Here is a 115,343-nt window from a genome sequence, read left to right as displayed (position 1 = left end):
GCAGCGTGTGCCATATCCCACATACCGCCATAACTGATGGCAATGGTAAGTGTCATACTGTTGAAATTAGCAGTCCTTTGTTCAGCATGCAACATTAGTGATTGCAGTTCAGGAGATAAACGCGAGCGATCTCCTATAAAACGCAGTGCAATATTGAACTTTTCCATGCGAGGCAATTGCTCATGAATCGTATCTAGCAGCAGATTCATCAGCAATTCAACTTCATATTGAGGACGATTCCAGTTTTCGCTGGAAAATGCAAAGACAGTCAGCGCCTGAATATTTCTTTTTTTACAATGTTCTACAATCGGATCCAGAACCGTTTTTCCTTCACGGTGTCCATCACCTTTCTGCATCTGATTTTTTTTGGCAAAACGATTGTTGCCATCCATAATGATGGCAACATGTTTTGGAAGATGGGGGTTTTCTTCAGCAGTGGTCATTGATGAATTAAACCTTCATCAATTCAGCTTCTTTCGCAGCCAAGCGTTTATCTACTTCAGCAACAAATTTATCTGTAATTTTCTGGATGTCGTCAGATGCACGGCGCTCATCATCTTCAGAAATCTCTTTCTCTTTTAATAAGGCTTTAATATCACCCAATACATCACGGCGGATGTTGCGGATTGCAACTTTGGCATTTTCAGCTTCGTTACGTGCCACTTTTTGCATGTCGCGACGTGTTTCTTCGGTTAAAGCGGCCATAGGTACACGGATTGCATCTGCCGTAATCGGGTTCAGACCCAGGTCTGATTCACGAATCGCTTTATCAATTGCAGATACCATTGAACGCTCAAATGGCTGAACCAGTAAAGTACGCGAGTCTTCAACACCTACGTTAGCAACCTGATTTAATGGCACATCAGAGCCATAGTAAGGAACCATAACACCGTTTAAAATAGATGGATGTGCACGACCTGTACGAACTTTTGCAAAACCATTTTCCAATGAGTCAAGTGACTTGTTCATACGCTCTTCTGCGTCTTTTTTAAGATCGTTAATCATATGATCTTCCTTACTTAATTCTAAAGAGATAAATGCTAAATTAGCGGCTAGTATAAATGGCTTCAGGACTCACGTCATTAATTCGTGACGTGAGTGCCCTCATTTTCACCCATCACAACGGACAATAAAGCACCAGACTTGTTCATATCGAAGACTTGTAGCGGCACATTGTGATCACGGCATAGACAAATGGCGGTCAAATCCATCACACCCAGCTTTTCATCCAGTACCTGATCGAAGGTCAATGTATTGTATTTTACTGCATCTTCATACTTGCTTGGATCTTTATTATAAACACCATCAACTTTAGTGGCTTTAAGAATCAGATTCGCTTCAATTTCAATACCGCGTAAGCAAGCTGCTGTATCCGTAGTAAAGAATGGGTTTCCTGTACCGGCAACAAATACACACACTTCACCGCGTGTCAGGTGACGGATAGCATCACGGCTAGAATAAGATTCTACCACTGTCCCAATTGGTAAAGCTGACAGTAAGCGTGTTTTGATATTACGGCGCACCAAGGCATCACGCAGGGCCAGACCGTTCATTACAGTTGCCAGCATTCCCATTTGATCGCCTGTTACCCGACCGACTAGACCGTCTTTTTGTAGCTGGCTACCACGATACAGGTTACCACCACCGACCACGATACCGACTTGAACACCCAAACCAACCAAATGGGCAATCGATAAAGACATCTGATCCAGGATCTGGGCATCAATCCCCATGTCTTTATTCCCTGCCAGTGCTTCACCAGAAAGCTTTAACAGGATACGACCAAATCGAGGTTTTTTAGAATCCAACATCTTCCAACTCCAAAGTATTCAATTCAAAATATTTTTAATTCAAAATCTTAAGCAGACTTGATCGAAATCAGCTTGGCAAACAGGTCATATTCGTCTGCATCAGTAATTTCAACCTCGAGCACATCACCCGCCTTAATCCTGTTTTTATCAATATCTTCTACAAAGACATTGCCATCAATTTCAGGGGCGTCGGCATAAGAGCGTGCAACGGCAACCGGGAATTCATCTTCCAGGTCATCAACCAGCACAGTCATGGTCTGACCAATACGCTTTTGTAGTTTTGCCGCGGAAATTTCCTGCTGTACCTGCATGAAACGTTCATAACGCTCCTGCTTGATTTCTTCCGGCACATGATCCGGCAAATCATTGGCCGTTGCACCTTCAACCGGTGAATAGGTAAAGCAGCCTACACGGTCCAGCTGCGCTTCCTTGAGCCATTCCAGTAATATCTGGAAGTCTTCTTCAGTTTCACCCGGGAAACCGACCACAAAGGTAGAACGAATCACCAGCTCCGGACATTTTTCACGCCAGAGTTTTAAGCGCTCCAGTGTGTTTTCACTGTGCGCCGGACGTTTCATCAGCTTTAAGATACGCGGGCTGGCATGCTGGAATGGAATATCCAGATAAGGCAGAATTTTACCTTGAGCCATCAGATCAATGACTGCATCGACGTGCGGATAAGGATAGACATAGTGCAGACGCACCCAGATGCCAAGCTGACCTAAAGCTTCGCACATGTCATAGAATTTGGTTTTAACCGGCTGACCGTTCCAGAAATCCAGCTTATATTTGGTATCGACGCCATAAGCCGAAGTATCTTGAGAAATCACGAGTACTTCTTTAACACCGGCACGTTTGAGTGCTGCTGCTTCTTCAAGTACGGAACCGACAGGACGGGAGACCAGATCACCACGCATGCTCGGAATAATACAGAAGGTACAACGATGGTTACACCCTTCCGATATTTTTAAATATGCATAATGTTTAGGAGTTAAGCGGATACCCTGCTCAGGCACCAGATCAATAAATGGATTGTGTTTTGGTGGTTCAGGCACATATTGATGAACCGCATCCATTACTTCTTCATAGGCTGCTGCACCTGTCACTTTCAGGACATTCGGATGCATTTGACGAATTTTGTCTTCGTCTTTACCCAGACAACCTGTTACGATGACACGACCATTCGCGTTCATCGCCTCACCGATTGCATCTAAAGACTCTTGTACTGCAGATTCAATAAAACCACAAGTATTTACAACAACTAAATCAGCACCGTCATAATCCGATGCGACATCATAACCTTCAGTCTTTAACTGAGTTAAAATTCGTTCGGAATCTACCAATGCCTTAGGACAACCTAAAGAAACAAAACCGACTTTGGGGGATTTCATGAATCTGCGCTCCACTAGAATGCGCGTATTGTATGACTTTTCTAATCATAAAAATAGTTGAAAAGCTGACTCTTTGCATCACGCACCAAAATAACGCTATAAAATAACCAACACAAATAACAATGCACCAAAATGAATCATTTTTAGTTTACAGGCTGAATTTAATCCGTTATACCTGGATTTATTGATGTGCTTATCGCGTATTTCGTGCATTTTCAGCCGGATTTTATAGAGTTGTAAAGTTGGCGTACATCTTGCTTAATCCGCCTAACTCTTGAACTTTTAAATTTTTTATTGGGCTTTATGAAGATGCCATTGCGCCATTTTAAAACAGGGAAACGACTGCTAATGGATCAGCCTAATTCGATTGACTATCGTGTTTTGGTGGACAATATGACCACCGCTATTTTGCTGGTAGACCGTGATCTAAATATCTTTTATCTCAACTCGGCCTGCGAAGCCTTATTTGATATCAGTTTATTACGCGCATACGGCACACCAGTCATGAATATCCTGCATGTACCCACCGATGAGTTTAATACTGAAGAAGCACTGCTCAATACCTTGAGAACAGCTCAACCTTATACACGCCGTGAAGCCACGCTAAATGTCAACTTTAAAGACATTCATGTGGACTATATGGTGTCACTCTTAAATGCTGGCAAGGACTATCACCCACTTCTGCTGATTGAGCTAAATCAGCGTGACCGTATGCTGAAAATCTCCCGTGAAGAAAACTTTAGTCAGCAGCATCAGGTTGCCCGCCTGCTCATTCGTGGAGTCGCCCATGAAATCAAAAATCCGCTGGGAGGGATTCGTGGTGCGACCCAGCTCTTGGCACGCAGCCTGAATGATCCGCAATATAAAGAATTTACTGACATTATTATCAGTGAGGTGGATCGGCTTAGAAATCTGGCCGATACCATGCTCGGTTCACGCCAGTTGCCGAGTTATCAAATGGTGAATGTACATGAACCACTTGAACGCGTCCGCGCGCTGATCGTAAACCAGACCAAGAAAAAAATTAAGATCATTCGTGATTATGACCTTTCTTTGCCTGAAGTTCTGGCAGACCGTGATCAATTGATTCAGGTCATGCTGAATATCTGTGCCAACGCCATTCAAGCCATAACGGAAAATAAAGATTTTTTTATCGAGCATCAGCCTGAGCTGATTTTAAGAACCCGGATTCAGCGCCTGATCACGATTAACGGTACGCTACACCGTTCGGTGATCCGTATTGATATTGAAGATAATGGCCCTGGTGTTCCAGAAGATATTCTGGAATCGATCTTTTATCCGCTCGTTACCAGCCGTGCCAAAGGCACCGGACTTGGCCTCAGTATTGCTCAAAATATTATCCATCAGCACAACGGCATCATTGCCTGTCATTCCACACCCGGAAAAACCATATTTAGCTTATATTTACCTTGGGAGTCAGACCATGCCACACAATAAAATATGGATCATTGATGATGATCGGACCATTCGCTGGGTGCTGGAAAAAACCTTCAAGGAAGAAGGTTTTGATGTCACCAGCTTTGAAGAGGCACAATCGGCTCTCGACCAGTTAAATAGTAATGCGCCCGACGTAATTTTAACCGATATCCGCATGCCCGGTATTGATGGCCTGACTTTTTTAAGCAAAGTCAAACATAAGTATCCTGACCTGCCTGTCATTATTATGACGGCGCACTCGGATCTGGAATCGGCAGTATCCAGTTATCAGACTGGCGCTTTTGAATATCTGCCAAAACCGTTTGATATTGATGAAGCACTAGCTTTGGTCAATCGTGCAATTTTACATCTAAGTAAATTACAGCAGCAGGAATCTGCCAGAACAGCACCAGCTATTCAATCTACAGAAATTATTGGCGAATCACCGGCGATGCAGGAGGTCTTCCGTGCCATTGGCCGTTTATCCCAGTCGCATATTACGGTATTAATTAATGGTGAATCCGGTACCGGTAAAGAACTGGTCGCTCATGCCCTGCATCGTCATTCGCCGCGCAGTAACAAACCCTTCATTGCCCTGAATATGGCCGCGATTCCCAAAGACTTGATTGAAACCGAATTGTTTGGTCACGAAAAGGGAGCTTTTACCGGGGCAAATACACAACGTCAAGGCCGTTTTGAACAGGCCAATGGGGGTACCTTATTTTTAGATGAAATTGGCGATATGCCTTTTGAGACTCAGACCCGTCTACTGCGTGTTCTGGCCGATGGCGAGTTTTACCGTGTCGGTGGTCATATTCCGGTTAAAGTCGATGTGCGTATTGTCGCAGCCACCCATCAGGATCTGGAAAAACTGGTACAGGATGGACGTTTCCGCGAAGACTTATATCATCGCCTGAATGTCATTCGAATTCATATTCCGAAACTGGCTCATCGCAGTGAAGATATTCCAATGCTGGCACAGCACTTTTTGGCACTTGCCGGCAAAGAGTTAGGCGTTAACCCTAAAATCTTGCGCCCAGAGACTCAGGAATATATGCAAAAGCTACCCTGGCAAGGGAACGTGCGTCAACTGGAAAACACCTGTCGCTGGCTCACCGTCATGATTACCGGTCGTGAGATCTATCCTCAAGACCTGCCACCAGAGTTAAAACAGATTCCCATCCAGCAGCAGGATGCAAGCGCTCTAATTCCGAATCCAAGTCAGATTGCAGCTCCTCAATGGGATGAATTACTCGGTCAGTGGGCTATTCAAAAACTCAAAAATGGCGAAATGAAATTACTCGATGTTGCCACCCCGATGTTTGAACGCACTCTGATTAATGCAGCCCTGCAACAAACCCGTGGCCGTAAACGTCATGCCGCAGAACTGCTAGGCTGGGGACGCAACACTCTCACCCGCAAACTTAAAGAACTTGGAATGGACAGTGCCGATGACGATGTTGAAGAAGAAGCTGAAACCTAGTTATTCAGGTGTGTATTTCATCAATGGATTGCGCTGCAAGTTAAAACTGGGCAGATGAGGCATAAAAGAAAGGAAATAGCGAGATTCTTGTCAAGTTTTATAACGAAATCCAAGAGAATGTTAGCTCTATAAGCAAGAACAAAGCATCGCTGTGTTCACTGTGCAAGAAGACGAATATGTTTTTTGTTATCTCGTTATGAGTCATTCATTTAGAATGACTAAACTTCTTGTCTCCTGCGTTATATGAACTAAAAAAATCTTGCGAGATAGATCTCTAGTGTCGCAAGCATAGACGAAATATCAATAGACCCTAGACTCAGTCCTAAAAAAGCGCCAACTAATTGGGCGCTTTTTTATTAATCTGATTTTTAAAGGATCAGGGAGCAATACCGATATAGCGGGAATATCCCTGTATCCCCAAATCTGATTTTAAAATCAGATAGTCTGGATAACGACTTACACTAATCTCGGCAAACATATTGACCAGATCATCATTGGCGTGCAGATCATCCACCGAACGCAGCATGGTCTGTTCAAATTCATCGGTAATATATTCAAAACCAATATCCATGGCGATAAATAAGGTATGTTCGCAAGGCTGGATATACTGCTCTTCTTGCCAGTTAATAATTTTTTGCTGACAATGTGGACAGGCAATATTATCAGTCGCTGCAATATCCAGCTGAATTAATTGATAGCTCATCTTTCATATTCAAATCTTATCTGAGCCTATCTTAGCAAAAAATAGTAGCCGAATAACAACCCGATACTATTTCCATCAAAGCAGTCCTAGTCTAATGGCGATCAGTAAATGGCACTCAAACTCCAAACATAAAAAATGCCAGTCAGTGCTTCAATGACTGGCATGAGATGATTAGCCTTCTTTTTTCAGAAAAAACCGTCTTAAATCAGGATTTATCTTGTATCTTATAGCGAGACAGCGCGGTTACAGCCACAGCAGAAATCACGACTGCTGGCAAACTTGCCCACAAAATACCGGTTGCCCCTAAACCTAAAGCCAAGATCTTGCCGGACAGCAATGGCCCAGTCATCGCACCCAAACGTCCAAGCGAGATTGCAGTACCCACCCCTGTGACCTTACCTGAACCGGTATAAAATATCGGGGAAATACCATACAGAATTGATTGTCCACCGGTTGAGAAAATCCCACCCATCAGTCCTGCCAAGATCAGCAATGGAATCACCTGACTGCTAAAGAGCAGGACCAATGCAATCGCCAGACCAACATAAATGATCATCGCGACTTGCCACAGCTTTAAGCGATCTAGCAAATAACCCAGACCCAAGGTACCAATCACCGCTCCCACCTGAAAGATCAGCATGATACTAAAAGCTTCCTGCTTGGATAAACCTTGTTCCATCAACAAGTTCGGTAACCAGCTAATCAGAATATAGTTAATCATCAAGGTAAAGAAAAAGCCAAACCATAGCGGTACGGTACGTTTATAGCGCTGCTCTTTAAAAAGTACATCTGTCATAGCCGGTACAGCAACATCCTGCGGCCTGGCTTGCTCGAACTGAACCGTACGTGGTTTATCCTTCAGAATAAAAGCCATAAATGGAAGCAGGAGCAAAGGTGTCAAGCCGCCAATCAGAAACAGGGTTTGCCAGCTGATGTCCTGAAAGCAGATAGCCAGACCCGCTACAAAAATCGCTCCTACAGGCAAACCGCAGTACATTAGACTATTTAACTTGCCACGGTTGGCTTCTGTCGCTTCATCTCCCACTACCGAAATCATGGTGGGCATCGCCGCACCTAAACCCAGTCCGGTTAGGAACCGTGCTACATATAAAATCTCAACACTCGGCGCAATCGCGGTAAGTGCAAAGAATATTCCAAAAATTGCCACAGATAACATCAAGACACGTTTTTGTCCCAGATAGTCGGCAATACGGCCACCAAAAAAAGCCCCGAAGAGCATGCCGAAAACACCCAGACTGAACACATAGCCCATTTGCACCTGACCCAATACAAATGTTTCTGCAATTCCTTTTGCAGCAATTCCAGGTGCCTGCAAGTCAAAGCCTTCAAAAAATGCGACCCAAAAACACAAAAAAATCACCAGGAGTTTTTGTGTTTTCTCCTTTGGCGCCAACATCATGATTGATCTCCTTCAATAAAAGGCTCTGTCTATATTTAGCCTACTATTGAATTGTTCAGCGAATCGAGCTAAATAAACACCACTACAATAGTAGGATTTATGCTCGAGTCCTGAGCTTATTTAAGAAGAATAAGATCTAAAATCAATAACAACAGGAGAAACACCAAATAAGCAAAAATATTAAATTTATACTTATCAATAATTTATAAAATTAGTAACTTATAACTATAGAATCATCATTTTAAATGATCATCTTCCCGATTCAATAAAAAAGCCCGCATTTAGCGGGCCTTTTTAATTCAAACGATTAAGCAGACTTCTTGGTTTGGGCATTCTTACGAATCGTAATCATCACCAACTGCACTGCTGCAGGTGTCACTCCCGGAATACGGCTCGCCTGACCCAACGTTTCAGGACCCACATCCTTCAGTTTCAGAGTAATTTCATGGGAAAGGCCCGAGACGGCATCATAATCAAAGTCTGCAGGAATTCTGGTTTCCTCAAGACGCTTCATTTGTGCCACATCTTGATGCTGACGGTTGATATAACCTGCGTATTTCACCGCAATCTCGATCTGATCACCAACCTGCTGTGATACTTCAGAGCCAGTAAGTTCTGCGATTTGTGCAAAAGTAATATTCGGACGTTTCAGCAGATCAATCGCAGAACATTCTTTGGAAAGATCTGCACCTGTCATCTCTACGAATTTTTTACCCATCGGGTTATTTGGGGCTGCCCATAGATCTTGCAAACGCCCTGTTTCACTCTCGACAGCTTCCATTTTTTCACAATACGCTGCCCAGCGCTCATCATCTACCAGACCAAGTTCACGGCCAATTGGCGTTAAGCGCTGATCCGCATTGTCTTCGCGCAGCATCAAACGGTACTCTGCACGTGAAGTGAACATACGATACGGTTCTTTGGTTCCCAAAGTAATCAGATCATCCACCAGGACTCCCATATACGCTTCATCACGTTTCGGGGTCCACTGCTCCTGGTCCCAGGCACGACGTGCAGCGTTCAAGCCTGCAAGCAGACCTTGGGCCCCCGCTTCTTCATAACCGGTAGTACCGTTAATTTGACCAGCAAAATACAGGTTATTGATCGCTTTGGTTTCAAGCGTAAACTTCAAGGCTTGCGGATTAAAATAATCATATTCAATTGCATAACCTGGACGAAGAATATGCGCATTCTCCATACCACGGATTGAACGCACCAACTCAAACTGAACATCAAATGGCAATGACGTTGAAATACCGTTTGGATAAAGCTCGTGTGTATCTAGTCCTTCTGGTTCCAGAAACACCTGATGCGAATCTTTGTCCGCAAAGCGGTGAATCTTATCTTCAATAGAAGGACAGTAACGTGGACCAACTCCCTCGATCACACCGGTATACATCGGAGAGCGGTCTAAACCACCACGGATAATCTCATGGGTTCTTTCATTTGTATGCGTAATCCAGCAATTTACCTGTTCAGGATGCATTGAAGCATCTCCCATGAACGACATGGTCGGTGACGGGAAATCGCCCGGCTGTGCTGTCATGACTGAGAAGTCAACTGAGCGCGCATCAATACGTGGTGGGGTTCCGGTCTTTAAGCGCCCTACAGGAAGTTGCAGCTCACGTAAACGATGTGCAAGAGAAATAGAAGGCGGATCACCCGCACGGCCACCACTCGACTTTTCCAGACCGACATGGATGATGCCACCCAGGAATGTACCCGCAGTCAGCACCACAGTTTTGGCATCAAAGCGAATGCCCATTTGAGTCACGACGCCTTTGACAGTATCGCCTTCAACAATCAGGTCATCTGCAGCTTGCTGGAAAATATCCAAATTCGCCTGGTTTTCCAAAGTCTCACGAATTGCAGCCTTGTAGCGTACACGATCCGCTTGCGCACGTGTGGCACGTACTGCTGCACCTTTACGTGAGTTTAAAATACGAAATTGAATACCACCCTTATCAGCAGCCAGCGCCATTGCTCCGCCCAAGGCATCAACTTCACGCACCAGATGCGACTTACCAATACCACCGATTGCCGGATTACAGCTCATCTGCCCTAAAGTCTCAATATTATGAGTCAAGAGTAAAGTCTGTCGCCCCATACGCGCCGCAGCCAGGGCCGCTTCCGTACCTGCGTGACCGCCACCGATAACAATGACATCGTAAACTTTAGGATAATGCATAGTGGTATATTGAGAGATAAAAAAGGATAGCTGAGTATTATAGCAAAATTCAGCCTAAATTTGACAGAACCCCTGTAATTTATCTCCACACCATACTTTTTCAGTCCTGCTGAGTATTGCAATGTAATCTTAACTTGCAGACTTTATATATAAATTAAACATTTAAGCTTAAAAAATTACTTGATTAACATTGCTTAATTTTGAGTATTTTTTAATCTATTTATGTTGACATTACAACCAAAGGTATAAAAGATGAATAAGAATTTGTTTCTATCCGCTGCCCTCTGTAGTCTATGTCTCACCCCGTTTGTGACTTCAGCAAATGATAAGGTCGAGAAAGTTTATAATGCACAAAAATACCAACAGGTTTGTAAAGGCAAATCACAAGGTGCACCAGTCAGCTTTGCTTACCGCGGTATTATCTGGAATGGTACCTGTGAGCCACAATTTTTCCCATCTTCAGGCACCAGTTCTTTAAGAGGCGATGAACCGGAACTATATAATGCTTGTAGTACAGGCAATGTAACCTCAGTCACCATTAACGGTACTGAAATGCGTGGCAAATGTGCCTTAGGTTTTACCGTTCCTCATCCTCAGAACAATATGATGCAACAAAATCAAACGATGCCTGCAACCACTCAGAGAGGGATGTAAGCTGCCCGAGTAACAGCTTAATTTAAATTCAACTCAAACGGGCAAACTGACTAGGTTTTGTCCGTTTTTTATTTTTTTGTTGCTTATTTGTATAGCTAAGATAAACTTCAAAACACTTAAAAAATGAATAATAAGAAGGAAACTTCATGGACTCGGGGTTTTTTAGTTTATTTTTGCCAATCACTCTGGCAATTATGATGATGGGGCTGGGACTGGAACTGACCTTCAAAGACTTTCTCAAGGTACTTCGCTATCCAAAAGTAATTTTTATTGCCTTGTTTTCTCAACTGGTGATTTTGACCAGCCTGGCATTTCTGATTTGTCTGGTTTTAAACTTGCCTCCTCTGCTGGCAGTCGGGTTGATGCTCCTGTCAGCGTCCCCTGGCGGCCCTACAGCGAATTTGTTCAGTTATTTATATAAGGGGGATGTTGCACTTAATATCACTTTAACTGCTTTCAATACTGTTATTTCCCTCTTTACCTTACCCTTTATTATTAATCTGTCATTGCATTATTTTCTTGCTGATCAAAGCAGCGTCAACTTACCGCCTGAAAAAATTATGCAGGTTTTTCTGATTACAATTATTCCGGTCATGATCGGCATGCTGGTACGGGCCAAGCTCCCTCAACTGTCGATCAGTGCGCACCACACGATGCGCCTGCTCTCTGTGAGTTTTTTATGCATTTTATTTACCTTTGCCATTTTTAGGGAACGTTTCAATCTGGTTGAATATTTTGCCAGCGTCGGTACCGCGACAGTATTACTCTGTTTTTCCAGCCTGTTTATCGGTTATTGCCTTCCCTTAATGATGAAGATTCCGGAAAGAATGGTGCGGGCCTGCACTTTTGAAATCGGCATTCATAACACGGCCATTGCCATGACCATTGCTATTTCGGTTTTAGACAATGTCACGATTGCTATCCCGGCTGGAATTTACAGTATTGTAATGTATGTTTTTGCCACGTTTTTTGGCTGGATGATCAGCCGTCAAAAAGTAAATTATAGACCTAACCGTCACTTACCCAATTTGTAATTTTCTTGGCATGACCAGATTTAAGCTGTATGCTTTTTCCAAAGTAAATCAAAACGATTAGAATAATTTTACCAAGGAGTATGCAGATGGATTCTGGCATTATTACTATATTTTTACCCCTCGCTCTGGCGATTATTATGGTGGGTTTGGGGCTGGAGCTGACGCTCAAAGATTTTGCACGCGTGACCCAGCACCCCAAAGCCGTGCTGGTCGCCCTGTTCTGTCAGCTCGTACTGCTGGTTGGTATTGCCTTTGTACTGTGTAAGGTACTGGCGCTTCCACCTCTACTTGCTGTTGGCCTAATGCTCCTGGCTGCTTCTCCCGGTGGGAGTACCGCCAACCTGTTTAGCTATCTGTTTAAGGGAGACCTGGCCCTAAATATTACTTTGACCGCCATTAACTCAGTGATTGCGGCGCTGACCTTACCATTGATTGTTAACTTTTCAATTATGCACTTCATGCAGGACAGCCAGCAAATCAGCTTACAGTTTGCAAAAATCCTGCAGGTCTTTGGCATTATTCTGCTTCCCGTGGGAATTGGCATGCTGATTCGCCGCTACTCTCCAAAACTGACCGAGAAACTGAATAAACCCCTGCGTATTTTTGCAGTCATTTTCCTGATCCTGATTATCGCAGGTGCCATTTATAGTGAACGTAGCAATATTGCTGAATACTTGGCTCAAGTAGGTCTTGCCGCCGTACTGTTCTGCATTTTCAGCCTGAGCATTGGCTATTTTGTTCCGCGTCTGATGAATATCAATACAGCTCAGGCTCGGGCCAGTGCATTTGAGATTGGCATTCATAATAGTACTTTAGCCATGACCATTGCGTTGACAGTCATGTCCAGTACGGCAGTCGCCATGCCAGCTGCCGTGTACTCGATCTTTATGTATATTTTTGCTGCCATCTTTGGTTTCTTGCTTAATCGCTTTGCACCGATTAGCCCTCGACCGGCCTTGTCTAGCGCACAATAGCACTCCACGTTTTAAAAATGCATCCTTTAAACCCGGCTTAAGCTGTCAAGTTTTTGGGATGCAGTCCTAGCTATGGCGCTCTTTTATTTTAGTGATAGCCTCACAAGATAGCAGCGCTCATTCCCAAGTTCCGTTACAATAGCTTTTTAAAACATGTAGAAAAGGTTAATTTCTGTGAAGTGGTTACAAATTCATATTACGGTTGATCAGGCTCAAGTTGATTTTACTGAAACCTTACTCAGCTCTTTGGGTGCAGTCAGTGTGACACTGGATGATGCCGAAAACCAAGATTTACTGGAACCACTTCCAGGTGAAACCCCACTTTGGAATAAAGTCATTGTAACTGGCATCTATGCACAGGAAGATGATGAAGAAATTGATGTCAGCGCTCTTGAAACATTTATTCGCCTGCAAATCCCAGATGTTCCAATGCGGCATGAGTTCTTAGAAGACCAAGCCTGGGAAAGAACCTGGATGGATGCCTATGCACCGATTCAGATTGCAGAAAAATTCTGGATTGTACCGGAATGGATGCAAGCCCCCGAAGCTGATGCTGTCAATATCAAACTTGACCCAGGTCTGGCCTTTGGTACCGGAAACCATGCCTCGACTTTCCTTTGCTTGCAATGGCTCGGAAAAACTGATGTTAAAGACAAGATCGTCATTGACTATGGTTGCGGTTCAGGAATTTTAGCAGTCGCCGCCCTATTACTAGGTGCGAAAAAAGCATATGCCACTGATATCGATCCACAAGCTGTTCTGGCAACCCAACAAAATGCAGAACTGAATGGCGTACTCGATAAACTCTATGTAGGCCTGCCGGAAGAGTTCAATACAGAGCTGGGCGAGCAGAAAGCAGATGTGTTTGTAGCCAACATTCTGGCGGGGCCACTAATGATGCTTGAGCCTGAGTTTGCAAATTTAGTCAAACCTGAGGCAGAGTTCGCACTTGCAGGTGTAATTGAAGAGCAAGTGACTGAAGTTACTAGCATTTACTCAAAACATTTTGATATATTAGAAGTCGAAAAACGTGATGAAAACTGGTGCCGAATTTCGGGGAAACGCCATAAAAATTAAAGAGTATATAAAGTCTATATGAGTGACAAGCAAACCCATTGCCCTACATGTTCTACAACTTATAAGGTTAGCGTTGCACAATTAACCATAGCGCAAGGTATGGTTTGCTGTCCCAAATGCACCACGACTTTTAATGCTTTATCACATCTGGTGACTGAGAACCAGAACTCGGTCACTGCTTCTGACTCTGCTTTTGATACTATCAATCATAACAGTCGTTATCCTACTCAGACCGACACATCTGGGCAGCATAACAACCAAGTTCAGCGGCCTCGGCACAGTTTTCTGAATATTTTTGATGAGAAAGTCGAAAACTCGAACATCGACTTGCATACTTACCTAAACAACCTGAACTATTTTAGCACCACCCCGATCAGTGTCTTACCCAGCATGAACTGGGATGAGTCGGACAAGGAACAGGAAAAAAGCTTACTTTATTATGCCGGCTGGAGTCTGTTAAACCTGTCCCTACTTGGACTGCTGTTATTCCAGTTTTTCTGGTTTAATCCGAAATATCTGCAAAATAGCCATGTCATGAGTATGGCATTCACCCAGATCTGCGAAATGTTTAACTGTTCGCATATTAATGAGCATTACAACCTAATTCATATTAATAAAGTCAAGATCAGATCTGTAGCTAAAAACGAGACACAATTTAGTGGTGAACTGGTCAATCTCCATGACCGCAGTCTCAGCCTGCCTATTTTAAGAATAAACCTGAAAAAACATGGCAAGCAGACCGTGACCTACAACCTGACTTCACAGGAGTATCTGATTGAAAGTCTGGTAAAGGTAGAGCGAATTCCTCAGAACAGTCCCTTCAAGTTTAAATTTAGCCTTCCGGTAGACCGCAAAGACTTCGATAATTATAGTTTAGAAATAATTCGGCCTTAATATGGGTAAAAACTATTAAAAAATCGAAAAAAGTTTAAAAAAATGCAGTTTTCTTGCTCACTTTTTCCTAGAAAATGGTATTATACGCGCCACAAAAGCTATGTGCTGCAAACTCCTCGCTACTTTTCCACAACAAATACAGTCTTAACTAATGCGCTATAAAATTTATTGCGTATTGAGCAGATTTTTTGTTTGGATTTTGGTCAGTAACAAAACTTTAATTATTGTTACGCTTATTTTTCGACCAAATCGCAGAGATATGTCAAGCTACAAGCTCAATGTAATGACCAAGTTTTAGAACTCTAGTTTTAGGATCTAAAATTGGAGTTCATTTAAATTTCTAGACCACTTTTATATATCACTTTACCCAAGTGATATTTATTTTTCGGATTAATTCGCATGAATAGCAAGTCTCCTATTTTTACTGCACAATCTGATGTCGCTCTACGTATTCATGTAGATCGCGCAGTTCGCCACTACTTTGCACAACTGCAGGGCGAGCAACCTTCTCAGGTGTATGACATGGTGCTAGCAGAAATGGAGAAGCCTCTTTTATCTGTAGTTCTAGAGTACACACGTGGCAACCAGACACGTGCTGCTGAGATTCTCGGACTTAACCGCGGTACTTTACGTAAAAAGTTAAAAGCTCACGGTTTAATGAGTGAATAAATGATAAAATGCTTGCGGCTTCCGCAGGCATTTTTTTCGACCTGTATTTAGCTAATTTGTTTTAATTCTTGAAAACTGTGACGAAGATCATGACTATTAAACGCGCTTTAATCTCTGTTTCCGACAAGACTGGTATTGTTGAGTTTGCCCAAAACCTTGCTGCTCTTGGGGTAGAAATTTTATCTACTGGTGGTACATACAAATTATTGAAAGACAATAATATTGCCGTAGTTGAAGTTTCAGAGCACACTGGTTTCCCAGAGATGATGGACGGCCGTGTAAAAACTTTGCATCCAAAAATTCATGGCGGTATCTTGGCACGTCGCGGACTGGATGAAGCTGTAATGGCAGAACACAGCATCGATGCCATCGACCTTGTTGTTGTGAACTTATATCCATTTGCAGCCACTGTAGCAAAACCAAACTGTTCACTTGCAGATGCGATTGAAAACATCGACATCGGTGGCCCAACTATGGTTCGTGCTGCTGCAAAAAACCATGCTTCTGTCGGTATTGTAGTAAACGCTTCTGACTACTCAACCGTTATTGCTGAGTTAAAAGCAGAAGGTGCTTTGTCTTATGCTACTCGTTTTGACCTAGCGGTTAAAGCGTTTGAACATACAGCGCAATACGATGGCATGATCGCTTCTTATCTGGGTGCTCGCGTAGGTAAAGAAGAAGGTCAGGCAGACAAATTTGCACGTACTTTCAATACGCAATTAAATAAAGTTCAAGACCTTCGTTATGGTGAAAACCCGCATCAATCTGCTGCCTTCTATGTAGAAGACACAGCGACTGAAGCGTCTGTTTCAACAGCTAAACAGTTACAAGGTAAAGAGCTCTCTTATAACAATATCGCAGATACAGATGCAGCACTTGAATGTGTGAAATCATTCGCTAAACCTGCGTGTGTGATTGTAAAACATGCCAATCCATGTGGCGTTGCGGTGTCTTTAGATGGCATCCAGGCGGCTTATGACCTGGCATATGCAACTGACCCTGAATCTGCATTCGGTGGCATCATTGCATTCAACCGTGAACTAGATGTCGCAACTGCACAAGCAATTGTGGATCGTCAATTCGTTGAAGTGATCATTGCACCTAGCGTTGCTGAAGGCGTTCTTGAAGTAACAGGCGCGAAGAAAAACGTACGCGTTCTGGTATGTGGCGAACTTCCAGCAATCGATGCGCGTCAATCTCAACTCGACTACAAGCGTGTCAACGGTGGTTTACTGGTTCAAGACCAGGACTTGGGCATGATCACTAAAGATGACCTTAAAGTTGTGACTAAACGTGCGCCAACTGAACAGGAAATTGATGACATGATCTTCGCCTGGAAAGTTGCGAAATATGTAAAATCAAATGCGATTGTGTATGCGAAAAATCGTCAAACGATTGGTGTAGGTGCAGGTCAAATGAGCCGTGTCAACTCTGCGCGTATTGCTGCAATTAAAGCTGAACATGCAGGTCTCGTAGTTGAAGGTGCAGTAATGGCATCTGACGCATTCTTCCCATTCCGTGATGGTATTGATAACGCTGCAAAAGCTGGCATCAAATGCATTATCCAACCGGGTGGTTCTATGCGTGATGAAGAAACCATTGCAGCAGCTGACGAAGCTGGTATTGCCATGGTCTTCACTGGCATGCGTCACTTCCGCCACTAATTATGTAGTGCCAATGTAATGACAATGTCTTACATGCTGAACAATCTAGATTTTTAATCTTGCATAAAGTCCTCTCCTTTTTAAGTTGAGGGCTTTATGTCATTTTCGATTCATGGAGTATGAACCGATGAATATTTTAGTTTTGGGTAACGGCGGTCGTGAACATGCTTTAGCATGGAAAATCGCACAAGATAAAAAAGTTGCTAAAGTTTTTGTTGCGCCAGGTAATGCCGGGACTGCAACCGAATCAAAATGCGAAAATGTTGTGTTAAACATTTTAGACAATGCTGCAATTATCGACTTTGCTAAAAATAATGCGGTTGATCTGATTATCGTGGGTCCAGAAGCACCACTTGTGAATGGTGTCGTAGATGCGTGCCGCGCTGCTGATCTTAAAATTTGGGGTCCAACGCAATTTGCAGCACAGCTGGAAGGCTCTAAAGCATTTGCGAAGCACTTCTTAAAACGCCACAACATTCCAACTGCTTTCTATGACGTATTTACAGAAGTCGATGCTGCCAAAGCCTTTGTTGAAAAAAATGGTGCGCCAATTGTGATCAAGGCAGATGGCTTGGCAGCCGGTAAAGGCGTAATCGTGGCGATGACCAATCAAGAAGCATATGCTGCAATTGATGACATGCTGTCGGGCAACAAGTTTGGCGATGCCGGTTCACGTGTAGTTATTGAAGAATTCCTTGCGGGTGAAGAAGCCTCTTTCATTTGTATGATTGATGGTGACAACATCCTGCCAATGGCAACCTCACAAGATCACAAACGCATTTTTGAAGGTGACCAGGGTCCCAACACGGGCGGTATGGGCGCTTACTCTCCTGCGCCAGTGGTGACAGCTGACGTTTTCGAAAAAACCATGAAAGAAGTCATGCGCCCAACCGTTGATGGTATGAAAGCGGATGGACATGCGTACACAGGCTTCCTGTATGCGGGTCTGATGATTGACGAGCAAGGCCAACCTAAAGTGATTGAATTCAACTGCCGTTTTGGTGACCCTGAAACCCAGCCAATCATGATGCGCTTAAAATCTTCTTTGGTGGAACTGGTGGAAGCAGGTCTTGCAGGCAAGCTGCCAGCAGAAGCTGACTGGGATGAGCGTAAAACTGTCGGTATCGTACTTGCGTCACGTGGCTACCCGGAAACTTCAAGCAATGGTGATGTGATTTCAGGCCTAGACACTGAAATGGCCGATGCCAAAGTCTTCCATGCAGGTACTAAAGCCAATGAGAAAGGTGAAATTGTGACAGCTGGTGGCCGTGTACTTTGTGTAACTGCACTGGGCAATACCATCGGTGAAGCACAAGCCAAAGCTTTGGAACTGTGTGAAAAAGTCACTTTTGACGGTGTTCAATACCGTAAGGATATTGGCTACCGTGCGATTGCGCGTGAAAATACTTAATATTTTCCAGAATCGTTAATTGTAAAAGCCCTATTTTATATAGGGCTTTTTATCGTTCCAGATTTGGATTTTGTGCATTATTTTTTATATTTTTATCACTATAAATTTTATCAGTCCTCCCTCTTCCACCTTTGATCCAAAGCGTTGATGACAAAAACTGGCGTCTAGTCTATACAGTTAAAAAATTTGATCACTGTCGACGTTTACGCCTCCAGCATTTCTTAAATATATTTTCACACCACCTATAGAATTGCTTTATTAGCAGCATGCTTCCTACAGCGTCATAAACATAAAATATATTTTGCAGATAAAAACAATAAAAACAGGTGGTTCCAAGCCTCTTATATCCGTTTTTATGATTTAGATTGGATAAAATCTTATAAAGATCATAAATTAAACCATCACTTCGCCTGCCGATTTTTGATAAAAATAATACTTTGTATTTATTGATTTTTTAGTTGAAACCTCTAATCCTTATTCTACTAAATAGATAAGATCGCATTTTCACTTCACTATTCTGAATATAGCTTTATTGTTATGATGGCGACCATTGAAAGGCGGCTCTCTCCAGTTTTAATACAAAAGAAGGTACACGATTGCTTGATGCTCATCGGGTAGATACTGGAAACTTTAGATGTATGCTTTAGGCAAATACCGTGCGTATTCTGATTTACTTTCAAGCAGGATCGCGATAAAACGCTGCTTTAATACGACTTAAAAGTGCTTATACTTTAGGCAACAAAAAATTAGGATATTTTTTATGAAAAAGTTACTGGGTGTCTTATTGAGTGCATCTGTATTCACTTTAACTGCGTGTAGCAAACAGCAAGCTCCTGACAGTGATGCTGCTCAAGCTAAAAACTCCGGTGAACTGCAAACAGTAACGCTGGCATCTACCGGTTCAGATGCCGACATCTGGCGCTACATTGCAACATTGCCGGAAACCAAGCAAGCAGGTCTCAAGCTGGATGTAAAAAATTTTACCGACTATGTTGCCATGAATACTGCGGTCGCCAATAAAGAAATTGACCTAAACGCATTCCAGTCCTATGCCTATATGGTGGCGTATAATGATGCCAATACACAAAAAATCGCCCCGCTCGCGACCACTTATTTAGAGCCTATGGGGATTTACTCCAGCAAGGTAAAATCCTTGGATGAGTTTAAAACCGGTGCCACCATTGCCATTCCAAATGATGGTGCAAATGAGTCACGCGCCCTCTTGCTATTACAGTCTGCCGGTCTGGTGAAACTTAAACCTGAATTTGACTATGTCAAAGGCACCACGGCCGATGTGACTGAAAATGCCAAACAAATTATCATCAAGCCGATTCAAATGGCGACTGCAGTTCGCGTAAAAGACGAAGTAGATGCGATTGTTTTAGGTAATACTCTGGCGATGGAAGGCGGTTTAAACGTCTTAAAAGATGCGATTTACTATGAGCCAATTGACCAAAGCACTAAAATGAATGTGAATGTTTTAGCGGTGGCAGCAGACCGTCAGAACGACCCGGCACTTCAAAAAGTGGGCGCACTGTATCATACTCCTGCTGTGAAAGCCTATGTTGATGAACACTTTGGTGGCACAAAAGTCGCGGTCAACAAACCCGTTACTTATTTGACCGAAGCTCAGTAATATTTTACCCAATATAAAAACAGGCAAGCTTTTCTTGCCTGTTTTTTGCTGGTAATGCAGTTTTTGACACTATGATTGAATTTAAAAATATTTCCAAACAGTATGAGCTGAAAGGTCAAACCTTGCATGCCCTGAATCAGATCAATCTGCAGATCCCGACAGGCAGTATTTTTGGCATTATTGGATATAGTGGCGCAGGCAAGAGTACATTAATTCGCCTGATTAACCTGCTAGAACGTCCAAGCTCGGGACAAGTTATTATCAATGGTACAGATTTTACGGCCTTGGATGCGAAAGCATTGCGTCAAGAACGTGCAGGTATCGGGATGATTTTCCAGCATTTTAATTTACTGCAAACCCAAACCGTGGCGGCCAATATTGAAATGCCGATGAAACTTCTGGGCTGGAACAAGGCTGAGCGTGAAAAACGTCTGGAAGAATTACTGGATTTTATTGATCTAAAACATAAGCGTAATACCTATCCTGATGAGCTTTCCGGGGGTCAAAAACAGCGTGTCGGTATTGCACGCGCCCTTGCCAATCATCCTAAAATTTTACTCTGTGATGAAGCGACTTCCGCACTTGATCCACAAACCACCAAATCCGTATTACAACTCCTGAAAAAAATCAATGAAGAGCAAGGCATCACGATTGTGATGGTAACGCATGAAATGGATGTGATTGAATCAATCTGTGATTATGTGGCCGTAATGGAAAAAGGTGATGTGATTGAAACCGGCTCTACCTTGCAGATCTTCAGTCAACCGCAGCATCCAACCACCCGAAGTTTTATCCAGACCGTTTTACAGCAGCATTTGCCTGTGAATATTTTAAACAATCTGGAAAATCAGAATCAGCAGAGTATTTATTGTTTAAAATTTCTCGGCAGTTCAGCGCAGGAAACCGTGATTCAAGCGGTGATCAGACAGTTCAATATTAACCTGAATATTCTGTTTGCCAACATGACCGAAATTAATGGCTCCGTGATTGGACAGATGTTTATTCAACTCTCCGGCGATGGCACTGAAATTAACGCTGCCCTGCAATATCTGGAAGATCAAGGTGTGCAGGTATCACAAGCAGGAATACAAGCATGAGAGATTTCATTGTACAGTGGTTGACGACGCTGACTGCACCTTTCTGGAAAAGCTCCCTGTCCATGGACCAGTTCGTCACAGCCTTGCAGGAAACCTTTCACATGGTATTTTTCGCCATGCTGTTTGGCTGTATCTGGGGCTTTGTTCAAGCCATTATTTTACTGCTAACCCGTCCGGACGGCATTCTGCCAAATCGCGTGATTTATCACGGTTTAAATCCAATTGTGAATGCGCTTCGCTCCTTGCCGTTTATTATTCTGCTGATTGCAGTCATCCCGCTGACCAAGTGGATTGTAGGAACATCTATTGGTACTTGGGCGGCGATTGTACCGCTAACCATTTATGTCGGGCCTTATATTGGCCGCCTGATTGAAACCTCGTTGCTGGAAGTAAATGCAGGCATTATTGAGTCTGCACAGGCGATGGGTGCAACTCCAATGCAGATTATTTTCAAATTTGTCCTGCCCGAAGCCCGTAGCTCCCTGATTCTCAATCTGACCACTGCAACCATTAGCCTGATTGGTGCGACAGCGATGGCCGGGGCCGTTGGTGCTGGTGGTATTGGTGATTTAGCTATTTCTTATGGTTATCAGCGTTTTGACACGTCTGTGGTGATCATGACAGTGATTGTCTTATTGATTCTGGTCCAGATTGTTCAAAGTATCGGTGACTGGCTGTCGCGGTTAAGATAAAAATTATAGTTCAGCCCTCTTCGGAGGGTTTTATTTTTCCTCTATAACGATGCAGGACATATTCAGCTCGGTTAACAGTTCATATATGGATCATGGCTCGTTGGCGGGTAATCTAACAATATTTCAGCAAACTAAGAAAAGTTTTTTATGAGTGCACCCAGCAGTGCTGCTCGTTTTTCAAGACTAAAGAAAAATAAGCCGCTCAATTAAATTAAAAGTTCAGCATTTCCCATCAATTTCAAACTGCAACAATAAATCCCATGTTAAACTATCGAGCGGTTTTTGCAGGGACTCATTTATGCACTTTGTTCATCTTGGTATTCATACAGAATTTTCGATTACTGAATCCATCGTACGTATACCTGATTTAGTCAAAGCTGCTGAGAAAGAGCAAATGCCTGCCCTTGCTCTCACCGACTTGTCCAACCTGCATGCCGCAGTAAAATTTTATGGAAAATGCCTAGGCAAAGGCATTAAACCGATTTTAGGTTCAGAAATTCGCCTGAATGATGCCGAACATCGTATGACCTTACTGGCCATGACCAATAAAGGTTGGCGTAACCTGACTGAGCTGGTCTCCGAAGGCTTTATTCGCGGACAGCAACTGGACGTTCCTTGCATACAAAAAGAATGGATTCTGGAGCAGTCCGACGACATGATTGCCCTGCTTGGCATACAGTCCGATGTTGGAAAAATGCTTATTACTTCCAATCCACAAAAAGCTGAACCACTATTAGAAGAATGGATTGAAAAATTTGGGAATCGTGTCTATTTAGCACTTAGCCGTACCAATCGTCCAGATGAAGATAACTTCATTCTTGAGGCGGTTAAGCTGGCCAAAAAGTACAATATTGGGGTCGTGGCACATAATGATGTGCATTTTATGACCCGCAATGACTTTGAAGCACATGAAGCGCGTGTATGTATTGCAGATGGCTATGTTCTGGGCGATAACCGCCGTCCCAAAACTTATTCACCTGAACAGTACTTTAAATCTGCCGAGGAAATGACCGAGCTTTTCTCGGATATTCCTGCAGCAATTGAAAACACCTACCATATTGCCAAGCGCTGTAATGTAACCTTGCAACTGGGTAAATACTTTCTGCCGGATTATCCGATCCCTGAAGGTCATACCATTGATACTTACTTTGCGCATTTATCTAAAGAAGGTCTCGAAGAGCGTCTGGACTTCCTTTATCCGCCTGCAGAGCGTGACGAGCACTGGGCAGAAATCCGTAAGCCTTATGATGAGCGGATTGAATATGAAATCAACATCATTAACTCGATGGGTTTCCCTGGCTACTTCCTGATCGTCATGGACTTTATTCAATGGTCCAAGAGCAACGGCGTACCGGTAGGCCCGGGTCGTGGTTCAGGTGCGGGTTCACTGGTGGCCTATAGTTTAAAAATTACCGACCTGGATCCGTTACGCTATGAACTGCTGTTTGAACGCTTCCTGAATCCGGAACGTGTGTCAATGCCCGATTTTGACGTAGACTTCTGTATTACTGGTCGTGACCGGGTGATTGACTATGTTGCACGCACTTATGGCCGTGACGCGGTGTCCCAGATTGCAACCTTCGGTACCATGGCTGCCAAAGGGGCAATTCGTGACGTCGCACGGGTACTAGGCAAATCTTATGGTCTGGCAGATCGGATCTCTAAACTGATTCCAACCAAACCGTTGGGTCTAACATTGGAAGAGTCGCTGGAAGCCGAACCGCAACTCAAGGATGTGGTGACCAATCCCTCGAATCCCGACTATGATGATGCTTCTGAGATCTGGGAAATGGCTCTCAAACTTGAAGGCATTACCCGAAATACCGGTAAACACGCTGGTGGTGTGGTCATTTCACCGACCAAGATTACCGATTTCTCTGCGGTCATGTGTGATGCTGATGGTACCGGACGCGTGGCACAGTTCGATAAGGACGATGTTGAGTCTGCCGGTCTGGTGAAGTTTGACTTCTTAGGCTTGCGTAACCTGACCGTGATTGAAGATGCGGTCAAGAACATCAATAAACGCATTCAGAGTGAAAAACCGCTGGATATTGCCTATATCCCGCTAGATGACAAAGACGCCTACCTCGTATTTGCTAATGCCAACACCACCGCCGTCTTCCAGTTTGAATCTGTGGGCATGAAAAAGATGCTGAAAGAGGCGCGTCCTAGTAAGTTCGAAGAAATTATTGCCTTTGTATCTTTATACCGTCCCGGTCCGATGGACCTGATTCCTGACTTTATTCACCGGATGCATGGTGGCGATTTTGAATATCTGCATCCCCTGTTGGAAGGTGTCTTGGAACCGACCTACGGAATTATGGTGTATCAGGAACAGGTGATGCAGGCTGCGCAGTACTGTGCCGGTTATACCTTGGGCGGTGCGGACTTGCTGCGCCGGGCCATGGGTAAGAAAAAGCCTGAAGAAATGGTCAAACAGCGTAAAATCTTCATTGAAGGCGCTGCAAAAAAAGATATTGATGAAGCCACCGCCAACCATATCTTTGACTATATGGAAAAGTTTGCCGGCTATGGTTTTAACAAATCACATGCGGCTGCCTATGCTTTGGTGGCCTATCAGACTGCCTGGTTAAAAGCCCATTATCCGGCTGAGTTTCTGGCAGCAGTCATGTCCTCGGAAATGCAGAACACCGATAACGTGGTCTTCCTGATTGACGACTGCCGTAAAAACAATCTGGAAGTGTTACCACCTTCAGTCAATATGTCGATTTACCAGTTCCACGCCATTGATGAAAAAACTATTGTGTATGGTCTAGGTGCGATTAAAGGCGTGGGCGAAGCGGCAATGCAATCGGTGATCAACTCACGTAACGAGCAAGGCCCTTATAAAGACCTGTTTGATTTCTGTCACCGGATCGACTTGAAGAAAATCAATAAGCGTACTCTGGAAGCCTTGATCCGTGCGGGCGCACTGGACTGTCTGGGAATTGAACGTGCAGATTTGATGGTCCAACTGCCTCAGGCCGTTCAGGCGGCAGAACAGGCACGTTCAAACCGTGAAACCGGCATTATGGACCTGTTTGGTGAAGTTGAAGAAGTTCAGCGCAAGCCATCTAAACCGGTCAGACCCTGGTCAGATGAAGTCCGTCTTAAAGGTGAAAAAGACACGCTCGGCCTGTATCTGACCGGTCATCCGATTGATGTCTACCGCAATGAACTGAAAGCCTTTGTGCCTGCACAAATTAATGAATTAACCCCCACACGCCGTGGCGTAACCACGGTGTTTGCCGGGCTGGTGGTAGATGTGGCGAACTTCCCGAACCGGATGATGGTTACGCTGGATGATGGTACGTCACGTATTGAAATTTCTACCAACCATGAACGTTTCCAGCGCTTTAAAGAGATTGTCCAGGTCGACAAAGTGGTAGTCATTGAAGGTGAAATTTATGAGCGTGAAGGTTTTGACCGCCCACTGGGCCGCTTGACCAAGGCTTTTAGCTTAAATGAAATCCGTCAAAAACGTGCTAACAGTATTAAAATCACCCTGACTGCCGAGCACCAGAGCAAAACACTGGCACGTGACTTACAGCAGATCTTACAGCTTTATACGGATGTAGATATGAGCACGCATATTCCGGTGATTTTATATCTGGATTATGACTATGCCAGTACTGAACTGCATTTGGGCCTCAACTGGAAAGTTGCGCCGCTGGATGAACTGCTCATAAAGCTGCGTGATTACTTTGGTAAATCGGCCATTCATATTGAATATCAAGTTAAGTCCAAAGCGGCCAGAGCCGTCTCTTATGAAGAAGCCAAGCCTGTCGAAGTGCCGCCACCACCTGCCGATATGAGCATCGAGGATGCTATGGACCTGTATCAGGCGGAAAATCAGGCCCAATATTCGTAATTTCATTTAAAAACATTCACAATTGGAAAGTTCATGAGTCAAATTGACAATGCTACCGTTTCAGCACATCTCTCCCATGTGCGTATTGTCATGGTCAATACCACCTTACCTGCCAACATTGGCAGTGCCTTACGCGCCATGAAAACCATGGGCCTGTCCAAGCTGGTTCTGGTGGCACCGAAAACCTATCCGCATCCGGATATTGCCGCGCTGGCTGCGGGTGCAACTGACCTGATCGAGCAGATCGAGATTGTAGAAACCCTTGAAGATGCCATTAAAGACTGCCAGATTGTATTCGGTACCAGCGCACGCAGCCGCACCATTCCCTGGCCCTTACTGGATGTCCGGCCCGCTGCAAGCAAAGCCCTCACTGCGGTTACACAAGAGCAGAATGAGGTTGCGATTATCTTCGGTCGTGAAGATCGGGGGCTGACCAATGAAGAATTGGCGATGGCCAATTATCACTTAACCATTCCTGTGAATAAGGATTATGGTGTTTTGAACGTCGCTCAGGCGATTCAAATTATTTGCTATGAACTTCGTATGGCAGCCATGGAACAGGTTGAACATCCACAAGATCCTAAAGCCACCATGCAAGTGATTGATGGTATTGAAATGCAATGGGACGAGCCGCTGGTGACACATCAGCACATGGAGCAGTTCTATCCGCATTTGGAAAAAATGTTGGCAGAAATTGAATTTATGGATCCAAAAAATCCGAGATTATTGCCTTTACGCTTGCGTCGCCTTTTTGGACGTATACAATTAGATCGTATGGAATATCATTTACTTCGTGGTATTTTTAGTCGTGTTCAGGCTCTAAATAACGGGACTTGGAAAAAATCTTCAAAGACATTACAACAGAATGAGGATCAAAACTAATGCTAAAACAGCTCAAAGAAGATATAAAAGCTGTCTTTGCGCGCGATCCTGCAGCACGCAATACACTCGAAGTCTTAACCACCTACCCTGGTATTCATGCCCTGATCATGCATCGCATGGCACATGAACTGTGGAACAAAGACTGTAAAGGAACGGCGCGTGCCCTGTCTTCATTTAGCCGCTTTGTCACCGGAATTGAAATTCATCCGGGGGCAAAAATTGGCCGCCGCTTTTTTATTGATCATGGCATGGGCGTGGTCATTGGGGAAACTGCAGAAATTGGTGATGATGTCACGCTTTATCATGGGGTAACACTGGGGGGTACGACCTGGAATAAAGGAAAACGTCACCCTACCCTGGAAGATGGTGTGGTGGTGGGGGCCGGAGCAAAAATTCTGGGCCCTTTCACTGTCGGTAAAAATGCCAAGGTCGGTTCTAATGCCGTAGTGACCAAGCCGGTACCAGCCAATACCACGGCAGTCGGTAACCCGGCACGTTTCATTACCAAAGACAAACCAAAAAATGATAGCGAAAGTCGCCGACGTGACTATGCAGAGAGTATTGGCTTTCTGCCTTATGCAGCCACTGAAGAGCAGTCTGATCCGATTCTGGAAGGAATGCGTGTACTGCTGGATCGAATTCAGCAAAATGAAAAACGCATGAATAACTTATGCAACCGCCTGTCTCTGCTTGATCCATCATTTAAAAAGCCACTTGATGAATCACCTTTGAGCAAGGAAGAGCTTGCAATTCTGGAAGAAGCACGACGGGAATGTGAAGCACAAAGCAGTCAGTCCAAAGCCTGACCATACGCTTAACTTTGTAACATGCAATGACTTGCATGATTCTAACAGTTTTCATAGACTGGCGATCATGTGATTTTTAAACCAGCTATTTTAAAAAATAACACAAATGGACGGATATTATGACTCTTAAGCCCTTGGCGCTTGCTTGCTTAACCCTGACTTTAACTGCATGTTCAACCATGTCACAGAAACCAGCACAGAAAGCGACAGATGCAATTGTATTTGTAGAACCAGCACTTACACCACCATTTTATGCTTTAAATCCTTTCAACTATAACGAGCCACCTCCATTTGAAGTCCATCTGCAAAAAGCTGCAGCCCAACCTGTGACCAAAATGGTTGTGAGCGACCCGAATGATCCCTCTAAAAAGATCACGTTAGATGTCAATAAGCTGATCATTCCATTAGTCGACAGCAAGGCCTCTTCCCTGCATTATGCCACTCTTGCACAAGACAATGAGATCGACATTACAGAGGTGGATGATTTTCTGCAAATGGTCGAAGGCAAGGCTCGCCATTATCCGCCTCGCTTTACGGACCGTCAGGAACGTCGTGGTTTTGAAGCAAAATTACGCGAAGTTTCCCAACACCTGGATACGCTCGCCGCACGTGAAAATGCCTCTTTCGATGTATTGATGCGTGCCTTTAAAGCCAGTGTGATGGCGCGTAACCTGGATCTGGGTTCTGTCTATACCACGAAATCGCTGACCTATGCACAGCGTATTCTTCGCCTCAATCAGGATGATCCTGAAGTGAATTTCTGGTTTGGCTTTGGCTTGTCTGAAGGGGGTGGTCACCGTGAAGCAATTCCATATCTGGACAAGGCCATGAAGGCTGGTGTGCAGGAAGCCTATCTGTCGGCAGCAAATAATTATATTGCTCTGGAGCAGAAGAAAAACGCGATCCAAACGTTGAAAAATTACAAAATCAAATATCCGCAAGAAGCTGAAGTTGCAGACCGCCTGATCATGGAGGTGGAGAAAAACGGCCGCTGGAACGTTTGGCAAGTGATGCAAACTGCAACGCCTGCACCAGCTGCCAAGACGCAATGATTGGCTTGTTCTTTTAAACCTCTCATAAAAATAGACTGCTACGGCAGTCTATTTTTATGGAAAAATCAGTAGAATACAGAATATTATGGTTTCAAGAATTTGAATGAGTCTGCAAACGGTATGCATAAAAAAATAACTAAAAAGCTTCTGCTGTGCACCCTGGTCATGAGTAGCCTACTCAGTGGCTGTCAGGTCGTCAGTGTTAAGGAGCAGGCAATTAATGTCTCGATTAGCAATGAGCGTGACAGCATTCTGACCCGAGATAAACTCAGTGAAGCCAGTCTGAATGTTTTGTCCATGACCGGACGAGAGGCACAAGTCTGTATGGATCAACCTGATGAATGTGTGGCAGAGCTGAAAAAAATCCCGCAGATTCTGGATGAGCAATTACTTTCTACTTCGAGTGAATTGTATCTGGCTAAATCTTTGCAACTTGGCAAATCGGCAGAATGTACCACCAGCGCCCTGGCGAAAACCCGTTCTGAAGAAAAACAGCAACTCCATAAGCAGAACCAGCAACAATGTCAGGAACAGCAATTGTTGATGCTGGATAAAAGCATTCGCTACAGCTATGCCTACCTATTTCAGACCGAGCGTGCACCACAGGAACGGATTTTTGATAACCGGCAGGTCCAGATCCGGGATTTTTATAACCTCGCAATCGCACATCTGATTCATATTTATGCCGAGCGGCATGAAAGTAAAGAAGCCGGCCAGCGCCTGCAAGTGGGCAAGAGTATCTATACCCTTAATCTGGACAATTTCCCACAGCTGAAAAATCAGTCGATTGAAAAGTTGATGTCCACCTATAACATGAACTTTTCCGGCTTACGTTCGATTACCCGCCGTGATGGTTTTGGTTCCGAATTTCTCGCAGTCTTGCCGGAAGAAAAAACCTCGCAAGAAGACAAAAAGTATCTGGCTGATCCGCTAAAACATCAATACCGCAATGGTTTTAACCCGAACATTCATTCGGCACGCTATCTGGCGACAACCATTACTGCTATTCCGCAATTCGCCCACTCTGTTGAGCAGATTTTAAATAGCTCTCATTTTAACTTGAATCTTTATGATCCTTATAAATATGAAAAAATTAAGGTCGCAAACAAAGAATATGCCTTAGCTGCAAATTTTTCTGCTCCTTATGGTCTCTGGCTGGCGGAAAACAATCTCGGGCGTATGGCCTATCTGACGCTGATTGATCGTGATGACAATCTGATGATGCCGCATCTGTATATGCTGGAGCCTTATAATCCCAACAAGAAAGTCCTGGTCTTAATTCATGGCTTGGCCAGCAGTCCGGAAGCCTGGATTCGTCTGACTAACGACATTATGGGTGATCCGGTTTTAAGAGAAAATTTTCAGGTCTGGCAGGTGTTTTACTCCACAAATATGCCAATTCTGGAAAGCCGTTATCAGATTTATGCCCTGCTCCAGCAAAGTTTTTCCCGTCTCAACAATCATGCACCCGCCAAGAAGGAAGCGGTGCTGGTCGGACATAGTATGGGCGGTGTTATTTCCCGCTTATTGGTCAGCCAGGCAGATATCAGTCAGTCTACATTTAACACTGTGAAAAACACTCAGCTGATCAAGTTCCGCAATAATCCTCTATTTAAAGCACGTTTAGAAATGCGGCCTATTCCAAATTTCAGTCGTGCCATTTTCTTGGCGACCCCGCATGAAGGAACCGAATATGCAGACCGTTGGCATACCAAGCTGGCCCGTAAGATTATCCGGATTCCAAGTGCTTTTCTAGGGGCTTTTGCTGATACAGTCCAAGGTGAAGTTGGTTTAAGTGATTTTGTCCATGAAATGGGCCATGAGCTGATTCAGAATGGGCCTAGCGATTTGAGTGAAAATTCAAGATTTATGACTCTGACCAAAGGCATTCAACCTCCTCCGGGTTTTAAATTTCACTCCATCATCGGTAATACAACGGACAGTGAGGATGTGAATCACATGTCTGATGGTATTGTGTCTTATCAAAGTGCCTATCTTGAAGGGGCGGCTTCCAGTAAAACGATCAAGGGCGGCCATTCGATTCAGGAGACTCCGGAAGCAGTGCTTGAGCTACGCCGACTGCTCAGATTACATCTGGTCGATTTAGGTCTGTACCATCCTGATCAATGATCGGTTGAATTAAAAGAGCTGCCTATAGGCGGCTCTTTTTTGGGTTAATATTCACCTAATAGAATGATAAATCTGGTTTGAGCTTCAACCAAACTATAAAGTTGATCATGTGAACTTGGGCAAAACGATGTATGAAAGAGAGGGAGTATAGGGGGATAGCTGATTCCCCTATACTTTTGGCTTTTTAATGGACCACCAGGACTAAATCCATATTTCTCACCTGTTTACCAGGGTTCATTAAAACTTGCTCAATCTGACAATCTTGTTCAGCCTTAATCGCAAGCTCCATTTTCATAGCTTCAATGGTAAATAATGTATCGCCTTTTTTCACAGACTGACCGGACTTTACAGGAACCGTACTGATCATCCCCGACATCGAAGCACCGATATGTTTCGGGTTCAACTGGTCTGCTTGTGGATGAGCGCTGGTTTCTTTCTGATTCGCCTGTCTCACCTGAATCAGACGCAATTGTCCGTTCAGCTCCACAAACAGATCAATGATTCCCTCTTTCGCTTCCGACCGTCCCAACAGTTTAATTTCAAGTGTTTTACCATGTTCAATTTCTATTTCAACCGGAGTCTGCTCTTTCAAGCCATAAAAGAAGGCTGAAGAGGGAATGCTTGAAGTCGTCCCATATTTCTGTTTGTGCTGCATAAAGTCGCTAAAGACTTTCGGATACATGAGATAGGATGCCAGTTCCTGTTCGGTGATCACCTGACCAAAGAGATTTTCAAGCCTGACTTTTTCACTCTCCAGCTGAACAGAGGGCATAACAGCACCCGGACGATCACTTAAAGGCGCTGTACCTTTTAAGACCTTATGCTGTAATGCTTGCGGAAAACCGGATGCCGGTGTCCCTAGTTCCCCTTTAAACAGTGAAACTACGGATTCAGGGAAATTAATCTCAAGCTCCGGATTATGAATGTCTTCAGGCTTGAGATTGTTGGACACCATATACAAAGCCATATCCCCGACCACTTTAGAAGTTGGGGTAACTTTAATAATGTCACCAAACAGCAAGTTAACTTGTGCATAGGCATCCGAGACTTCCGACCAGCGTTCTTCAATGCCCAGCGAACGCGCCTGTTCACGCAGATTGGTATACTGACCACCCGGCATTTCATGATGATAGACATCGGCTGTACCGGCTCGCATATCTGCTTCAAAGGGTGGGCTTTGTTGCACAAACCTAGCATCAAAAGCTTATTCAGCAATATAATTTCAAAATGAATAAGCCTGCCTCTAAAATCTACCGTACAACCAATTGGTCATCCTATAACCGAGCCTTAATTAACCGAGGTAATATTTCCATTTGGTTTGATCCAAAGACTCAGTGGTATGCACAATCACAAGGCAAGCAAGGTCGAAATCAAACCTACTCCGATACAGCGATTCAATGCTGCTTAATGATCAAATTACTATTCCGACTCTCTTTACGTATGGTCACAGGTTTTGTTCAAAGTCTGATTAAACTCTCTGGATTAGATTGGACAGCTCCGGATTATTCCACCCTTTGTCGTAGACAAAAGCATATTGATATTGCGATTAGCTATCAAAAAAGTAGTGATGGACTGCATCTACTCGTAGACTCTACTGGTTTGAAGTTTCTTGGTGAAGGTGAATGGAAACGCAAGAAACATGGGGCTGAATATCGTCGCCAATGGCGTAAGCTTCACATTGCTATAGATGCTAAAACCCTGCAAATACGTGCAGTACAACTCACCACAAATAATGTCAGTGATTCTCGAGGGCTCGAAGATTTACTTGCTCAAATTCCCTTGGATGAACCAATTGATTCTGTTTATACAGATGGTGCTTATGACACAAAGCACTGCCGACAAGTCATTTTAGATCGAGATGCACATGCGATCATTCCACCTAGAAAGAATGCAAAGCCTTGGAAGGATCAGCAAGCGAGGTCTATAGAGCGGAACGAATTATTAAAGACAGTCAAACGGCTAGGCAGATCGCTTTGGAAAAAGTGGTCTGGTTATCACCGTCGAAGTTTGGTTGAAACCAAGATGCATTGCATCAAATTATTAGGCGATAAATTAACAGCGCGGAGTTTTCCAAGTCAGGTGAATGAGATCCATGCACGCATAGCAGTCTTGAATAAATTCACAGAATTAGGTCGCCCTCATACCCAAGTTGTCTCTTAAATTTGAGTAGCTTAAGGGAACTCAGCCTTTCAAACCTTTATGCAACAAAGCCTATGAAAATTACTTAAATGTGTCGTGAATGCATTTACATATAAAATTTTTTCACTGGTTTCCGGATGGGTGCGTACTACAGGATGCTCTGCATCTGGATACTGGGCTTTTAATGCCAGCCGCTTTTCGATCGGCATAGCAGCACCGAAACTCGCCTCAATACTATGATAAGCCCGTAAATCGGCTATTTTTTCTTTAATATTTTCTGGCAGATTTTCATAAGCCAGCACCATGTTGGTCCACATAGTGTCACCACCGACCGGTGGGCATTCAATACAGCGCAGCACACAGCCCATCGGCGGAATTTTTCGCCAGCTGGCATCGCTATGCCAGGAATTTTCATAACGGTCGATTGGACTGTCCGGGTTTTTATAAATTTGCACCAGACCCGGATGTTCAGGGTGACTCCCCAAAGCCGGGTGATCTTCCAGTTGACCAAAACGCTCAGCAAAGGCCACATGCTCTGCACGTGTAATATCTTGATCTCTTAAAAATAAAACACGGTGCTGCAATAAATTACTGCGAATCTCTGAAAACAAGTCATCATCATGAATCGCATCGGCCACATTGATGCCGCTGATTTCTGCCCCGATATGGCAGCTTAATTTTTCAATTTGCATAAGAAATCCTTTCCAGCAAAATTCTTAAATTACGAAAATAGATGAACCTGTGGTTTTACGTGCTTCAAGATCACGGTGTGCCTGAACAGCATCCTTGAGTTCATAACGCTGATTGATTTCAATTTTGATACGGCCACTGGCCACATGATCGAATAACTCATCTGCCAGTTCCTGTTTTTCAACCGGATCGGCAATGTAATCTGCCAATGCCGGACGAGTAATAAACAATGAACCTTTCATTGCCAGTAAAACCGGATTGAAGTCTGGAATTGGGCCAGATGCAGTACCTACGCAAACCAACAGACCACGGCGTTTCAGTGAGTCAAGGGAAGCCATAAACGTATCCTTGCCTACACTGTCAAATACAACGTTTACACCGACCCCATCAGTCAGTTCATGTACACGTTCAGCAACATTTTCATGACTATAGTTAATGACATGATCACAGCCGTGTGCGCGAGCAATTGCTGCTTTTTCTTCTGAAGATGTGGTACCGATCACAGTCAAGCCCAGCAGTTTTGCCCATTGCGCAACAATCAGACCCACACCGCCCGCTGCAGCATGCAGTAAAATGGTATCGCCTTTTTTAAAGTCATAAATACGGCGCATCAAATAGGCAGAAGTCAGTCCACGCATGGTCATTGCCGCTGCGGTTTCGCAAGAAATGCCTTCAGGTAGCTTGATTAATACATTCGCATCGACCAGTCTTGCAGTACTGTATGCGCCCAGTGTATTAATAAAACCGGTATAAGTAACTTTATCGCCTACCTGAACATTGCTAACGCCTTCACCAACAGCCTCTACTACACCAGCTGCTTCAACTCCCATCCCGTTTGGTAGCGGAATCTTATAGGTGCCATCGCGAAAGTAGGTATCGGCATAATTTAGACCAACAGCAACGTGTCGAACACGAACTTGACCTGCTTCAGGTTCTCCTACATGAATATCTTCCAGATACATGACATCTGGAGCACCTGTTTCATCGAACTTGACTGCTTGATTTAAACTCATTTCCTTTCCCTGCTGATAATTATTCAGTGTCAACAATTCCTTTAGCAAAGCTACAACACTCGCGCAAATGAGCACTTTACATATCACGACACAGAGTTGTCATTTTGCGACAGCAGGCTTTTAAAGTTGAGTTGGTCCGTTGAAATGCAATAAATACCCAGAATTTCCTTATTAAAATTAAATGCTTTATCAGTATAATCATTTTGTTAAAAACACCTTTTAATGGCGCTCTCTCCACTTTTTCATTTCAATTTTTTTGTGTAATCGCACAATAAAAGATGATGAGGCTACGCAATGACCTTAAAACAATTAAAAGCATTTTTAGTCTTGGCGCGGACACTAAACTATGCCAGCGCAGCCGATGAACTTTGCCTGAGTCAATCCGCGCTCAGTATCAGCATCAAAACCCTGGAAGAGGAGTTAGGCGGCAAGCTGTTCAGACGTAATACCCGCCGTGTTAATATCACCCCCGAAGGTCAATCCCTAATTCCTTATGCCAAAAAGCTGTTAGCCAACTGGGAAGATATGGAAAAAGACCTAAAACAGCGCTTTCAATTAAAGCGCGGCACATTAAATATCGCTTCCATGCCCTATGCAACGCATGCAGTTTTACCGGAACTCCTGCATCATTTTTCCAAACTTCATCCCAATATCAACTTTTCGATTCATGATGTTCCGAATGAAAAAATTATTGAAAAAATTCAAGACGGTATATTTGAAATTGGGATTTGCTTCAAACCTGAAACATGCGGACAGATGAGCTTTCATCCCCTCTCTCATGAGGACTTTTTAGCCGTCTTGCCCAAAGACCACGCTTTAGCACATCAGTCCCGTGTCAGCTGGAAAGAGCTGCTGTCTTTTCCATTTATTGGCTTACAAAACCCCTCAATCGTGCGGCATATTATAGAAAAAAAGTGTATCGAAAATAATCTGCAGCTGAATTTAAAACTCGAATGCCATCAGGTAAGTTCCTTGGCTCATTTTGTTGCTTATGGTTTAGGGGTGAGCGCCATTCCACGCCAATTTGGCAAGTTTATTGATACAGAGCACAGCACTTTAGTTGAAATTTCTGATGTCAATATTCAATTGGAATTGGGTATTTTGTATAAAAAAGATCTCGAACTTTCAAATATTTCTGCCCAATTTATCGAAATCGTCATGGCACATCAATTTTAGATTTTTATTTACAAATAACTTAATTCCTAAACATCATCTTTTAAAATTATAAATTTTTTTGACATCCGTCGCCTCGTCTAAACCCACTTTTTGATTTTTGGGCAGTTCATTTTGACTGCTCGCCATTATTTAATTTTTTTCATTACACATTCAAAATAATCAATTTCTCAAACGGGCAGCCAAATGCTAGTAATACATCTATCTAGGAAAAAAGGATTCATCGGATGAATAAAGTTTTTGCCAATGCACAGCATGCATTAGCGGATATTATTAAAAACAATCAGAGCATCGCTGTAGGCGGTTTTGGTGTATGCGGTATTCCTGAAATGCTGATTGATGCCTTAAAAGATACAGGCGCCACAGGACTCACCTGTATTTCAAATAATGCAGGTACAGATGGCATTGGTTTAGGCAAGCTGTTGCTCAGCAAGCAGATTAAAAAAATGATTTCATCCTATGTCGGTGAAAACAAAGAGTTTGAACGTCAATTTCTCAATGGTGAGCTTGAGGTTGAACTGACACCACAAGGCACTTTAGCCGAAAAGCTACGTTCTGGCGGAGCCGGCATTCCCGCTTTTTATACTCAAACCGGGGTCGGAACCCTGATTGCTGAAGGCAAAGAAGTCCGTAACTTTAATGGCAAGGATTATATTTTAGAGCCAACCATCACCACAGATATTGCCCTCGTCAAAGCCTATAAGGCAGATAAAGCAGGAAATTTAGTTTTCCGTAAAACAGCCAGAAATTTTAATCCTGAATGCGCGATGGCAGGCAAAATCACCATTGCAGAAGTGGAACAGCTTATCGAAATTGGTGAACTTGATCCTGACGAGATTCATCTGCCGGGGATTTATGTCAATCGAATTGTCTTAAATCCGGCCCCGGAAAAGCACATAGAACAAATGACCCTGAAAGCAGCGGAGGCTTAAACCATGGCTTGGACACGCAATGAAATGGCGCAGCGCGCTGCACTGGAACTTGAAGATGGTTTTTATGTCAATTTAGGGATTGGCCTGCCAACCCTTGTAGCCAACTACATCCCTCAAAATATGAATGTATGGCTACAATCGGAAAATGGCCTGTTGGGTATTGGCGAGTTTCCGACTGAAGAAACGCTAGATGCCGATTTAATTAATGCCGGAAAACAGACAGTCACAGCACGCTCTGGTGCTTCTTTCTTTTCCAGCTCAGAATCTTTTGCAATGATTCGTGGCGGTCATGTTAATATTGCAATTTTAGGGGCAATGGAAGTTTCTGAAAGCGGTGATTTAGCTAACTGGATGATTCCCGGCAAGAAAGTTAAGGGCATGGGCGGCGCAATGGATCTGGTTGCCGGCGTGCAAAAAATTGTTGTCTTGATGGAACATACCGCAAAAGATGGCAGCCCTAAAATTTTAAAACACTGCTCTCTTCCGCTAACAGGCAAAGCGGTAGTCAACCGAATTATTTCAGATTTAGGGGTGCTGGATATTACAGCAGATGGAATTAAATTAATTGAGCTGGCAAAAGATGTTTCCCTGGAACAGATAAAGGCTGCGACCGGAGTAACCCTCATTACAAATCACCTGAATGTGTCTGGATAGCACGCTAATTTTTCTCATCAAGCAGCTGCGGTCGACTTATTGTTTTCTGTTCACACAGGAGTTCATGAGCAATTTGAAGCTCTGCCTTTTGCACATAAAGATAATAAAAAGTTGATCATGGCTGCCAGTATTGAAATAGCACCGTTCTGAATCTGCAGGCAAAGAATGGCAACTTTCTTACTTTTTTCCATTTGTATTGATCATTCGATTAATGCTCAGGTTTGAATGCTTTAACCACCTTGCCCTTTTTAAAAGTTACAGCCGATCAGACACTATGTAAGCTTCTTGTTCTAAAATAAATGCCTAGCCGAATAAAAACCGTTATTAAAGACAGTTTCTCAATAATCGAGGATGTATCTTTCAATGAAATTCTATAGTTCAAACTAATGTATCTCATAACCAGGTTTTTTGTTTCTTTTGACGACTTTTAATAAAAACCCCTGTCTCATCCAAAAAACCTGCTTATAAACAATTCATTTTTAATAGATTAAAATAAACAAAGAGACTGTTTTTCCAAGATATGTCAATAAAAATAAGTGGCTGATTGGCTTTCATATTTCTGCAATATTTCCTTAATCATACTGACTTATTTGTAATGAATACTTAGCACCAATACAGGACGGTAGCAAAAATTAACAAAGCTACTACAACCACCTTGTTAAGACACCAAAAAGTCTTATTGGAGCTATATATGAAAAAAACACTTTGCGCATTAGCAATTGGGGCAACTATTTTTACTCCTATCATGGCAGCCGCTGCTGATGTTAAGGTGTATGGCCGTGCACATGTTTCTTTAGACTATCTAGATGACGGCAAAGATTATAATGAAGTGGGGCTCTCTTCTAACTCTTCTCGCTTAGGCTTTAAAGCTGAACAAAAACTAGAAAATGGCATGACTGTTTTCGGTCAAATTGAACAGGAAATCAACTTCGCAAGCGGTGCAGCTAACGACGATGTTGAGTTTGCTACACGTGATACTTTTGTCGGTTTAAAAGGTGATTTTGGTCAGGTACGTGCAGGTCGTTTTGACAGTCCATTTAAAGTCGCTCGTGGTCCAGTTAACTTCTTTGGTGACATGGTTGGTGACATCCGTAACTTAACACGCGCTGGTGAACTTCGTTTCGATGAGCGTAATGCCAATACCATTGAATATAAATCCCCAAAACTTGGTGGTGGTTTCAATGTACTGGGCGCACTTTCCCTGCATGAAGCGAACAGCCCAGATACCGAAAAAGATGGCAAGAATAAAGACAAAGCTTATGATCTGGCTTTGACTTATAAAGAAGGTCCGGTAGATTTCGCTGCTGCTTATGAGCATTATGAAGAAGATGCTAGCAAAGGCGAACGTGATGGCTTCCGTGTAGCTGCTGCTTATAAAATTACACCTGAATTTAACTTGGGCGCACTTTATCAATACCTCACCCATGATCTAGAAGGTACCGCGGATAAATATGCAGATGCACAAGTACTGGGTGTAGCAGCAGACTATAAAATTGCGCCAAAAACTTCTGTACGCGGTCAAGTGTTCCACCGTGATGTAGATGCTGATGATGCAAATGCCACTTTATTAGCATTGGGTGTTGAACACCGCCTGGACAAAACGGTACGTGTTTATGCCAACCTGGCAACAGTACTAAATGATGATAACTCAAGTCTGACGCCTTGGTCTCAAGCTCGCACCAATAACATTGGCGGTGTAAAAGGTAAAGATGCAACTGGCTTATCTTTGGGCTTCCGTTACGACTTCTAAGTCCTTCTATAAAGTTATTCAAAAAAACACGCTTAGGCGTGTTTTTTTTATTTGTGGAAATGCGCTTTAAAGCTCTCATCACTCAAGACTGCACCCGACTGATGCCAATAGCGCAATAAAAGGTTTTTTATCAGCTAAACCAATGAATATACTGAAAATTCATAAAATTCTGCAAAAGTGCGTATTATTTTATAAATACAAAACCGAGCATTTTAATCTGCTTTAACTCATTATTTAAGAAACTCTAAACCAAGCAAAATAATATACTTTAAAAAAATAAATATAAGCATTTTAGTCGGGTTTAAAAAATAGCTTAAATTACACAAAATAATCAAAAAAAATTTAGAATAACATGCAATCTACTATTTTTATATTACATTAAAAAACAGTAGCTTGTAAAATATATATTTATTAAAACTGTTTAGACTATTTATTTTTCACTTACAATGTATTAATAATATACCTTAAGTTTTATAACGGGCTTGTGCGCATGAGCTTAGTTCCTAAAAATCTCAACCAGAAAACAGTAAGAGAGCTTTCTTTTATTTTAATTATCAAAATTATTTTATTAATGATAATTAAAAACATCTGGTTTGATGCACCTACTATTCCCAAAGATTTTGACAATCAAGTCGCCGAGCGTATTGCCGGCAATCCTTCCCAAATCAAGGAGACACGTTGATGATATCTGAAAGCGTGGTCGATCTTTCGCGGTTCCAGTTCGCTATGACCGCGATGTATCACTTTATTTTTGTTCCACTTACCTTAGGCTTGGCTTTTCTTCTTGCCATCATGGAAACCACATATGTGATTTCTGGCAAAGAAATCTATAAGGACATGACTAAATTTTGGGGAAAACTGTTTGGTATTAACTTTGCCCTAGGGGTAACCACCGGTCTGACAATGGAGTTCCAGTTCGGGACCAACTGGGCTTACTATTCGCACTATGTAGGTGATATTTTTGGTGCTCCACTGGCCATTGAAGGACTAATGGCATTCTTCCTCGAATCAACCTTTATCGGTTTATTCTTCTTTGGCTGGGATCGACTTTCCAAAATCCAGCACTTATGCGTTACCTGGCTGGTTGCCCTCGGCTCGAATATGTCAGCCTTGTGGATTCTGGTGGCCAATGGATGGATGCAAAACCCGGTCGGTTCTACATTCAATTACGAAACCATGCGTATGGAGCTGATTGATTTTAGCGCACTGATTTTTAACCCGGTAGCTCAGGTTAAATTTGTCCATACTGTTTCCGCAGGTTATGTAACCGGTGCAATCTTTGTCCTCGCGATTTCAAGTTATTACATGCTGAAAAAACGCGACCTGCCATTTGCACGCCGTTCTTTTGCCATTGCAGCCATTTTCGGCCTGGCCTCTACGCTTTCAGTAATCTTACTGGGGGATGAATCGGGTTATGAACTGGGTGATGTGCAAAAAACCAAACTTGCAGCGATTGAAGCAGAATGGGATACCCACCCTGCGCCTGCCGCATTTACTCTGTTTGGTATTCCAAACAAAGAAACCATGACTACCGATTATGCGGTAAAAATCCCGTATGTCATGGGCCTGATTGCGACACGCTCAACCACTGAACAGGTGACCGGTATTAAAGACCTGCTGGTACAGCATGAAGAGCGTATCCGTAATGGTATGGTAGCTTATTCACAGCTTGAAAAATTACGTGCGGGTGACCAGTCTCCAGAATTAAAAGCTGCATTTGCCGAGTCTCAAAAAGACTTGGGTTATGGTCTGCTTCTGAAGAAATATACCCCGAATGTCGTAGATGCTTCTGATGAGCAAATCAAGGCTGCTGCCAAAGATACGATTCCACATGTACCAAGCCTGTTCTGGGCATTCCGTGCCATGGTCGGTTCTGGCTTCCTCATGCTGATTCTGTTTGCACTGGCCACTTTTGCTGTAGCAAAACGTAATGCTGAAAATAAACCTTGGTTATTAAAGTTCGCTTTATTTGCGCTACCACTCCCATGGATTGCCGCCCAAACTGGCTGGTACGTGGCAGAAGTTGGTCGTCAGCCTTGGACGATTGGTGAAGTTCTCCCTACCCACCTGTCAACCTCCAGCTTAAGCACAGGCGATGTATGGGGTTCTATCCTAGCTCTGGCTGCGTTCTACACTGTACTGCTGATTATTGAAATGTACCTGATGATCAAATTCTCCCGTCTTGGTCCAAGTTCTTTACATACAGGTAAATATCATTTCGAGAAACTTGAAGCAGCAAAAAAGTCAAATGAGGAGACTCAAGCATGATCGAATATGAATTACTGAAAATTATCTGGTGGGTTCTAGTCGGTGTGTTATTGATCGGCTTCGCCCTGACGGATGGTTTCGATATGGGTTCGATGGCGATCATGCCATTCGTGGGTAAAAACGATGATGAACGCCGTGCGGCCATTAATACGATTGCTCCGCACTGGGACGGTAACCAGGTCTGGTTCATCACCGCAGGTGGTGCACTATTTGCAGCTTGGCCAATGGTCTATGCCACTGCCTTCTCAGGCATGTACTGGGCGCTCCTTCTGGTGCTGTTTGCCCTGTTCCTGCGTCCTGTCGGTTTTGACTATCGTTCCAAACTAGAGAATACCAAATGGCGTACTTCTTGGGACTGGGGTCTGGCCATCGGCGGCGCAGTACCAGCATTGGTATTTGGTGTGGCTTTCGGCAACATGTTCCTAGGTGTACCATTCACCTTGGATGAAACTGTACGTTCAACCTACACTGGCAGTTTCTTTGCCCTGTTGAACCCATTTGCGCTGGTGTGTGGTCTGGTCAGCTTATCCATGTTATGTGCGCATGGGGGTGCCTGGTTAATGCTACGTACCGATGGCGATTTGCGTACTCGCTCTGCCAAAGCCACTCAAATTATGGGGGTCGTATTCTTAATATGCTTCCTGGGTGCAGGTGCGTGGTTATACTTCGGCGACATTCAGGGCTATACACTGGTTGAACCATTTGATACCAACGGTGTTGCTAACCCACTTGCCAAAGAAGTTCTTACCAATGCCAACCCTGGCTGGATGAACAACTACTCAACCTATCCAATCACCATGGCTGCTCCAATTGCCGGCATTCTGGGTGGTCTGATCATCGTGCTTGCAGCAGGTAAAAATAAAGCAGGTTTAAGCTTCCTCGGCTCAAGTCTGGCCGTAATAGGTGCGATCTTGACTGCCGGTTTTGCCTTATTCCCATTCCTGATGCCTTCAAGCATTAATCCGATGGTCAGCCTGACCATGTGGGATGCTGTTTCCAGTCAAAATACCTTAACTGTCATGACTGTGGCAGCCTGTATCTTCGTTCCATTGATCCTGCTTTACACCACCTGGTGTTATTACAAGATGTGGGGCGTGGTAACCAGCAAACATATTCAAGAGAATTCACACAGCCTGTACTAAGGCTGTGTCTTAAGGAGACGAAATTATGTGGTACTTTGCATGGATTCTCGGTATTTTGATGGCATGTTTCGCTGGTGTACTCAGTGCACTTTATATCGAACATCATCAAGATCTGGATGAGGAATAAAACATGACTCAAACTGCGATAGAAAATCAGGCAGACAAGAAACCGAACAAGTTTGCGATGATGATTTCCTGCCTATTGGCCTTTCCTCTCGCAGCGGTCCTACTGGTGCATCCTGCAGCAATGCTGGATGCCAATGGTGAATATAGCCACAGTGCCATGATGTACATCATGATTGGCATTTCAGGCGGCTTTGTTCATGGTGTGGGTTTTATGCCCCGCCACTGGTTCTGGAAATGGCTATTTAGCCCGTTTCTGGCCTGGCCTTTAATGATCTGGGGTTATTACACCTGGTTCCTGAGTTAAATGTTTAACTGCAAAAACAAAGCCCTCAATTGAGGGCTTTTCTATTTTTAGAGTTCTATATCCTATGCGCTTAAAGCTGCTTGCTGTCTAATTTTAACAGTTAACGATGCGTATGAATTGACATGACAATACCCATCCCGGCCAGCAAAGAAATTACAGCGGTTCCGCCATAACTCATGAGCGGTAGAGGGTCACCCGTTACAGGTAAAATTCCGCTGACCATGCCCGAGTTTAAAAATACAAAAAAGAAAAAAGTCAGCCCTGTTGCACCCGCATAAAGTCGGCCAAAATTATGAAAACTTTGCAGACCGATCATCAAACAGCGAATAATAATAGCGCTAAAGAGACTAAATAATAAAAATACCCCAATAAAACCAAATTCCTCGGCATAAGTCGACATGATGAAATCGGTGTGATGTTCCGGCAGATACCCTAAGTGCGACTGTGTGCCTTCAGAATAACCCTTGCCGGTCATCCCTCCAGACCCGATGGCAATTTTGGACTGGATAATATTCCAGCCTGCGCCCAGTGCATCAGATTCTGGATCAAATAAAGTCAGCACACGTTTCTTTTGATATTCCTGTAAAAAGAACATCCACAGTAATGGCGCTACGACCGCTAATGCAGCGAATGCCGCAAAAATCAAGCGCCAGGATATCCCACTTAAAAACAGCACAAAAATGCCCGGAATAATCAGCCCGATGTTTAAATCTGGCTGCAATGCAACCAGCACAAACGGAATCATCAGCAAAATCAAGGCACCGATGATATGTACCAGTTTCGGTGGGAACGGCCGCAAAGAGAAGTACCAGGCCATCATCAAAGGCATGGCAAATTTCATCAGCTCACTGGGCTGCATACTGCCAACACCAGGTAAGCTAATCCAACGTGTTGCCCCTAAACGTTTTTCACCAATCACCAAAACCAGCAATAGCATAAAAATCCCAAAGACATAAAAATAGGGACTGGCCGCCTGATAGACTTTTGGAGGAATCTGCGCACAAATAAAGAGCAGCACAAAACCAATCCCGAAACTGATCGCCTGACGTACCACCATTCCTGAATCTTGGGCGGTCGCGCTATACACCACCATCAAACCCAAAATGGCATTTAAGACTAGGAAGCTCAGCAACCAGGGATCAAGATGCAATTTTGCCCATCGAGAGGAATTATGCTTATTTATGCTGCGTCCATCGCGTAAAGCATGACGCAAAAACCGATACTGCTGGGAAGGTATCATTGGCCTAAAAACAGAAAATAAAGGATGGCAAAATTATAAGTTAAAGCAGCCCAGAATAAAGCCTCATAACCGGAATTATTCAGCTTTTCTGAGAATATATTTTAATGACAGAGTATTTTAGCTTTGTGCCGCCAAAATCAGTTTAGCCAGCTCCAGATCATCCGGATAGGTAATTTTGAGATTATCTGAGCGCCCTTGCACCACACATACTGGCTCACCTACATGCTCCAGCGCACTGGCTTCATCTGTAATAGCAGCACCATCTTTCAAAGTCTGCTGAATGGCTCGCTTTAAGCTGCCCAGTCTGGCCATTTGCGGGGTCTGTGCCTGCCACAGCATCAAACGGTCAACGGTATGTTCAATCGCCTGATCTTTGGCCACACGTTTTAGAGTATCTCTTACTGGAATGGCCAAAATGGCCGCCTGATCTTTTTCTATAGCGGTATGAACCAGCATTTCCAAAGACCCCAGGCTGACACATGGACGTGCTGCATCATGCACCAAGACCCAATCATGCTCAGAGGCAATAGCAGATAAATAATCCAGTGCATTAAGCACCGAATGCACCCGCTCGGCACCCCCCAGACAAAAGTGGGCTCTGTCCCGATGGGCCAGTGGTAACGTTTTGGCCACATGATCATTGGCGCCAATCGCCAGTACATAGCCAGCCAATGGTAAATGGTTCAGACGCGCGACCGTATGCTCAAGCACCGTCTGCCCGTGAATCATTTGATATTGTTTCAGTTCTGTTTTGGAAAAACGGCTACCTGAACCTGCAGCTGGAAGAATAACCCACAATTTATGGTGTGACTGTATCAGCTGACTCATTGGTTTTCAGGTCTACCTTAGTATTTGGATGTAAATAAATCGGTTGATATTGAGTACTGATCGTACTCATTTGTATAAATGTTTCATGCGGCTTGATCAAGCCCAAATCTAGTCGTGCATGTTCCTCGATGGCTTCAATACCATTCTTCAAATCATACACTTCTGCTGCAAGAACACGATTACGTTCTTTCAGGTCTTCATTCAATTCCATTTGTTGCTGGATTTTTTGAGTAAGCTGCTGGTGATCTTTATAACCACCCTCACCAAACCAGTATAAATACTGAAACCCTGCGATCAAAATGATCGCAAGGCCCAATAATATTTTACTCATCGTAGAGTCGAATACATTTAACATAAATAGCATTCAATCGCTTAGTTCAAACCTTTGAACTCAGCTTTACCGCGGTACGCAGCATTTGTCAATTCTTCAATACGAAGCAATTGGTTATACTTCGCTACACGGTCAGAGCGGCAAAGTGAACCGGTCTTGATTTGACCTGCTGCTGTACCCACCGCAAGATCCGCAATGGTTGAGTCTTCAGTTTCACCTGAACGGTGTGAAATTACCGTTGTGTAACCATTTTCTTTTGCAAGATAGATCGCATCTAGAGTTTCAGTCAAGGTGCCAATCTGGTTATATTTAATCAGAATTGAGTTACCCACTTTTTCATTGATACCACGTTGCAAGATTTTAGGGTTGGTCACAAACAAGTCATCACCGACCAATTGAATTTTGTCACCCAGAATAGAAGTCAGGTAAGACCAGCCTTCCCAGTCCGATTCATCCAGACCATCTTCAATTGAGATGATTGGGTATTGGTTGACAAGACCTGCCAAATAGTCAGAGAATTGATTGCTGGTAAATGCCTTATTGCCTTCACCTGCAAGAATGTACTGACCATTTTTGTAGAATTCTGAAGATGCACAGTCTAGCGCAAGCATAATGTCAGAACCTGCTTTATAGCCAGTTTGACCAATTGCTTCAAGAATCACAGTGATTGCTTCTTCGTTAGAACGTAAGTTCGGCGCAAAACCACCCTCATCACCTACAGCAGTGTTTAAACCTTTTTTGTTTAATACTGATTTGAGGGAATGGAAGATTTCAGCACCTGCACGTAATGCTTCAGAGAATGAAGTGAAGCCTACAGGCTCAATCATAAATTCCTGAATATCAACGTTATTATCCGCATGAGAACCACCATTGATGATGTTCATCATTGGTACAGGCATAGTTAAAGTGGTTTGACCACGTAAATCCGCGATATATTGGAAAAGAGGAATTTTCTTTTCATCGGCAGCAGCACGCGCAGCAGCAAGAGAAACGGCAAGTGTCGCGTTAGCACCTAATTTTTCTTTGTTTTCAGTACCATCAAGCGCAATCATCGTGTTATCGATATCTTTTTGCTCGAATACTGATTTACCAACCAAAGCATCACGGATTACGGTGTTGACATTATTAACCGCAGTTTTAACACCTTTGCCCAAATAACGTGCTTTGTCGCCATCACGAAGTTCTAAAGCTTCACGAGAACCAGTTGAAGCACCAGAAGGTGCACATGCACGGCCAACTACGCCAGATGCTAAGATTACGTCTGCTTCGATGGTTGGATTACCACGAGAGTCCAAAATTTCACGTGCACGGATGTCAACGATTTGACTCATGAACAATTCCTCAGTTGATTAATAACGAGATGCTTTAGATGGCATCAATAAGTCTATAATTTAATGTGTATCTAGTTTTTGGAAGCCTTTGACCAAGGTATCCAGTTCTTTCAGCTGCGCCAGGAACGGCTCAAGTTGAGACATACGCAATGCGCACGGACCATCACACTTGGCTTTTTCCGGATCTGGATGTGCTTCCAGAAATAAGCCCGCCAAGCCAGTGGCCATACCCGCACGCGCCAAGGTACTAATTTGAGCACGACGGCCACCAGCAGAGTCTGCACGACCACCCGGAGTTTGCAACGCATGAGTGACATCGAAGAATACCGGAACATTCATTTCCTTCATGATGTCAAAGCCCAGCATATCTACAACCAGGTTGTTATAGCCAAATGCTGAACCACGCTCACACAGAATCAGCTTGTCATTCCCGGCCTCCAGACACTTATGCAGAATATGACGCATTTCATGAGGTGCCAGGAATTGTGCTTTTTTGATATTAATAATGGCATCTGTTTTTGCCATCGCTTCAACCAGATCGGTCTGACGACTTAAGAATGCAGGCAACTGGATAATGTCAGCAACTTCCGCCACTGGCTCAGCCTGATACGGCTCATGTACGTCGGTAATAATGGGCACATTGAAATGTTTTTTAATGTCCGCTAACCACTCGATACCTTTTTCCAGACCTGGACCACGAAAAGAGTTCAAGCTAGAACGGTTGGCTTTATCAAAGCTGGCTTTAAATACGTAAGGAATATCCAGACGTTTACAGATATCGACATAAGTCTCTGCAATTTCAAAAGCCAAATCTTTTGACTCAAGTACGTTCATTCCGCCGAATAATACAAATGGCAAATGGTTTGCCATTTGTATATCGCCTAAACGTACAATTTCTTGTGGTTTTAATGATGACATTTAAACTTCCTAGTGCCCTGTCCTGCAATTATTATTGGCTTTTTTGGTGCTGTTTTTTCGCAGCATCAATAAAGCTAGCAAATAATGGGTGACCATCACGTGGTGAACTTGTAAATTCCGGGTGGAATTGTACTGCAATAAACCAAGGATGTGCAGGAATTTCAACAGTTTCCACCAAGCGCTGTATCGGAGAATAACCTGAAACCTTCAGGCCTTTTTCTTCAAGCACCGGGATATAACGGTTATTCATTTCATAACGGTGACGATGACGTTCGATAATTTCTTCCGAACCATACACTTCACATGTCTTTGTGCCCGCAACCAGTTCAGACTTTTGAGCACCAAGTCGCATCGTACCACCCAGATCAGAATCGGCATTACGCTGCTGAACTTCACCGCGCTCATCCAACCATTCAGTGATCAAGCCAATCAATGGAGATTTAGTCGAGCGGTTAAATTCCGTAGACGTGGCATCTTTAATACCCGCAACATTCCGCGCGTATTCAATTACAGCCAGTTGCATACCCAAACAAATACCCAAGAATGGAATGCCATTTTCACGTGCGAACTGAATCGCTTGCATTTTCCCTTCTGTACCGCGCTCACCAAAACCACCTGGAACCAGAACTGCATCTGTATCTTTCAATACGACATTGACGTCCTGACTTTCCAGTTCTTCAGCGTTGACATAGTCAATCTGAACTTTTACACGATTTTGAATGCCAGCATGTAACAGTGCTTCGTTCACAGACTTATAAGCATCTGGAAGTTCAACATATTTACCGACCATCGCAACACGGACAACGTATTCAGGGTTCAGTAAAGTTTCTACCACATTGTCCCAGTCAGTGAGATCTGCTTCTGGAAGATCGGTGTAGCCAAAACGTTCACAGATCAAATCATCAACGTCTTGTTCATAAAAAGTACGCGGAATTTCATAAATCGTACGGGCGTCTTTACACACCACAACTGCACGTGCTTCCACATTGGTGAACAAGGCGATTTTGCGTTTGGTATCTGCATCGACATCATGTTCTGTACGGCAAATAAGGATATCCGGCTGAATACCGATGGACAGAAGTTCTTTAACTGAGTGCTGGGTTGGTTTAGTTTTTAGTTCAGCTGCAGACTTAATGTATGGGAGTAACGTTAAGTGCATCAGCATCGTACGCTTGTGACCAAGTTCAACCATTAACTGACGTACGGATTCCATGAATGGGAGAGATTCAATGTCACCGACTGTACCGCCGATCTCTACGATCGCAACATCATAACCCTCGCCTGCGCGAAGGACACGTTCTTTAATATTGTCAGTAATGTGTGGAATAACTTGTACTGTACCGCCCAGGTAATCACCACGGCGTTCTTTATTCAGAACATCCTGGTAAACACGGCCTGAGGTGAAGTTATTCAGTTTGGTCATTTTCGCACGACGCAAGAAACGTTCGTAGTAACCCAAGTCTAAATCTGTTTCAGCACCATCTTCTGTAACAAAAACTTCACCATGCTGGAATGGGCTCATTGTCCCTGGATCGACATTAATGTATGGATCCATTTTTACCATGGTCACTTTTAAACCACGAGCTTCTAAAAGTGCAGCAACAGAAGCAGCTGAAATACCTTTACCTAGTGATGATACAACACCACCAGTCACGAAAATAAAATGGGTCATTGGGTTTCTCGTACAATCGAGCCTAAATCGGCCTGCAATGTTGCGCAATTTTACTTTACTCTGTACCAATAAAGCAAAGTCAATCCGCATCAATTCATAGAACAATAAACAATTGATTATTTTAACAGCAATTCAAATAAAAAATTACCGTAAGTTCATATGATTTTTATCTGGTATTTTGCTGCTATAATAGTGCAATTCTCTCCACCCTTTTCTGTTTGATGTAATGATGATGAAGAAACTTTTAATCTGTACCGCAATCCTGACAGGTCTTACATTGACCGCCTGTGTAAAAAAAGAAGCTCCGAAAGAAGAAGAACAAGTTGAAGTTACTCCAGCATCAGAAGTTACAACCTCTGAGCCGGCTCAGTTTGAACCACTTGAGCCTGTGGTAGAAGAACCGGCAGTTGAAGAAATTCCACCAGCTGTTGAAGTTCACCGTGAGGAGACTGAAAATACAACTACCGAAATCCGTCGTGAGATCAAACAGCCTGCGCCTGTTGAACCTGCTCCCGCTGCACCTGCAGAGAAACAAGTAGAACCGGCTCCAGCTCCAGAGCGCGCTCCTGTAGCAACACCAAAGTCTGGCTCAGAGACCAGCAAGTCTGAAGATGATGCTGTAGCAGATGCGATTGCTGCGGCAATGCCAGCACTTGAAAATTAATCGGGATTGACTGATTTTAAAAAAACCCAGTGAAAACTGGGTTTTTTATGGTTTAAGCATCAGGCGGGTGCTTTAGATAATTGCAGCAGATAATCCGCCATTAAACGGGTCGCCCAAGAGTCGGTCTGCATTAAGCCTTGATAAAACCCGCAATGACTGCCTTTACGTGTGGTGACCACCACAATATTTGGCATTGACTGAATGACTTCTTTATAAGGTTCCAGATTCTGGATATGACAGACCGGATCATCTTCAGCATTCAAAATCATTAAGGGAATTTTAATATTTTCAAAAACATAAATTGGATTTGTGGCTTTGCTATAACTTTCATAATCCTCAAATCCAGCCAGACAATAATACATTTTTTCAAATTCAGACAGGTCTTTTACCTCAAGCAGTTGCTTCCAGGTCGGATATACCTGCCAGACTTCCTGATAAGGTTGAATAAAGCGCTTAATCAGTTTTTTCGCCATCACCTTACTATAAAACGGATGTACATACGCAAATCCGGTTTCAGTGTTATAGCCCGGGCACAAAGCAAACGCGGCTTTGAGTGGTGTTTGCTCTCCTTCTTCTCCCAGGTAACGCACCAACAAACCGGTACCTGCCGAAGAACCGACGCCATACAGCTCAGATTTCGGAAATTTATCCTGAATATAAAGCAACTGTTCACGTAAATCCTGAGTAGAACCAAACAGGTTCATTTTAGGCACTGGCATCGGCAAGTCCGCATGCCCGCGACGTAAACACAGCGCCACGCGCCAGCCGGTATATTGATGCAAGTCACGTACCAGCTCCCGCATGGACTCAGGAGAGCCTGTAATGGTGTGGAGCAGAACAATAGTGGGCGTTGTTGGCGGCAATTTGAGTCCATACCAGGCAATGCCCGTAATGCCACCATCTGACATGGTCAATTGCTCAAGCACATCATATTGCAGCTTGATAGTTCGTTTTTTAATTAGGTCTAAATATAAAATATGCGCATGTGCATTGGATAACCAGGGTGTCGGACGGTATTTTTGTTTCAATAAGGGTAAGCGTTCAACAACACCCGAGAACACCCCATTGGGGTTGTAATACAAGGTAGGAAGATCTGCGCCGCTAAAACGATCCAAATATTCACTTGAAAGCTGGCCCAGTTTTTTAAGCAACATTTTCATCTGTCTTCCCCTTCTAGTTTTACTATCAGTTGCTACAAACTTTATGTCGACTTGAGTCAATGCCAGAAATTAAGTATTAGCCTGAAAAGCCAGAATCCGCTGGCCCATCTCTAAGGCTAAAGCTTCAAGTCCAGATTTTGGTCGGATCATCACTTCAAAATCAATAATCTTCCCTTCATCATTGAACTGAATCATGTCGATTCCTTTAAGTTTTTTATCGCCGACATTGGCTGAAAACTCAAGTACAACATTGTTACCATCCTCACTGAGAAACTCTCGATGATAGCGAAAGTTTTCAAAGACCTGTATGACGTTGGTCAAAATAAAAAACACCACCTGCTTGCCGGAATAAGGTGTAAATGCCACAGGTGAGCGAAATACCACCTCCTCTACAAGCAGTTCATTCAAGATTGACATATCGCGGCTTTCTAACATTTCATGCCAACGCGTAATAGATTTTTTTATATGTCCGGTGCCCATTTTGGCTTCCTTTTTTGTTATTGAAAAATTAGGCTTCCTCTAGCTGAAGGAAAAAGAACTCATACTTCCTTCTATCCAGTGCCTCTTTCCTTTCAAGAGAGGACTCAGGGAGAGAATTGTTTCCAGCCCCCATCCCTGAATATTAGCTAAGGCCCCCTCCCAACTGCTTATTGGTAAAGGGGGGGGATTTCTTGCCCTTTAAAAGAGGGCTGGAAGGCGATTAAATCGCCGCAGCCAGTTCAGCACCCTGACGAATAGCACGCTTGGCATCCAGTTCACCCGCCTCTTTGGCTCCTCCAATCAGATGCACATTTTTGCCTGCAGCCTTCAGTTCATCAAACATAGCGGTATATGACTCCTGACCTGCACAAATCACCACATGATCCACTTCCAGCAGCATAGGTTTGTCATTCACCGTGATATGCAGTCCCTGATCATCAATCTGGTTATAACTGGCGCCCGCGATCATTTTTACATCACGATGTTTTAAGCCGGTGCGGTGAATCCAGCCGGTAGTTTTACCCAGACCTGCACCAACTGAAACGGCTTTACGCTGTAATAAATAAATATCACGATTTGATTTTTCCAGTTCTGGCGCTTTCAGGCCGCCTACCTGGTTATATTCGGTATCAATCCCCCATTCATCATAGAATTTTTGCGGGTTAACACTGCCGCTTTCACCTTCGTGACTCAAGTATTCTGCGGTATCGAAGCCAATTCCTCCGGCACCGATAATCGCGACCCGCTGACCTACCGGCTTACGCTCTTTCAGCACGTCCAGATAAGACAGTACTTTAGGATGGTCAATACCCGGAATCGACAACTGGCGTGGTGTTACTCCAGTTGCCACTACAATGTCATCAAAACTTGAGCTGACAAGTTCTTCAAAACTGGCGCTATGATTCAGCTTTAATTTAATACGCGGCTGAAGTTCAATCTGTCGTTTGAAATAACGTAAGGTTTCATAAAACTCTTCCTTGCCCGGAATGGTTTTGGCTATATTAAACTGTCCACCAATCTGCGCCGCTGCCTCAAATATGGTCACGTTATGCCCACGATTGGCAGCATAGACTGCGAAACTCAGACCGGCCGGGCCAGCGCCAATTACGGCAATATTTTTTGCGTCATTAACTTCTTTAAAAATTAATTCAGTTTCATAGCAAGCTCGCGGATTGACCAGACAGGTGGCAACTTTCATCGAGAAAATATGGTCCAGACAAGCCTGATTACAGCCGATACAGGTATTAATTTCATCACTGCGCCCCTGCTCTGCCTTGAGGACAAATTCAGAGTCAGCCAGCATCGGACGTGCCATGGAAATCATGTCGGCATCACCCGAGGCCAGTACATATTCGGCCATTTCAGGCGTATTGATCCGGTTAGAGGTGATCAGCGGAATATTAACCAGACCTTTCAGCTTGCGTGTTACCCAAGTAAAGGCTGCTCGTGGCACTTTGGTGGCAATCGTAGGGATACGTGCTTCATGCCAGCCAATTCCGGTATTGATAATCGTTGCACCAGCTTTTTCAATTTCTTTTGCCAGCTGAACCACTTCTTCCAGCGTTGAGCCACCCTCGACCAAGTCCAGCATAGAAAGACGATAAATAATAATAAAGTTCTCACCGACTTTTTCACGGGTACGGCGAACAATCTCGATCGGGAAACGAATGCGGTTTTCATAGCTCCCCCCCCACTCATCATCACGGTGATTGGTACGTGCGGCAATAAACTCATTGATCAGATAGCCTTCTGAACCCATGATTTCTACGCCATCATAACCGGCATACTGAGCCAGTCCGGCGCAGTTAGTAAAATCATCAATGGTTTGCTGCACTTCTGCAGAAGTTAAAGCATGCGGTTTTACCGGATTAATAGGGGCCTGAATAGGTGACGGTGCCACATTTTCAGCCTGGTAGGAATAACGCCCGGTATGCAGAATCTGCATGGCAATCTTACCTCCCGCCTCATGGACGGCCCGGGTAATCACTTTATGCTTTTCTGCTTCTTCAATTGTGTCGAGCTTGGAGCCACCTTGAAAGGTCACACCATGATCATTGGGGGAAATCCCGCCTGTAACGATTAAAGCCACACCACCTTTGGCACGCTCCGCATAAAAGGCTGCCATCCGCTCATAGCCACCTGGTACTTCTTCAAGACCTACGTGCATTGACCCCATCAATACCCGGTTTTTTAAAGTGGTAAAGCCCAAATCCAGTGGGGCAAGTAAGTTGGGATATTTAGACATTTCTACTCCTGAGCGTGCGTTTATGCTGGCTATTGTTTTACAAGCTGACCATTTTCTCCCTCAACCATCAGCTTTAATGCAACTTGTTGCACTATTTTATATGTCAGAATTGATTTTTATGCAACATGTTGCATAATAATCCTGAGTCATTTTTTGAGACGTCTATGTCTTTAGCCCACGTTCTGCTGACCAGCCTGATTGAAAAACCCAGTACCGGTATTGAACTGGCACGCCGTTTTGACCGTTCCATGGGATTTTTCTGGAATGCCACCCATCAGCAAATTTATCGTGAATTAAATGCCATGTTAGGCAAAGGCTGGATTTCCACCCTGAAAGAAGAAAATGCCCAGTCACGTAAAAAAACCTATCAGGTCGAACGTCTGGGCCGTGAAGAGCTGACCAGCTGGATGCTTGAGCAAAGTCCGCCAGCACAATTGCGTGAAGAATTAATGGTACGTTTACGGGCCGAAGCGCAGCTTGGAGGCAATAGCACCTTGCCTGAACTGGAACGCCACCTGAAACTGCATAAAGAAAAATTAAAGACCTATCAGCAGATTTTTGCCAAGGATTTTGCCCAAGCCGATGAAAATGACCGTACCTTGTATATTCACAAAATGATTCTGCAACTGGGTATTGATCAGGAAACGGGCTGGATTCACTGGTTAGAACAGCTCATTCCGCGTCTTAAACAATTTTAAGGTAATTACAATAAAATACACCCTGGAGTATAGCCATGCCTTTTTATACCATGCCCGATGCTGAACAACTGTTTGTCCGCGAATACGGTCAGGGACAACCGGTGCTGGTATTATCCGGTCTGGGCATGCTGAGCTGGCAATGGGCTGCTTTTCTCTATCCGCATCGAAAAAATTTCCGTTTTATTATTCCTGAATGGCGTGGCTTTGGCGCATCCGGCAACTGCAAAATCCCGTCCGATCTGGATGCCATTTCCAGTCACTGGCAAGATGTACGTTCGGTTCTAGCCCAGTTAAATCTGGACAAACTCATGGTAATTGCTTATTCCATGGGTGCCACGACGGCGATGCATGGCCTGCATTATGATCACTTTGCCCAACATATTTCCGCCTATTTACATATTGATCAATCCCCTAAAATATCGGTAGACGATGCTTGGGCATTTGGACTTTTTGGTTCGCGCCATCAAGAATTTATCGGGATTTTGCAAGAGATTTCCCTGCTTCTGGCTCAGCATGTCCATCTTGGCTCCATCCAGAAGCTGGAAAGCTCAGTACGTGCAGCGCTGGCTGCTCTATGGCTGCGCTTTATACAACTGCAAAATAGACATAAGCTCAGCTTAAAATCCTGTGAATTCATTCTGAGTCAGCCGCGTTTGCAGGGTCTACTGCTTCCCTCTCAGCGCCTAGACTATATGCTGTGGTATATCAACAACTATCTATATCACCGAGAAGACTACCGCACAGCTCTTAGCCAACTCTCTTGTCCGGTGACCTTCTTTAGCGGCGTTCAGTCCAGACTCTATCCCTTTGAAGGTCAACGTTTGATTGCAGAAAGCCTGCCACAGGCCAAACAGGTACTATTTAACAAATCTGGTCATACTCCTTTATTGACTGAACCGGTCAAATTTGCCAAAGAACTGTCCAGATTTCTGAAAGAACATCACCTAGCACCCTCGACAGTAAACTCGTTCGGAACAGCAATTTAACCCAGGAGAATGGCGATGAAAAAACTGGTGGTCTTTTCCGGTGCAGGCATAAGCGCCGAAAGCGGAATTAATACTTTTCGTGACAGTGATGGGCTTTGGGAACAATATCGCATTGAAGAGGTCGCCACCCCTGAGGCCTGGGCTAAAAATCCAGAGTTGGTACAACGTTTTTATAATGCACGGCGTAAAAATATTCTGGAGGCACAGCCCAATATTGCCCATCAGCACATTGCCCGCTTAGAAAAAAATTATGATGTCTACGTCATCACCCAGAATATTGATGACTTACATGAACGTGCGGGCAGCTCCAAAGTCATCCATTTACATGGCAACATCCGACTGGCCAAAAGCTCTGGTCCGGACGCAGAAAATACCCGGGAATTCTATTCCGTGGAAGGCGCCGAGCTGAATCTGAACAAGCATTTTTGCAGGCAAGGTTATCCATTACGCCCCCATGTGGTCTGGTTTGGCGAAGCGGTGCCGGCTTATACAGATGCCCAGCTGTGTGTCGCAGATGCAGATATTTTTATCGTGATTGGTACCAGCTTACAGGTCTACCCAGTGGCCGGGTTAATTCATGACATTCCTGCCAGTTGCACCGCCTACTATATTGACCCCAAAGCAGAGCAACAGCATCTTCCTGCCCAGTTTCAGAAAATTGCCAAGACAGCAACCGAAGGCCTGTCGATTTTAGTGAAGCAGTTGCAGTCCTGAACATCAAACGGTACATAGTTGGTTATTGATATAATCATCAAAACAGTCTCTTAGTTTTTAACCTACCCTCATTAGCCCATGTTGCGACCCAACTTATGGCATTTTTGGATAAATATTTTTTAGATGCAGGATCGATAACAAGCTCTTTTTATGCAGCAAACAATATGTTAAACAATTAATTATTTAAAAAATTTTAGTTATAGTTTGCTACACCCAACTACATTTATAAGCATCAATAAGGATAAATGTATCATCCCGTTTTTATGATACATGTGACTTATCTAAGAGTGATAAATGAAAAATTAGTGGTAGCTGCTTATACGGAACGGTTAAATTCTTCATCAATGAAGACAGTTATACAAGGTATCTCTGTCATTGCAGCTGATGTCGTCAATAAAGTGGTACAGGAGCAGACTCATCTACTTTGCTGAATGAAAGATTATTTGATTGGGTTTCTGGTATAGATTCTATTGGAATATTTAGACAAGACTCAGGTTTTACTTCTTGCTTTTTTACAGGCTGTGGTTCTCCAGTTCCTAAAAAGTTAGAGATAGCTCATTCATATGGATTCCACCTGGATGATTAAAAGAAATGCCAGTAATTAAGAAAAGATGGGCATTCTGTCTTCATCCAAAGGGTAATTGGTCACCTGCAATACAACTAGACTTGGCCTCCTTAGAGTGACCCAGTTGGAGTGGGCTAGCAGTTTATTTTGATTAAGCTAATTTAATAGTTTCTAAAATGAACCCAATACTCTCTATAAAAGCCCTTTAAGAACAAGAGGATTAATATTTTCAAAAAACCTATTCATACCGAATGGGCTTTTCCTATGAGCAACGATGAATCGCGTCATGTTGAATAATTGCCTTGTCCAAATTTTTTTAATCAGCTGCAATTGACACTATGCAACAATCAGACTTTAATCAGCATATTGTTGCATATATGGAATCAAAGAAAATGCTGACGGATCTGGATGACTTTTATTGCTTTGCCCAAGTGGTCGAATATGGCGGCTTCAGTGCTGCTGAACGTGCTACGAATATTCCCAAGTCCAAACTAAGTCGACGCGTTTATAATCTGGAAGAACGTTTGGGCGTCCGTCTGATTCAACGCAGTTCACGCCATTTTGCCGTGACCGACATCGGCATGAATATCTACCGGCATGCCCAGGTCATGCTAAATGCCGCACAGGCTGCACATGATCTGGTGGATCATTTAAGTACCGAACCACGTGGCGTAATTAAAGTCAGTCTGCCAGTTTCAATGGCTCAAAATGAAATGGCCAAAATCCTTCCAGACTTTCTCAAAAAATATCCAGAAATCAAGATTCAGATGCTGGTGACCAATCGTCGTGTCGATATTATCAATGAAGGATTTGATCTGGCCTTAAGGGTTCGATCCAGTCTGAATGATGATCCAAACCTGGTGATTCGCCAGCTTGCCAAACTGGAGCAGCATCTGTTTGCAAGTCAGGGCTATCTAAATCAATTCGGTGATCTTAAAAGCCCTGAGCAACTGGCCGACCACAAAATTCTCAGTATGGTTGAAGAACATAGTGAGCAATTTCTGGTCTTGCAAAATGGACAGCAGCAAAAGAAAATCCAGGTTAGCCCAACCGTATGCGGTTCAGACCTAAACATGTTGACCCAGCTGGCCGCCTCGGGATGTGGCGTGGCCTTATTGCCGGATCACGTCGTCGAACACCATCTACAACGCGGTGAGTTGGTACAGATCTTACCTGAATGGAAAGCAGCCCATGGGATTTCCCATGTTGTTTATCCATCACGTCGCGGCCTGTTGCCTGCGGTGCGGGTATTTATTGACTATCTGGTAGAGCAGCTACAACAGGATTAAAGTTGAGATAAAAGACTTTGAAAGAATTTTCGCTCACATAAAAAAAGCTCATTTTCATTAGAAAATGAGCTGGAAACTACAGGACAGCACTTGAGTGAAAAGAGGAAACATCTAGGCTAAACAAGATGAATATAAGCTCTGTCAAAGCTCGAAACCACTTCTTGCTGTAGTCTTTTGTAGGCTTTCGTCCACAGAATACCGGCTAATGTAAGTTATGTGAGCCGGTGTAATGGGTTACTGTATTTTCATTGGCTATAGCAGAATTTAAATTTCCGGATATTCCCCAGTGCCTTCAGGCCATGGCGATAACAGTTCAAAGCCTGTTTCAGTCACAGCAACCATATGTTCCCATTGCGCAGACCAGGATTTGTCTGCGGTGACTACCGTCCAGCCATCTTTAAGTTCTTTGACTCGTGCTTTGCCCATATTCACCATCGGCTCAATCGTAAAGACCATACCCGGCACCAGCTTAATGCCCTGCCCCGGTTGTCCATAATGGAGAATATTCGGCTGTTCATGATACACCTTGCCAATTCCATGACCACAATATTCTCTGACGATGCTATACCCCTCCCGTGTTGCCACAGTCTGAATGGCATAGCCAATATCGCCCAGTGTTGCCCCCGGTTTCACGGCATGAATACCGGCCACCATCGCCTCATAAGTCGTATTAACCAGACGCTTCGCTTCAGCTGATGGCGTACCGACATAATACATACGGCTGGTATCACCAAAATAACCATCTTTAATAATAGCGACATCAATATTAATAATATCGCCGTCTTGCAAGATGGTTTTGGCAGAAGGAATACCATGACACACCACTTCATTGGGAGAAATACAGGTGGTTTTGGTATAGCCATAATAGCCAATATTGGCAGGTGTCACTTTCAAAGTATTGACAATAAAATCATGGCACAGATCATCCAGATATTCAGTGGTCACCCCTGCTTTCACGTGCGCTCCAATCATCGCCAGAACCTGCGCGGCCAAGCGCCCGGATATGCGCAGTTTTTCAATATCCTGCTCGGTTTTAAGACTAATGGCTGGCGCTCGCATCAATTTATCCTCAATCTGAATCACTCAATTATAGTCCTTTTTAGCTGAGAATGCCGAGGTTCTTGGGCTAGACAGGTATTTAACGCTAGGCAAAACAATTTTTTAATGCTGACTATTTATACAAACAATAAAGTTTTCAATTTATTGTAAATTCTGAATAATTTGTCAGAAAAATATAGATTTTATTTTTCTTTAAAAATATCAATAATATATTTCCACCAAATTTAGAATATTTGTTAATTTAATGAGCAAGAGCAATACAATCAGCGCCTTTCCAGCTAAAATAAACTCCAAAAACCCGTACAGATATTCTAAAATCTATTTTTCCTTTTACTACTCTCCCTTTATGACAAGTCTCCGTACTCGGGATATTGTTGCCTTGGGTTTTATGACCTTTGCACTATTTATTGGTGCAGGTAACATTATCTTTCCACCGATTGTGGCGCAACAGGCCGGTGAACACGTATGGTTAGCTGCTTTCGGTTTTCTGATTACTGCTGTCGGCTTACCAGTTATCACCATTGTTGCATTATCTCGTGTTGAAGGTTCTATCCAGATTTTAAGCTCGCCTTTGGGCAAAGCGGCCAGTATTTTGCTGACTGTGATCTGTTATCTGGCCGTCGGTCCTTTATTTGCAACTCCGCGTACCGCCACCGTTTCTTATGAAATCGGATTTTCTTCCTATTTCGGCAATGAATCCAGTAGCCTGCTAATTTATAGCAGTATTTATTTTGCTGTCGTGATGCTCGTTTCTCTGTATCCGAACAAGATTCTGGATACTGTCGGCTATTTTCTCTCTCCGCTTAAGATTATCTCCCTGATTATCTTAGGAGTGGCCGCTGTCATGATTCCGGCCCAGGCACCACCTGCACCGATCAACAGCTATATTGACAGCCCGGTTTCTGAAGGGATTGTGAATGGTTATCTGACCATGGACACCTTGGGTGCTCTGGTTTTCGGTATTGTGATTGTAAAAGCAATTACATCGCGTGGCGTAACGGACAAGAAGCTGATTACCAAATATGCAGTGAATGCTGCGATTATTTCGGGGATCGGTTTAACCCTGGTTTATCTGAGCCTGTTTAAACTGGGTCTGGGTAGTCATGAAGTTGCTCCAAATGCGGCCAATGGGGCGGTTATTCTGCATGCATATGTGCAATATGCCTTTGGTGACATGGGCGCGTACTTCCTGTCCGGCATGATTTTTATTGCCTGTATGGTGACTGCAATCGGCCTGACCTGTGCCTGTGCAGAGTACTTCTCCAACCTGACCAAAATTCCGTATAAAGTTCTTGTCCTGATCCTGATTGGTTTTTCGCTGCTGATATCTAACCTCGGTTTAACCAAACTGATTGCAGTTTCAGTCCCGGTATTAAGTGCGATCTATCCACCCGCCATTACAGTTATTATGCTGAGCTTCTTGACAGGCTTCTTTAAGAAACCATCGCATGTCATTGCTCCAGTGACCTTGGTTGCCTTGATCTTTGGTATCTTTGATGGCTTAAAAGTTGCCGGTTTCAGTTTACCTGCTAGCTTAGAGAGCTTGCCACTTTCTGAACAAAATATGGCCTGGTTTATCCCCTCCATGATTGTTCTACTGATTGCAGCTGTGATTGACCGTATTAGAAACTAATCTTTCTAGCATGTTGAGGTCATAAAAAAGCGAATTTTTACCCAAAATCCGTTTTTTAGCGTGATCAATAATTGTCAGGTTTTACCCAAACGGACATTTATTGTTTACACCCTGCAAAGCCCTGTTAGCGCAAATAAGTCAAAAATTGATATAAAAATAGCAAAAAACGATTTTTTTTACTGGATAGCTTGGCACAATAAGATTTATAATCTGGCTCAAATAAAAATATATTTATGCGTTTTAAATACTTAAGGTTTTTGACTTAAACCAAAATCACCTCCTACTTATACAAACACTTACACAAAATTGATTATTTCTCCATCATTTAAGCGTAAAATTTTTCTCTTTCACCTAAGATGAATCTAAAAAGTTGCAAACTTTTGCAATTGACCGTTCTGGCCTTTGGCATGCAACTATAATTCATTTTAAATCAATTGTTTATAAAGATACTTGACTAAAGTCAAGCTTTTTCACTGTGAAAGCTTTCTGGAACAGTTGCAAAAGCTGAAATTAAACAGTACAACTGTATATTCAATTCTGACTAAGTTACTCTATTTTAGTCATTTAATAAGACCAATAACTATAGGAGAAATGGAGATGTTATCAGTACATTTCAACAAGCAAGTCTTCATTGATGCTCTTAAAACCAATACCGACTTGGTGACCTTTTTAAGCACTAGCATCGCGCTCATGCTGACTTTATTTGTTCATTGTTTAATTCAAGGCAATTTAAAACTTGAATATTTCGGTTATGCGATGATTGTCTCGATGGTCTTTTTCCTCTGGGCCCTCGTTGACCAGAAATACCGCTAATCACTTCCTCAATTTTTAGATTGCCCCAGATGGATGAGCTGCCCCCTCATCCATCTGGACAGAAAAAAATAATACAAGACAGAACCTAAAATAACCCTAAAACTGCACCATACAGCAAAACTCCTGTCCCTCCCACTTCTGCAATAATTAATCCTAGCATCGCGACTGTCATCAAAATACCAGGGAAATTCCACCTGCCCAATTGATGTGGTGTCTTAAACTGATTCGTGGTATCTCTCAAATAGCCGTGCAGAATATAAGCCCCGATTGAAAAGCTGAAAAAGACTATATTCACGATGACACAGATCAAGTTAAGCGCTGCGGAAAATGCCGATACATGAGCGAGTACCGCCAAAATCAAGGATGCAGGTGCATAGAGCAAACTACTGCGATGTGCAATATCGACATAATAATGCGCCCGAGATTGTGCAGAGTTCCGGATCTGCCAATATTTCCACACGCCGGTCAGCATGCCCACCCATAAGAAAATTCCACTAAAAATGATGGCAATTTTGACTGCCAGATCAAGTGCTGCTACTTCCATAGTTTTATTCCCTGTCGTCATCCTACTGACTTTTTAGTCATTATTTGAACGAGTTTCTTTTTAGAACTGGTGTACATTAAATTAATCATTCTGATTTAAAAATATAGTGTAGCTTATGTCTAAATTTGAAACATTGACCCTAAACTGCCAAGATGGCTACCAATTAAGCGCATGTTTTTATGAAGCATCTGCATCCAAACAACAACCCTATCCCATTTTAATCTGTCCAGCGACGGGAATTACCAAACAGTTTTATCATCGTTTTAGCTGCTGGCTACAGGCACAAGGCTATGCCGTCTTGGTCTTTGACTTTCGGGGAATTGGTCAATCTTTATATGGACCTTTAAAACAGTCGACAGCCAGCATCGTGCAATGGGGACAGCAGGATATTCCTGCGGCAATTGATGCTCTTTTAGATAAAACTAAGGCTGAACGGCTCATCTTGCTGGGTCATAGTGCAGGTGGACAGCTACTCGGCCTTGTGCCAAACCATGCAAAAGTGGCTAAGGTAATTGCCATTTCTGGCTCCACAGGCCATATCAAAGGCTTAAAAGGGCGAACCAAATTACTGGCACCTCTCATGTTTGATGTGATTTTTCCCTTATCACGCTTCACTCTTGGCTATGGACCCACCCGTGCCATTGGGATGGGAGAAAACCTGCCCAAAGATGTAGCACGTGAATGGGCACAATTTTGCAGCAAGCCAGGTTATGTAATCAATGCCATTGGTAAAACCGTGACCCGACAGCAGGATTATCATGCACAGATTCAGTGTTCTATTACGGCCATCTGGTCTACAGATGATGAAATTGCTACCGAAGCCAATGTAAAAGACCTGTTACGCCTGTATCCAAATGCTGCAACAAAAGCCATTGAGTTGAATCCTTCCACTCTAGGACACAAGGCGATTGGGCATATGTCAATGTTCAAATCTTCACATGAAAACTTATGGCCTATTATTGAAAAAGAAATTGCAGCTTAGGCTATTTTTAGCTCAACAATTCAAGTAAGCCTCGGCCCTTTAATAGAAGCTCGACTTTAAACTGTTCGAATGGTCTACTACAAAGCCAAAACTTTAAAGTAGACCCTCTTTTTTATATCCTGCTATTTTAGGCAAGCACTGCTTGAGAGAATCACTTCAAGATTAACCATGACATCCGATTTGTTAAATAAGATAAAAGCTGCATTTACCATTGCTGTCACTAAACCTCAATGCAAAGTGGTATTTTTCAATTTTTTGGTATGATCTTTTTTAAGCTTGACTACTTTTAGTGCAAGCGCACACTGATATACACAATGTATGTTCACTTCCTGGTTATCAATGGTATAACTTATTTCTATGTTTTAATTTGCTTTCTTTCAACATGACTGATAATGACTACATATTGGATCGCATTGATCGCAAAATTCTCCGAGAACTTCGCAAGGATGGTCGCCTAAGTGTGACCGAACTGGCGGAGAAAGTAAGCCTGTCCACATCTCCTTGCTGGACGCGTTTAAAACGCCTGGAAAATAATAATATTATTGAGGGTTATACTGCCAATATTAATGCCAAAGCCTTAGGGATTAATGAGCTGTTCTTTATTGAAATCACGCTTGAACGTCATGATGATGAAATTTTAAATGAGTTCAGTGAAGCCTTGGCCAATATGCCTGAAGTGGTGGAAGCTCATCTGGTCACGGGTGATTATGATTATCTGGTCAAAGTCGCAGTGAAAAACTCTGAACACTACGAACGTTTTTTGCGTAAAAACCTATATTCCATGAAGGGAATTCGTCACACCCGTTCGATTTTTGCCCTGCGTCCTTTAAAGCTGGCCAATAATACGGATTTGTTGATGATTGAATAATCTGAAAAGAAGGATCAGTTATCTCACACAAGCGGATCTATTTATGTTTTAATACGCTCAGTATGAGATGAGCCTTATATGAGTATAACGTGAGTTATACGACTAGCCCCTAACCATGGGGCTTTTTATTGTCTGAATATTTTAAAACATATATAAAAATGGGCTGACGATAACGCCAACCCATGTTTTTTCTTTATCGAATTAAATATTATTTTGACTCAATGTCATAGACCCAATTTCGTGCCTGTTTGTCTGTGGTCGTTTCACAAACGTAGTAATCGTGATCCCATGAATCAGGATGGAATATTTCCTTTTTAGTATAGGTGACATTTTTGCCTTTTTCGACGCAGATAAAGCTGTCACCTTGGTCTTTGACTTGCGTTCCGTTGAGGAAACCGCCAATACAAAGGAATCGGGATTGTTTGGGCATTTTTTGGATCAACTTATACATCACTCAAATATGCGATGATTAAACGATTTATTCAGTAAGCTGTAAAGTATAGCGCACGATATACATCAACTAGTGATCAGATCAAGTGAACCTTGTGTATATATCACCAATAGTAGTCCACTAATTCCAATTAAGAGTAGTCCACCGATTCCAATTAAGAATAGTCCACCGATTCCTGATTAATAGTTCTAGAGAAATCTCTAAATCCAAATTACATCTAAGAATAGCTACATAACTCCTAGATCAACAATATGCTTGTTCAATCTTTCAATACATAGGAATTCAGATTTATTTGCATTCATCTCTTTAAACACGTTATTTTCTGATTTTACTCTTATAGGCATATCTACTAAATAGCATAGATTTTCAGCTCGTGTGATCGCAACATAGTGTAAATTTTTATCCCCTTCTAAATCGCTAAAAGTCCATTGACCTTGTTTCTTTGTTTTACGTGGCAATACCCATTGTTCCAAACCAAGGTGGATAACAACTTTAAACTCCAAACCTTTTGACTTATGAATTGACATTATTTGTAATTCATTTTTATTATGTGGTTTATATTTTTTCAACAAGAATTCATCATTAAAAATATTTTTTGTTGCCAAAATAAAATTTTCACAATCACCTTTATAATTAGTTTTATTAATTAAGCCTTTAATTATTTCACAAATTTCATCAGTATCATTTTCAGTTCTTATTTTTTTAACTTCAACCTTAAAATCATTTAATTTAATATTAATAAACCTAGACTTATAGTTCTCATATATTGAGTAACTTGAATAATTCTTACAAAATTTATATAAAATCAAATCAGAACATAACTGTGCAATATAATGATTCATACTATCAAGAGGATCATCTTCGTAAATTCTATAACTATGACGCGTATTCAAAGCATAATGCTGAACCGTTGCATTATTAGCTGCTAATATCACAAAATCTGAAAAATCAAAATTATTCTCATCTTTAATTTTTTGTATAAAATCATCTAACTTAGCGTATCTATGTTTTCCTGAATTATTTATATGCAATCCAAATATGTTTTTTTTATCAATTTCTTCTAGATCTATACCTTTTAAAAAAGCTCTAGCATATAAATCAATAGATGGGTCACATCTATGGTTTTGATCAATAGCATATTCTTTAAAATTGTGCTCATTTACAAGCGAAGTTAAATTTTCAGGAATAGCATCACGCCATCTGTAAATTGATTGATCAATATCTCCTACCGCTGTAAATTTCAACCCTAGTTTTAAAATTTCTAGAAAAACTAGATGTTGTCCTGATGAAGTATCTTGATATTCATCTACAAACAAGTATTTATATCGAGATGATATGTATCTTCTACAGACTGATGAATTTTTAAGTACAAACAAAGCTAAAGGTGTTACTGTTCTTTGCCATATTTTTCCACTTAAAAATAATCCCTTAAAAGCATTATCATTTTCTATATCTTTTAAATATATTTCTCCATTCGCAAACTCTTGTACAAATGGAATAGATTCTTCTTCCGATAAAATACTTACGATCTCAATATCATCGTTCTCATTGCCCCATAGCTTTGGCAAAAAAGGTCTAATAATTTCATTGATCAGAAAGCCATCTATAGTACCTAGATAATTGAGATTTGAACTTATCGTCTTCTTTTGAAATTTTCTTCTCAACTCTTCACTAGATTTTCTGGTGAAAGATAATCCTATTATTCCATTATGTCTTTTTAACTTTTCACAACATAAACTCATTTTATTAATAAGAACGGTAGTCTTTCCACTCCCTGGACACGCCATGATTACCGAATTATTTTCAATATCTTGAATTGCTTTTATTTGATCATTCGTCAACTTCATAACAAGACCACTTCTTTGGCAGTTTCAGAGTTCGTATTAATAAGAACTGGAGATTCAGTGTCAGTGTCAGATTGTTTTAATAATAAATTTATTAAGTACCTAATCGGCTTACCAAAATCACTTTCATAAATTTTTTCAAAGCCTTTCTTTTCTAATTTAGCCATTAATATTTGCATATTTAGGGCTTTGCTTTTTTTGAGAAAATCTACTGCACTATTATTATTTTTTTTACCTAATGCCTTCTTAATTTCTTCAGAAGCAACACTTACTAAATCACACTCTAAATCTATATTAGACATAAATATGCCATGTGCATTTATCGTCTTTTCAAAGGCTTTCCACCGTTTATCACCCAAAATATTAACTCTATTTAAAGGGTAAAGACTATGCTTCCATTTTTCGGAATCTCTATTTAATATTCCATAGCATCTATTAACTCCTAGATATTGCCATTTTATACATTTTTCATCTGTATAATTAATTTCAATTTTCTTATATACATAGCAAGGATTTAAAGAGTCATTTTTATTAAAACCATGAACTTTGCAATTCATTTCTACAGTACTAATATCATTATCAGTTCTTAATGAAAATGGTATTTCTAGAGCTCTTAAAACGGCTGCAAATACTTTAAATTGAATTCCTCCAACTGCAAAAACGGATAAATTATAGTAATCAATATCAACTTTATTTTTAAGCAACAGTTCCTTATATAGAATTTCTTCAGATGGGCCCTCAACTAAAAAAACACCACTTGAAAAAAATGCTTCTGCAGGGATAATGCTCATCCTATAACCTAATTCTTCCCATGCTTTTTCTAGTTCTTTTGTACAACCATTACTGGCCGCAATTGTAGAGAAATCTTTCTTAAATAATCTAATAATAGAACTTGGCGAAAAACTTGAGGCTATTTGCGGAGAGTGTGTTGTTATTAAACATTGACTTTGTAATTCTGAAGATAAATAACTAGCTAATTTTCTTTGTTGATGTGGGTGTAAATGTGCCTCTGGCTCCTCAACAACATAAAACACTACTTCATCATTTGAATCGTGTTCAAATTCGCTCAGTGCCTTCCATAAAGCAATTAAAATTTGATTATTACGTCCATCACCACCCAACATAACATTTGAGCCACCGCTCATTGCCCCTAATTGTAATTTATTAATAAAATCATCCACTTCTATACCACTAGCATTTAGTTTTACATCATAATCATCATGGGCATAAGCTAATTTCTTTAATTCTAAATTAACTTCTTGAGTAGCAGTTTTTACATATTCTAATTGTGCAACTTTATCGTCTAGGTCAACCAATTGCTTAGAAATTTCTAGTACGTTTTCTCGATCAAGCTTTTCTTGTTCTTCAGTAATCTTTGTTTTGGAGATCCTAAGTAATTGTTTTTTCTCTTTAGCAATAAATTTGCTTAAATCTCTTTGGGAAGAAATATACTTTAAATTGATATATTTTAAATAATAACGACTTTGAATTTCAGATAAGTCTGTCTCATTTTGACCAAGATATAATTTATAATCTAGATTTTCTTTAGAAGCCATGTATTTAAAAACACATTCTCCATCATCACTTACGTGTTCTTTCAAAATGGATAATGCAGCTTCTTCTTTAATATCAAAGAATTTAATTATGATTTCTAAATTTTCAGACTGGACACCACCCTGTACATGAAAATCCAACTCTGATGGCTCTATATCCAATTCAGAAAGACTTCTGTCTAACATGAGGCGTAATGCATAAATGAGATTAGTTTTACCAACATCATTTTCACCAATAATTAAAGTGTTATTATTAAAATTTATTGTCGCATCTTTATAATTTCTAAAACCTTTTAGAATTACTTTATCAATTTTCATCATTTTACCCTTAATTATTACGCCACCGCTTCATTAAATGCTTCAACAACCCCAAATATGTTGTCAGCATCTGCTTCGCTAAACACACCGTCAATTCCTTCATAGTGGATTTGATTGAAAGGTGGTTCATAAAGTTGTGCCGCATCCAGTACACCGTTTTGAGTCAAATGCTCAATTAGCATTTCCACAAAACGTATTTGTTTCTCGTTATACGTTGAGCCTTGCAAATACTTAGAAAAAGCTTCCTGAACCGCCTGACGCTCTAATCCGACCAGAGAACGAATGAAGAGAGGTAAGGATTTTTCAGTCCCAAAACATTCTTCAAATTTATCTCGGCTTTCAACTTCTTGCGCTTCAAAAACAAAGCGTTCTAACTCACTTAAATCAGTCGGTGTAAGAGTCAAACCACGTTTTAACTTTGCAATCGTAATATGATTTTCATTCGCTTTGATGAAACTTTCTACACGCTTACGGTACTGAGCAAGATTGACACCACTTGATACGACAGGAATATCAACCGCTTGCATATCTCCAATTTCATCATCAAGCATGGAATACACAATAGTCGATGTGGATTTTTCAATCAGTTTCACCAAGCCACGAATACGTTTACGCATCGCCTCAAGCATTGGCAAGGTGATGCCTTTCCAATATTCAACGGTTTGAATGTCTTGAATCAGCGCAATCTGTTCTGCAACAACAGGAATATTTTCTTTGCTTTCTAGCTTTGAAGCGATTTCAATTACTTTATTGGCATAACTCTGAATCGCTGTATTGTTCTTTTCCAATACTGCCAACTCAAGGTTGTAGCAAAGCATATCAAACAATTTGGCTTCTAATGTTTCAGGCTCAAGTTGATTCGGTAGTTTAGAAATGTGTTCTCGTAACGTACCAATGGCAAGGTCATCCAAGTTGTTCCAAGCATCATCATTTTTGAAGTGTTCAACATGCTCAAGTTCAGATTTCACAATGAAATTGTCATTGTTCATTGACTTCACTTCAGTCTGTAAACTTTGACGCATGTCTTGCTGTACAGCTTTTAGCTCTTCGGTGGCATCGTCCTTCGCATTCAGTAAACTCAGGATATTTAAACGTGCTTTAAACAAGCGTTGTCCGAGTGGCTCTGTGGTCGATACAGGCGCACCATCTGGATTTTCATTGAAGTATTCAAAGTTAGAGCAATAGTCGAAGATAAAAAATTCTTTTTTATCTTTTTCAGGGCTAAACAGTTCTTTGCAGAGGCGTGTGCCACGCCCAATCATCTGCATAAACTTCACTTTAGAACGTACAGCTTTAAAGAATACTAAGTTGACCACTTCAGGTACATCAATGCCTGTATCAAGCATATCCACTGAAATCGCAATCTGTGGCTCAGGTAAATCTTTCTTGCTAAAGTCATCAATTAAGCTTTGTGGATACTTAGTGGCATGGGTAATGACACGGGCAAACTTGCCATCATATTGCGGATAGTTTTCATTGAAGCGGTCAGCAATAAATTGGGCATGTTTTTGATTGACGGCAAAGATAATAGTTTTACCCAAACGATCTCCACCTTCAGTTTTAATACCATTTTCCATCAAGTGCTTGAGCATTAAATCAATCGTGCCTGTATTAAACAGCTCTTTATTGATTTTGGATGCTGAAACTTCTTCAGGTGCTTCTTCATCGCCCCAATTTAGGCTATCCCAATGTTGTTTTTCTTCTTCAGAGAGTTCGTCATATTTCACGCCTTCACGCATGAATTTAAGCGGAACTGAGTAGGCTTTGGGTGGCACGAGATAACCATCAGCAATGGCTTGGTCAAGATCATAGTAATCGGTTGGTACACCGCTTTCTAAGCCAAACAGTGCATAGGTATCACGGTCAACTTCATCTCGTGGCGTGGCAGTTAAACCGACAAGTAAGCTATCGAAGTATTTAAAAATCTCACCAAACTTTTGGTACACGCTACGGTGTGCTTCATCGACAATAATCAGGTCGAACATACCTGTGCCGAATTGGCGTGTACCATCGGCATTTTTTTCGTCAATCAAGCCGATCATGGTTTGATAGGTCGAGAAATACACTCGACCGACTTGGTTTTTATCTTCAAGTAAATTGACGAATGAGGCATCTTTTAAATTGGCTTTAAAGGCGTTGTGCGCTTGATTGACCAGTGAAGTACGGTCTGCAAGGAATAATGCTTTTTGCACCACATTGGCTTTCATCAGCACATCGACCAGTGCAATGGCGGTACGGGTTTTACCTGTTCCTGTTGCCATAATCAGTAAGCCTGCACGTTCTTTACGTTGATAGGCTGCAAGCATGGCTTTGATGGCACGAGTTTGGTAGTAACGCTCGACAATATCTGTATTTATCGGGAAGCTGCTTAAATCAGGATTGTTTTTGCGTCTTTCGATCAGGCGTTTGAGTTCTGCCTGTGTATAGAAGCCGTGAACTAAGCGTGGTGGACCACCTTGCACATCGTTCCAGATTCGGGTTTTGTAACCATTGGTATAGAAAATGACAGGGCGTTGTCCTGTTTGTTGCTCTAAACAGTCTGCATAGAGCTTGGCTTGTTGTTGTCCAATATCAGGGTCAGTCGATGTGCGTTTTGCTTCAACCACAGCCAAAGGCAAGCCATTGGCATCATACAGTACATAATCCACTGCACCTTTACCCGATGGACTCGGCATACCTGTTACAGCAACTTCCTCTCGAACCGATGTACCTATTTCCCAGCCTGCTTCTTCAAGCATCAGGTCAATTTTAAGTTTTCGAGTTTCGTCTTCTTTATAGTCGGTATGGTCTTCGATTTTGCTGTTGGCAATTTTGGCTTGTTCAACGTCTGCACGTTTTTGTGCAAGTTCAGCATCTATATTTGCAAGTAATTTTTCACGCTCTTCTAAACTTGCGGACAGTTCAAATAGTTTTTGTTCACGTTCCCGTAAAGCTTTATGTTGCTCCGCAAACTGTTTTTCTTTGGCTTCTGTTTCTTTTTGCAGTTGTTCTTGGTTGGCGGTGATTTGCTGAGTATTGTCAGCATTTGGTATTAGTTTTGGGTTAAATAAAATCGACTGAGAGCGGTCTTTTGAGGGTGAGCCATAGTTCCGTTCAAACCAAACATACATCAGGAATAAATGGCTGATGTGTTTTACTGTTTCTTCGGTGGTGAGTTGTTTGAACTTTTTCCCATGTACGGCACTGTTGCCGACCATGCGGATGTTGTCCATTTTGTCCCAAATATAGGGCGGAATCAGGTCTTTAAATTTGAGATCGTTGAGTAAGTTATGTAGTGAGGCATCATAAGGTTGGGTCAGTTTTTTGTCGTATTGATAGAGCCATAGCACAAGGTTTTCAAGTGATGTACGAGCCGCAGCAAGGGCAAATTGAGGGGATATATACGTGAGCTTTTCGGCTTCTTTGGCAGTGGCTGCCAAGCTTTTAAATTCAGGTTCTAAAAACGAGAAGTTGCTCATGTATATACCCTCATATTTTTAATCAAATTTTATAAAGTGCCATTAAATGCTTGGTTTTGTAGTGAACTAAACAACTGATTTTGCATATCTAGTTGCTCATTAAGCTTTTTCTTTTGATCTTCAATCTTTAAATACAAGTTAGCCCATTGTTCCTGTAACTTTATTGGAGGAATGTAAAACTTCATTATTTCAATTCCTCCTTGGCTAACTGTATGTTGTCCTGCCGAAGTCTTTATCTGCTTAGAAATGATGTTTTTTCCTTGCGGAGTATTGAAACAATAGCTCAAGAAATTAGGTATATACCTCTCACTTAATTTTATTCTAATTAAATGATCATTATGAAATATTGGTTCTTTATACCCTGAAAAAACAGCAGAACGTCCAACATACTCAGGGTTACCATTAACACGAATAAATAAAATATCCCCTTCATCAACAGAAAAGCGTTTCTTTTCTGAGTCATCCAATGAAATTCTATTCAACTCTTTGTCAAAGTGAATCCCATCATAATGAACATCTTGTAAACGTAGAACAATATCACCTACATTTTCCAATTCTTTTCTGCGGCGAGATAAACCATTATTTGCATGTAATATATTATTTTTTAGTGGCTCAATCTGCCATCCTTTAGGATTACTAACAGGATCACCAAACATATCAATAAAAGTGGCTTGTAAAAGCTGATCTAACTTTTCAATCGCTTGCTGACGTTTTTGGCGAAGCTCATCCGCTTGATCTAAAATAGAGGCAATTCGGCGTTGTTCTGCAAGTGGTGGGAGTGGGATTTCAACATTCAGTAAATCCGTTTTTCCTAGGTTTATCTGTAAACCGCCACTTGCGAATTTTCTATAATATTCTCTAGTCTTCGGGTCATTTAACACATGTTGGAGGTATTTATTATCTACTTTAGAGGAATCTTTGATAATTAGCTTACCAACTCGTTGATTCAATAAAATATTTCTACCATCAGTTTGCACCAAAGTCGGGACACCTAAAAGCTTTGGATCGTTTGCAAGGTCAGTCATGGCAATTACAAGATCACCATCTTTCAATAGAAAACCTTTATATTGGTCAGCAAAACTATCAGGTAAGAATCTTGGATTGTATTCAATATCAAAAATTCCACCTAATCGAATATTACTCATACGACAACTTAAGGTATTTGAATTTTCAACATAATCAGATGATTTAAAAGCATATCCATTTTGTAAATCACAAATTTCAGAGAGCTTAACCTTGATCACTTAAGCATCTCCTTAAGCGTAGCCATTCCTTTTAAAATATCCTGCTCAAGTACCTCTAAATCCGCCAAAATTTTACTTGGTGCTTCATATTCCACTTGTTCATACACCACCTCCTTATAACGGTTAATCGACAAATCATAACCATTGGCAGCAATATCGGCTTTATCCACCATAAAGCTTTGCTCTGTGGCTTTACGAGTGCTTTCCGCTTCCAAGTTTTTAAAACGAGCAATAATGTCAGGAATGTTATTATTTTCATGCTTAGATGCATCTAGCTCGTTACGCTTATCATCCAGCGAATAACCATCTGCCTGCATATCGTAGAACCAAACTTTGTCCGTACCGCCCGACATGGTTTTGGTAAAAATCATGATCGCAGTTGAAACACCTGCATACGGCTTAAACACACCTGAAGGCATGGAAATAATCGCTTCAAGCTTTTGCTCTTCCACAATCTTTTGACGTAATGCTTTATGTGCAGTTGATGAACCAAATAACACGCCATCAGGCACAATTACCGCAGCACGACCACCTGTTTTTAACAAACGTAAGAACAAGGCTAAAAATAACAATTCGGTCTTTTTAGTTTTGACTACGGCTTGAATATTCTTAGCACAGCTTTCATTGTCCAAACTGCCTGCAAATGGCGGATTGGCAAGGATTAGACTGTATTTTTCCGCAATATGTGAATGCGTTTCGCTTAAAGAATCACGGTTTTCAATACGTGGGTTTTCTACACCGTGCAGCATCATATTCATCGAACCAATGCGAAGCATAGTGCTGTCAAAATCATAACCAAAGAAAGTTTCTTCACTAAAACGTTTAGCTGCTTCAGGGTTGGCAAAAATCTCAGTACTGTAATGATCGTTTAAATATTCACTTGCAGCCACCAAAAAGCCCGCTGTACCGCACTAAGGATTACAATAAGTAGTATGGACACTCTCAATATTTTGTTTTTTATCAATATTAATAAATAAAAGAATGTCCATAAAATCCCTAACAACTATGGACATAATATTAAAGAAAGCATCATAAAAGTCTATTCAAAAAACTTCACAGCCATGTTATCTAATCTCTCTTTCACCACCTCCCAATCAGGCATCACTTGAGTCAAAAGTTGGTAGAACCGATCACTATGGTTATGCTCAACTAAATGGCATAACTCATGCAGAATCACATAATCAATGCAGATTGTAGGCGCTTTAACTAGATGAGGATTGAGCGTAAGTACACCTGATGGAGAGCAGTTTCCCCACTGTGTTCGCATGGTCATCAAACGAATATCAGGCTGAGTTTCAACCCATAAGGCCTGTTCTAGAATACGTTGCAAACGTATTTCAAATATGACTTTTGCTCGCGATCTATACCATTCATTTAAGTGAGATTTAATACTTTCAATATCCGTATCTAAGGTGTTTACCTCCAATCTTCCCCTCAGAAGTTTTACACCTTTTGGCTTGGTATCATCATGAATCACTTTTAATTGATACTGTTTACCCAAATAAAAGTGGCTTTCACCACTTTTATATTGGCGAGGCGTGATAAATCTGCTTTGCTCACGGAACTCTCGTAATTGTTTATAGATCCAACGACTACGCTGCTTTACAGCTTCAATGATTGTTTTATCATCTGCATTTAACGGTGCCGATACAACTACCCGACAATCAGCATAGACTTTAATCAGTATCTTTTCAGTACGGCTAGGACTTTCAAGCACCTCAAAATCAACAACTTCACCACCATAAATGATGCTTAACTTTTTCTCATCTAGCATATTCATCCTAGAGCCCATTTAAACCGACCCGAGTAATTTGTACGATCATTTCCACAATTTTTTTGGCTTGATCCATACCACTCCCAATGGATTTACATTCACGGAACATCTGCGGTAATAGTTTTTTACGGATATCTGCTTCAATATTTTGTGGATTAATTGAGTTTTCAGCTACAGAACTCATCACAGAACGATCAACCTCAAAAGCGAGTTGAATCCACTTATCTTGATTCTGTTGATCTGTTATCGAGAATGCTTCAGGTAATAGTTTCTTAAATACACCATAATAAGCTTGAGCATGCTTATTATCACTGAACACATCAGGGATTTCATCTAAACGACGTGCCTCAACTTGTTCTTCAAACTCTCTAAACAGCATGTGTTGCTTCAATGGATGATCAAACTCTTTCTCTGCCTCTTCAATAACTTGACGTAGCAGCTTAGAGAAAGCCTCCTGAGCATAAGGATCATCACGCAATTGCTGCTCAATCATCTTCGTTACACGAGTTTTGATGATATCCGTTTCATTACGTGTTTTCTCTTCACTCCAATCTTCAGGCTGAGCTATTTTACCCATCTTACCGACTTCATAAACACCATCAGGGTCCTTGACCTCAATGCCTACAACATGCTTATCAATCAGTTTTTTAACTTGCTCAGCATATTGATCGTAGTCAATCGTCTCTCCAGCATCTCGTTTCACAATCTGACGCAAGCTTGTAAATAGTTTGACTGTTTCTTTGTAGTGCTGACGATCTGCATCAGAAAAGCTTTTATCCTCAAAGAAGGTTGCTGACTGTAACGCAACTTTTAAACAACTTGCGAATTCTGTAAGTGCTTCATAAAAATCATCACGTACTTTTAAGTGAATATCGACTAACTCTCCCTCACGTTCTTCAATACGAGGGACTAAAACTTGGCGTAACTGCTCTGGATCATTTTTATTTTTCACATCAGCAAAAATTGCCCAAAGTGCTTTATACAAACGAGGTAATCGTTTGTATTCGGAGCTCATTTGAGTATATAAGCCTGTGAGATCGTTAATATCATAGCCGCCTTGGGTACGGGCAGCGAGATCTTGGTAATCAAGAATTGTGGCATCCAATTCTTTTAAAATACCTCGATAGTCGATCAACAAACCAAACTTTTTCATTGGATGAAGTCGGTTTACACGCGCAATTGCTTGAATCAAATTGTGCTGTTTTAAGTTTTTATCAATATAAAGAACAGCATTTTTAGGTTCATCAAAACCTGTTAAGAGCTTATCCACCACAATCAGTAATTTGAGAGAATCATCTTTTTCAAAACGCTCAATCACTTGTTTAGTATAGGCTTGCTCATCCTGAGTGCCGACATTCTCTTTCCACCATTGGGTCACTTCAGGAGTAGTCGATTCATCAACATCCGTATTCCCTTCACGACTATCAGGTGGGCTCATCACCACAGCAGACTCAAATAAGCCCGCTTCATCCAAGTACTTTTTATACTTAATCGCTGAAGCCTTGCTATCGCAAGCAAGCTGTCCTTTTAAACCATCATCAATATTTTTCACAAAGTGATTGGCAATATCTAATGCTATCAGGCGAATACGATCATCCGCAGTATAAATCTCACCTTTTCTCGCGAACTTACGTTTTAAATCTGCTTTTTGCTGATCATTTAAACCTTCTGTAATCCGTTCAAACCACGTATCAATCGCTCGTTCATTGACATCTAAATCCGGGATTCGTTCTTCATAGAGCAAAGGTGTTACAGTTTTATCTTCTACCGCTCGCTGCATGGTATAGGCATGAACAATAGGACCAAACTTATTCACGGTCTTTTCATCTTTAAGTAATGGCGTACCTGTAAATGCCACGAATGCCGCATTTGGCAGTGCGAGTTTCATACGTACATGGTTTTCACCACCTTGGCTTCGATGCCCTTCATCAATCAGGACAATGAAGTCTGAACTTGTGTTAACACATTCAGGAAGCTTGGTTGCAGAATTAAACTTCTGAATCAAAGAGAACATGATTCGTTCTGTACCCTTACCAATTTGTTCAGCCAAGCGTTTGCCTGAAGTCGCCATGGCATTTTGCTTGTCTCTTTTTCCGGCTAATTCTCCACCAGACACAAAGGTTTTACTAAGTTGATCTTCTAAATCGACACGGTCAGTAACAACCAAGATACGGCATTGTTTTAAAGCCTCATGCAAGATCAAAGCTTTACTAAGAAAGACCATGGTAAAAGATTTACCTGAGCCCGTTGTATGCCAAATGACACCACCTTCGCGTCCACCTTTGCTGTTCTTCGTACTAATACGCTCAATGAGGCGTTTGATACCAAAGATTTGCTGATAACGGGCAACAATTTTTCCTGCTTTCTTATCGAAAAGCGTATATAGGCGAACCATTTCGAGTAGTCGTTCAGGCTTTAATAGACTAATCAGCAGTTGATCTTGACCTGTAACAGCTAAGTCTCCACCTGCAATTAGGTTTTCATACCAATTTAAGTCATCGACTGGACGATAAGAAAATAGGCTCTGTTTTTGTGAAGCAGTTAATTTCTTATTTTTAAGCGCATACATCTCTGCATCAGAAATATCTTCTTCTCGCCACGCTGCCCAAAACTTAGCAGGGGTATTACATGTGCCGTAACGCCCTTCATGTCCATTTATAGAAAGCAGAAGTTGACTATAGGCAAAAAGATGTGGAATTTCATCAGGTCGCTGATTACGAAGCGTCTGAGAAATGCCTTCATTAATCGTTGGACCTTTCTTAGCCTGACTATCAGGGCGTTTTGCTTCAATCACAACTAAGGGAATACCATTTACAAAGCAAACAATATCAGGTCTACGTGTATCTACACCACCTGAGCGTGTGACAGCAAATTCTTCAGTATATGAAAAGTCATTGTTAAGAATATTATGCCAATCAATCAATGGAATTGTTGGGCTGACCTTCTTTCCGTTCACAAATTCAGTGACAGGAATGCCGTAGAACAAATGGTTATACATTTTCTCGTTAGCGGTCAGTAGCCCTTCATTTAACGCAGGGCTACATATCTCAGCAATTAAGTTATCAACTGATTTTGGCGATAGTGGATATTCTTTGCCCGCGAATGGAAAAGTACGTTTAGAAAGCTCTTGACGTAAAATTTGGCGTAATACCACTTGGTCTTGTTTTCCATCACGGGCAGCGAGTGCCTGTGATAGTGGTAAAAATGACCATCCCAAATTAGACAATAATGTTAAAGCAGGGATAAGTGAAGAATACTTTTCTTGAAACTTTATAGAATTATTCATTTAGCTTCACCTACACTGAAGACATCTTTAATAAATTTTGAAACTATATATTTTGTTTTATGAAAAATGGACTTAATAGTTAAACCATTAAAATTACCTAGAAAAATAAACAATACCGCAAAAATACCTATTAAAAAAATAAAGATATTATTAATTTTTGGAACAGGTAACCAATTCAAATATGATTTAAAAAATATAGCCGATCCTTCTGGAATCATCGTTGAAGGAAAAGATTGATAAAAAAATAAAAATAGAACACTAATTAAAATCAAGACCAATAAATACGCTGCTATTGTTGCAATAAAATCAGCGAATACAATAATCTTACTCTCAACTGAGGAAAGTTTGTTCTCAGCATTTTTTGCTGCTTGTTTTATTAAGTCTATTTCACTCTGTTTTTTATCAGTTAAATCTTGGATTTCCTTATCCTTTTGGCCTATATATTTTTCTTTAATTGTTTCAACTATCTCAAATACATCATCATGGGTGAAATCTGTACCTACAGAAACAGAGACATCATGAACTAATGCTAATAAGTCGGAATCCCATCTAACAAGCATAAACTCTTCTTTTGTGATACTTCCTGATTTTTCTAAAAGCTCTAATCTACTAATAAAACTATCCCAAAATTTATCATCACTATAAAGAAATCCATAAGCGGAGGTTAATAACTGATTAGAAGGTAAAGATGAAAAAAAGTTAGGTTTCTTTAACCAGAATAAGGATAGTAACCAAGTTTCAGAAACAGCTAAAGGCATAGCCTCCAATGGCAATTCATTAGCAAAATAATCAGTTGTTTTTTCACGCAAAAGTTTATTATTAGTTACAAATAATGTCATTTTTTCTGACATTTTATGAACTAACTTCCCCTCACGTTGGTTATAGACCCTAGATATACATATAACATCATGAGATAAATTTTTCTGATTTGAAAAAAAATTAGAAAGAAAAGATTCAAATCCACTCTCATCACAAGTGAAATTTTTATTCAAATTAAATCCATATTCTATTTTCAAACCCAAGCTTTCAATTTTATTTTTAAGTAATTTTATTTCCGTTTCAAGACGAATTTCATCATACCCCTCCATCCTTAACAACTCTAAAGTTTTTGTATTAAACCTTTTAAAGTTTTTATTTTTTAAATCTATTTTCCACGCAGTTAACAACCCTTCAACTTCATTAAAAGTTTTATCAAAAATTACAATATTGATATTATTTAACTTCAATAATTCCAAAAATTCATTTAGATGTTGTAACTTAGTTTTTCCACTAAACCCCAATAAACCTACAATAATTGGCGTATCAAGATAGACTGTTAAATTGTCATATGATTTTTTTGGTGAAATCTTATCCGCTAAACATAAATAATTTGCTAAAATCATACCTTTAGCACATCTAGAGAAATGCTCTAACAGAGCCCCCCTTTGCTTATATATTTCCCCAATATATGATGAAATAACATGATTGGTGTTTTTAACCTTATTTGCAATTTTTGCTTTTTCAAACCTATGAATAGAAGCAATATCTGATAAGTTATCTTCGATAAATTTAGATAACAATTGATCACACTCATCTAGACTTAAATCAACTGAAAATTTATCTTTCGCATATTTTTTGAAATCTTCCTTTACAAAACTCAACGATAATTCTACTTGCTCTTTCTTTTGATCAAATCCATTTTTCCATTCATTAATTATTTGTGCATCAGGAATAAAAACTCCATTTTCTTTTTTAAGAAGTTTTCTAGACTTTGCTCTAGCAAGAAAAGTACTAATTGCACCCAATGGTGGTGTAATGCCAAAAAGTTTATTTATTCCAATCTGTAAATTATTAACATTCACTTCTGTTAATTTTTCGTGAGAAATAATTACAGCTATTAATGGTAAAAAAAGATCAATTTCGTCATAGAAATCATCCTTTTTTAAGGTTTCCAATAAAGCTAATTGAACTAAGAAACTATTCGACAAGGCAACCCCCATAAGTTTTCAAAAATAAATTATCTATCTACAAACTTTTATTCAGCTTAAAACTCAACTGATAACGATAAAACTCAATATTCTGAGCCACACTCAAAGCACGACGAACTCTTAAGTCATCCTCTAGCGCAATGATGACACCTTTCACTTGCTGATCTGCCTCTGCCAACTCATCTTTGACATAGCCCATATAGCGTTGAATCTGCCCCACAACACGATCACTTGCACGACCACGTTTTAGCTCAACAACAAGCAATGTCTTCTTATCCTTACTGATTGCCAAGATATCGATAGGACCTGTATCCGATGGATACTGCTGACCGACCAATTGCCCCTCTTCGGTATAGATGTCGTATGTTGTACCCAACTCAGTTTTAGACCAATTCTCTACCAAGAAATGCTCTAAATGCTTTTCTAAGGCAAAAGCAGTTGGGTCTTCGACCACTTCATCAGGCTCTAGGTGTTCAACCGTCTCTTTGCCTTGAATGAGGGCTTTGAGCTCTTCTGCATATTTCGTGAGATTACAAACCGTACCCACTGATCCCGACGAGTTCTTTAACTCCTGAGACATCATTTCTCTAGGCAGAGTCTGTTCAAACCATTCGATCTTTCTACGATGGCTTAGCTCACCAGAAGGAACGTAGTAATAGTCTGAAATGACTTTACCAACTAAGTAATGACCATCCCCACGAGGTGTAAGGATAATGTCACCCTGTTTAATGCCTTTGCAGATGGTGTGTAACATGCCACAGGCTAAGCCTGCTGAAATTTTGGTTTTATCAGGTAAGGCTTCAAGGTAAACAGGAATAAAACGATGATTAAACTCACGCCAATCATCAGGTAAGTCATGGGTTAAGTCTTGGTCAATGTTCCAGTTGGCGGCAATAAAGCCGCCCTCTAGAAACTCTTGAGCAAATACAGACTTCGCACCCGCCATAATACGGTAATAGCTAGGCGTTATTTGCATCATTATGCAGCCACCTTGACACGTTTTTTACCTGTCAAAAGTTGTTGCATGAGTGCTTTTTTCTCTTGCTTTAAACAATCAAGTTTTTTCTGTAAAACTAAAATTTCTTCATCACAGATATTTAAAACATTCGCTATAGCTTGCTGCTCTTTTAGATTTGGCAAATTAATTTTGAAATCTTTGACCATACCTGCATTAAGGTTTGATTGTGTACCTTGCTGACCTTGCAACTTAATTCGGTCTTTTAATGAGCATAAATAAAAATATAAAAACTCATAATGCAAACAATCTTTAGGTCGAATCCCTAAAATAGCCTGAGAGGAAGTTACCTCAACTTTAGCAATACTACATTCACCAATTGATGCATACATAGCATATAAAATTGTATTTTTAGGATATAACCGAGCAGAACTATTCTCCACCCCTAAAGAAGTGAGAGTTCTTTCTGTAGTTGAAATCCATTTTCCGTGATTAGTCATATCCGCAATTGAAACCCATGGAATACCTCCATCATAGTATTCAGCAACACTAGATTTAGGTGTCCCCCCACTATTCATCTCAGCGATATCTGCTAAACAAAAAATTTTCCATTTTTCACTAAACTTCACCCCATTCTCATCAAGCAAACGCTTTTTACCCGTCAGCAATTGCTGCATCAATGCTTTTTTCTGCTGTTGACTATTTTCAAGTAGCTTTTCAGTAGTTGAAATTGTTTGATCCCAAGTTGAAAGAATTTGAGCGATTTTTTTCTGTTCTGCAAGTGGAGGGATATTAAATGACCACTTAAACCAAGTCTCAAGTTTGAAAATCATTTTTTCAATATGAACACCTATGCTTGAATGAAAGCATACTTGTTGAAAGTATAAAGTTTCTGATAGATATTCTAAATACGGTAAATAGAAGTTCTCTTTTGCTGTAAAGACACTATATTCATTAGAAACAATTGAACCATCTAATTCTTTGGGCACGATACCGCAAGCACCATGAACAATTTGTCGTTTAGAAATTAAGAAGTCTCCCTCCTTAATATAAAATTGTGTTTTAACTGAAATATTACGTCCCAAGAGATGCTCTCGACGAACCACGCCTCCGCGTGAGCGTTTAACAGTTACCAAATCATATTCTTGATCATTTAGAAGATTAACTTTTCTTGATTCTAAATTTAGATAATTGTCTAGCGTTTTTTGTTCCCAACCATTGGGTAAGGAATGAAGAATAGGTTTTCCTGCTTTTACACTTTCTGGATAAGAAGTATTACGCGTCATAACCCAACTCCTCTAAGTACTTCAACATTTGGACTTCTAGCTCAGCAAGTTGAGTCTTTAGCTGCTCACGCTCAGCTCGTACAGCAACCAAATCAATCTCTGCTTCTTCTTCAAATGTATCCACATAACGAGGAATATTTAGGTTGTAATCGTTGTCTTTGACTTCCTGCAAAGTCGCCAAATACGCATATTTATCTACGCTTGCACGAGCACGATAGGCTGCAATAATTTTGGTAATATTGTCTTCGCTTAAATTGTTTTGATTTTTACCTGACTTAAACTCACGACTTGCATCAATAAACAAAATCGAATCATCAGACTTTTGCTTTTTGAAAATTAAAATCGCAGCAGGAATGCCCGTACCGTAGAACAACTTTTCAGGTAAACCAATCACCGCATCTAATAAGTTTTCATTAATCAACTTCTCACGAATCTTCCCTTCCGATGAGCCACGGAATAACACACCATGCGGAACCACAACACCCATACGTCCTGTAACAGGTTTTAGCGTCTCGACCATGTGCGAGATAAAGGCATAATCCCCTTTAGTCTTTGGTGGTAAACCACGACGGAAACGACCAAACTTATCATTTGCCGCATCCTCATAGCCCCATTTATCCAATGAGAATGGCGGGTTTGCAGTCACAATATCAAACAGCATCAAGTCGCCATTTTTATCCAATAGTTTTGGATTACGAATAGTATCGCCCCACTCAATTTTGTGGTTATCTTCGCCATGTAGGAACATGTTCATCTTAGCCAGTGACCAAGTTGAACCGATGGCTTCTTGACCATACAACGCATATTCTTTGCTGTTGTGATTTGATACAACTTTACGACCACACTTCATCAACAGTGAACCAGAACCACATGCAGGGTCACAAATGCTGTCACCTTTTTGTGGATCAAGTAACTCCGCAATTAAGTCCGATACTTCAGGTGGTGTATAGAATTCACCGGCCTTTTGACCACCACTTGCAGCAAAGTTTTTAATCAAAAACTCATACCCGTTGCCAATCACATCAAGTGAACCTACACGGCTTGGTTTGAGATCCAACTCAGGTACAGCAAACACTTCTAAAAGATCTTTTAGAATCGTATTTTTTTGCTTTTCTTCGCCCAATTTATCAGTATTAAATGAGATATCTTGGAAAACGCTTTTGCCTACATCTTTCAGCTTTGTACCATTAGCCTCTTCAAGTGCATGTAAAGCCATATCAATACGTTCACCATTGCCGGGCTCAAAGCGACGTTCATGCAAGGTATAGAAATTAGATTCACGAGGCAGGACAAAACGCTCGCTTTTCATTAATTCTTCAATGAGCTCAGGTTCATCGCCATGTTCATTTTTATAATTGTCGTAGTGGTCTTGCCATACATCAGAGATGTACTTTAAGAACAGCATCGTCAAAATATAGTCTTTATAGGTATCTGCACTCACCGTGCCACGGAATACATCACATGCTGACCACAGGGCTTTATTGACAGTATCTTGATTAATTTGAGTAACCATTATTTGTTTCCTTGGAGCAGTTGTTTAAACATACCCATCATCATTTGTTCACGATTTTTAAGTAATTGTTGGGTCAAGATCTGCTCTTGCTCCCAAATACGGTTTAATTCGATTATGCGTTGCTGAATGTCCAAGCTAGGGACTTCAACCTCAAACTGGCTGACTGTGGATACGCTTAGCATCGGCATCTTAGAACCCTGACTTTCTTTGCGTAACTCGTATTGCACATGAGGTTGATTCAAGTACCAACATAAGTATTCAGGTAATACATTTTGATTTGGCATCAAAATCAAAAATTGACTGCTCACAATGAGTGGTCGTGCTTTTGATTGATCTTGATGACCTACAAAATAATGTGCTTTGAGATACTCTCCACGACAGGGCAATAATACAGAGTCAGGCGATACGATTGCGTTATCCTTACCCTGCCAATCAATTTGCGGTAAAGCATCAGCAAAAAGCGTATAGCCACATGTATCCGTTGAAATGTTGCGAATATCTTTGATCTGCAATACATGCGCATTGCCTGAATCAACTTCTTCAACCTTTTCACGGAATGTAAAACCTGTGCGAATCTCTGCAAGATCGCTCAGTTTTACTATGTTCTTTAAATTAGACATAAAAAATACTCTTAAAGCGATTGAGCCATCCTTGGCTCAGGCAATTATGTTGCGCTATTTAAATTCTTCTGCAACCAATTAGTCACTTGACTATTGGTATCAGAGTTAAGTTTGTACCAAGCTGCTTCGCCCTTAAGCCTTGTAACTAGTAGGCCATCATCGCTATCTATTACGGAGCGCAATTCATCTCTAATCTGTACAGCAGTTTTTGATGTAACCACTATCCAACAAGATTCTAAGGGATGACACCAATCATCATAAGACTTAATTTTTTGATAGAGCGCATCATAATTACGTTGTTTACGCAGGTCATAATTGATCTGATATACTTTCATGTGTTCTTAACTCCTAATGTTTAGTCGCGTTATTGGTTTTGAATTTGATGACAGGCGGCCACCTGTCATCACAAATTAATACAGTAGGTAGACTATGCAAAACCTGTTACATCAGGATAATGGGGCGTTTTTTACTCAATGTCAATTGTTTTTTTTGCAGTAGCACACCTACTAAGATGAAAAACCCCTAAACAAATACTACCATTTTCAATGCAAAATATTGTTTTTAAACATAATTTTCTATTAAAACTAAGTTAAATATATTTCTATTCAAAAAAATTAATGATTTGAATATCTAAAGCTTTTGATATTTCATAAAGCTTGAGCACAGTAATGTTAACCTCACCTCTCTCTATCCGCCCCATATAACTACGATCTAAACCACACATAAGGGCTAACTTTTCTTGAGAAAGGCCTTTTTCTTTTCTAGCCTTACGTATTTTTTGACCTAGTAAACTTGCTAATTCTGTCATTTGATTTAAATGCTCAAAAAACAGAACTATCATCATTTACGGATTAAACATCCACGGACTATAATCCTCTTTTTAATAAGTGAAAATTGTTCAGTTATGGCAAGAAATACTCATTTACCACTGTATGATGATTTTTTAGACTTATTCATAAATCACGAAGTCAATAATTGGCAAGCTAAAGATTTTTGGGAGAAAATGCTGACATCTAGACCAAACATGCCAAAAACTGCTAAAAGACGTATGTACTCAGGCCTAAAAATCCTTTTGAATTTTAAATATTTGGAAGTCAATACCACTACATCTTCAAAAAAATCCTTTCGTTATAAAGAAACACCTAGACTGAATGATTTAAGAAATCATTATAAAAAACAGAAGCTTCAAGATATTTTTATGTCAAAAAAAAGTGATTTATTGATAGAATTGGAGGAAAAAGAGAATAATATCGAATTCTTAAATACTTTATTAGCTAATGATGCGACGCTAGAAAAATATTTCATTACCCATAAACATGAGATTGAGAAAAATATAAAAAAAATAAATTCTAATATCAAATTAATGGAAGATATATTAAGTTAGATAAAAAATTGATCATAAAATCGTCATTTCAATAAAAATAAAACATGAAGTGACATTACAATAAAAGCATAACTATTATTTAAAATTATAGGACTGTTATTCCGTTAACCGTTCAATTTTATTATTTAGTTCTATTATTTTTATTTGTGCTGCCAAAAGTTTAGATACAGCTTGGTCTCTTTGCTCTGTAAGAACCTCAATTCTTTTTTGCAACTCAATAACTTTAGATGTTGCTCTGTTTGACACTTGATTTTTTAATTTTAGCTTTTGATCATTTTGTTCTATCCACGATTGAATTTCCTGAATAAGTTTAGGATAGCGACTTTTTCTCAAAGCAGAGGGATCCACACCAGCTTCTTTCGCTACATTGTTTTGAGAAACACTAGTTCCCTTCGGCAGAACAATAGGTTTATTTTCTTTTAGACGAATAAACGCCTCATAAAATTGAAGCTCAGCTTTACTCACTTGATTTAATGACATCAATTGCTTTCCTAATAGATATTAGCTGCTTAAGGGTAGATTTAGCAGGAATTGAATCGTATGGATAATTATCCATTTTCTTTTGATAAAAATCTTCCAATTCATACATAAGATTTAATTTATTTTTATCTAACATAACTGAATCACAAGCTAAACCATCATTAGTTCCCATACACATAGTTATATTAGTTATACCTCCATAAGGACATGGATCACCACTTTTAGTACAAGCACCCAAAAAAGTCTCCCTATAATTCAGCTTTTGAGACTTAGAAAGACTTAATAATGTTGCATGATCTTTCAGCTTAACTGTTGAAATTACTTGTATTTTTCGTTTGATACCATGAGGAGATACAAATTCACTGGCTTCAAGATTCTGGTATTTTTCAATATAATTATGAAATCTTTCTTGAAGATATAATTCGCCAATTTGTTCATTTAAGTTAAAATTCAACTTATAAGCATTATTTGCATAGTAAAGACTCATAAATTTATTACTATGCTTCAACTGATACTGTAAGCTCGCATCCTCAACAAAACCTGAAGCTATCATGTTAACTGCACCAGTTCTACGCAACTGATGCCATGCAAGTGGCCAAATACAACCAACTTTAAATTTTTCTTCATCTAAACCAAATGTCATTTGTTTTGCTATTTTCAAATCAGTATTTTGAATAGTAAGTTGTTCTAAATTAAAAAGTTTTGGCCACATGGTCAATGCTTCATTGTATTTTCGCATTATTGGTATTAAAAAAATTCTTTCAAAATTAAAAGCTCGTGTAGTCCATGGCTCAAAAGAGCTTAAATATAAATGTGGTTTAAAATCATCTATACATTCTTCTATAAACCCGTTTTTATGCAGAATACCAAATCTTAATTGACTGATAATAGATATAGCATCAACTGCCTTTTTAGTAATATGGGGAACTATCCAAAAAGCTTCTTTGGATTTAACTGTCTTACTTGTTTCTCCCTGAATAAAATAATGTTTTTCATTATTAATGACTTTTGACACAAAACATCCATATCGCAATTTGGATGCTTCATCAATCCTCATAAGAGAAAAATTAATAATATAAGCAATTGCAGCGAAACTAATTAAGCTTAAATAACTTGAAAAGTTACGAATCGAAATACCATTTTCATCAAAAACAATCCATTTATTAAGATTATCAGTTAAATCCAACTCTGTGATTAAACTTAAAAAAACCTCTCTTTTATATTTTCTATTATTATTTGATTTATATACATCCAACATATAATTGAATAAATATATAATTTTTTCTTGATTTTCGAGGAAATCAGTTAAGCACTCTTCTAACCTTTTATTCTGGTAAACCCAAATCCTAGGTGGAATATAAGGAGTTTGAGTAGTCTTATCTTTAATTAGATAATTTGAGATTCTATTTATAAGCCCACTATCTAATATTTTAAAACCAATTTCTTTATGGTTTGCAAATAAACTCTTCAATAAAAAAATAAGCCTTCCACCATGCTTACCATATTGACTAGCTATTTTCTCTAAAATCCAATCATTTTTATTCAAATCACTAATTAAAATATTGTTAATGGAACAAACATAAACTAATGGTTTTAAATTTGTTAATCTCATTATTAAATTTTTAACTGAGAAGACTGAACCAGCTCCCCACAGCCAATAACAGGCGATTATTTTAAATAATCTTTTATTCTCAAAATCTATTATATAGCCTTTTTTTTGGCTACTAGATCCAAAATTAAATTTTACATTTTTATTACAATATGAAGTAAAATCCCAAATATCATCTTCAAACCTAGAAACCACCTTATTTTTCTTGTCACATGTTACAGGGAAATCATTAGAAGGTGGCCAAACAGTTATTTCATAATTTGGAGATTTTTCAGAGATAAATTCTGAATTTAATCGCAAAGGAAAGAATGCTGTTGTCATATAATTTTTTCCAGAATATCTATTAATGTAGCCCATTCGGGATGAAAACTTTTAGACCTGACTTCTGCTTTTGCTTTAATTACTTCCTTCTTTTCTTTATTTCCTAATTTACAAATTTCATTAAGTTTCTCATTAATCCTATCAATTACCATTTTAGCAGGATGATTTCCTAATACTGGATTAAGTATCATTTCAAGCTCTTTGATATACGCATGTGTTGCTAATCTAAAAAAATAATCATAACTTAAAATATCTTTATGATATATGCAGAATAAGCAACCTTCTTGACTAACACAATCAGGTTGGAAATCTAAACTACCTTCTATAGCTATAGGATTTTTATTATTTGAGGCACACATTCCAGCACCTGAGCTTTTAACAAGCTGAATACTTTTATCATGAAAATCTGCAATTTGAATTATAGCTTTATCGACATTAATTCTTTCATAATTTTTTCTAAAAGTTTCAATAGAATGAGACATTACTGACTTAATTGACTCAATATTTTCTATTTTTGATGCAAACCAATTACTTCTAAACTTTCTAATTTTCGAAATATTGTAATAACTTATCTTTAAATCATTACAAATATCTCTAATCAATTCTGGAGAACTACCTTTTTTATCGATTTTTATAATACCTCTATATAGATATGGGAATAAACTATCTCCTGATTTAAAACCCACATCCTTCAACCACTTAATATATCGATCAAGTATAATTCTATAACTTTTAAAACATTTAAAAATTGCTTCTCCTTGTCTTCTTCCTTTATAAACTTTAAAAACAGAGTAAAATTCATTATCTGTCATCCATCTATAATCATCAATTTTTAAATCAATAGCTTGGGAAAAATTCATACCAGTCTGATTAATAAAAATAAATAACTCTACTTCAATTCTTAAATTTATAATTCTTGAACGCTTATATTTATCAAGTAAATTTTCATCAGGATCTAAAGCACGTCTGGCTTCTAGTACATTCTTTTTGTCTGATGGATTTCTATACTTATCTAATGAGAGATTATCATCTATCAAGTTACCTTTTAAAACTAACTCTTTACCATTTCTTAGTTTTAATCTTATTGGCAAAATACCACGAATAGTCTCTAATGATAAACCATCTGAAATGTCTTTAAGAAACCAACCAAAATTTATAAAATCATTTTCATCAAAATTAGTAACTGTTAATAAATCTTCTCCATTTTTTTTCAACCTCGTCTTATTCATTAAGTAAGTGCCGGGCTTAGGAATATCTATTCCTATTGAACAGGCAATAATTTTTGCAACAATAGAACAATTTTTATAGTTTACATAATTTTTTACCTCTCCTAACTCAACACGTTTTAATGTTGAATTAGCCCAATCAATAAAACACTTTTCACAATTTTCTTCAGTTACATTTATATCAAGAGTTTCATACCATTTAAAAAATTGGAATAATTTTTCCAAGCTTGATTTAACAGTTGCAATTGATAATCCTTTTGTTATGATGGTATTAAAATAATTATAAATCTTTATTACTAATCCCAATCTTTCTAGGATTAGTTCTCCAAATTCATTTTTTTCTATTAGTTCATGAACTAATCTTCGCTGCTCTAAAACAGCACCTTTATATAGTAATATAGATAAATCCCATTTTATTTCATGTGAACCATATAAAATATTATCTATTATTAAGCTTGGTATATTTTTATGCATTTTCTATACCCAAAAAAATATTAGTATATTGATTAGATATTTTTTCCAAATTTTTTGAATTTTCTAAAAATTTTATATACTTAAATGTTACCTGTTCATCCTTGTGCATACAGGCATCTTTAACTAATTGCATAGCATTCATAGGTGACATTTTAGTCAAACAATATTCCATTAGAACAGTGGCAAATGTTGCACGTGTTTGGTGAAAATGGAAACTTTTAAAAGCGTTATAACCTAACTTTATACCTTCACATCTTAGTCTATGCATTGCAACATTAATCGATTTATTATCTATATCTAAATATCTATTACCACTTCTAGTTAAAAATATTAAATTTGAATTTGAATTTTCTGCTCTAGCGACCCTTTTCAATCTGCGTATACTGTAGCAATACTCAATCAACTCATGAACTAAATCAGTAGGTATTAAAATATTTCCATCTTTTGAATATTTTGTACTGACAGCAGGTGATGCATTAGGACCAACCCTAATAGTACTCATTGTTTTATTCTTAAATAATATAGAGTTTTCTAAAGTTTCAACTTTCAAATCACTAATAGTGCCAATTCTCATCCCAGTATAAAAACCAAGCTTTAGAATCAAGTATAATTCAATGCTACTTTTGTTTTTAGCAACATTTAATATATTAGAAACTTCTCTAGGATTAATTGGATAGACCCCACCTTCCAATTTTGAATCTGTATTAATATTTACATAAGGTATAGCTAAATCAGTAGACATAATATCTATCGTAGATTCAAAACCAAATTTATTAATTATTTTTTTCTTATAAATCTTATTTTTCCACATCTGAAATTCAGTATTAATTAATTTCTTTTCTTTTACCCATCTATAAAATTTTATAACTGCTCTCATTCTTTGGGTTGTAGTTGTAGGGGCAAGTTCTAAAGCCTCTCTTTTTTTAATCAAATATCCACGAAAAATTACTAAGCAGCGTTCACTTTTAATATCTGGAAAATCCAGCCAATCAACATTATTTTCCTCCAACCATATTGCATAAGCATGTAAATGAAAAATATTTGCTTTTACTGTTTTAATATTCAAATTTTCGTTTATCAGAAGATCATAAGCATATAAGTTAACCTCATCCCATGGACTACTATCAAACCAATATATTTGTGGCAAGTTATGATCCGTCATATATTTAGATTGAACAAAATCGACTTCTTGATTTTTAATTTTAATTGTATGTATTTTTAGTTTTATATTTTCAATTTTCGCCATATCTAAGCTTCATATCAAATAATCATGTCCATACTATTGTTTGTAATACTTGTTTTGTCAACTATACATGTAACCCTTACCACACGCAGGGTCACAAATGGTATCGGTTGGTTTTGGTTGCATCAGCTCCACAATCATTTTGATGATATGGCGAGGAGTGCGGAATTGACCGTTTTGACCTGCCGAAGCAATTTTACCGAGCATGTATTCGTAAATATCGCCCTTGGTGTCTTTGTCATCCATTGGCACATCGGCAACCAAATCCACCACTTTGGTTAAAAGTGCAGGCGTAGGAATGGTAAAACGAGCATCCTTCATGTGATGGCTATAGGTGGTTTCGTCTTCTGCACCTAAGTTTTTAATGAAAGGAAAGACTTCATTGGCAACCGTGTTATATAGCGTTGCTGCATCACCTAAAGTAATGAACTTTGACCAGCGTAAATGATCTTGCTCAGCGGTGAAAATTGGATGCTCAACTTCTTTTTTTAAACGGTTGGCTTTCTTTTCTTTGGTGATCTGAATTTCATCGAGTCGGCGAATAAACAGCAAATAAGTCATTTGTTCCATGACTTCTAATGGATTGGAAATACCACCACTCCAAAATGCATTCCAAATCTGGTCAATTTTGCTTTTAATTTCGCCTGTAATCACGTAGATGACTCTCAAATTTCTTTGAAGTCTATTGTGTTGGATTTGATCAGGAAAAGCTATGATAAATTAAAAAGATGAGACAACTTGTGTCGCAAAAAAAATGCCAATATTTTTGAGATATTGGCATCAAATCATTTTATTTTGCATCAATCCAAGCGTGATAAACTTCGTATCCAATATCTCTAAGTTTAATGTAAATATCTTGAAAGTAAGTCTCTGTATCTTTGAAGTACTCTTGCTGTTCCTGATCAAATAAATCAAAGTCCATGATGTAGATATCCGGTTCTTGATCTAAGATATCCTTCAGCTGATTGGCAAAGTCTAGTTTTTCATCATTAAAAAATACCTGAAATTTTTCAGGATTATCCTGAATATCATTTATTTTCTTTTCAAAATCACTGATAACTTTTTTACACTCATGAGCCCAACTTAATACATTTTTTGCTAGGTTCAATTTACCTAAAACGTCTTCATATTTTTTTGCTTCTGCTAAAAAAATGCGATTTTCTTTAATATAGGACTGGAAATAGATCGGCAATTGCTCTAATTCAGTTGTAATAAAAAATAATCGATTATTTCTTCGTGAGCCTCTTGCGAAAGGCGCGTCTAAATTTCGTTTTTTCCTAGTTTGTTTCATTCTGTTTTGAATCGCTGGTGAAGAAAAATCACTTTGTTCAAGCAAGCCCTCGAAGTCAAAAACTTGGGCTTTATATTTAATCGTACCAAACACATCAAGCTCACCATACTCATGATCAAACTTTAATTGCTTAAAAATAATGGTGTTCCCATCATCGTCACCAGATGATCCGTGATACTTTTTTCCAATGACATTTTCAGCGATGAAGATACCTTCCTTTTTTACTGCAATACCGTCAAAGAGCCAAATATCAGAATTTCCAGAGGCATAAGACCATTTCATTGAAAATGCGATTTCCTCTTCTCTTAGAATGAGTTCTGAAACGATAAGCTTTTGACGCACATCATCTAAGTCTGGAAAATCCAAATCCCCACTAAATTTTGTATTCATTTTAGAATTCTCAATATTTTGTAGAGAAAATTTATCTTAAATTTCCAGATAAATACATGGAAATTTAACGATTAACGACAAGCAAGGTCGTAAGGATTTAGGGTAATAATTCTTTTGCATTGATTTCTAAAACAGCGGCAATTTCATACAGTTTTTCAACTGTTATGTTCACTTCTCCACGCTCGATACGGCCAACATAGCTACGGTCTATTCCACATTGAAGTGCTAAAGACTCTTGAGTAATTTTCAATTCTGTTCTTTTACTGCGTATTAATTGCCCAATCGCAACTGATAATTCTGACATTTGAAACTAACTGCTCAAAAAACAGAAATATCAACAATTGAGGATTATATATCCACGGACTATAATCCTCTTTTTGCTTTTTTAATGAAAATTCATATGTTTGACTTTTATCTACCACTTGAAGACTACTTCGTAAAAATATTGCTAGAAAATAAAATTCAAAACTGGGAAGCAAAATTATTCTGGTTAAATATTGAACACTTAAATCAGTTAGAAGATAAGAGTTTAAGGCAGCAAATGTACAATGGACTCAGGGTTTTAACATCGAATGGTTTTTTAAGTGTTGAATATTCAAGATATAATGACAGAGTATTTTTATATAGTGAGACTCTAAAACTATATGGGTTTAGAGAACAGGTTTTAGCTAAAAACTACAATAAACTAATTCAAAATGAAAAAAAATTAATTAACAAAGAATTAGAAGATTTTGAGCTTCAAAATAAATTTATTGATGAATTATATTTAAAATACCCTGAACTAGCCCCCCAGTATTTTAAGCTAAAAAATAAAATAAGTTTAAGCCAACAATATTCTGATGCTAAGCTAAAAGCTATTGAAGGTTTAATAGAACTAATATAAAAGGATTTAAGGAGATTTTACAATAACAAACATAGACTTAATTAAAAAAATAAACTTGAATAAGATGGTATTGTCATTTAATTTGTCGTCAAATTTATTCAAAATTCGTCTGATATGATCAAATCAATTAAACAAGTTAGAAATGATTTTTCTCAATCTGGAATTTCTATAGCAGAGTGGGCTAGAGATAATAATTTCTCCCCTGATCTTGTATATCGGATATTAAAAAATAATAAAGTTCCTCATCGTGGTGAAAGCCATAAAATTGCAGTTAAATTAGGCATTAAGGAGCAAAAGCATATGGAATAATTTAATTTATTTATTATTTAATTGCAGAAAGTATAAAGACCCATGCGTCAACATGAGTCTTTATAGATTGTCTTTTACTTGATCGCTGAAGACAATTCATTCTAAAAGACATTGGTTATTTTATCAATGTATAGGGTGCTTTCTGCCTCATTTTTTATTCTGAGGTATAATTATGAACACATCTATTGAAAAAATTAGGCTAGTAATTAGCTATATATTTAGTCATAAAAGCAATCGAGAAATAGCTAAAATTGTAGAAATCTCTCGTGAAACAGTATCAAAAATCAAGTCCTTACTAATTTTGACAGAATTAACTTATGAAGATTTTACTAAACTAAACAATTCAGAATTAGAACAAAAATTAAAAATTAATCGCTCAATAAAACGTATCAAAAAGTCACAACCTGACTGCGAAGCGATATGTAGTGAGTTAGCTACGTATAAAGGACTTACAAAGGCTATTCTTTGGGAAGAATATAGATTGAAAACTCATGGAAATGGTGTTGGATACACACGGTTTTGTGAACTAATAAAACAAGCACAAAAACAAAAAGACATTCCAATGAAGCAAGAATATTATCCGGGTGAAATAGTACAAATTGATTACAGTGGGGATCTTGTAGATATTGACTTATTTAATGGTGATGTAATAAATGCCAATATTTTTGTTGGGGCTTTACCTTTTTCTAGTTTAATTTTTGCTTATGCCACGGAATCACAAAAAACCGAAGATTGGATTCGAGGATGCTCTCAAATGTTTGATAAAATTGATGGTATTCCTCAAACTATTGTTTGTGACAATGCTAAAGCATTAATTACCAAACATAGAAATCGAATCGTTGAAGTTAATCCATATTTTCAAGAATTTTTAGAATTTCATAAAATTAATGTTCTGCCAGCTCGACCACGGAAACCAAGAGATAAAGCAGTCAGTGAAAATGCCGTGAATATTGTACAAAAGCAGATTTTAATGAGAATACGTCATGAAAAATTTACAAGTATAAAGGCTTTGAATGAAAGACTTGAATATATGGTGGATTGTTATAATCATAAAAAAACTAAAACTTTTTCGCAGGGTCGGATGGCTATATTTCTTGAGCATGAAAAAAAATTACTTAGACCCTTACCTTTAATCAAATACAAAGTATTGAATGAATATTCGAAAACAATAGTACCTTCTGATTATCATGTGAAATATTTGAACAATTCTTACTCTGTTCCTCATCAGTATATTAGAGAAAAAGTTGAGCTAAAAATTTTAGATAATCAGCTATATATCTATCAAGATAAAAAACTAATCGCTCAACATACGCTTCTTCAAGGCGAAGGAAAAATCTCTACATTTTATGAACATAAAACGGAGAATCATAGAACTACAGATTATCTATCGAAGGAAAGTATTTTAAATTGGTCCCAATCAATTGGCACTAACACGTTCAATTACTGTAATATGATTATTTGTAAAAACTCAAATTTATACAACAACTTAAATTATTTATTTGATTTCAGAAGTTGGGTTAATAGTAAACAATTCATTGATCGACTTGAACAGGCCTTATGTTATGCCTATAAATTAAAAATAGAAAATTTGGCTAGATTAAAGTCCATTATTGAATCAAGATCATATTTGGAGTTTGATCAACAAGATGTTGTAAAAGAACATAAAAATCTGCGTGGTTCCAGTTATTATAAAGGGGATAAATAAATGTTAAATCCTCATTTATCAACATTACTTGCACAGTTGAAATTGCATGGTTTTACTCAATCATTAGATTCTAATATTGATGCTGTTTATTCAGGTGAAATCAATTTTGAAGAAGCTATGATTGATGCTTGTAAAACCGAGTTGTTAACTCGGGCACGAAAGCTCACTGAACGACTAATACGAAATGCGTATCTAAGATATCCTCATGCTTGTATTGATGAAATTAAGTTTGATATAGAACGTCGTGGCTTATCAAAGCAATTTGTTAATAGATTTTCAGAGTGCACTTGGATTAATTTACATAAGAACATGAGCATACAAGGTCCAACTGGGGTAGGAAAAACATGGCTTGCATGTGCTTTCGCAACTGAAGCATGTAAAAAAGGTTATAAGACTATTTTTTATAGAGCATCTGAGTTTTTTGAAGCATTAGAACAAGCTATAGATCAATCAAATGAAAAGCTTTTTATTAAAAAATTGATTAGATATGATTTACTTATAATTGATGATTTTGGTCTTAGTAATATTCCTCCAAAAATAGAAAGTCTTTTACTAGAATTTATTGATAATTATTCAATATGCGGCAGCTTACTTATTACAAGTCAATTCTCATATGATTTATGGCACACAAAATTCCAAGATCCTACCATTGCTGATGCAATTCTAGATCGAATTATCCATAACTCTTATACACTGGAAATAGATGGTGACTCAATGAGGAAAACTGTAATGCTAGATACAACTACCACTCTTTAAGAGTGGTAGATTTTAAAGTGAAATGGGTGGCAGATTTTGAGTGTGATATACAAACCTTGATCTGAAAGATTAAAATCATTGGCAATACTAATGAATTAATTTTAAAAAATAAAATCGCTTTATGTTTAAGACCAACTTAATTTTGGAACCTCGACAATTCCTAAGTTTGCTTTCGTTTCTCTAGAGAGCTTATTTAAATTTGTATATATCCAATCTACAAACTGCTCGCCCTCCATAATATTAATTTGATTTTCTTCAGCATGAAGCTTAGATTCATCTGAAATATGACCAGTCGTTATTACCCACTTATATGCATTAGAAATTGCTTCAGCCTCATAGGCAATCAACTGATTAATAGCATGTTTACCGGTTTCACCGTTATGGTGCTTCACCTGAATTAAAATATCTTTTAAGAAAGGGTTATTTTCAGATGTTGCTTGAATATCCACATCAGCTATACCTTCGCCATTTTTCTTATCTAAAATATCTACTTGAGAATATCCTTCAATTTCTAATAGTTCTTTGACGAAATCCTCTAAACCTCTCCCCCCAGCTTTTAATCTTGTATTACCTTTACATATTGCATTTAATAAGTCCTTTTTAAATTCCTGTTCATAAAAATCTGCTTTTTCCAGAAAACTATTATTTATTTCAAAACTTCCATAGTTATTCAGATTTTGTATTAAATGCTCTATTTCTTCAGAGAATCGAGATAAATCTCCAATCGTAGTTCGAAGTTTTAATCTACTTTCTAAATTTTGTTTTAAAGCTGAACGTGGAATACGAATAATTTTATTATCTTTTCTAAAAAACTCTACGCGCACCTGATTGGCTCCATGCCCTCCAGTAAATGAAGGCTCAAAAAGTTTTTCACCTATTACCTTGGCTATAGCAATACTTCTCCCCAAAGGAACAATAACAATATCGTCTTTTCTTAAATTGAAGTAATTTTTAACTTGATTAGTCATTCGTCCAACAGAACCATTTTTATCAATTATTTCTTTTATTAAAGAATTTATATTGTCATGGCTTGCAAAATTTATTTGTTTCCAACCATAGCCAATTTTATTATCCTTTATTAAGGATTCTGGGCATCTTACCATTAAATATTTTTTCTACACAAAAATAAGGGCTGATTACTCAGCCCTTATTTTTAACTCAAAATACTTTAATTTTCAAAAAATTAAGCCAATTGAGCAGCAGCAATTTTCTTAGTGTCCACGTTTTTCGCAGCATCTGTATACTCGCTCATCTTGTCGAAGTTCAAGTATTGATAGATGTCAGCAGACATGCTGTCAATTTGAGCTGCATACTGTTGATATTCTTCTGGAGTTGGTAATTTACCAAGTACAGCAGCAACAGCAGCAAGTTCAGCAGAAGCCAGGTAAACGTTCGCACCTTGACCTAAACGGTTCGGGAAGTTACGGGTAGAAGTCGATACACAAGTGGTGTTCGGCGCTACACGTGCCTGGTTACCCATACACAGTGAACAACCTGGCATTTCTGTACGAGCGCCAGCTTTACCATAAGTGTTATAGAAACCTTCTTCCATCAACTGGTGTTCATCCATACGAGTTGGAGGAGCTAACCATAGACGAGTAGACAAAGAACCACCTGGTACTTTTTCTAGAAGTTTACCAGCTGCACGGAAGTGACCGATGTTTGTCATACAAGAACCGATGAATACTTCATCAATTTTGTCGCCTTGAACGTCAGAAAGAAGTTTTGCATCATCTGGATCGTTCGGGCAGCAAAGGATAGGTTCTTTGATGTCAGCAAGGTCGATTTCATACACTTTCGTGTATTCAGCATCAGCGTCAGCTTTAAGAAGTGATGGGTTCGCCAACCATTTTTCCATGTTCTCAACACGACGAGCCATAGTACGCGCATCGCCATAACCTTGAGAAATCATCCACTTCAGCATAGTGATGTTTGAGCGCAGGTATTCAGCAACTTTCTCTTCAGAAAGAGTGATAGAACAGCCCGCTGCTGAACGTTCAGCAGAAGCATCAGAAAGTTCGAATGCCTGCTCAACAGTCAGGTCAGTTTCCATTTCTGTTAGGTCGATCTCAAGGATACGGCCAGAGAAGATGTTCTTCTTACCTTTCTTCTCTACAGTCAGGTCACCTTCTTTAATTGCATAGTAAGGAATTGCATGTACCAGGTCACGTAGCGTGATACCAGGTTGCATTTTACCTTTGAATTTCACCAGTACAGATTCAGGCATATCTAGTGGCATAACACCAGTTGCAGCAGCAAACGCTACAAGACCAGAACCTGCCGGGAATGAAATACCGATTGGGAAACGAGTATGCGAGTCACCACCAGTACCTACTGTATCTGGAAGAAGCATACGGTTTAACCACGAGTGGATAATACCATCGCCTGGACGTAAAGATACACCACCACGATTCATGATGAAATCAGGAAGCGTGTGTTGCATTTGAACGTCAACTGGTTTCGGATATGCAGCTGTGTGACAGAAAGATTGCATTACCAGGTCAGCAGAGAAACCTAAGCAAGCCAAGTCTTTCAATTCATCACGAGTCATCGGACCTGTAGTATCTTGCGAACCAACAGTTGTCATACGTGGTTCACAGTAAGTACCTGGACGAACACCCTGACCTTCAGGAAGACCACAAGCGCGACCTACCATTTTTTGAGCTTGAGTGAAGCCTTTACCTGTATTCTCAGGCTGAACTGGAGTACGGAATAAAGTAGATGGAGCAAGACCTAACTCTTCACGTGCTTTAGTCGTTAAACCACGACCAATAATCAGGTTAATACGACCACCAGCACGTACTTCATCTAGAAGTACTGGAGTTTTCAGTTCAGCTTCAGCGATTTGTGCGCCATCTTTGAACGCTGTTACTTTTGCAGCAGCATGATCAATTTTCAGAGTGATTTCATCACCCATGTTCATGTTAGAAACATCGATCTCAACTGGTAATGCACCCGCATCTTCCATCGTGTTGAAGAAAATCGGAGCAATTTTACCACCTAAGCAGTAACCACCGTCTTTTTTGTTCGGGATATGAGCAATCTCGTCACCGAAGAACCAAAGAACCGAGTTCGTTGCAGATTTACGAGATGAACCTGTACCAACAACGTCACCCACGTAAGCAACTTGGTTGCCTTTCGCGATAAGTTCTTTAATTTGACTTAATGGACCAACTTCACCAGGTTTTTCAGGGTTGATGCCATCACGTTCGTTTTTCAGCATTGCATTTGCGTGCAATGGAATGTCTGGACGGCTCCAAGCATCTTGAGCTGGAGACAGGTCATCCGTGTTGGTTTCGCCAGTTACTTTGAAAACGGTTAGTTTAATTTCTTCAGGAACGTCTTTACGGCTAGTGAACCATTCAGCGTCAGCCCAAGATTGAAGAACTGCTTTCGCGTTTGCATTGCCCGCTTTTGCTTTGTCAGCAACGTCATGGAACGCATCAAATACTAGCAGCGTTTTTTTCAGCGCTTCAGCAGCAAGTTCACCTAGAGCAGCTTCATCTAAAAGTTCAACTAAAGGAGCAACGTTATAACCACCAAGCATAGTGCCCAGTAAGTAAACCGCACGTTCTTTAGAAACCAGTGGAGAAGTTGCTTCGCCTTTAGCCACAGCAGCTAAAAATGCAGCTTTAACATAAGCAGCTTGGTCAACACCCGCTGGAACACGGTTTTCAAGCAAATCAACTAAGAATGCTTCTTCGCCAGCTGGTGGATTTTTGAATAATTCAACTAATGCAGCAGTTTGAGTATCATCAAGTGGCTTCGGTGGGACTCCGAGTGCGGCACGTTCTGCAACGTGTTGGCGGTAAGCTTCTAGCACGGTGTTATTCCTCTTTTTTAAAAAATTATTTATGATTTCCTGCTTATATAAAGCTTCATAAATAATATGGACTCCAAAATTTTACTAAACTTCCAGTTAAAAGTTAATGCAAGTAAAGTGTTTCTTTGTGATGCTCGTTATTTTATAAATAAATGATGCCCATAATGATCATTCAATAATCAAGAGCCATCTGCTTGCATAAATTAACGACGGTTATGAACCCTTTTAACTGAATTTGATGCATAAAAAAGGCAACACTGATGTTGCCTGATTTATATAAAAAAAGATACTCCACCTTAGTGGACTGTGGTTGAATTTAAATATTGCTGGAATGAATCTCGACAGCCTTCAAACTTAAGAAACCATTGATCTTCATAGGTAGTGCTATGGTTGCTGCTGGCAAAGGAAATGTCCACCTGATACAACTGCTTATCCTGTTCTATAATTCTTTTAAAAACCACCCGGTCACCCACACTCAATACATAGTGACCACCACTAATTATTGCAAAACCATGTTCATCTTCTAACAGCAAATCACAGTGATGCAAATACTTAACGACTTTCATCTTATGTTGCTCCTGAAGTTCTGGAGTTAAATTTATTATTCAATATTCAGATAAGCTTTTCTATATTTTAGATTTAGCAATTGTCACAAATTATATATTTACTTAGGCTATTTAATAGCCATTAAAAACAGGTGGCTGAATTAAGGTTTTACAATTTTATGAGAGCAAACTGACTTCATCAGGAATAAAAAAACCGTTTCTTAGAACGGTTTATAATCTGGCATTTCATCATGCGGTGTAGCAATACACTTTTGCGTAAACTCAGCCCGCACTTTTTCACGTGCCGCAGCTACATCCTGATTAATTTCTTCTTTTGGAAGTGCATAAATTTCATCAATGATGCCCAGGATAAATGTCCGAGTTGTATCATCATCAATCTTGTTAGCATGTTCAATTGCCTTGTCTTTTTCAATCGCGTTCTGACGGTCCAGCATAATGGTACGCGCGGCATTCCCCACACTACGGCAGTAACCTTGCCATTGCTCTTCCGGGGTTAAAGGTTTCTTCTCGGCACAACCCACCAGCGCCACCATAAACGATAAGACCAATAATTTTTTCATGAACTTCTCCTTCCACAAGGCAATATAAAAGATCAGGCAGGATTTGTCATTTAAAATGCAAATCCTGTGCCTTAAGTAGAAGAGTCTAATCCGGTCTTTAACAGGCGAAGCTTCGGAAGAAATTAACCGCAAGTCGCCTGTAAAACTTTTTTGCTGGTTGCATCTACAGTTACAGTGATACGTGCGTCATTATAATCCATGGTAACGACATCCCCCGGATGAATGACCCTTACCAGCTGGGCTTGAGTTTTCTGCTTGATCTGTGCTTCGGTCAAATCTGCCTGTCCAACCAAGGCCATGGCCTGTTCAGGTACACATTTGGGCTGACTCATATTGTAATATTCCCATTCTTCAATGACCTGTTGATTCTTTAGATGACAGTAACCAACTTGCCCCTGCGCTTCGGTACGTAATTCCAGTTTTCCACCTTGGCTGACACAATATTGACTTGCCGGATTGACCATGCCTAATACGGGCTGGTAGTCATGATTCTGCGTAACGCTGGTACAGCCGGCGAGCAAAAGGGTGGCCAACATGCCAGATAAACCAGATAAGATTATTTTTTGCATATTCAGCCTTCTTCTGAAATTATTGACGCTTAATTTAGCATATTCACTTCACAGCTCCAGCGATGTGCTGAGTCTGCTCCTTATATTTATGTACAAGTTGTAGTTTTATCTTTATTAAATAACTTTTCTGATTTTTAAATAGGTCTTCTACTAAATGTTTTAATTCTTAGATCAGCATTAAAAAACCGCTTGATTTAAAAGCGGTTTTTTTTCAAGACAATTTACTTTTTAAACGGAAAAGCATATTTCACAATACGTTTGAGTACACTGCCATATTGTTTCACCAGACTGGCATTGTTGTAGTGCAAGCCATATTTTTTACATACCGCTTCCACTTTTGGCGCCATCTGACGATAACGGCGTGCAGGGATATCCGGATATAAGTGATGCTCAATCTGATGGCTTAAATGTCCAGTCAGGATATGAAAGGCTTCTGAACCTGTCAGATTAGAAGATCCACGTATCTGACGCATGTACCAGTGACCACGACTTTCATTTTGCATGACGGATTTCGGGAATACTTCTACATCTTTAGTAAAGTGACCACAGAAAATCACACTAAAAGTCCAGATATTACGAATGCCATTGGCCACCAGATTCCCCGTAAATACCGGCAGCGCCGCCGGACCAGCAATGACCGGAAAGAAAACATAATCCTTAAACAACTGCTTGCCAATTTTGCGCTGCATCGGGGCCCACTCTTCTTGCATTTTCTGCTTGGTTTTGCGGCCTTTCAAGTATTTACCCAGCTCAAGATTTTGAATTGCGACGCCCCACTGGAACAGCAAACAGAATGGCACGGCATAAATCGGTTGTAATAAAAAGCCCGGCTTCCAGCGCTGCTCAGGGAACAGGCGCAGCAGGCCATAACCGATATCATCATCCATCCCTTTGATATTGGTATAAGTATGGTGTTTAAAGTTATGCGTCTGACGCCAGTTATCAGAAGTACCGACAATATCCCACTCATAAGTTTGACCCTTCAGCTTAGGATCATTCATCCAGTCATACTGGCCATGCATAACATTATGACCCAATTCCATATTTTCCATGATTTTGGCAAAGCTTAATAGACCTGTCCCCAAAACCCAGGCTGGCGGAAACCAGCCTGCAAACAACAAGGCACGACCTGCAATTGAGGAATATCGAATTGCAGAATACACCTTGTGGATATACTTGGCATCTTTTTCGCCCAGATCATTCAGCACTTCCTGCTTGATTGCATCCAGCTCAGCTGCGAGCTCATCCAGCTCAAACTGGCTCAATTCACGGTTTTTAGGATTTTTAAAATATTCTACTTTGACTGGCATATTCATAAGATAAGACTCGCTTATAGGTCAATGACTAGATCGGTCTGTGCCGAGTTAACACAAATTTTCAAGGCATTACCGGGTTCGGTACTTTGTGCGCCATTGACCAGATTTTTGGTTGCACCTTCAACTTTATTACAGACACATTTATTGCAAATCCCCATACGGCAGCCATGTGCAGGTTTAATATTTTGATGTTCCAGACTTACCAGAATTGAATGGCCTTTAGGAATACTGACGGTCTTTTTTGACCGGGTCAGCGTGACATTCACAAAACCAGTATCAGACATATCGCCCAAACTCATACTAAAGGCTTCGCTTTTGAACAGTTTGACCGAACTAAACAGCGGTTCTGCGGTCGATACAAAGCCGGAAGGCCCACAGGCATATACCACGCTTTGCTCAAGGTTTTGTAACTGTGTCAGATAACTTGCATCTAAACGTGGCGCAGCCTGCTGTTCCTGAGTGGCAAATACCTGATAACTGAAGTTAGGATATTTACGTGCCAATGCTTCAAAGCGTGTAATAAAAGCAGCCTCCTGATTGTGCTTGACCCAATACCATAGAGTCACAGGCACGGAAAACTCAGTTTTCTGATCCAAGGCTTCCAGTATGCTGAGCATCGGTGTAATACCACTTCCTGCGGCCAGCAGAATCATCGGATGCGCTTGTTCAGGCAAGGTCATATCACCAAAAGGCTGACCAAACTCAATAATGTCGCCGACTTTGGCCTGTTCAGCCAACCAGCTACTCACCTTGCCGGCATTGACTTGCTTTACGGTAAGTAAAACATGCTGCTGATCTACACGTGTCAGGCTATAGCTGCGTTCATAGCGAATTCCTTTGATCACTACAAATACAGGGTGATGCTGGCCGGCTTCACCAAATTTGAATAAACGATTGACCCGAATTTTGAAACTCAGCATATCCCGTGCAGCAGTTTCTATATGCACAATTTTGCCTAAAGCCTGATTGAATGACCATAAAGGATTCAGTTTTTGCGCCCAGAAGTTGATCGCATGCTGGTCGATTACACTCTCGCCGAGCGTAGTTAAAGGCATTTTAAGTTTTTCGAGTACCTGCATCGTAAAGACACCACCGTGGATTTTCAATTATTATACATATGTATATATATTTGTATATACAGATGTATTGTTTCTAATTATTTCACAAGCCGATTCCCCTTGGTTATAATGTAATAATGCTTTAATTAACCCCTTCTCCTGAAAGAGCTTTCAATGAAAATGAGTAGTGACGCCTCCTTACAATCAAACAACATTGATGAGCCAATTGTGGTACGTAGTGTGGGCCGTAAAGCGACTATTACCAAAGAAGAACTTTTTCAGGCAGCCTTAAACCTGATTGGGCCAGAAAAGAGTATCTCGTCCTTAAGTTTGCGTGAAGTTGCACGTGAAGCTGGCATTGCACCAAACAGCTTTTATCGCCATTTTAAGGATATTGATGAACTGGCAATCGAGCTGATTGATCGCGCCGGGATTGTATTGCGTCAGATTTTGCATGAAGCACGCCTGCAGGCATCACGCCAGAGCAGCATCATTCGCAGCTCAGTAGAAGTATTTATTGCCCAGCTCGATGCAGATGAAGGCAATCTGAGCCTGTTATTACGTGAAGGCTATACCGGTTCCAAGTCTTATAAGGAGGCCGTAGAGCGTCAACTGAATTATTTCCAGCAGGAGTTGCAGGAAGATTTGATCCGCTTCGAGCGTCTGAATAATAAAAAATTATTTCATCCGGATATTGTGTCTAAGGCGATTACCCAATTGGTATTTAATATGGGGGCCAATGTAATTGATATGCCAGCTGCAGAACGTCAGGAAATCGCAGAACAAACGATGATTATGATTCGAATGATTCTGGAAGGTTCCCGTCATCTGGAACAATCCCAACTGAATTAACTGAAAGTTAAGTCAATACAACAAGAGACTCAGATCAAGCCTCTTGCTTTATGGTTTAAAGCAACTGCAGCTGGGCATTGACGTGATTTGCTGTTGCTTCAGGATGTTCAAGCGGAAACATATGACCGCCCTGCACCACCGAATATTCTATCTGGTAAAACTTCTGTATTCCTTGTGGTAGTCCTTGCTGATAAAACTGGCTATGTTCAGCAGTAATCAGATGTACGGGGACTTGCGGTGGTTTACGTGGCGTTCTCCACCACCAGGCCGGCACTGTCCGAAAAATTTCAGCTTCAATCTGTTTCGGGATACGCAACGTGACTCCACCCTGTGGATTGGCCACTATTCCACTTGCAATATAATCATCAAAACACTGCTCATCAAAATGCTTAAACAGGCGATTCATCCTGAGCGCTTCAGCCGCGGCCTGGCGCGATGGCCAGTAATCTTTACGCTTTAAGGTAATACCTGCCGGGGTAAAACGGTCAATACTTTTCAGATTCAGTTTTTTTACCAGCTCAAAAAGCGCACTTTTTTTTCCAATAACAAACGGCGGGTCCATAATCACCAGTCTGGAAAAAAGTTCTGGCCGGCGATATGCCGCCATGAGCGTAATTAAGCCGCCAAAAGAGTGCCCTAACCCCACCACTTTCTGGCACGGCGCCTGCTGCTGAATATCATCAATGACTTCATCCACCAGATAACGCCAGTCTTTGGTGATCGGGTAGTGTGGATTCATTCCAATCAACGGAATGGATTTGACCGTATATTCATCCTGAAAATGATCTAAAAACTTTCGATAACTCGCAGAGGGAATACCATTCGCATGGGTAAAATATAATACGGGTTTCATTTTTATCTTTGCTTATCTTCTGAGATATTGCCTCAGCTTAATCATTCAAACTTGAATGCTATAGGGCAGAAATCATCAATCTATGACTTTAAAGTCACAGGCCTTTGATAACAGGCACTTTATAACTGGACTCAGCATTATTTTTGTGCAACCACCAGACTTTGCATCGGTAGAAAAATTGCTCCACAGGTGGTTTTATCTCCAGCCAGGACCACTGCCCGGCCATGAACCTGAAACGACGGATCAGCAGCAATCGCCATGACGACAAGCTGGCATTTTGGACAATAATGTTTCATTGCATGTAAATGAACTGCAACGCCATTGACCAGAAAAGAAGCTTCTTCTTCAACGACCACCCCACCATGTGAAGTTTTGGCTCCGATGGTAATTAAGGCTTTAGACATATTATTTTTCTTTATAATTTTAAGGAAGTCAAAATTTTAACCAAAAATAGACCCATACACAAAATGGCCCGATTAAAGGTCTGGCTTGCTAAAAGTTTAAAAATAAAAGCAGCCCGAAGACTGCTTTTAAGAAATATCTTTTTGCTCAATGAGCGTTTATGGTTTTACTACCACCATTACCTGAATACCTTCAGGCGTCACCGATAATCCATCCAGCAGGCTTAAGCCTTCTTTTTGCAACTTCTGTAAACGGGCAATTTCATCTTCACGGATACTTGGGTTGAACTGCTTCAGATAAGTCAAACGGTCAATTTCATATTGCCATTTATTACCATACACTTCTTTGGCCTGCTGCTTGAAGTTTGGTAAATTCGCACGTGCCAGTTCAAGAGCTTGCTGGTAACGTGCCTCAATAATATCACGACGGGCTTTGACCACCTGACGGCAGCTATTACCATCTAGATGATGTAAATACGGTTTCAGGATTTCTGGGGCAATCTTCTGTGACAGATCCTGACCTTTTTCACTCAGCAAGACGCGAATCAATTGCTGTGGCAAGCTAGATGGCAGGTTCAGCGCTTTAGGTGCAATAACATCAACTTTAAACCAGACTTCCAGCAATACAGAACCTTGCGGTAAAGCGGCTGACTTTAACACAGCAACGTTGGTACTGCCAAAGCCTTGAGTATTGATCATTTCCATCACACTTTCGGTAAATGGATGCTCAAGGGTCAGGTACTGTGCATCTTCCCTGATTTGCGCCTGATCACGGTAGAACGTCGCCGTCATACCATCTTCGTCCAGCGTCAAACCTTGTACCTGCATCTGATCTGTGGGCTTGATAATTACGGTTCCATTGCTTTGCTCATCAAAATCAATATTGGTCGATGCCATAAAGCGTTTCATAAACACAGGCAGATTTGTGTTGTCATCATAGTCTTCGAGTGCCTTGACAATTTCCTGCGCCACAACAGGACGACAAGAATTATACTCAAGCAGTCGGTCACGGCCAGCCTGCAACTCGGCTTCCAGTGCTTCACGTTGTACGCTGACTTCTTCCAGCAGATCTTCAAATTCCTGGCCTTTGTCCGCCAGCAGGCAATCTTTTAATGCCACAATGAAGTTTTCTTGCAAAGTTTGCGCTGTAGGAGAAATATTACTAAAAATATTCAGGGCTTCGTTATACCAGCGGAACATCCGCTCTTGCGCTGTACCCACTAAATAAGGCACATGAATCTGAATACGGTTTTCCTGGCCGATCCGGTCCAGACGGCCAATACGCTGTTCCAGCACATCAGGATTCGCCGGCAAGTCAAACAGAATCAGATCAGAAGCAAACTGGAAGTTACGCCCTTCAGAACCAATTTCTGAACAGAGCAGAATCTGTGCACCATAAGAGTCTTCAGCAAAATAAGCCGCTGCCTGGTCACGTTCCAGCAGGCTCATCCCCTCATGGAACATCGCGGTACGGATACCGGCATGTAAGCGAAGTACATTTTCTAGCGCTTCTACCACCGGACCGCTGCGTGCAATCAGCAATACCTTCTTGTGTTTCAGATCGGTACGCAATTTTTCCATCAGCCACATGACACGTGGATCAGTCTCCATCCATGAGCCATCGAGCTGGGCTTCTTCCGGCCACATCTGTTCACGTAGCTTGCCATCTTTAGACCAGTTTTCTGGTGCTGGCAGTGGTACAGGCTGACAGTCACGGCCCGGGAAGCCCTGAATGGCTTCACGCGTGTTACGAAACAGAATACGACCTGTACCATGACGGTCCAGCAGTTCATGAATCGCACGGAAGCGTTGTTCTGCTGTATCTTCAATCGCATGACCTAACAAGTCTTCAATTGCAGTCAGATGTTCGGCTTCAAGTGGCATATCTGACATCAAGGCTTCAGCAATTTTAGCAGTATGCTGATATTGTTCTTCTTCATCCAGGAAACGGTCCAGTGAGCTAAAACGCTGCGGATCAAGTAAGCGCAGACGCGCAAAGTGACTTTCTACGCCCAGCTGTTCTGGTGTTGCGGTAAGCAGTAAAACGCCTGCTGTGTGCTCTGCCAGCTCTTCAACCAGGTCATAACGGTCATTACCGCCTTCTTCTTCGCTCCACATTAAATGGTGCGCTTCGTCGACCACCAGCAAATCGAAACCTGCTTCTAAAGCCTGTTCACGTAAATCTTCATGGTCAATCATCAAATCGACAGATGCAATGATGCGCTGCTCGGTCAGGAACGGGTTAAGATCCGGATCATGTTCCTTGATCGAAGCGGTACGGGTCAGATCAAACAGGGAGAATTCCAGATTGAAACGGCGGCGCATTTCAATCATCCACTGATATTGTAATGAATCTGGAACCAGAATCAGGATACGTTCAGAACGTCCTGTTTTAAGTTGCTGGTGCATGATCAGGCCGGCTTCAATGGTTTTACCCAAGCCAACTTCATCGGCCAGTAATACACGCGGCGCAAAACGCTGACCAACTTCATGGGCAATATACAGCTGATGGGGAATCAGACCAACACGTGAACCAATCAGGCCGCGTAAGGGGCTGCTTTGCATATTGGCTTGCATCAGCAAGGCTTCAATACGCAGGTCATACCATTCTTTATAATCAATCTGGCTGGCCAGCAAACGATCCAGCGGCTTGGATAGCTGAATACTTGCACCCACACGGGTTTCATTGAGGGCTTTACGCTCTTCGCTGCCATCTTCAAGCGTGCGTACTACGTGGTAACGGACCACGCCATGACGGTCTTCGACCGATTCCACGGTCCAGTAAATACCTTCCTGATCTTGCAGCTCGTCATTGGCATTAAAAATGATGCGGGACAAAGGTGCATTGCTACGTGCATAGACACGCGTTTCATCGCTTTTTGGGAATAAAATGCTGACCGATCGTTCATCAACATCAATGAGAACTCCTAAGCCGAGTTCTGTTTCAGTATCTGATAACCAACGTTGACCAATAGCAAATTGCTGCAATTTTTCCACCTTTATCTTAAGTACAAGATTATGAATATCAGGCTCCATCACGAAATGTCATTGGAGCAAAACTTCACACCTTCAAGCAATGTATTTTGACATAAAGCCCACTAAAAAGTGAGTATAATTCACGCCGATTAAAAAACTCACCCCTAGAATGGCGCCGGACAATAAAATTCAACCGGTTGTTGTGTGTGAGGATGAGAGAAACTTAAACGTTCGGCATGCAAACATAAGCGTACGCTCAGCTGTTGCTGCTCAGGTGTAGCATACAAGGTATCTCCAATAATAGGATGTCCAAGATACTGCATATGCACACGCAGCTGATGTGAGCGCCCCGTAATCGGAGTCAATTTTACACGAGTGACAGCTTGTCCCTGAATTTCAAAATGTTCAATGGCCTGCCAATGGGTGAGTGCAGGCTTATTATGATTTGGTTCTGCAATATGTAATGGCGGATGGTCCGGATCATAAATCACGGGAACATCCACCATTCCTTCGCCGTCCAGAGTTCCCGCCACAATTGCCTGATAGGTTTTATCCGTCTGGCGTTCCTGAAATTGGCGAGAAATAGATTTTTGCCCTTCCCGGCTCAAGGCAAACACTAAAATGCCGGAGGTGTCCCGATCCAGACGATGGATGAGCAAGGTTTTGGGCTCTATTTTCATGAGACGGCTAATGAGACAGTCTTGTAAATCTTCTGTCTTCCCTGGAACTGTAAGCAAACCAGCCGCTTTATGGATGACCATAAAATCCTTATCACGATGTATCAGATGTTCGGTTAGAAAATTACTCAAAGTTCAATCCCAGGCTGATCGCGAAAAATAAGGCGGCCATAATAGAAAGCTTGGCGAATAATTACAATGCGCTTTTATATAAATGCCGAAGAAATTTCCGATTATGTGGAGTAAATTACTCAATCACTCTCTAGCGGCGTACAGATTGCAGCACAAAACTTGCCAATTCATGCAAGGAAGCATGTTCAAGCACATCTTCATAACGCAGCTCTGCACCATGTGCGCGCCATACTCCCACCAGGCTGACCATTGCTACAGAGTCCAGTCCATACTGTTTTAAGTCGATATAAGGATCAATTTCCAGAGCATCCATATCCAGCTGTTCAGCCACAGCTAACATAATGCCTTTGATCGACAGTACATAGTTTGACGGCGCACTTAAACTCCATAAACGTGTCAGGCTATAACTGCTCATGTGATGTAAACCCTGCTGCGAGATATTTTCAATCCACTGGATATGCTGCTCCTGATTGGCCAGCAAAACTGCATCATCCACCACACAGATGTGCTCTGTCACGCTTTGCAGATGCGGTAAAATCTGTTTCAGCATCGGCGTCACCTGTCCTGCAAAAATCAGTTGGGGATGGGTTGAAGCATATTCACCGAGTTGTTGCATGCCCTGCATCAGGTCATCACCATATAAATCAACAATCGGAATATCCAGTGCTTTGGCTTTATTGCTAATCTGAATAAGATTTTTCATGAGTTCCATATCTTGGATTCCAGTCTGCATGCGCAGGTTATGTAATCCCACCAAGACCAAAACCGATTCATTGGCAGCAAGTTGCCATTTAGCTGGCGATGGAGTGAATTGGATTTTTTTAGGCATGGGATATAGCATGGGAAACTCTAAAGCGACATTTGCCGGATATTTTAGCGCAGATGAGTTAAATTGGGTTTAAATCGAAATAAGCCCATAAGAGCTGCAAGTTAAATAGGTATCAAAAAATCTGATAAACAAGCTATTATGATTCAATAAGTGATTAAAAATCATAAGGTAGTTTATATAGACAGGGTTGTCGGCATTTATTTACTTGGTTGTAAATATTGTGGGCAAGTGGAACATGGGATGGGTCTGAGTCTATCAAAGGATGGAAAATTATTTTTTCTTAAATGTAGAAGATAGTTGACATGAAGAATAGCTTAAAGCAATGGCTTTTATGTTAAATGAAGGATTTACTTTTCAACTTCCAAACCATGGTTTGCCAAATTTAGATATTCATATGGAGCATCTTCTGCTGGATAACGTAAATTATTCACACCATAAATTTGCGCAATATTCCAGATGATACTTTCACCAGCAGGCAATAAATTTGGCTGAATTTTATAAATAGCGTCTTGATAGGCGGTATCACTATCAATAAATTTCCAGCCTTCCCTCTTGAAGGAAGCAATTATGTCTTCTAGCCAAGCGGCATTAATAGCTCTTATATTCAGTAAAAGTACATGGTTTGGAGATCGTCCTAATGTTTGTATGGCTAAATCATCATAATATTTCGCTCGATCAAGTAAATGGACAATGTAAGCTTGTTTTAATTTAGCCAGGCTTGTTTGATCTTTTTCTTGATGATATTTCAGAAACAATTGATTGTAATACCAATCACTCGCATCGATGCTAACAGCGCCAGATTTATAGCTATGGCTACTCAGCCATTTACGCACATTATCCCTTTTTTCTAGAGTATTTCCCTCTTTAAGAAATGGAAAGCGGTAACGTGGTATAAATCCTGCTAATGAGGAAAACATTTCATGACCTTGTTGCATATCTTGTAAATAAGTAGATAAATTTACTTCATCTTTATTAAGATTTAGATGTAAATTTCCATGATTACCAATACGATGTCCTTGTTTGCCCCAATTAGAAATTATATTTAATCCGTTTGTTCCTCCAATTTTACTTATACTCGGATAAACGATTGCCTGGATTTTATTTTGTTTTAATGTACTTAAAATATCTTCATTGATGTGTTGAGCATCTGCATTAATTGATGGGTCTAAACCATCATCAAAACTCAAAGCTACGCTTTTTGCGATAGCTACATTAGATAAACCCAAGCAAAGACTTAGGATAATTTTTTTAAGCATCGAGTGACTCTATTATTTGAAATTACTGATAGTAAAATACAAGCTTAACATTTTATTTTATAGTAAAAATTCCCTAAAATTAATATAATACAGATTAGACGCAGCCCCAATCTTAGATTGGGGCTTTTTAATGTTCGGGTAACCACCTCTATATTAAATGCAGTGGATTTACTTAATCCGTTCACCATTTTCATCAATAATCATTTCACCATCCTCTTTGGTAAAAGCTCCCAATTGAGGCGCAGACAAAATATCTAAAACGAGTTCAGAGGGTCTACAAAGTTTTACACCGACCTCTGTCACCACAAATGGACGATTAATTAAAATTGGATACTCAAGCATAAAATGAATGAGCTGTTCATCTGTCCAGTGTTGCTGATCTAATTGAAGAGTTGCAAAAGGTTCTACATTTTTACGAATAGCTTCACGTACAGAAAGGCCTGATTTTTCAATTAGATTCATGAGTTCGTTCTTGCTTGGAGGGTTAAGAAGATACTCAATAATTTCAGGTTCTACGCCTGCATTTCGAATTAGCGCCAGTGTATTTCTGGATGTTCCACAAGCAGGGTTATGATAGATCTTAACTTTTGATGACATTGGATTTACTCAGGCATTCATAATATTGCATTTATATATGGATATACGTATATTCGCAATAGCATATATGTGAGTATCGATTATGGATCAAGCAGATTTCTTTAAGTGCCTATCTGACCCGACACGTCTAGATATTTTAAAAATTATTTTAGAAAGACAAAATGTATGTGTGTGTGAAATCACAGAGATATTACAACTGAGCCAACCTAAGATTTCTCGTCACTTGGCTTTACTTCGCAACCTCTCAATTTTGCTAGATGAGCGCAAAGGACAATGGGTGTACTACCGATTAAATCCCGATTTACCAGAATGGGTAAATGCAGTTCTCAATGTGTTAAGTAATGAAGTAGTGAATACAGCTGCGAGCAATCTATCTATCTCTATGCAATGCGAGTAATTCAATGTCCGCCTCAAAGCTCTCCTTCTTAGACCGAAACCTCACCCTATGGATTTTCATTGCCATGGCATTAGGCGTAGGTATTGGGGTATTTTTCCCTCAAACATCTGTAGTACTCGATCAATTAAGCATTAACTCAGTAAATATCCCTATCGCAATAGGGCTTATTTTGATGATGTATCCGCCACTTGCCAAGGTAGACTATGCGACCTTGCCTAAAGTCTTTGAAGATAAGCGTACCCTTGCATTATCTCTCATTCAAAACTGGCTCATAGCACCTTGCTTAATGTTTGGTTTGGCAATCATTTTTTTGCACGCCTATCCTGAATACATGACAGGTCTCATTCTGATTGGTTTAGCCCGATGTATTGCTATGGTCCTGGTGTGGAATGGCCTGGCATGTGGCGATAATCAGTATGTTGCAGCCTTAGTTGCATTTAACAGTATCTTCCAAATCTTGTTCTTTAGTACTTATGCCTGGTTATTCTTGACCTTCTTACCGCCCTTCTTTGGAGTAGAGGCACAAATCATTAATGTGAGCTTTTGGACGATTACCCATGCTGTTCTTGTTTATCTGGGCATCCCCTTCTTACTTGGCTTTTTAACCCGCTTGATCTTAGTCAAACAGAAAGGCTTAGATTGGTATCAAACCAGATTTATCCCAAAGATTAGCCCTATCAGCCTTATTGCGCTTTTATTTACGATTGTAGCCATGTTTAGCCTTAAAGGTGGTGAAGTGGTTAGCCTTCCTCTAGATGTGCTTAGAATTGCTATTCCTTTGACAATCTACTTTGTTGCGATGTTCTTCATCAGCTTCTTTATGAGTAAATGGATGGGTAACGACTATCCTAAAACCACTGCTATTTCCTTTACTGCGGCAGGCAACAATTTTGAATTAGCACTGGCTGTAGCCATTGCCACTTTTGGATTAGCCTCACCTGTAGCCTTCACAACCGTGATCGGACCACTTGTTGAAGTTCCTGTATTGATTGCCTTGGTGACAGTTTCGCTATGGCTTAGAAAAAAAGTGTTTAAAGAGGTATGAGTCGAATGAACTTACCAAATATTGATCTTAGTCTTTTAGAAAAACCAACTTTAGAAAAAGTTCAGGCACAGCACCTTGATCATCCACCAAGAATATTGCTCCTGTATGGCTCAAATCGTGAGAGATCATATAGCCGTTTAGCAGTTCAGGAAGCAGGTCGAATTTTGGAATACTTCGGTGCAGAAGTGAAAATCTTCCATCCAAAAGGGCTACCCCTCCCTGAAGATGGTGATATGCAACATCCAAAGGTAAAAGAATTGCATGAGCTTTTAGCATGGTCAGAGGGCATGGTTTGGTGCTCTCCTGAGCGTCATGGTTCAATGAGCTCAATTTTAAAAGCGCAAATTGACTGGATTCCATTAGCTGCAGGTGCAATACGTGCAACGCAAGGTAAAACTTTAGCGGTAATGCAAGTATGTGGTGGCTCACAGTCCTTTAATGCGGTAAATCAATTGCGGATTTTAGGACGCTGGATGCGTATGATCACCATCCCGAATCAGTCCTCAGTGCCTAAAGCATTTCTTGAGTTTGAAGAAGATGGCCGTATGAAACCTTCTTCTTATTACCGGAGGATCGTAGATGTGATGGAAGAACTTTATAAATTTACGCTTTTAACCCGGGGTCAGTCTGCGTATCTGACTGACCGTTATTCTGAACGTGTAGAAAGTGCGGAAGAACTTTCACAACGCGTAAATCAAAAAAATATTTAAGTTTTCCAACATTAAATAATACACATTATGCCAAGCTGAAAAATAGGAACTTAAAGTTCCTATTTTTATTTCAGCTCCCTGACCAAACCCAAAAATAGAATTACCACCGTAAGCGTCCGCTGAACCCCATGCCTATTTTTTAATTTGAGTTGGATTTCCAGCGATGTGGCAGTAATTCTTCTATTTGGGTCGCTTTATG

Annotated in this window: 100 protein-coding genes and 3 pseudogenes (1 of these 103 running past the window's edge); 46 read left to right on the top strand and 57 right to left on the bottom strand. The window is 40.5% G+C overall.

Annotated elements, in window-relative coordinates:
- The 4 genes from uppS to rimO all read right to left on the bottom strand — a co-directional run.
- Positions 1-443, bottom strand: partial view of a polyprenyl diphosphate synthase gene (uppS, locus tag NI461_RS03645; protein WP_151203813.1) — the 5' portion only. It extends 310 nt beyond the left edge of the window; the window shows 443 of its 753 coding nt (coding positions 1-443); the start codon lies at positions 441-443; the stop codon falls past the left edge of the window.
- A 7-nt stretch (positions 444-450) separates the two neighbouring features.
- Entirely contained in the window at positions 451-1,005 is a 555-nt protein-coding gene (gene frr, locus NI461_RS03640; protein ID WP_151203815.1) for a ribosome recycling factor, read from the bottom strand.
- Between the two features lie 77 nt (positions 1,006-1,082).
- On the bottom strand, positions 1,083-1,811 hold the full coding sequence (gene pyrH / locus NI461_RS03635; protein ID WP_151203817.1) for a UMP kinase: 729 nt from the start codon (positions 1,809-1,811) through the stop codon (positions 1,083-1,085).
- Between the two features lie 47 nt (positions 1,812-1,858).
- Positions 1,859-3,202 carry a 30S ribosomal protein S12 methylthiotransferase RimO gene (rimO, locus tag NI461_RS03630; RefSeq protein ID WP_151203819.1) on the bottom strand — a complete coding sequence of 448 codons (1,344 nt, stop codon included), beginning with the start codon at positions 3,200-3,202 and terminating at the stop codon, positions 1,859-1,861.
- Positions 3,203-3,550: 348 nt separating this feature from the next.
- On the opposite strand from rimO, the gene glnL reads away from it, so the two are divergent.
- Together glnL and glnG are read left to right on the top strand one after the other, a co-directional pair.
- Positions 3,551-4,660 carry a nitrogen regulation protein NR(II) gene (gene glnL, locus NI461_RS03625; protein ID WP_174659671.1) on the top strand — a complete coding sequence of 370 codons (1,110 nt, stop codon included), beginning with the start codon at positions 3,551-3,553 and terminating at the stop codon, positions 4,658-4,660.
- Positions 4,647-6,122 (top strand): nitrogen regulation protein NR(I), encoded by a 1,476-nt coding sequence (glnG, locus tag NI461_RS03620; protein WP_253156605.1) that lies wholly within the window; start codon positions 4,647-4,649, stop codon positions 6,120-6,122. Before glnL ends, glnG begins: the two co-directional genes overlap by 14 nt.
- Before the next feature lie 376 nt (positions 6,123-6,498).
- Here glnG and NI461_RS03615 read toward each other — a convergent pair whose 3' ends face one another.
- The 3 genes from NI461_RS03615 to mnmG all read right to left on the bottom strand — a co-directional run bounded on the left by NI461_RS03615 (position 6,499) and on the right by mnmG (position 10,433).
- Positions 6,499-6,825 (bottom strand): hypothetical protein, encoded by a 327-nt coding sequence (locus NI461_RS03615; RefSeq protein ID WP_174659669.1) that lies wholly within the window; start codon positions 6,823-6,825, stop codon positions 6,499-6,501.
- A 205-nt stretch (positions 6,826-7,030) separates the two neighbouring features.
- The gene (gene mhpT / locus NI461_RS03610; RefSeq protein ID WP_174660569.1) at positions 7,031-8,242 is read right to left on the bottom strand and encodes a 3-(3-hydroxy-phenyl)propionate transporter MhpT; all 1,212 of its coding nucleotides are present in this window, start codon (positions 8,240-8,242) and stop codon (positions 7,031-7,033) included.
- Between the two features lie 310 nt (positions 8,243-8,552).
- On the bottom strand, positions 8,553-10,433 hold the full coding sequence (gene mnmG, locus NI461_RS03605) for a tRNA uridine-5-carboxymethylaminomethyl(34) synthesis enzyme MnmG (protein WP_174659668.1): 1,881 nt from the start codon (positions 10,431-10,433) through the stop codon (positions 8,553-8,555).
- Between the two features lie 252 nt (positions 10,434-10,685).
- Between mnmG and NI461_RS03600 the strand changes: the two genes are divergently transcribed.
- The 16 genes from NI461_RS03600 (at position 10,686) to NI461_RS03525 (ending at position 30,976) form a co-directional block, all read left to right on the top strand.
- On the top strand, positions 10,686-11,087 hold the full coding sequence (locus NI461_RS03600) for a hypothetical protein (RefSeq protein ID WP_174659667.1): 402 nt from the start codon (positions 10,686-10,688) through the stop codon (positions 11,085-11,087).
- Positions 11,088-11,233: 146 nt separating this feature from the next.
- Entirely contained in the window at positions 11,234-12,121 is an 888-nt protein-coding gene (locus tag NI461_RS03595; RefSeq protein WP_174659666.1) for a bile acid:sodium symporter family protein, read from the top strand.
- Positions 12,122-12,207: 86 nt separating this feature from the next.
- Complete coding sequence (locus NI461_RS03590; RefSeq protein ID WP_174659665.1) at positions 12,208-13,095, top strand: bile acid:sodium symporter family protein; 888 nt, start codon at positions 12,208-12,210, stop codon at positions 13,093-13,095.
- A 174-nt stretch (positions 13,096-13,269) separates the two neighbouring features.
- Positions 13,270-14,172 (top strand): 50S ribosomal protein L11 methyltransferase, encoded by a 903-nt coding sequence (gene prmA, locus NI461_RS03585; RefSeq protein ID WP_174659664.1) that lies wholly within the window; start codon positions 13,270-13,272, stop codon positions 14,170-14,172.
- An 18-nt stretch (positions 14,173-14,190) separates the two neighbouring features.
- Complete coding sequence (locus NI461_RS03580; RefSeq protein WP_174659663.1) at positions 14,191-15,066, top strand: DUF3426 domain-containing protein; 876 nt, start codon at positions 14,191-14,193, stop codon at positions 15,064-15,066.
- 399 nt (positions 15,067-15,465) lie between these two features.
- Positions 15,466-15,735: a DNA-binding transcriptional regulator Fis gene (fis, locus tag NI461_RS03575; protein ID WP_001086304.1), complete on the top strand. Its 270-nt coding sequence runs from the start codon at positions 15,466-15,468 to the stop codon at positions 15,733-15,735.
- An 89-nt stretch (positions 15,736-15,824) separates the two neighbouring features.
- Entirely contained in the window at positions 15,825-17,399 is a 1,575-nt protein-coding gene (gene purH, locus NI461_RS03570) for a bifunctional phosphoribosylaminoimidazolecarboxamide formyltransferase/IMP cyclohydrolase (RefSeq protein ID WP_151205138.1), read from the top strand.
- A 127-nt stretch (positions 17,400-17,526) separates the two neighbouring features.
- The gene (gene purD, locus NI461_RS03565) at positions 17,527-18,810 is read left to right on the top strand and encodes a phosphoribosylamine--glycine ligase (RefSeq protein WP_174659662.1); all 1,284 of its coding nucleotides are present in this window, start codon (positions 17,527-17,529) and stop codon (positions 18,808-18,810) included.
- A gap of 760 nt (positions 18,811-19,570) precedes the next feature.
- The gene (locus NI461_RS03560) at positions 19,571-20,446 is read left to right on the top strand and encodes a MetQ/NlpA family ABC transporter substrate-binding protein (RefSeq protein WP_174659661.1); all 876 of its coding nucleotides are present in this window, start codon (positions 19,571-19,573) and stop codon (positions 20,444-20,446) included.
- A 71-nt stretch (positions 20,447-20,517) separates the two neighbouring features.
- On the top strand, positions 20,518-21,543 hold the full coding sequence (locus NI461_RS03555) for a methionine ABC transporter ATP-binding protein (RefSeq protein WP_151205135.1): 1,026 nt from the start codon (positions 20,518-20,520) through the stop codon (positions 21,541-21,543).
- Positions 21,540-22,235 (top strand): methionine ABC transporter permease, encoded by a 696-nt coding sequence (locus tag NI461_RS03550; RefSeq protein WP_151205134.1) that lies wholly within the window; start codon positions 21,540-21,542, stop codon positions 22,233-22,235. Before NI461_RS03555 ends, NI461_RS03550 begins: the two co-directional genes overlap by 4 nt.
- Before the next feature lie 298 nt (positions 22,236-22,533).
- Positions 22,534-26,106 (top strand): DNA polymerase III subunit alpha, encoded by a 3,573-nt coding sequence (dnaE, locus tag NI461_RS03545; RefSeq protein WP_174659660.1) that lies wholly within the window; start codon positions 22,534-22,536, stop codon positions 26,104-26,106.
- A 33-nt stretch (positions 26,107-26,139) separates the two neighbouring features.
- The gene (locus tag NI461_RS03540; protein WP_174659659.1) at positions 26,140-26,988 is read left to right on the top strand and encodes an RNA methyltransferase; all 849 of its coding nucleotides are present in this window, start codon (positions 26,140-26,142) and stop codon (positions 26,986-26,988) included.
- A complete protein-coding gene (gene cysE / locus NI461_RS03535; protein WP_151207941.1) occupies positions 26,988-27,794 on the top strand; it encodes a serine O-acetyltransferase in 807 nt (268 codons plus the stop codon). The genes NI461_RS03540 and cysE overlap by 1 nt, the downstream gene beginning before the upstream one ends.
- A gap of 119 nt (positions 27,795-27,913) precedes the next feature.
- Entirely contained in the window at positions 27,914-28,846 is a 933-nt protein-coding gene (locus NI461_RS03530; RefSeq protein ID WP_151205434.1) for an ABUW_2363 family tetratricopeptide repeat lipoprotein, read from the top strand.
- A 120-nt stretch (positions 28,847-28,966) separates the two neighbouring features.
- Positions 28,967-30,976, top strand: coding sequence for a triacylglycerol lipase (locus NI461_RS03525; RefSeq protein WP_174659658.1), 2,010 nt, complete (start codon positions 28,967-28,969; stop codon positions 30,974-30,976).
- 184 nt (positions 30,977-31,160) lie between these two features.
- On the opposite strand, the gene NI461_RS03520 is transcribed toward NI461_RS03525, so the two are convergent.
- Positions 31,161-32,162, bottom strand: a complete 1,002-nt coding sequence (locus NI461_RS03520) for a biotin/lipoyl-containing protein (protein WP_228723977.1) — start codon at positions 32,160-32,162, stop codon at positions 31,161-31,163.
- 41 nt (positions 32,163-32,203) lie between these two features.
- Here NI461_RS03520 and NI461_RS03515 point away from each other — a divergent pair, with 41 nt between their 5' ends.
- Positions 32,204-33,136: an IS5 family transposase gene (locus NI461_RS03515; protein ID WP_253156602.1), complete on the top strand. Its 933-nt coding sequence runs from the start codon at positions 32,204-32,206 to the stop codon at positions 33,134-33,136.
- Between the two features lie 53 nt (positions 33,137-33,189).
- Here NI461_RS03515 and NI461_RS03510 read toward each other — a convergent pair.
- A pseudogene (locus NI461_RS03510) lies at positions 33,190-33,807 on the bottom strand (TauD/TfdA dioxygenase family protein); the annotation flags it as partial.
- 24 nt (positions 33,808-33,831) lie between these two features.
- Positions 33,832-34,818: a quinone oxidoreductase gene (locus tag NI461_RS03505; protein WP_174659657.1), complete on the bottom strand. Its 987-nt coding sequence runs from the start codon at positions 34,816-34,818 to the stop codon at positions 33,832-33,834.
- A 294-nt stretch (positions 34,819-35,112) separates the two neighbouring features.
- On the opposite strand from NI461_RS03505, the gene NI461_RS03500 reads away from it, so the two are divergent.
- The 9 genes from NI461_RS03500 (at position 35,113) to NI461_RS03460 (ending at position 43,167) form a co-directional block, all read left to right on the top strand.
- Complete coding sequence (locus tag NI461_RS03500; RefSeq protein WP_174659656.1) at positions 35,113-35,994, top strand: LysR family transcriptional regulator; 882 nt, start codon at positions 35,113-35,115, stop codon at positions 35,992-35,994.
- A gap of 224 nt (positions 35,995-36,218) precedes the next feature.
- Complete coding sequence (locus NI461_RS03495; RefSeq protein ID WP_174659655.1) at positions 36,219-36,923, top strand: CoA transferase subunit A; 705 nt, start codon at positions 36,219-36,221, stop codon at positions 36,921-36,923.
- A gap of 3 nt (positions 36,924-36,926) precedes the next feature.
- The gene (locus tag NI461_RS03490; RefSeq protein WP_174659654.1) at positions 36,927-37,577 is read left to right on the top strand and encodes a 3-oxoacid CoA-transferase subunit B; all 651 of its coding nucleotides are present in this window, start codon (positions 36,927-36,929) and stop codon (positions 37,575-37,577) included.
- Between the two features lie 691 nt (positions 37,578-38,268).
- Entirely contained in the window at positions 38,269-39,327 is a 1,059-nt protein-coding gene (locus NI461_RS03485) for a porin (RefSeq protein ID WP_151207805.1), read from the top strand.
- A gap of 490 nt (positions 39,328-39,817) precedes the next feature.
- Positions 39,818-40,009 carry a cytochrome oxidase putative small subunit CydP gene (gene cydP, locus NI461_RS03480; RefSeq protein WP_151203213.1) on the top strand — a complete coding sequence of 64 codons (192 nt, stop codon included), beginning with the start codon at positions 39,818-39,820 and terminating at the stop codon, positions 40,007-40,009.
- Entirely contained in the window at positions 40,009-41,595 is a 1,587-nt protein-coding gene (locus tag NI461_RS03475) for a cytochrome ubiquinol oxidase subunit I (protein ID WP_174660568.1), read from the top strand. The genes cydP and NI461_RS03475 overlap by 1 nt, the downstream gene beginning before the upstream one ends.
- Positions 41,592-42,737 carry a cytochrome d ubiquinol oxidase subunit II gene (gene cydB / locus NI461_RS03470; RefSeq protein ID WP_151203215.1) on the top strand — a complete coding sequence of 382 codons (1,146 nt, stop codon included), beginning with the start codon at positions 41,592-41,594 and terminating at the stop codon, positions 42,735-42,737. The genes NI461_RS03475 and cydB overlap by 4 nt, the downstream gene beginning before the upstream one ends.
- 25 nt (positions 42,738-42,762) lie before the next feature.
- Positions 42,763-42,864: a cytochrome bd-I oxidase subunit CydX gene (gene cydX, locus NI461_RS03465; protein WP_002120988.1), complete on the top strand. Its 102-nt coding sequence runs from the start codon at positions 42,763-42,765 to the stop codon at positions 42,862-42,864.
- 3 nt (positions 42,865-42,867) lie between these two features.
- Positions 42,868-43,167 carry a cyd operon YbgE family protein gene (locus NI461_RS03460; RefSeq protein WP_174659653.1) on the top strand — a complete coding sequence of 100 codons (300 nt, stop codon included), beginning with the start codon at positions 42,868-42,870 and terminating at the stop codon, positions 43,165-43,167.
- Between the two features lie 100 nt (positions 43,168-43,267).
- On the opposite strand, the gene rodA is transcribed toward NI461_RS03460, so the two are convergent.
- The 6 genes from rodA to NI461_RS03430 form a co-directional block, all read right to left on the bottom strand.
- The gene (gene rodA, locus NI461_RS03455; RefSeq protein ID WP_151203217.1) at positions 43,268-44,407 is read right to left on the bottom strand and encodes a rod shape-determining protein RodA; all 1,140 of its coding nucleotides are present in this window, start codon (positions 44,405-44,407) and stop codon (positions 43,268-43,270) included.
- A gap of 117 nt (positions 44,408-44,524) precedes the next feature.
- Positions 44,525-45,235, bottom strand: a complete 711-nt coding sequence (gene ispD, locus NI461_RS03450) for a 2-C-methyl-D-erythritol 4-phosphate cytidylyltransferase (protein ID WP_174659652.1) — start codon at positions 45,233-45,235, stop codon at positions 44,525-44,527.
- The gene (locus NI461_RS03445; RefSeq protein ID WP_151203219.1) at positions 45,207-45,590 is read right to left on the bottom strand and encodes a septum formation initiator family protein; all 384 of its coding nucleotides are present in this window, start codon (positions 45,588-45,590) and stop codon (positions 45,207-45,209) included. Before NI461_RS03445 ends, ispD begins: the two co-directional genes overlap by 29 nt.
- A gap of 17 nt (positions 45,591-45,607) precedes the next feature.
- Positions 45,608-46,897, bottom strand: coding sequence for a phosphopyruvate hydratase (gene eno, locus NI461_RS03440; protein WP_151203220.1), 1,290 nt, complete (start codon positions 46,895-46,897; stop codon positions 45,608-45,610).
- A gap of 60 nt (positions 46,898-46,957) precedes the next feature.
- A complete protein-coding gene (gene kdsA / locus NI461_RS03435; protein ID WP_151203221.1) occupies positions 46,958-47,815 on the bottom strand; it encodes a 3-deoxy-8-phosphooctulonate synthase in 858 nt (285 codons plus the stop codon).
- 31 nt (positions 47,816-47,846) lie between these two features.
- On the bottom strand, positions 47,847-49,487 hold the full coding sequence (locus NI461_RS03430) for a CTP synthase (RefSeq protein WP_151203222.1): 1,641 nt from the start codon (positions 49,485-49,487) through the stop codon (positions 47,847-47,849).
- A 226-nt stretch (positions 49,488-49,713) separates the two neighbouring features.
- Between NI461_RS03430 and NI461_RS03425 the strand changes: the two genes are divergently transcribed.
- Positions 49,714-50,151 carry a hypothetical protein gene (locus NI461_RS03425; protein ID WP_201798535.1) on the top strand — a complete coding sequence of 146 codons (438 nt, stop codon included), beginning with the start codon at positions 49,714-49,716 and terminating at the stop codon, positions 50,149-50,151.
- 59 nt (positions 50,152-50,210) lie between these two features.
- Here the strand turns inward: NI461_RS03425 and NI461_RS03420 are convergent, their stop codons facing one another.
- The 3 genes from NI461_RS03420 to NI461_RS03410 form a co-directional block, all read right to left on the bottom strand.
- On the bottom strand, positions 50,211-51,311 hold the full coding sequence (locus tag NI461_RS03420) for an alpha/beta fold hydrolase (protein WP_174659651.1): 1,101 nt from the start codon (positions 51,309-51,311) through the stop codon (positions 50,211-50,213).
- A 69-nt stretch (positions 51,312-51,380) separates the two neighbouring features.
- On the bottom strand, positions 51,381-51,791 hold the full coding sequence (locus NI461_RS03415; protein WP_253156600.1) for a nuclear transport factor 2 family protein: 411 nt from the start codon (positions 51,789-51,791) through the stop codon (positions 51,381-51,383).
- A gap of 220 nt (positions 51,792-52,011) precedes the next feature.
- Positions 52,012-54,036: an NADPH-dependent 2,4-dienoyl-CoA reductase gene (locus tag NI461_RS03410; protein ID WP_151207789.1), complete on the bottom strand. Its 2,025-nt coding sequence runs from the start codon at positions 54,034-54,036 to the stop codon at positions 52,012-52,014.
- Positions 54,037-54,200: 164 nt separating this feature from the next.
- Here NI461_RS03410 and NI461_RS03405 point away from each other — a divergent pair, with 164 nt between their 5' ends.
- The 4 genes from NI461_RS03405 to NI461_RS03390 all read left to right on the top strand — a co-directional run bounded on the left by NI461_RS03405 (position 54,201) and on the right by NI461_RS03390 (position 58,288).
- Positions 54,201-54,734, top strand: coding sequence for a PadR family transcriptional regulator (locus tag NI461_RS03405; RefSeq protein WP_174659649.1), 534 nt, complete (start codon positions 54,201-54,203; stop codon positions 54,732-54,734).
- Between the two features lie 35 nt (positions 54,735-54,769).
- The gene (locus tag NI461_RS03400) at positions 54,770-55,720 is read left to right on the top strand and encodes an alpha/beta hydrolase (protein WP_174659648.1); all 951 of its coding nucleotides are present in this window, start codon (positions 54,770-54,772) and stop codon (positions 55,718-55,720) included.
- A gap of 15 nt (positions 55,721-55,735) precedes the next feature.
- Complete coding sequence (locus tag NI461_RS03395) at positions 55,736-56,434, top strand: Sir2 family NAD-dependent protein deacetylase (protein WP_174659647.1); 699 nt, start codon at positions 55,736-55,738, stop codon at positions 56,432-56,434.
- Between the two features lie 957 nt (positions 56,435-57,391).
- The gene (locus tag NI461_RS03390; protein ID WP_174660567.1) at positions 57,392-58,288 is read left to right on the top strand and encodes a LysR substrate-binding domain-containing protein; all 897 of its coding nucleotides are present in this window, start codon (positions 57,392-57,394) and stop codon (positions 58,286-58,288) included.
- A gap of 264 nt (positions 58,289-58,552) precedes the next feature.
- Here the strand turns inward: NI461_RS03390 and map are convergent, their stop codons facing one another.
- Positions 58,553-59,347: a type I methionyl aminopeptidase gene (gene map / locus NI461_RS03385; protein ID WP_174659646.1), complete on the bottom strand. Its 795-nt coding sequence runs from the start codon at positions 59,345-59,347 to the stop codon at positions 58,553-58,555.
- Between the two features lie 346 nt (positions 59,348-59,693).
- Between map and brnQ the strand changes: the two genes are divergently transcribed.
- Positions 59,694-60,980 (top strand): branched-chain amino acid transport system II carrier protein, encoded by a 1,287-nt coding sequence (gene brnQ / locus NI461_RS03380; RefSeq protein WP_253156598.1) that lies wholly within the window; start codon positions 59,694-59,696, stop codon positions 60,978-60,980.
- Positions 60,981-61,577: 597 nt separating this feature from the next.
- Complete coding sequence (locus NI461_RS03375; protein WP_151203232.1) at positions 61,578-61,793, top strand: hypothetical protein; 216 nt, start codon at positions 61,578-61,580, stop codon at positions 61,791-61,793.
- A gap of 85 nt (positions 61,794-61,878) precedes the next feature.
- Here the strand turns inward: NI461_RS03375 and NI461_RS03370 are convergent, their stop codons facing one another.
- The gene (locus NI461_RS03370) at positions 61,879-62,337 is read right to left on the bottom strand and encodes a hypothetical protein (protein WP_174659645.1); all 459 of its coding nucleotides are present in this window, start codon (positions 62,335-62,337) and stop codon (positions 61,879-61,881) included.
- A gap of 115 nt (positions 62,338-62,452) precedes the next feature.
- Between NI461_RS03370 and NI461_RS03365 the strand changes: the two genes are divergently transcribed.
- Positions 62,453-63,319, top strand: coding sequence for an alpha/beta fold hydrolase (locus NI461_RS03365; protein WP_174659644.1), 867 nt, complete (start codon positions 62,453-62,455; stop codon positions 63,317-63,319).
- Between the two features lie 382 nt (positions 63,320-63,701).
- Positions 63,702-64,187: an Lrp/AsnC family transcriptional regulator gene (locus tag NI461_RS03360; RefSeq protein ID WP_174659643.1), complete on the top strand. Its 486-nt coding sequence runs from the start codon at positions 63,702-63,704 to the stop codon at positions 64,185-64,187.
- A 208-nt stretch (positions 64,188-64,395) separates the two neighbouring features.
- On the opposite strand, the gene NI461_RS03355 is transcribed toward NI461_RS03360, so the two are convergent.
- The 15 genes and pseudogenes from NI461_RS03355 to NI461_RS03285 all read right to left on the bottom strand — a co-directional run bounded on the left by NI461_RS03355 (position 64,396) and on the right by NI461_RS03285 (position 85,264).
- Positions 64,396-64,617, bottom strand: a complete 222-nt coding sequence (locus NI461_RS03355; protein ID WP_151207775.1) for a hypothetical protein — start codon at positions 64,615-64,617, stop codon at positions 64,396-64,398.
- A 248-nt stretch (positions 64,618-64,865) separates the two neighbouring features.
- Positions 64,866-66,485, bottom strand: coding sequence for an ATP-dependent helicase (locus tag NI461_RS03350; protein ID WP_253156596.1), 1,620 nt, complete (start codon positions 66,483-66,485; stop codon positions 64,866-64,868).
- Positions 66,482-68,353 (bottom strand): AAA family ATPase, encoded by a 1,872-nt coding sequence (locus NI461_RS03345; RefSeq protein WP_099143604.1) that lies wholly within the window; start codon positions 68,351-68,353, stop codon positions 66,482-66,484. The genes NI461_RS03350 and NI461_RS03345 overlap by 4 nt, the downstream gene beginning before the upstream one ends.
- A gap of 17 nt (positions 68,354-68,370) precedes the next feature.
- Entirely contained in the window at positions 68,371-71,811 is a 3,441-nt protein-coding gene (locus tag NI461_RS03340) for a DEAD/DEAH box helicase family protein (protein ID WP_253156594.1), read from the bottom strand.
- A 29-nt stretch (positions 71,812-71,840) separates the two neighbouring features.
- Positions 71,841-73,055, bottom strand: a complete 1,215-nt coding sequence (locus NI461_RS03335) for a restriction endonuclease subunit S (protein WP_253156592.1) — start codon at positions 73,053-73,055, stop codon at positions 71,841-71,843.
- A pseudogene (locus tag NI461_RS03330) lies at positions 73,052-73,978 on the bottom strand (class I SAM-dependent DNA methyltransferase); the annotation flags it as partial. The gene NI461_RS03335 and the pseudogene NI461_RS03330, both read right to left, overlap by 4 nt.
- Before the next feature lie 116 nt (positions 73,979-74,094).
- The gene (locus NI461_RS03325; protein WP_253152385.1) at positions 74,095-74,835 is read right to left on the bottom strand and encodes a M48 family metallopeptidase; all 741 of its coding nucleotides are present in this window, start codon (positions 74,833-74,835) and stop codon (positions 74,095-74,097) included.
- A gap of 1 nt (position 74,836) precedes the next feature.
- Positions 74,837-78,115 carry a type I restriction endonuclease subunit R gene (locus NI461_RS03320; protein ID WP_253156589.1) on the bottom strand — a complete coding sequence of 1,093 codons (3,279 nt, stop codon included), beginning with the start codon at positions 78,113-78,115 and terminating at the stop codon, positions 74,837-74,839.
- A complete protein-coding gene (locus NI461_RS03315) occupies positions 78,112-80,094 on the bottom strand; it encodes a hypothetical protein (protein WP_253156588.1) in 1,983 nt (660 codons plus the stop codon). Before NI461_RS03315 ends, NI461_RS03320 begins: the two co-directional genes overlap by 4 nt.
- A gap of 25 nt (positions 80,095-80,119) precedes the next feature.
- Positions 80,120-81,061, bottom strand: coding sequence for a PDDEXK nuclease domain-containing protein (locus NI461_RS03310; protein ID WP_253156586.1), 942 nt, complete (start codon positions 81,059-81,061; stop codon positions 80,120-80,122).
- Entirely contained in the window at positions 81,061-82,323 is a 1,263-nt protein-coding gene (locus NI461_RS03305; RefSeq protein ID WP_253156584.1) for a restriction endonuclease subunit S, read from the bottom strand. Before NI461_RS03305 ends, NI461_RS03310 begins: the two co-directional genes overlap by 1 nt.
- Positions 82,313-83,836, bottom strand: a complete 1,524-nt coding sequence (locus NI461_RS03300; protein WP_253156582.1) for a type I restriction-modification system subunit M — start codon at positions 83,834-83,836, stop codon at positions 82,313-82,315. The genes NI461_RS03305 and NI461_RS03300 overlap by 11 nt, the downstream gene beginning before the upstream one ends.
- Positions 83,836-84,456 (bottom strand): restriction endonuclease subunit S, encoded by a 621-nt coding sequence (locus NI461_RS03295; RefSeq protein ID WP_253156580.1) that lies wholly within the window; start codon positions 84,454-84,456, stop codon positions 83,836-83,838. The genes NI461_RS03300 and NI461_RS03295 overlap by 1 nt, the downstream gene beginning before the upstream one ends.
- Positions 84,457-84,500: 44 nt before the next feature.
- Positions 84,501-84,791, bottom strand: coding sequence for a hypothetical protein (locus NI461_RS03290; protein ID WP_253156578.1), 291 nt, complete (start codon positions 84,789-84,791; stop codon positions 84,501-84,503).
- 266 nt (positions 84,792-85,057) lie between these two features.
- Positions 85,058-85,264: a helix-turn-helix transcriptional regulator gene (locus NI461_RS03285; protein WP_168542752.1), complete on the bottom strand. Its 207-nt coding sequence runs from the start codon at positions 85,262-85,264 to the stop codon at positions 85,058-85,060.
- Between the two features lie 96 nt (positions 85,265-85,360).
- On the opposite strand from NI461_RS03285, the gene NI461_RS03280 reads away from it, so the two are divergent.
- Positions 85,361-85,840 (top strand): hypothetical protein, encoded by a 480-nt coding sequence (locus tag NI461_RS03280; protein WP_253156576.1) that lies wholly within the window; start codon positions 85,361-85,363, stop codon positions 85,838-85,840.
- A 96-nt stretch (positions 85,841-85,936) separates the two neighbouring features.
- Here NI461_RS03280 and NI461_RS03275 read toward each other — a convergent pair whose 3' ends face one another.
- The 7 genes and pseudogenes from NI461_RS03275 to NI461_RS03245 all read right to left on the bottom strand — a co-directional run bounded on the left by NI461_RS03275 (position 85,937) and on the right by NI461_RS03245 (position 93,178).
- Positions 85,937-86,320: a hypothetical protein gene (locus NI461_RS03275; protein WP_180048855.1), complete on the bottom strand. Its 384-nt coding sequence runs from the start codon at positions 86,318-86,320 to the stop codon at positions 85,937-85,939.
- Positions 86,298-88,250 carry a hypothetical protein gene (locus NI461_RS03270; RefSeq protein ID WP_253156574.1) on the bottom strand — a complete coding sequence of 651 codons (1,953 nt, stop codon included), beginning with the start codon at positions 88,248-88,250 and terminating at the stop codon, positions 86,298-86,300. The genes NI461_RS03275 and NI461_RS03270 overlap by 23 nt, the downstream gene beginning before the upstream one ends.
- The gene (locus NI461_RS03265; protein WP_253156572.1) at positions 88,247-89,950 is read right to left on the bottom strand and encodes a hypothetical protein; all 1,704 of its coding nucleotides are present in this window, start codon (positions 89,948-89,950) and stop codon (positions 88,247-88,249) included. Before NI461_RS03265 ends, NI461_RS03270 begins: the two co-directional genes overlap by 4 nt.
- A complete protein-coding gene (locus NI461_RS03260; protein WP_253156570.1) occupies positions 89,943-91,196 on the bottom strand; it encodes a site-specific integrase in 1,254 nt (417 codons plus the stop codon). Before NI461_RS03260 ends, NI461_RS03265 begins: the two co-directional genes overlap by 8 nt.
- Before the next feature lie 78 nt (positions 91,197-91,274).
- Positions 91,275-91,847: pseudogene (locus NI461_RS03255) on the bottom strand (type I restriction-modification system subunit M N-terminal domain-containing protein); the annotation flags it as partial.
- A 136-nt stretch (positions 91,848-91,983) separates the two neighbouring features.
- Positions 91,984-92,874 (bottom strand): hypothetical protein, encoded by an 891-nt coding sequence (locus NI461_RS03250; RefSeq protein ID WP_253156568.1) that lies wholly within the window; start codon positions 92,872-92,874, stop codon positions 91,984-91,986.
- A 97-nt stretch (positions 92,875-92,971) separates the two neighbouring features.
- The gene (locus tag NI461_RS03245; RefSeq protein WP_253156566.1) at positions 92,972-93,178 is read right to left on the bottom strand and encodes a helix-turn-helix transcriptional regulator; all 207 of its coding nucleotides are present in this window, start codon (positions 93,176-93,178) and stop codon (positions 92,972-92,974) included.
- On the opposite strand from NI461_RS03245, the gene NI461_RS03240 reads away from it, so the two are divergent.
- The 4 genes from NI461_RS03240 (at position 93,179) to istB (ending at position 96,527) form a co-directional block, all read left to right on the top strand.
- On the top strand, positions 93,179-93,757 hold the full coding sequence (locus NI461_RS03240) for a hypothetical protein (protein ID WP_253156564.1): 579 nt from the start codon (positions 93,179-93,181) through the stop codon (positions 93,755-93,757).
- A gap of 114 nt (positions 93,758-93,871) precedes the next feature.
- Positions 93,872-94,066 (top strand): DNA-binding protein, encoded by a 195-nt coding sequence (locus NI461_RS03235; protein WP_253156562.1) that lies wholly within the window; start codon positions 93,872-93,874, stop codon positions 94,064-94,066.
- A gap of 172 nt (positions 94,067-94,238) precedes the next feature.
- Complete coding sequence (gene istA, locus NI461_RS03230; protein ID WP_180072155.1) at positions 94,239-95,771, top strand: IS21 family transposase; 1,533 nt, start codon at positions 94,239-94,241, stop codon at positions 95,769-95,771.
- On the top strand, positions 95,772-96,527 hold the full coding sequence (gene istB / locus NI461_RS03225; RefSeq protein ID WP_180072157.1) for an IS21-like element helper ATPase IstB: 756 nt from the start codon (positions 95,772-95,774) through the stop codon (positions 96,525-96,527).
- A 125-nt stretch (positions 96,528-96,652) separates the two neighbouring features.
- Here the strand turns inward: istB and NI461_RS03220 are convergent, their stop codons facing one another.
- The 7 genes from NI461_RS03220 to NI461_RS03190 form a co-directional block, all read right to left on the bottom strand.
- On the bottom strand, positions 96,653-97,630 hold the full coding sequence (locus NI461_RS03220) for a restriction endonuclease (protein WP_174659642.1): 978 nt from the start codon (positions 97,628-97,630) through the stop codon (positions 96,653-96,655).
- 80 nt (positions 97,631-97,710) lie between these two features.
- Positions 97,711-100,350, bottom strand: a complete 2,640-nt coding sequence (locus NI461_RS03215) for a bifunctional aconitate hydratase 2/2-methylisocitrate dehydratase (protein ID WP_174659641.1) — start codon at positions 100,348-100,350, stop codon at positions 97,711-97,713.
- Positions 100,351-100,646: 296 nt separating this feature from the next.
- Complete coding sequence (locus tag NI461_RS03210) at positions 100,647-100,916, bottom strand: hypothetical protein (RefSeq protein ID WP_174659640.1); 270 nt, start codon at positions 100,914-100,916, stop codon at positions 100,647-100,649.
- 200 nt (positions 100,917-101,116) lie between these two features.
- On the bottom strand, positions 101,117-101,476 hold the full coding sequence (locus tag NI461_RS03205) for a hypothetical protein (protein ID WP_151203240.1): 360 nt from the start codon (positions 101,474-101,476) through the stop codon (positions 101,117-101,119).
- A 122-nt stretch (positions 101,477-101,598) separates the two neighbouring features.
- Entirely contained in the window at positions 101,599-102,045 is a 447-nt protein-coding gene (locus NI461_RS03200) for an I78 family peptidase inhibitor (protein ID WP_151206844.1), read from the bottom strand.
- Between the two features lie 221 nt (positions 102,046-102,266).
- Positions 102,267-103,361, bottom strand: coding sequence for an acyl-CoA desaturase (locus NI461_RS03195; RefSeq protein ID WP_151203242.1), 1,095 nt, complete (start codon positions 103,359-103,361; stop codon positions 102,267-102,269).
- 14 nt (positions 103,362-103,375) lie between these two features.
- A complete protein-coding gene (locus NI461_RS03190; protein ID WP_174659639.1) occupies positions 103,376-104,440 on the bottom strand; it encodes an iron-sulfur cluster-binding domain-containing protein in 1,065 nt (354 codons plus the stop codon).
- Positions 104,441-104,593: 153 nt separating this feature from the next.
- Between NI461_RS03190 and fabR the strand changes: the two genes are divergently transcribed.
- Positions 104,594-105,271, top strand: coding sequence for an HTH-type transcriptional repressor FabR (gene fabR / locus NI461_RS03185; protein WP_174659638.1), 678 nt, complete (start codon positions 104,594-104,596; stop codon positions 105,269-105,271).
- 55 nt (positions 105,272-105,326) lie between these two features.
- Here fabR and NI461_RS03180 read toward each other — a convergent pair whose 3' ends face one another.
- The 7 genes from NI461_RS03180 to arsC form a co-directional block, all read right to left on the bottom strand.
- Positions 105,327-106,124, bottom strand: a complete 798-nt coding sequence (locus NI461_RS03180) for an alpha/beta hydrolase (protein ID WP_174659637.1) — start codon at positions 106,122-106,124, stop codon at positions 105,327-105,329.
- A 137-nt stretch (positions 106,125-106,261) separates the two neighbouring features.
- Positions 106,262-106,528 (bottom strand): PAAR domain-containing protein, encoded by a 267-nt coding sequence (locus tag NI461_RS03175; RefSeq protein ID WP_151206840.1) that lies wholly within the window; start codon positions 106,526-106,528, stop codon positions 106,262-106,264.
- A gap of 156 nt (positions 106,529-106,684) precedes the next feature.
- Positions 106,685-109,522, bottom strand: coding sequence for an RNA polymerase-associated protein RapA (gene rapA, locus NI461_RS03170; protein WP_151206839.1), 2,838 nt, complete (start codon positions 109,520-109,522; stop codon positions 106,685-106,687).
- 143 nt (positions 109,523-109,665) lie between these two features.
- Entirely contained in the window at positions 109,666-110,310 is a 645-nt protein-coding gene (locus NI461_RS03165) for an RluA family pseudouridine synthase (RefSeq protein ID WP_151203247.1), read from the bottom strand.
- Between the two features lie 130 nt (positions 110,311-110,440).
- Positions 110,441-111,151 carry a phosphopantetheine-binding protein gene (locus NI461_RS03160; protein WP_174659636.1) on the bottom strand — a complete coding sequence of 237 codons (711 nt, stop codon included), beginning with the start codon at positions 111,149-111,151 and terminating at the stop codon, positions 110,441-110,443.
- A gap of 335 nt (positions 111,152-111,486) precedes the next feature.
- Positions 111,487-112,395, bottom strand: a complete 909-nt coding sequence (locus NI461_RS03155; RefSeq protein WP_174659635.1) for a polysaccharide deacetylase family protein — start codon at positions 112,393-112,395, stop codon at positions 111,487-111,489.
- Positions 112,396-112,563: 168 nt separating this feature from the next.
- Complete coding sequence (arsC, locus tag NI461_RS03150; RefSeq protein ID WP_151203250.1) at positions 112,564-112,992, bottom strand: arsenate reductase (glutaredoxin); 429 nt, start codon at positions 112,990-112,992, stop codon at positions 112,564-112,566.
- An 82-nt stretch (positions 112,993-113,074) separates the two neighbouring features.
- On the opposite strand from arsC, the gene NI461_RS03145 reads away from it, so the two are divergent.
- Genes NI461_RS03145 through arsH form a run of 3 tightly spaced genes read left to right on the top strand, consistent with a single transcriptional unit; the run spans position 113,075 to position 115,144 of the window.
- Positions 113,075-113,389, top strand: a complete 315-nt coding sequence (locus NI461_RS03145) for a metalloregulator ArsR/SmtB family transcription factor (RefSeq protein ID WP_151206834.1) — start codon at positions 113,075-113,077, stop codon at positions 113,387-113,389.
- Between the two features lie 4 nt (positions 113,390-113,393).
- Positions 113,394-114,434 (top strand): ACR3 family arsenite efflux transporter, encoded by a 1,041-nt coding sequence (arsB, locus tag NI461_RS03140; protein ID WP_151206833.1) that lies wholly within the window; start codon positions 113,394-113,396, stop codon positions 114,432-114,434.
- Between the two features lie 5 nt (positions 114,435-114,439).
- Positions 114,440-115,144: an arsenical resistance protein ArsH gene (gene arsH / locus NI461_RS03135; protein WP_174659634.1), complete on the top strand. Its 705-nt coding sequence runs from the start codon at positions 114,440-114,442 to the stop codon at positions 115,142-115,144.
- Positions 115,145-115,343 lie beyond the last annotated feature (199 nt).

This window comes from Acinetobacter sp. S4400-12 (assembly GCF_024129495.1).
In the GTDB taxonomy this organism is placed as follows: Bacteria; Pseudomonadota; Gammaproteobacteria; order Pseudomonadales; family Moraxellaceae; genus Acinetobacter; species Acinetobacter lwoffii_C.
Note: the sequence above shows the minus strand (reverse complement) of the source record. Positions and strands in the feature narration are given on the sequence as shown.

Excerpts from the sequence above, each read along its gene's own strand:
- NI461_RS03190 (WP_174659639.1), bottom strand. The coding sequence starts at position 104,440 with ATGCAGGTACTCGAAAAACTTAAAATGCCTTTAACTACGCTCGGCGAG.
- NI461_RS03375 (WP_151203232.1), top strand. The coding sequence starts at position 61,578 with ATGTTATCAGTACATTTCAACAAGCAAGTCTTCATTGATGCTCTTAAA.
- NI461_RS03295 (WP_253156580.1), bottom strand. The coding sequence starts at position 84,456 with ATGTCTAATTTAAAGAACATAGTAAAACTGAGCGATCTTGCAGAGATT.
- NI461_RS03560 (WP_174659661.1), top strand. The coding sequence starts at position 19,571 with ATGAAAAAGTTACTGGGTGTCTTATTGAGTGCATCTGTATTCACTTTA.
- NI461_RS03195 (WP_151203242.1), bottom strand. The coding sequence starts at position 103,361 with ATGAATATGCCAGTCAAAGTAGAATATTTTAAAAATCCTAAAAACCGT.
- purH (WP_151205138.1), top strand. The coding sequence starts at position 15,825 with ATGACTATTAAACGCGCTTTAATCTCTGTTTCCGACAAGACTGGTATT.
- NI461_RS03275 (WP_180048855.1), bottom strand. The coding sequence starts at position 86,320 with ATGTCATTAAATCAAGTGAGTAAAGCTGAGCTTCAATTTTATGAGGCG.
- NI461_RS03315 (WP_253156588.1), bottom strand. The coding sequence starts at position 80,094 with ATGGGGGTTGCCTTGTCGAATAGTTTCTTAGTTCAATTAGCTTTATTG.
- arsH (WP_174659634.1), top strand. The coding sequence starts at position 114,440 with ATGAACTTACCAAATATTGATCTTAGTCTTTTAGAAAAACCAACTTTA.
- NI461_RS03155 (WP_174659635.1), bottom strand. The coding sequence starts at position 112,395 with ATGCTTAAAAAAATTATCCTAAGTCTTTGCTTGGGTTTATCTAATGTA.
- NI461_RS03540 (WP_174659659.1), top strand. The coding sequence starts at position 26,140 with ATGAGTCAAATTGACAATGCTACCGTTTCAGCACATCTCTCCCATGTG.
- NI461_RS03310 (WP_253156586.1), bottom strand. The coding sequence starts at position 81,061 with ATGATGCAAATAACGCCTAGCTATTACCGTATTATGGCGGGTGCGAAG.
- rodA (WP_151203217.1), bottom strand. The coding sequence starts at position 44,407 with ATGATACCTTCCCAGCAGTATCGGTTTTTGCGTCATGCTTTACGCGAT.
- istB (WP_180072157.1), top strand. The coding sequence starts at position 95,772 with ATGTTAAATCCTCATTTATCAACATTACTTGCACAGTTGAAATTGCAT.
- ispD (WP_174659652.1), bottom strand. The coding sequence starts at position 45,235 with ATGAGTCAGCTGATACAGTCACACCATAAATTGTGGGTTATTCTTCCA.
- NI461_RS03505 (WP_174659657.1), bottom strand. The coding sequence starts at position 34,818 with ATGAGTTTAAATCAAGCAGTCAAGTTCGATGAAACAGGTGCTCCAGAT.
- NI461_RS03205 (WP_151203240.1), bottom strand. The coding sequence starts at position 101,476 with ATGAAAAAATTATTGGTCTTATCGTTTATGGTGGCGCTGGTGGGTTGT.
- purD (WP_174659662.1), top strand. The coding sequence starts at position 17,527 with ATGAATATTTTAGTTTTGGGTAACGGCGGTCGTGAACATGCTTTAGCA.
- NI461_RS03360 (WP_174659643.1), top strand. The coding sequence starts at position 63,702 with ATGACTGATAATGACTACATATTGGATCGCATTGATCGCAAAATTCTC.
- NI461_RS03365 (WP_174659644.1), top strand. The coding sequence starts at position 62,453 with ATGTCTAAATTTGAAACATTGACCCTAAACTGCCAAGATGGCTACCAA.
- glnG (WP_253156605.1), top strand. The coding sequence starts at position 4,647 with ATGCCACACAATAAAATATGGATCATTGATGATGATCGGACCATTCGC.
- NI461_RS03355 (WP_151207775.1), bottom strand. The coding sequence starts at position 64,617 with ATGCCCAAACAATCCCGATTCCTTTGTATTGGCGGTTTCCTCAACGGA.
- NI461_RS03200 (WP_151206844.1), bottom strand. The coding sequence starts at position 102,045 with ATGCAAAAAATAATCTTATCTGGTTTATCTGGCATGTTGGCCACCCTT.
- pyrH (WP_151203817.1), bottom strand. The coding sequence starts at position 1,811 with ATGTTGGATTCTAAAAAACCTCGATTTGGTCGTATCCTGTTAAAGCTT.
- arsC (WP_151203250.1), bottom strand. The coding sequence starts at position 112,992 with ATGTCATCAAAAGTTAAGATCTATCATAACCCTGCTTGTGGAACATCC.
- NI461_RS03395 (WP_174659647.1), top strand. The coding sequence starts at position 55,736 with ATGAAAAAACTGGTGGTCTTTTCCGGTGCAGGCATAAGCGCCGAAAGC.
- NI461_RS03460 (WP_174659653.1), top strand. The coding sequence starts at position 42,868 with ATGACTCAAACTGCGATAGAAAATCAGGCAGACAAGAAACCGAACAAG.
- NI461_RS03210 (WP_174659640.1), bottom strand. The coding sequence starts at position 100,916 with ATGAAAGTCGTTAAGTATTTGCATCACTGTGATTTGCTGTTAGAAGAT.
- brnQ (WP_253156598.1), top strand. The coding sequence starts at position 59,694 with ATGACAAGTCTCCGTACTCGGGATATTGTTGCCTTGGGTTTTATGACC.
- fabR (WP_174659638.1), top strand. The coding sequence starts at position 104,594 with ATGAAAATGAGTAGTGACGCCTCCTTACAATCAAACAACATTGATGAG.
- NI461_RS03350 (WP_253156596.1), bottom strand. The coding sequence starts at position 66,485 with ATGAAGTTGACGAATGATCAAATAAAAGCAATTCAAGATATTGAAAAT.
- NI461_RS03490 (WP_174659654.1), top strand. The coding sequence starts at position 36,927 with ATGGCTTGGACACGCAATGAAATGGCGCAGCGCGCTGCACTGGAACTT.
- NI461_RS03250 (WP_253156568.1), bottom strand. The coding sequence starts at position 92,874 with ATGAATACAAAATTTAGTGGGGATTTGGATTTTCCAGACTTAGATGAT.
- NI461_RS03220 (WP_174659642.1), bottom strand. The coding sequence starts at position 97,630 with ATGGTAAGATGCCCAGAATCCTTAATAAAGGATAATAAAATTGGCTAT.
- rimO (WP_151203819.1), bottom strand. The coding sequence starts at position 3,202 with ATGAAATCCCCCAAAGTCGGTTTTGTTTCTTTAGGTTGTCCTAAGGCA.
- eno (WP_151203220.1), bottom strand. The coding sequence starts at position 46,897 with ATGAGTCAAATCGTTGACATCCGTGCACGTGAAATTTTGGACTCTCGT.
- NI461_RS03530 (WP_151205434.1), top strand. The coding sequence starts at position 27,914 with ATGACTCTTAAGCCCTTGGCGCTTGCTTGCTTAACCCTGACTTTAACT.
- NI461_RS03260 (WP_253156570.1), bottom strand. The coding sequence starts at position 91,196 with ATGGCGAAAATTGAAAATATAAAACTAAAAATACATACAATTAAAATT.
- NI461_RS03555 (WP_151205135.1), top strand. The coding sequence starts at position 20,518 with ATGATTGAATTTAAAAATATTTCCAAACAGTATGAGCTGAAAGGTCAA.
- NI461_RS03280 (WP_253156576.1), top strand. The coding sequence starts at position 85,361 with ATGGCAAGAAATACTCATTTACCACTGTATGATGATTTTTTAGACTTA.
- NI461_RS03600 (WP_174659667.1), top strand. The coding sequence starts at position 10,686 with ATGAATAAGAATTTGTTTCTATCCGCTGCCCTCTGTAGTCTATGTCTC.
- NI461_RS03420 (WP_174659651.1), bottom strand. The coding sequence starts at position 51,311 with ATGAAAATGTTGCTTAAAAAACTGGGCCAGCTTTCAAGTGAATATTTG.
- NI461_RS03265 (WP_253156572.1), bottom strand. The coding sequence starts at position 89,950 with ATGCATAAAAATATACCAAGCTTAATAATAGATAATATTTTATATGGT.
- frr (WP_151203815.1), bottom strand. The coding sequence starts at position 1,005 with ATGATTAACGATCTTAAAAAAGACGCAGAAGAGCGTATGAACAAGTCA.
- NI461_RS03270 (WP_253156574.1), bottom strand. The coding sequence starts at position 88,250 with ATGACAACAGCATTCTTTCCTTTGCGATTAAATTCAGAATTTATCTCT.
- NI461_RS03550 (WP_151205134.1), top strand. The coding sequence starts at position 21,540 with ATGAGAGATTTCATTGTACAGTGGTTGACGACGCTGACTGCACCTTTC.
- cydP (WP_151203213.1), top strand. The coding sequence starts at position 39,818 with ATGAGCTTAGTTCCTAAAAATCTCAACCAGAAAACAGTAAGAGAGCTT.
- arsB (WP_151206833.1), top strand. The coding sequence starts at position 113,394 with ATGTCCGCCTCAAAGCTCTCCTTCTTAGACCGAAACCTCACCCTATGG.
- mnmG (WP_174659668.1), bottom strand. The coding sequence starts at position 10,433 with ATGCATTATCCTAAAGTTTACGATGTCATTGTTATCGGTGGCGGTCAC.
- cydB (WP_151203215.1), top strand. The coding sequence starts at position 41,592 with ATGATCGAATATGAATTACTGAAAATTATCTGGTGGGTTCTAGTCGGT.
- glnL (WP_174659671.1), top strand. The coding sequence starts at position 3,551 with ATGGATCAGCCTAATTCGATTGACTATCGTGTTTTGGTGGACAATATG.
- NI461_RS03180 (WP_174659637.1), bottom strand. The coding sequence starts at position 106,124 with ATGAAACCCGTATTATATTTTACCCATGCGAATGGTATTCCCTCTGCG.
- NI461_RS03475 (WP_174660568.1), top strand. The coding sequence starts at position 40,009 with ATGATATCTGAAAGCGTGGTCGATCTTTCGCGGTTCCAGTTCGCTATG.
- NI461_RS03500 (WP_174659656.1), top strand. The coding sequence starts at position 35,113 with ATGACCTTAAAACAATTAAAAGCATTTTTAGTCTTGGCGCGGACACTA.
- NI461_RS03615 (WP_174659669.1), bottom strand. The coding sequence starts at position 6,825 with ATGAGCTATCAATTAATTCAGCTGGATATTGCAGCGACTGATAATATT.
- NI461_RS03340 (WP_253156594.1), bottom strand. The coding sequence starts at position 71,811 with ATGAGCAACTTCTCGTTTTTAGAACCTGAATTTAAAAGCTTGGCAGCC.
- NI461_RS03285 (WP_168542752.1), bottom strand. The coding sequence starts at position 85,264 with ATGACAGAATTAGCAAGTTTACTAGGTCAAAAAATACGTAAGGCTAGA.
- mhpT (WP_174660569.1), bottom strand. The coding sequence starts at position 8,242 with ATGTTGGCGCCAAAGGAGAAAACACAAAAACTCCTGGTGATTTTTTTG.
- NI461_RS03245 (WP_253156566.1), bottom strand. The coding sequence starts at position 93,178 with ATGTCAGAATTATCAGTTGCGATTGGGCAATTAATACGCAGTAAAAGA.
- NI461_RS03595 (WP_174659666.1), top strand. The coding sequence starts at position 11,234 with ATGGACTCGGGGTTTTTTAGTTTATTTTTGCCAATCACTCTGGCAATT.
- kdsA (WP_151203221.1), bottom strand. The coding sequence starts at position 47,815 with ATGTCATCATTAAAACCACAAGAAATTGTACGTTTAGGCGATATACAA.
- cysE (WP_151207941.1), top strand. The coding sequence starts at position 26,988 with ATGCTAAAACAGCTCAAAGAAGATATAAAAGCTGTCTTTGCGCGCGAT.
- istA (WP_180072155.1), top strand. The coding sequence starts at position 94,239 with ATGAACACATCTATTGAAAAAATTAGGCTAGTAATTAGCTATATATTT.
- NI461_RS03290 (WP_253156578.1), bottom strand. The coding sequence starts at position 84,791 with ATGAAAGTATATCAGATCAATTATGACCTGCGTAAACAACGTAATTAT.
- NI461_RS03175 (WP_151206840.1), bottom strand. The coding sequence starts at position 106,528 with ATGTCTAAAGCCTTAATTACCATCGGAGCCAAAACTTCACATGGTGGG.
- NI461_RS03580 (WP_174659663.1), top strand. The coding sequence starts at position 14,191 with ATGAGTGACAAGCAAACCCATTGCCCTACATGTTCTACAACTTATAAG.
- NI461_RS03590 (WP_174659665.1), top strand. The coding sequence starts at position 12,208 with ATGGATTCTGGCATTATTACTATATTTTTACCCCTCGCTCTGGCGATT.
- NI461_RS03305 (WP_253156584.1), bottom strand. The coding sequence starts at position 82,323 with ATGACGCGTAATACTTCTTATCCAGAAAGTGTAAAAGCAGGAAAACCT.
- dnaE (WP_174659660.1), top strand. The coding sequence starts at position 22,534 with ATGCACTTTGTTCATCTTGGTATTCATACAGAATTTTCGATTACTGAA.
- NI461_RS03430 (WP_151203222.1), bottom strand. The coding sequence starts at position 49,487 with ATGACCCATTTTATTTTCGTGACTGGTGGTGTTGTATCATCACTAGGT.
- NI461_RS03145 (WP_151206834.1), top strand. The coding sequence starts at position 113,075 with ATGGATCAAGCAGATTTCTTTAAGTGCCTATCTGACCCGACACGTCTA.
- NI461_RS03235 (WP_253156562.1), top strand. The coding sequence starts at position 93,872 with ATGATCAAATCAATTAAACAAGTTAGAAATGATTTTTCTCAATCTGGA.
- NI461_RS03370 (WP_174659645.1), bottom strand. The coding sequence starts at position 62,337 with ATGGAAGTAGCAGCACTTGATCTGGCAGTCAAAATTGCCATCATTTTT.
- NI461_RS03515 (WP_253156602.1), top strand. The coding sequence starts at position 32,204 with ATGAATAAGCCTGCCTCTAAAATCTACCGTACAACCAATTGGTCATCC.
- NI461_RS03485 (WP_151207805.1), top strand. The coding sequence starts at position 38,269 with ATGAAAAAAACACTTTGCGCATTAGCAATTGGGGCAACTATTTTTACT.
- NI461_RS03525 (WP_174659658.1), top strand. The coding sequence starts at position 28,967 with ATGCATAAAAAAATAACTAAAAAGCTTCTGCTGTGCACCCTGGTCATG.
- NI461_RS03325 (WP_253152385.1), bottom strand. The coding sequence starts at position 74,835 with ATGAATATGCTAGATGAGAAAAAGTTAAGCATCATTTATGGTGGTGAA.
- NI461_RS03160 (WP_174659636.1), bottom strand. The coding sequence starts at position 111,151 with ATGCTATATCCCATGCCTAAAAAAATCCAATTCACTCCATCGCCAGCT.
- map (WP_174659646.1), bottom strand. The coding sequence starts at position 59,347 with ATGCGAGCGCCAGCCATTAGTCTTAAAACCGAGCAGGATATTGAAAAA.
- NI461_RS03300 (WP_253156582.1), bottom strand. The coding sequence starts at position 83,836 with ATGGTTACTCAAATTAATCAAGATACTGTCAATAAAGCCCTGTGGTCA.
- NI461_RS03400 (WP_174659648.1), top strand. The coding sequence starts at position 54,770 with ATGCCTTTTTATACCATGCCCGATGCTGAACAACTGTTTGTCCGCGAA.
- NI461_RS03405 (WP_174659649.1), top strand. The coding sequence starts at position 54,201 with ATGTCTTTAGCCCACGTTCTGCTGACCAGCCTGATTGAAAAACCCAGT.
- NI461_RS03345 (WP_099143604.1), bottom strand. The coding sequence starts at position 68,353 with ATGAAAATTGATAAAGTAATTCTAAAAGGTTTTAGAAATTATAAAGAT.
- cydX (WP_002120988.1), top strand. The coding sequence starts at position 42,763 with ATGTGGTACTTTGCATGGATTCTCGGTATTTTGATGGCATGTTTCGCT.
- NI461_RS03495 (WP_174659655.1), top strand. The coding sequence starts at position 36,219 with ATGAATAAAGTTTTTGCCAATGCACAGCATGCATTAGCGGATATTATT.
- NI461_RS03320 (WP_253156589.1), bottom strand. The coding sequence starts at position 78,115 with ATGAATAATTCTATAAAGTTTCAAGAAAAGTATTCTTCACTTATCCCT.
- fis (WP_001086304.1), top strand. The coding sequence starts at position 15,466 with ATGAATAGCAAGTCTCCTATTTTTACTGCACAATCTGATGTCGCTCTA.
- NI461_RS03390 (WP_174660567.1), top strand. The coding sequence starts at position 57,392 with ATGCTGACGGATCTGGATGACTTTTATTGCTTTGCCCAAGTGGTCGAA.
- NI461_RS03410 (WP_151207789.1), bottom strand. The coding sequence starts at position 54,036 with ATGTCTAAATATCCCAACTTACTTGCCCCACTGGATTTGGGCTTTACC.
- NI461_RS03425 (WP_201798535.1), top strand. The coding sequence starts at position 49,714 with ATGATGATGAAGAAACTTTTAATCTGTACCGCAATCCTGACAGGTCTT.
- NI461_RS03445 (WP_151203219.1), bottom strand. The coding sequence starts at position 45,590 with ATGTTAAATGTATTCGACTCTACGATGAGTAAAATATTATTGGGCCTT.
- NI461_RS03415 (WP_253156600.1), bottom strand. The coding sequence starts at position 51,791 with ATGGGCACCGGACATATAAAAAAATCTATTACGCGTTGGCATGAAATG.